General features: G+C 41.2%; 92 protein-coding genes, 2 tRNA genes and 1 other RNA gene (1 of these 95 running past the window's edge). 26 read left to right on the forward strand and 69 right to left on the reverse strand.

The genetic code is table 11. The features are described 5' to 3' along the window. The 4 genes from PG901_RS08180 to PG901_RS08195 form a co-directional block, all read right to left on the reverse strand. Positions 1-1,264 (reverse strand): hypothetical protein (locus tag PG901_RS08180; protein ID WP_271134158.1); only part of this gene is annotated, 1,264 nt, incomplete at its 3' end. Between the two features lie 2 nt (positions 1,265-1,266). Then, positions 1,267-3,822, reverse strand: a complete 2,556-nt coding sequence (locus PG901_RS08185; RefSeq protein WP_271134159.1) for a hypothetical protein — start codon at positions 3,820-3,822, stop codon at positions 1,267-1,269. A 118-nt stretch (positions 3,823-3,940) separates the two neighbouring features. Next, on the reverse strand, positions 3,941-5,116 hold the full coding sequence (locus tag PG901_RS08190) for an Arm DNA-binding domain-containing protein (protein ID WP_271134160.1): 1,176 nt from the start codon (positions 5,114-5,116) through the stop codon (positions 3,941-3,943). A 2-nt stretch (positions 5,117-5,118) separates the two neighbouring features. Next, positions 5,119-5,334 carry a hypothetical protein gene (locus PG901_RS08195; protein WP_020442991.1) on the reverse strand — a complete coding sequence of 72 codons (216 nt, stop codon included), beginning with the start codon at positions 5,332-5,334 and terminating at the stop codon, positions 5,119-5,121. A gap of 136 nt (positions 5,335-5,470) precedes the next feature. Here PG901_RS08195 and PG901_RS08200 point away from each other — a divergent pair, with 136 nt between their 5' ends. Further along, entirely contained in the window at positions 5,471-5,680 is a 210-nt protein-coding gene (locus tag PG901_RS08200) for a helix-turn-helix domain-containing protein (RefSeq protein WP_045445187.1), read from the forward strand. Positions 5,681-5,907: 227 nt separating this feature from the next. Beyond that, on the forward strand, positions 5,908-6,186 hold the full coding sequence (locus PG901_RS08205; protein ID WP_271134161.1) for a hypothetical protein: 279 nt from the start codon (positions 5,908-5,910) through the stop codon (positions 6,184-6,186). 486 nt (positions 6,187-6,672) lie between these two features. Here PG901_RS08205 and PG901_RS08210 read toward each other — a convergent pair whose 3' ends face one another. The 6 genes from PG901_RS08210 to PG901_RS08235 form a co-directional block, all read right to left on the reverse strand. After that, positions 6,673-7,221: a condensin complex protein MksE gene (locus PG901_RS08210; protein ID WP_271134162.1), complete on the reverse strand. Its 549-nt coding sequence runs from the start codon at positions 7,219-7,221 to the stop codon at positions 6,673-6,675. Continuing rightward, positions 7,214-8,617, reverse strand: a complete 1,404-nt coding sequence (locus tag PG901_RS08215; protein ID WP_271134163.1) for a hypothetical protein — start codon at positions 8,615-8,617, stop codon at positions 7,214-7,216. Before PG901_RS08215 ends, PG901_RS08210 begins: the two co-directional genes overlap by 8 nt. After that, complete coding sequence (locus PG901_RS08220) at positions 8,614-11,538, reverse strand: hypothetical protein (protein ID WP_271134164.1); 2,925 nt, start codon at positions 11,536-11,538, stop codon at positions 8,614-8,616. Before PG901_RS08220 ends, PG901_RS08215 begins: the two co-directional genes overlap by 4 nt. Continuing rightward, positions 11,531-12,415, reverse strand: a complete 885-nt coding sequence (locus tag PG901_RS08225; RefSeq protein WP_271134165.1) for a Wadjet anti-phage system protein JetD domain-containing protein — start codon at positions 12,413-12,415, stop codon at positions 11,531-11,533. Before PG901_RS08225 ends, PG901_RS08220 begins: the two co-directional genes overlap by 8 nt. A gap of 119 nt (positions 12,416-12,534) precedes the next feature. Further along, a complete protein-coding gene (locus PG901_RS08230; RefSeq protein WP_271134166.1) occupies positions 12,535-15,216 on the reverse strand; it encodes a DEAD/DEAH box helicase in 2,682 nt (893 codons plus the stop codon). Between the two features lie 3 nt (positions 15,217-15,219). Further along, the gene (locus tag PG901_RS08235; RefSeq protein ID WP_100749159.1) at positions 15,220-16,758 is read right to left on the reverse strand and encodes a site-specific DNA-methyltransferase; all 1,539 of its coding nucleotides are present in this window, start codon (positions 16,756-16,758) and stop codon (positions 15,220-15,222) included. Between the two features lie 383 nt (positions 16,759-17,141). On the opposite strand from PG901_RS08235, the gene PG901_RS08240 reads away from it, so the two are divergent. The 5 genes from PG901_RS08240 to PG901_RS08260 are packed head-to-tail and all read left to right on the forward strand — an operon-like array spanning position 17,142 to position 23,843. Further along, on the forward strand, positions 17,142-18,446 hold the full coding sequence (locus tag PG901_RS08240) for a 5'-methylthioadenosine/S-adenosylhomocysteine nucleosidase family protein (protein ID WP_271134167.1): 1,305 nt from the start codon (positions 17,142-17,144) through the stop codon (positions 18,444-18,446). Positions 18,447-18,463: 17 nt separating this feature from the next. After that, a complete protein-coding gene (locus PG901_RS08245) occupies positions 18,464-19,594 on the forward strand; it encodes a GTPase-associated system all-helical protein GASH (RefSeq protein ID WP_271134168.1) in 1,131 nt (376 codons plus the stop codon). A 2-nt stretch (positions 19,595-19,596) separates the two neighbouring features. Next, the gene (locus PG901_RS08250) at positions 19,597-20,574 is read left to right on the forward strand and encodes a TRAFAC clade GTPase domain-containing protein (RefSeq protein ID WP_271134169.1); all 978 of its coding nucleotides are present in this window, start codon (positions 19,597-19,599) and stop codon (positions 20,572-20,574) included. Then, on the forward strand, positions 20,567-21,412 hold the full coding sequence (locus PG901_RS08255) for a hypothetical protein (protein ID WP_271134170.1): 846 nt from the start codon (positions 20,567-20,569) through the stop codon (positions 21,410-21,412). The genes PG901_RS08250 and PG901_RS08255 overlap by 8 nt, the downstream gene beginning before the upstream one ends. Next, positions 21,405-23,843, forward strand: a complete 2,439-nt coding sequence (locus tag PG901_RS08260) for a GAP1-N1 domain-containing protein (RefSeq protein WP_271134171.1) — start codon at positions 21,405-21,407, stop codon at positions 23,841-23,843. The genes PG901_RS08255 and PG901_RS08260 overlap by 8 nt, the downstream gene beginning before the upstream one ends. A gap of 331 nt (positions 23,844-24,174) precedes the next feature. Here the strand turns inward: PG901_RS08260 and PG901_RS08265 are convergent. The 4 genes from PG901_RS08265 to msrB form a co-directional block, all read right to left on the reverse strand. Continuing rightward, a tRNA-Asp gene (locus PG901_RS08265) sits at positions 24,175-24,251 on the reverse strand. 54 nt (positions 24,252-24,305) lie between these two features. Continuing rightward, positions 24,306-24,381 (reverse strand) — tRNA-Val (locus PG901_RS08270). A 321-nt stretch (positions 24,382-24,702) separates the two neighbouring features. Then, positions 24,703-25,188, reverse strand: coding sequence for a glutathione peroxidase (locus PG901_RS08275; RefSeq protein WP_271134172.1), 486 nt, complete (start codon positions 25,186-25,188; stop codon positions 24,703-24,705). 152 nt (positions 25,189-25,340) lie between these two features. Next, the gene (msrB, locus tag PG901_RS08280; RefSeq protein WP_201562918.1) at positions 25,341-25,766 is read right to left on the reverse strand and encodes a peptide-methionine (R)-S-oxide reductase MsrB; all 426 of its coding nucleotides are present in this window, start codon (positions 25,764-25,766) and stop codon (positions 25,341-25,343) included. A 541-nt stretch (positions 25,767-26,307) separates the two neighbouring features. Between msrB and PG901_RS08285 the strand changes: the two genes are divergently transcribed. Then, a complete protein-coding gene (locus tag PG901_RS08285; RefSeq protein WP_271134173.1) occupies positions 26,308-27,966 on the forward strand; it encodes an aminotransferase class I/II-fold pyridoxal phosphate-dependent enzyme in 1,659 nt (552 codons plus the stop codon). A gap of 225 nt (positions 27,967-28,191) precedes the next feature. On the opposite strand, the gene PG901_RS08290 is transcribed toward PG901_RS08285, so the two are convergent. Further along, complete coding sequence (locus tag PG901_RS08290) at positions 28,192-29,799, reverse strand: inorganic phosphate transporter (protein ID WP_201562921.1); 1,608 nt, start codon at positions 29,797-29,799, stop codon at positions 28,192-28,194. Between the two features lie 319 nt (positions 29,800-30,118). On the opposite strand from PG901_RS08290, the gene PG901_RS08295 reads away from it, so the two are divergent. Then, positions 30,119-30,265: a hypothetical protein gene (locus PG901_RS08295; RefSeq protein WP_201562923.1), complete on the forward strand. Its 147-nt coding sequence runs from the start codon at positions 30,119-30,121 to the stop codon at positions 30,263-30,265. Between the two features lie 225 nt (positions 30,266-30,490). Here the strand turns inward: PG901_RS08295 and PG901_RS08300 are convergent, their stop codons facing one another. Next, positions 30,491-32,137, reverse strand: a complete 1,647-nt coding sequence (locus PG901_RS08300) for an ATPase (RefSeq protein WP_271134174.1) — start codon at positions 32,135-32,137, stop codon at positions 30,491-30,493. A 412-nt stretch (positions 32,138-32,549) separates the two neighbouring features. Here PG901_RS08300 and PG901_RS08305 point away from each other — a divergent pair, with 412 nt between their 5' ends. The 5 genes from PG901_RS08305 (at position 32,550) to PG901_RS08325 (ending at position 38,748) form a co-directional block, all read left to right on the forward strand. After that, a complete protein-coding gene (locus PG901_RS08305; RefSeq protein WP_271134175.1) occupies positions 32,550-33,260 on the forward strand; it encodes an FFLEELY motif protein in 711 nt (236 codons plus the stop codon). Between the two features lie 114 nt (positions 33,261-33,374). Beyond that, positions 33,375-34,502 (forward strand): bifunctional demethylmenaquinone methyltransferase/2-methoxy-6-polyprenyl-1,4-benzoquinol methylase UbiE, encoded by a 1,128-nt coding sequence (gene ubiE / locus PG901_RS08310; RefSeq protein WP_271134176.1) that lies wholly within the window; start codon positions 33,375-33,377, stop codon positions 34,500-34,502. 163 nt (positions 34,503-34,665) lie between these two features. Continuing rightward, a complete protein-coding gene (locus tag PG901_RS08315) occupies positions 34,666-35,361 on the forward strand; it encodes a ubiquinone biosynthesis accessory factor UbiJ (RefSeq protein WP_201562929.1) in 696 nt (231 codons plus the stop codon). Between the two features lie 105 nt (positions 35,362-35,466). Next, positions 35,467-37,125: an ABC1 kinase family protein gene (locus tag PG901_RS08320; RefSeq protein WP_271134177.1), complete on the forward strand. Its 1,659-nt coding sequence runs from the start codon at positions 35,467-35,469 to the stop codon at positions 37,123-37,125. A gap of 186 nt (positions 37,126-37,311) precedes the next feature. Next, positions 37,312-38,748 (forward strand): FAD-binding oxidoreductase, encoded by a 1,437-nt coding sequence (locus tag PG901_RS08325; RefSeq protein ID WP_271134178.1) that lies wholly within the window; start codon positions 37,312-37,314, stop codon positions 38,746-38,748. 226 nt (positions 38,749-38,974) lie between these two features. On the opposite strand, the gene ruvB is transcribed toward PG901_RS08325, so the two are convergent. The 5 genes from ruvB to PG901_RS08350 form a co-directional block, all read right to left on the reverse strand. After that, a complete protein-coding gene (gene ruvB / locus PG901_RS08330) occupies positions 38,975-39,955 on the reverse strand; it encodes a Holliday junction branch migration DNA helicase RuvB (RefSeq protein WP_201563046.1) in 981 nt (326 codons plus the stop codon). A 203-nt stretch (positions 39,956-40,158) separates the two neighbouring features. Then, positions 40,159-40,779 carry a Holliday junction branch migration protein RuvA gene (ruvA, locus tag PG901_RS08335; protein ID WP_271134289.1) on the reverse strand — a complete coding sequence of 207 codons (621 nt, stop codon included), beginning with the start codon at positions 40,777-40,779 and terminating at the stop codon, positions 40,159-40,161. 119 nt (positions 40,780-40,898) lie between these two features. Next, positions 40,899-41,936, reverse strand: coding sequence for a class II fructose-bisphosphate aldolase (gene fba, locus PG901_RS08340; protein WP_271134179.1), 1,038 nt, complete (start codon positions 41,934-41,936; stop codon positions 40,899-40,901). A 458-nt stretch (positions 41,937-42,394) separates the two neighbouring features. After that, positions 42,395-42,781, reverse strand: coding sequence for a hypothetical protein (locus PG901_RS08345; RefSeq protein ID WP_271134180.1), 387 nt, complete (start codon positions 42,779-42,781; stop codon positions 42,395-42,397). A 299-nt stretch (positions 42,782-43,080) separates the two neighbouring features. Next, complete coding sequence (locus PG901_RS08350; RefSeq protein ID WP_271134181.1) at positions 43,081-44,295, reverse strand: phosphoglycerate kinase; 1,215 nt, start codon at positions 44,293-44,295, stop codon at positions 43,081-43,083. A 370-nt stretch (positions 44,296-44,665) separates the two neighbouring features. On the opposite strand from PG901_RS08350, the gene PG901_RS08355 reads away from it, so the two are divergent. Next, positions 44,666-44,995, forward strand: a complete 330-nt coding sequence (locus PG901_RS08355) for a TraR/DksA family transcriptional regulator (protein ID WP_271134182.1) — start codon at positions 44,666-44,668, stop codon at positions 44,993-44,995. 45 nt (positions 44,996-45,040) lie between these two features. Here the strand turns inward: PG901_RS08355 and PG901_RS08360 are convergent, their stop codons facing one another. Together PG901_RS08360 and PG901_RS08365 are read right to left on the reverse strand one after the other, a co-directional pair. Then, on the reverse strand, positions 45,041-45,691 hold the full coding sequence (locus PG901_RS08360) for a thiamine phosphate synthase (protein WP_271134183.1): 651 nt from the start codon (positions 45,689-45,691) through the stop codon (positions 45,041-45,043). A 114-nt stretch (positions 45,692-45,805) separates the two neighbouring features. Continuing rightward, a complete protein-coding gene (locus PG901_RS08365; protein WP_201624927.1) occupies positions 45,806-46,915 on the reverse strand; it encodes a serine hydrolase in 1,110 nt (369 codons plus the stop codon). Between the two features lie 474 nt (positions 46,916-47,389). Here PG901_RS08365 and PG901_RS08370 point away from each other — a divergent pair, with 474 nt between their 5' ends. From PG901_RS08370 to PG901_RS08380, 3 genes are all read left to right on the forward strand, one after another. Further along, on the forward strand, positions 47,390-48,025 hold the full coding sequence (locus PG901_RS08370) for a response regulator (RefSeq protein WP_149488971.1): 636 nt from the start codon (positions 47,390-47,392) through the stop codon (positions 48,023-48,025). A 94-nt stretch (positions 48,026-48,119) separates the two neighbouring features. After that, positions 48,120-49,970 (forward strand): sensor histidine kinase, encoded by a 1,851-nt coding sequence (locus tag PG901_RS08375; RefSeq protein ID WP_271134184.1) that lies wholly within the window; start codon positions 48,120-48,122, stop codon positions 49,968-49,970. A gap of 153 nt (positions 49,971-50,123) precedes the next feature. Next, positions 50,124-51,845 carry a sigma-54-dependent transcriptional regulator gene (locus PG901_RS08380; RefSeq protein WP_271134185.1) on the forward strand — a complete coding sequence of 574 codons (1,722 nt, stop codon included), beginning with the start codon at positions 50,124-50,126 and terminating at the stop codon, positions 51,843-51,845. Positions 51,846-51,892: 47 nt separating this feature from the next. Here the strand turns inward: PG901_RS08380 and PG901_RS08385 are convergent, their stop codons facing one another. From PG901_RS08385 to gpmI, 3 genes are all read right to left on the reverse strand, one after another. Beyond that, a complete protein-coding gene (locus PG901_RS08385) occupies positions 51,893-53,446 on the reverse strand; it encodes a S41 family peptidase (protein WP_271134186.1) in 1,554 nt (517 codons plus the stop codon). Positions 53,447-53,765: 319 nt separating this feature from the next. Beyond that, on the reverse strand, positions 53,766-54,920 hold the full coding sequence (tnpB, locus tag PG901_RS08390) for an IS200/IS605 family element RNA-guided endonuclease TnpB (protein ID WP_271134187.1): 1,155 nt from the start codon (positions 54,918-54,920) through the stop codon (positions 53,766-53,768). Between the two features lie 352 nt (positions 54,921-55,272). Further along, positions 55,273-56,931: a 2,3-bisphosphoglycerate-independent phosphoglycerate mutase gene (gene gpmI, locus PG901_RS08395; protein WP_201562953.1), complete on the reverse strand. Its 1,659-nt coding sequence runs from the start codon at positions 56,929-56,931 to the stop codon at positions 55,273-55,275. Between the two features lie 246 nt (positions 56,932-57,177). Here gpmI and ssrS point away from each other — a divergent pair. Further along, positions 57,178-57,373, forward strand: a non-coding RNA gene (ssrS, locus tag PG901_RS08400) — 6S RNA. Between the two features lie 136 nt (positions 57,374-57,509). On the opposite strand, the gene PG901_RS08405 is transcribed toward ssrS, so the two are convergent. Further along, positions 57,510-58,142 carry an FxsA family protein gene (locus PG901_RS08405; protein WP_271134188.1) on the reverse strand — a complete coding sequence of 211 codons (633 nt, stop codon included), beginning with the start codon at positions 58,140-58,142 and terminating at the stop codon, positions 57,510-57,512. A 153-nt stretch (positions 58,143-58,295) separates the two neighbouring features. Between PG901_RS08405 and ruvC the strand changes: the two genes are divergently transcribed. After that, positions 58,296-58,880 carry a crossover junction endodeoxyribonuclease RuvC gene (gene ruvC, locus PG901_RS08410; protein WP_045446965.1) on the forward strand — a complete coding sequence of 195 codons (585 nt, stop codon included), beginning with the start codon at positions 58,296-58,298 and terminating at the stop codon, positions 58,878-58,880. A gap of 262 nt (positions 58,881-59,142) precedes the next feature. On the opposite strand, the gene PG901_RS08415 is transcribed toward ruvC, so the two are convergent. The 4 genes from PG901_RS08415 to PG901_RS08430 all read right to left on the reverse strand — a co-directional run bounded on the left by PG901_RS08415 (position 59,143) and on the right by PG901_RS08430 (position 64,027). After that, positions 59,143-60,063 (reverse strand): META domain-containing protein, encoded by a 921-nt coding sequence (locus tag PG901_RS08415; protein ID WP_271134189.1) that lies wholly within the window; start codon positions 60,061-60,063, stop codon positions 59,143-59,145. A gap of 293 nt (positions 60,064-60,356) precedes the next feature. Next, on the reverse strand, positions 60,357-61,019 hold the full coding sequence (locus PG901_RS08420; protein ID WP_271134190.1) for a glutathione S-transferase family protein: 663 nt from the start codon (positions 61,017-61,019) through the stop codon (positions 60,357-60,359). Between the two features lie 238 nt (positions 61,020-61,257). Next, a complete protein-coding gene (locus PG901_RS08425) occupies positions 61,258-61,896 on the reverse strand; it encodes a peroxiredoxin (protein ID WP_201562959.1) in 639 nt (212 codons plus the stop codon). A gap of 391 nt (positions 61,897-62,287) precedes the next feature. After that, the gene (locus PG901_RS08430; RefSeq protein ID WP_271134191.1) at positions 62,288-64,027 is read right to left on the reverse strand and encodes a glutamine--tRNA ligase/YqeY domain fusion protein; all 1,740 of its coding nucleotides are present in this window, start codon (positions 64,025-64,027) and stop codon (positions 62,288-62,290) included. A gap of 273 nt (positions 64,028-64,300) precedes the next feature. On the opposite strand from PG901_RS08430, the gene PG901_RS08435 reads away from it, so the two are divergent. Beyond that, positions 64,301-64,816: a peptidylprolyl isomerase gene (locus tag PG901_RS08435; protein ID WP_201618867.1), complete on the forward strand. Its 516-nt coding sequence runs from the start codon at positions 64,301-64,303 to the stop codon at positions 64,814-64,816. Between the two features lie 87 nt (positions 64,817-64,903). After that, positions 64,904-65,758: a UDP-2,3-diacylglucosamine diphosphatase gene (locus PG901_RS08440; protein ID WP_201624935.1), complete on the forward strand. Its 855-nt coding sequence runs from the start codon at positions 64,904-64,906 to the stop codon at positions 65,756-65,758. A gap of 139 nt (positions 65,759-65,897) precedes the next feature. Here the strand turns inward: PG901_RS08440 and PG901_RS08445 are convergent, their stop codons facing one another. The 3 genes from PG901_RS08445 to surE form a co-directional block, all read right to left on the reverse strand. Next, complete coding sequence (locus PG901_RS08445; protein WP_271134192.1) at positions 65,898-67,202, reverse strand: lytic murein transglycosylase; 1,305 nt, start codon at positions 67,200-67,202, stop codon at positions 65,898-65,900. Positions 67,203-67,337: 135 nt separating this feature from the next. Beyond that, positions 67,338-68,144: a peptidoglycan DD-metalloendopeptidase family protein gene (locus tag PG901_RS08450; RefSeq protein WP_271134193.1), complete on the reverse strand. Its 807-nt coding sequence runs from the start codon at positions 68,142-68,144 to the stop codon at positions 67,338-67,340. Positions 68,145-68,317: 173 nt separating this feature from the next. Beyond that, positions 68,318-69,154, reverse strand: a complete 837-nt coding sequence (gene surE / locus PG901_RS08455; RefSeq protein WP_271134194.1) for a 5'/3'-nucleotidase SurE — start codon at positions 69,152-69,154, stop codon at positions 68,318-68,320. Between the two features lie 471 nt (positions 69,155-69,625). On the opposite strand from surE, the gene PG901_RS08460 reads away from it, so the two are divergent. Together PG901_RS08460 and PG901_RS08465 are read left to right on the forward strand one after the other, a co-directional pair. After that, positions 69,626-70,063: an MCR_0457 family protein gene (locus PG901_RS08460; RefSeq protein ID WP_201562977.1), complete on the forward strand. Its 438-nt coding sequence runs from the start codon at positions 69,626-69,628 to the stop codon at positions 70,061-70,063. Positions 70,064-70,819: 756 nt separating this feature from the next. Beyond that, complete coding sequence (locus tag PG901_RS08465) at positions 70,820-71,986, forward strand: D-alanyl-D-alanine carboxypeptidase family protein (RefSeq protein WP_271134195.1); 1,167 nt, start codon at positions 70,820-70,822, stop codon at positions 71,984-71,986. A 146-nt stretch (positions 71,987-72,132) separates the two neighbouring features. On the opposite strand, the gene PG901_RS08470 is transcribed toward PG901_RS08465, so the two are convergent. The 12 genes from PG901_RS08470 to PG901_RS08525 form a co-directional block, all read right to left on the reverse strand. After that, positions 72,133-74,139, reverse strand: a complete 2,007-nt coding sequence (locus tag PG901_RS08470; protein ID WP_271134196.1) for a sensor histidine kinase — start codon at positions 74,137-74,139, stop codon at positions 72,133-72,135. Between the two features lie 241 nt (positions 74,140-74,380). Continuing rightward, complete coding sequence (gene der, locus PG901_RS08475; RefSeq protein ID WP_201546843.1) at positions 74,381-75,823, reverse strand: ribosome biogenesis GTPase Der; 1,443 nt, start codon at positions 75,821-75,823, stop codon at positions 74,381-74,383. Positions 75,824-76,216: 393 nt separating this feature from the next. Further along, entirely contained in the window at positions 76,217-77,425 is a 1,209-nt protein-coding gene (gene bamB / locus PG901_RS08480) for an outer membrane protein assembly factor BamB (protein WP_271134197.1), read from the reverse strand. Between the two features lie 278 nt (positions 77,426-77,703). Continuing rightward, on the reverse strand, positions 77,704-78,504 hold the full coding sequence (locus PG901_RS08485) for a YfgM family protein (RefSeq protein WP_271134198.1): 801 nt from the start codon (positions 78,502-78,504) through the stop codon (positions 77,704-77,706). An 81-nt stretch (positions 78,505-78,585) separates the two neighbouring features. Next, positions 78,586-79,884: a histidine--tRNA ligase gene (hisS, locus tag PG901_RS08490; protein WP_271134199.1), complete on the reverse strand. Its 1,299-nt coding sequence runs from the start codon at positions 79,882-79,884 to the stop codon at positions 78,586-78,588. Between the two features lie 104 nt (positions 79,885-79,988). After that, entirely contained in the window at positions 79,989-81,104 is a 1,116-nt protein-coding gene (gene ispG / locus PG901_RS08495) for a flavodoxin-dependent (E)-4-hydroxy-3-methylbut-2-enyl-diphosphate synthase (RefSeq protein ID WP_201562989.1), read from the reverse strand. A gap of 223 nt (positions 81,105-81,327) precedes the next feature. After that, positions 81,328-82,146, reverse strand: coding sequence for a helix-turn-helix domain-containing protein (locus PG901_RS08500; RefSeq protein WP_271134200.1), 819 nt, complete (start codon positions 82,144-82,146; stop codon positions 81,328-81,330). Continuing rightward, positions 82,143-83,087 (reverse strand): type IV pilus biogenesis/stability protein PilW, encoded by a 945-nt coding sequence (gene pilW / locus PG901_RS08505; RefSeq protein ID WP_271134201.1) that lies wholly within the window; start codon positions 83,085-83,087, stop codon positions 82,143-82,145. The genes PG901_RS08500 and pilW overlap by 4 nt, the downstream gene beginning before the upstream one ends. A 367-nt stretch (positions 83,088-83,454) precedes the next feature. Beyond that, entirely contained in the window at positions 83,455-84,684 is a 1,230-nt protein-coding gene (gene rlmN / locus PG901_RS08510) for a 23S rRNA (adenine(2503)-C(2))-methyltransferase RlmN (protein ID WP_271134202.1), read from the reverse strand. A 377-nt stretch (positions 84,685-85,061) separates the two neighbouring features. Continuing rightward, on the reverse strand, positions 85,062-85,493 hold the full coding sequence (gene ndk / locus PG901_RS08515; RefSeq protein ID WP_193011877.1) for a nucleoside-diphosphate kinase: 432 nt from the start codon (positions 85,491-85,493) through the stop codon (positions 85,062-85,064). Positions 85,494-85,872: 379 nt separating this feature from the next. After that, a complete protein-coding gene (locus tag PG901_RS08520; protein ID WP_183619033.1) occupies positions 85,873-87,162 on the reverse strand; it encodes an adenylosuccinate synthase in 1,290 nt (429 codons plus the stop codon). Positions 87,163-87,359: 197 nt separating this feature from the next. Continuing rightward, positions 87,360-88,676, reverse strand: a complete 1,317-nt coding sequence (locus PG901_RS08525) for an ATP phosphoribosyltransferase regulatory subunit (RefSeq protein WP_271134203.1) — start codon at positions 88,674-88,676, stop codon at positions 87,360-87,362. A gap of 604 nt (positions 88,677-89,280) precedes the next feature. On the opposite strand from PG901_RS08525, the gene PG901_RS08530 reads away from it, so the two are divergent. Continuing rightward, complete coding sequence (locus PG901_RS08530; RefSeq protein ID WP_201562997.1) at positions 89,281-89,670, forward strand: DUF2237 family protein; 390 nt, start codon at positions 89,281-89,283, stop codon at positions 89,668-89,670. A gap of 104 nt (positions 89,671-89,774) precedes the next feature. Further along, positions 89,775-90,998: a magnesium/cobalt transporter CorA gene (gene corA / locus PG901_RS08535; RefSeq protein ID WP_201562999.1), complete on the forward strand. Its 1,224-nt coding sequence runs from the start codon at positions 89,775-89,777 to the stop codon at positions 90,996-90,998. A 138-nt stretch (positions 90,999-91,136) separates the two neighbouring features. Here the strand turns inward: corA and PG901_RS08540 are convergent, their stop codons facing one another. The 23 genes from PG901_RS08540 to PG901_RS08645 all read right to left on the reverse strand — a co-directional run. Beyond that, entirely contained in the window at positions 91,137-91,619 is a 483-nt protein-coding gene (locus PG901_RS08540; RefSeq protein WP_438656698.1) for a phosphate-starvation-inducible protein PsiE, read from the reverse strand. A gap of 104 nt (positions 91,620-91,723) precedes the next feature. After that, on the reverse strand, positions 91,724-92,629 hold the full coding sequence (gene folD / locus PG901_RS08545) for a bifunctional methylenetetrahydrofolate dehydrogenase/methenyltetrahydrofolate cyclohydrolase FolD (RefSeq protein WP_271134205.1): 906 nt from the start codon (positions 92,627-92,629) through the stop codon (positions 91,724-91,726). A 341-nt stretch (positions 92,630-92,970) separates the two neighbouring features. Next, entirely contained in the window at positions 92,971-93,660 is a 690-nt protein-coding gene (locus PG901_RS08550) for a sugar transferase (protein WP_271134206.1), read from the reverse strand. Positions 93,661-93,849: 189 nt separating this feature from the next. Then, positions 93,850-95,004, reverse strand: coding sequence for a glycosyltransferase family 4 protein (locus tag PG901_RS08555; protein WP_271134207.1), 1,155 nt, complete (start codon positions 95,002-95,004; stop codon positions 93,850-93,852). Between the two features lie 200 nt (positions 95,005-95,204). Further along, positions 95,205-96,188, reverse strand: a complete 984-nt coding sequence (locus tag PG901_RS08560; RefSeq protein WP_271134208.1) for a hypothetical protein — start codon at positions 96,186-96,188, stop codon at positions 95,205-95,207. A gap of 434 nt (positions 96,189-96,622) precedes the next feature. Further along, positions 96,623-98,581 carry an asparagine synthase (glutamine-hydrolyzing) gene (asnB, locus tag PG901_RS08565; protein WP_271134209.1) on the reverse strand — a complete coding sequence of 653 codons (1,959 nt, stop codon included), beginning with the start codon at positions 98,579-98,581 and terminating at the stop codon, positions 96,623-96,625. Between the two features lie 2 nt (positions 98,582-98,583). Next, positions 98,584-99,714 carry a glycosyltransferase gene (locus PG901_RS08570; RefSeq protein WP_271134210.1) on the reverse strand — a complete coding sequence of 377 codons (1,131 nt, stop codon included), beginning with the start codon at positions 99,712-99,714 and terminating at the stop codon, positions 98,584-98,586. A gap of 153 nt (positions 99,715-99,867) precedes the next feature. Continuing rightward, positions 99,868-100,707 carry an IS3 family transposase gene (locus tag PG901_RS08575; RefSeq protein ID WP_442966877.1) on the reverse strand — a complete coding sequence of 280 codons (840 nt, stop codon included), beginning with the start codon at positions 100,705-100,707 and terminating at the stop codon, positions 99,868-99,870. An 80-nt stretch (positions 100,708-100,787) separates the two neighbouring features. Beyond that, positions 100,788-101,063 carry a transposase gene (locus tag PG901_RS13700; protein WP_442966878.1) on the reverse strand — a complete coding sequence of 92 codons (276 nt, stop codon included), beginning with the start codon at positions 101,061-101,063 and terminating at the stop codon, positions 100,788-100,790. Positions 101,064-101,218: 155 nt separating this feature from the next. Further along, positions 101,219-102,157: a glycosyltransferase family 52 gene (locus PG901_RS08580; RefSeq protein ID WP_271134211.1), complete on the reverse strand. Its 939-nt coding sequence runs from the start codon at positions 102,155-102,157 to the stop codon at positions 101,219-101,221. A gap of 27 nt (positions 102,158-102,184) precedes the next feature. After that, on the reverse strand, positions 102,185-103,231 hold the full coding sequence (gene pseI, locus PG901_RS08585) for a pseudaminic acid synthase (protein ID WP_271134212.1): 1,047 nt from the start codon (positions 103,229-103,231) through the stop codon (positions 102,185-102,187). Continuing rightward, positions 103,221-103,868 carry a formyltransferase family protein gene (locus PG901_RS08590; protein WP_271134213.1) on the reverse strand — a complete coding sequence of 216 codons (648 nt, stop codon included), beginning with the start codon at positions 103,866-103,868 and terminating at the stop codon, positions 103,221-103,223. The genes pseI and PG901_RS08590 overlap by 11 nt, the downstream gene beginning before the upstream one ends. A 16-nt stretch (positions 103,869-103,884) precedes the next feature. After that, positions 103,885-104,991: a UDP-2,4-diacetamido-2,4,6-trideoxy-beta-L-altropyranose hydrolase gene (gene pseG / locus PG901_RS08595; RefSeq protein ID WP_271134214.1), complete on the reverse strand. Its 1,107-nt coding sequence runs from the start codon at positions 104,989-104,991 to the stop codon at positions 103,885-103,887. Then, positions 104,988-105,692: an acylneuraminate cytidylyltransferase family protein gene (locus PG901_RS08600; protein WP_271134215.1), complete on the reverse strand. Its 705-nt coding sequence runs from the start codon at positions 105,690-105,692 to the stop codon at positions 104,988-104,990. Before PG901_RS08600 ends, pseG begins: the two co-directional genes overlap by 4 nt. Then, the gene (locus PG901_RS08605) at positions 105,686-106,441 is read right to left on the reverse strand and encodes an SDR family oxidoreductase (RefSeq protein WP_271134216.1); all 756 of its coding nucleotides are present in this window, start codon (positions 106,439-106,441) and stop codon (positions 105,686-105,688) included. The genes PG901_RS08600 and PG901_RS08605 overlap by 7 nt, the downstream gene beginning before the upstream one ends. Beyond that, positions 106,438-107,337, reverse strand: coding sequence for a Gfo/Idh/MocA family oxidoreductase (locus PG901_RS08610; RefSeq protein WP_271134217.1), 900 nt, complete (start codon positions 107,335-107,337; stop codon positions 106,438-106,440). The genes PG901_RS08605 and PG901_RS08610 overlap by 4 nt, the downstream gene beginning before the upstream one ends. Next, a complete protein-coding gene (locus PG901_RS08615) occupies positions 107,334-108,218 on the reverse strand; it encodes an aldo/keto reductase (RefSeq protein ID WP_271134218.1) in 885 nt (294 codons plus the stop codon). The genes PG901_RS08610 and PG901_RS08615 overlap by 4 nt, the downstream gene beginning before the upstream one ends. Beyond that, positions 108,215-109,381: a UDP-4-amino-4,6-dideoxy-N-acetyl-beta-L-altrosamine transaminase gene (gene pseC / locus PG901_RS08620; protein ID WP_271134219.1), complete on the reverse strand. Its 1,167-nt coding sequence runs from the start codon at positions 109,379-109,381 to the stop codon at positions 108,215-108,217. Before pseC ends, PG901_RS08615 begins: the two co-directional genes overlap by 4 nt. Beyond that, the gene (gene pseB, locus PG901_RS08625) at positions 109,382-110,380 is read right to left on the reverse strand and encodes a UDP-N-acetylglucosamine 4,6-dehydratase (inverting) (RefSeq protein ID WP_201565916.1); all 999 of its coding nucleotides are present in this window, start codon (positions 110,378-110,380) and stop codon (positions 109,382-109,384) included. It lies immediately after the preceding gene. 369 nt (positions 110,381-110,749) lie between these two features. Then, positions 110,750-112,087, reverse strand: coding sequence for a DUF4910 domain-containing protein (locus PG901_RS08630; RefSeq protein WP_271134220.1), 1,338 nt, complete (start codon positions 112,085-112,087; stop codon positions 110,750-110,752). Positions 112,088-112,485: 398 nt separating this feature from the next. Beyond that, positions 112,486-113,577: a glycosyltransferase family 4 protein gene (locus tag PG901_RS08635; protein WP_271134221.1), complete on the reverse strand. Its 1,092-nt coding sequence runs from the start codon at positions 113,575-113,577 to the stop codon at positions 112,486-112,488. A gap of 115 nt (positions 113,578-113,692) precedes the next feature. After that, positions 113,693-114,559: a glycosyltransferase family 2 protein gene (locus PG901_RS08640; RefSeq protein ID WP_271134222.1), complete on the reverse strand. Its 867-nt coding sequence runs from the start codon at positions 114,557-114,559 to the stop codon at positions 113,693-113,695. Positions 114,560-114,728: 169 nt separating this feature from the next. After that, on the reverse strand, positions 114,729-115,343 hold the 3' portion of the coding sequence (locus PG901_RS08645; protein ID WP_271134223.1) for a glycosyltransferase family 25 protein. It continues 183 nt past the right edge of the window; only the last 615 of its 798 coding nucleotides appear in the window; the start codon falls outside the window, past its right edge — the gene reads right to left on this strand; it ends in the stop codon at positions 114,729-114,731.

The raw sequence follows: 115,343 nt of genomic DNA on the forward strand, positions 1-115,343 counted from the left end.
TTGTGTCTTGAGTAAGTGCTAGCCAGCGACTAGTGATCGTATTACTATATGTTTGAACACTGCTTACTTTACAGGTACGTGCTTTTAATAATAGCCAGCCAACTATTGCTTTTTCTTGCAAAGTGCTTTGACCACTTTTTAATCGATTATAAATTTCATCTAGCTCTTTAATTAATTTCTTTTCAGATAATTTAGCATTATTGTCTTTAACGTCTTTCCTAAGTAACTTCGCTATCTCCACTACTAAGCAAGGACTACTTTCTACATGGCTATTACTGTCAATGTTAGTCAAAATGCTATTAAATTCTTCTTGTTTCTGATTCTCATTGTGTTGAATATTATAGATCAGAGACTGCCAATTAGAAGTTGCCAGGCTATAGGTATTCTCTTTACCCGTCATAATGTACCAAGTATATTCAGGGAGATCGAAGTAAAAATGATTCTCTAGCACATATACCGCACCCATTAAAAAACGTTTCAAACCAAGTTCTATCTCATTACCCTGATTTGCTTGTATCAGTTGTATGCTTTGATACCGTTTGTATATTGTGAGATTTCTATCACGTTCCATAACGGTGTTTTTCTGCTCTTTATTATAGGACTGAATAATATGAGCTGATAATGGAGAGATAAAAACCTGTGCTTGGTGAACCGCTTCTGACGCTTTATAAGTATTTGTATGATAGGCCTTGTCCTTGACGATCACAGTGATGGTTGGCAAACCTGAAATTTGTTCAAGTTTTAAACGTTTCCTAATTATTTGATCTAATATCTCCTGTAGTACAGGAGCCTTTAGGATTGCACTATGAAAGATTAGAGTGAATAAGATATCACTTACAGTTATATCAACAGTTTTTTTATTTTCTAAACCTTTAGCCCAGTTTAGATAAAAATCTAGTACACGCTTACCATCATTGAACCATTCTTGTGTACGAAAAGATTTGGCACGAGATGATTGAATGATAAGTTTAGGAAAACCTATATCAATATTTTTATCTTCTATTCGACTTTGACAGTATTTTACGGCGTGATTGTATGAGGTAGAATATCTCTTAACATCTTTAAAATATTTATTAGTAGATAAATTAGTATCAAATTTTAGCCACATCAGGTCAAACGCTCGCTGTTTATCTTCAGAAGCTGCAATTTTTGTCAGGTCGATGTGTTTGTCTATTAGTTCGCAAGCTAACGAAAAGCGCTTTTCTTCTAGTTTATCTCGTTTTTCTTCTCGTATCTTAATACCAGATTTTTTTTGACGTGCCATCCTTAGCGCTCCAATTGAATGACTGTAAAGCCAATACCTTTGATAAGCTCATCTAGTGTATTTGCAAACTCTCTAAGTTCAGATTGTTTCAAACCGCTAAAAGGGTCGTAAAAGCTGAATCCCAGTTCATCAGAATGTCCCATCCAAGCACTAATAACGTCATATCCAATGGGTCTTTCATTGAAGTCTGAGTTGTATGAATATTTGCCGATATATATATTTTTTAGCGAGCGTATAAAATGTCGATGCCAATTAAGAGGTAGCGATATATATTGTGACATGCGCTCTTTTATGAGTGCTTTGTTTAACTTTAACTGAATAACTGTATTGGTTATCTCATCTAATTTTAGATAATTTATCAGTCCAATACGGCTGTCTAAAATATCCATGTATATTTGACCAATATTACTTCCTAATTTATTAAAGAGAATGCCATTACTTTTAATAAATTTTTCATACTCATTGATTTGCTGACATACGGTATGTGGTAGATAGATTAATCTGCCAATAGTATCATCTTGCATTTCCTTATCGCTGATAAAGTAGACTCCAGTTCTGGTATCTATGTTTGACAATCTACCAAATGGCTCAGTAACAGGTCGATAACCACTTGCAACAGACATCAAAACATATAGATAGTCCATAAAGCTGTTATGAAGGTAAACCAATGAATTCAAACTACTTAATTTTAAACCTGCAGTAGCGGCTTCTACTTTTTGTCTTAGTTTAACTACAATCTCTTCTAGTCTAAATTCATTAACAGCTAATGCACTCCCTATAGTCTTATCCCAATAATCTGTTAATGTTTCATCGGGTAGTTCAAAAAGCATATATAGTTTAGTTGGATTTGGCTCATACTTATTTTCAAGCAGCCCTATCAAGTGATCCATATAGTCCCGTTGGCATCGAAATAAATCATATTGACTGACATTATAATAAGGTAGTGCTGAGAGGTGATGAACAGCACAGTTAGTCAATACTTCTATAAGCGCTTTATCTATATTTGTTTGAGCTAAATAGTGAGGTAAATAGTTTCTAACCTTATTTATGCTCAATCTTATCCCAAACTCTTTATTGAGTTTACGGAGATCCTCTTTTGCTTCTTCATGAATAGAGTCTCTTATTTTATCATCAGTACTTTCAATCATTTCAATATGCATCGCACCTAACGGATACGGCATGAAAACATATAGCTTGTCTGGCTTATTAAATTTATTTAGTTTATAGGCACATAACGATTTGTCCCAGTCATCATCAATATGGCTACGTGCTGGACAAAACGTGAGTTGGTAGCGATAACCGTTAGACCCAAGCTTTAACTGCTCAGAAGTATATATGTCATGAATACCTGTCAGTAAAAGCATGTATAGATACAATGCGGATTGATCAGATATATCGAATTTAAACTTTCCCTCTTCATACTCATGCTCGTATTCGTACTCTTTACCAATAGATAAAAAATCAAGTCTGCTTAGTTTGCTAGCTATATATTCGACCAATCTTTTTATTTCATCTTCATGTGCTGTATTAACATCAGTGACCTGATTCATCGCATTTTTTCGACGACTGTTTGATTGGCCTTCTGCTTTTACCAGATCTAAATAATAGTTGCTTGGATTATCTATAGTTACTTGCTCGAAGGATTCCTGCTCATTATCTTGGCGTTCACCAGCTTCAAAAGCATCTGTATTACTTGTAGATTCAAAGATATTTACTAAGTCACTGAACGTATTTCCTGTCGTATCGTCATAATATGAGGGACCACTAACAACTTGATAAGTAGTGCTGGTTATTCGAGTAATACCAGAAACATTTTTGAAGTAGTTTTCAATCGGTAGAACATACTCGTAAAGATATTGGGCTATACGCTCATTAATATCATTTCTAGCATCGCTAGAAGGAAATAATGTATTTTTATCCAGTAACTTGCTTCCATACCTTTTTATTTCCGACTCAAAGGTATCAGGGGAATTATTAAGCCATCTGGTGTAATTGTCGTTATTTTGGGCTTGGATGAGATTATCCTGAATATGTCGCAGACTCTCAAACTGTGTTATGTCTGGCAAAAATGGAACTAAGAATTCACGAATATTACTGGTTAAAAACCGGCATTCATCAAGTGTGGTTTCAATCCTACTATTATAATCAGTCAACTCAACCATTTTAAGACAGAGAAAAAAGTAGAGAGAACGAATGTTATTTATTTTTGGTGAGTCTGAACGACTGGCTAAAAAAGTAATGAGGTAGAGATTTTTGAGATACTTATGATGTGTTTTTAAGCTTTTTAGGAAGTTTTTCTGGTCAATACCGTTTTCGTATATCTGTATTTTCTCTGATTCAGTTAAAGTAGAAACTATATCCTTTGTTTTTATCCATTCAGTTAAAGCACTATACTGACTGTTAAAGACAGATCTAAATTGTGCAGGCAAGGTGTTTTTCAAGAACCTTAGCTCAATTATTAAGGATGAAGCTTCATCGCTGTTAGGATCAGAAAAATCAACAATGTTTTTTTGTAGCCATTCTTCGATATTTTTAGAGCGACTATCTTCATCAGCCATTGTTCTGTCACCATTGCAAACTATTTCCTTAACTGTAGCTCCGTTTATATAAAGCATCCAGCTATAAAAATGAAAAAAGACACCTGTTTGGATGTCTTTTTGTTAAGTATAGGCTTTTTCATACGTTTTGTAGTATTCCTCGTGCTATCAGTAACTTATCTAAAGCACTTCCGTCTTGACGAGTTAGGTTTGGCACATATCGAGAATACACTGTGAATAGCATTTTTGTGTTGCTATGACCCATTTGTGCAGCAATCCACTCAGGCGACTCACCAGCAGCAAGCCAAAGCGTCGCGGCCGTATGCCTACTTTGGTAAGGATTTCGCTTATCAAGCTTTAAATAGCGCAGTAGCGGATACCAAACGCGGCGAGTGACATTGCGATGATTCAAAGGAGTACCCGCTCTTGTACAGAACACGAACTCACTTTGACGTTTAGTCAGGCTCTGCTGCTCAATCAACGCATCATAAACCAGTTGATTCATTTGAATGATACGATTCGACCCTGAGGTTTTAGTTTCGCCTATGACACCATTAACAACTGCCTGATCAACGATGATTTGTCGGCGCTCAAAATCTATATTTTTCCAAGGCAAGCCATCAATCTCACCTGTTCGCATACCTGTAAAGAAGCGTACGATATAGTAAGGCTTATAATCTGCTCTCACATTATTGATAATGAGCATGACCTCTTCTAGAGTAAAAGGACTGACATTACTTTTAGGCTCACTGAGTGGTTTTATATTCTTCCAAGGGCTGTCAAAATCAAAACGCTCAGAGGCTTCGGTCAGCACCATACGTAATGGCGTCATGATATGATTAATGCGAGACGCTGATAAAGTTCGTCCGTTATTACCATCTTTGACTAACTTGCCCCGAAAAGTCATGATTTTGGCTTTGCTAATGGTATTTAGCGGTAAATTACTAAAATGAGGAATGAGGTAAATTCTAAATATATCTTCCACATTACTTATTTGAGAGTCCCGCCATTCCGGCTTTTTCTCCTCTAACCAAACTTTGCTAAAACTATCAAAGCCTGAGCTTGAGTCCTTATGACTATTCGTTAACCTCATCAGCTCTAAGCTTTGAAACTGCTCAAGCTTTTTACTTTGCGGAAAATAGTTTTCATATCGAAAACTACCTAATTGAATGTCAGCTTCCATTTTACTAACGAAATTTTCTAGACGCTTTCGATTAGGCTTAGTGTCTGCCAGTAAGGTTTGCTCTCTACAACGTTGACCTATGTATCGAAAATCTACATAAAGGTTGCCATTACGGCTATTGATACTCGCCATGATTACGCTCCCGCTGCAAATGGAATAGTGTCGTCGTAGCCTGTCAGCATCAGCTCCTCAATCTTTTGCCATATAAAAAGAATCTTGCGGCCACCAAATGGTTTGATGTAATGAACGCCCTCAATGAATACTGCATCCTTAAGTTGATTGCGTATAGTTTTGCTGTCATATTTAATGCGTTGTGACAGCTCTTCGGTTGTTAAATAGGTATAACTCATAGTAAAATCCTTACTAAAGATTAAAGTGTTATTGTCTAATAGCTTTATGACCTGCTATAGAACATAATTTACACTAAAAATAATCTTTTGCAAGACATTTTTATCTACAGTAGATTATTTTAATATGGAGGAGGTTATGGTGAAGTGCAATTTATCTAGAATTATGGGTGAGAAAAGACTTAAGATTGCTGATGTGTCTAGGGACACGGATGTTAATAGAGGCACAATCACACGCATGTATAACGAAGAAGCCACTAGAGTGGATCTAGAAGTTGTAGAAAAGCTATGTTTATATTTGGATATTGAAGTGGGCGACCTTTATGAGATAGTTAAGGAAGAAGAATAAACCTCTCTTCTTTTAGAACCCAAGATAACGCTGCGCTTATCAGTTATTACACCAAATAATATGCAGCAAACTATAGTTTCTCAAATAGGCTGAATGTTCTATTAAGTAATAAAAAGTTCTATAGAAGATTATTTTAATTTGCAATAGCTCAAAATGTATGTATAATTTCAACTGTAGGAAGTCATTACGACCAGCAGAAAGAAATATTAATCTACAGGAGATTATACATGAACACATTTATTAAACCGCCGCATGCTTCAATCTGGTTAAGCACCGAAGCAATATCGATATCTACCAAGCTTATGGTAAACCTGCAAATACAACAGGGTTCACAGTTAGCAAGGATGCTAGGCGTTAACCCTATTTTCTATAATGATGAAGCGGTTAGGATATGGGTGCAACGTGAGTTAAGTGAAGGATTAGCGCTGAATCGTTATACCTTAACAAATCTTGAGACCAAATTTTTGACCATTATGAATCATTACGAGATTCCTTATTCGTTGTGATTAACGTTAATTATTTGGTTTGGAGATAACCATGAGCTTAAAACTTATTTTTAGCCCGAAGTTAACACAGTCCGACATATCGTTATGTGAAGACTATTGGACATACGGGCATAATGGACGGTATGTAGAGCATATAGAGGTACTTTGTAGACAATACCAGGTCGATTATCATGTTCTGTTTGGTGTGTTAACGGAGTGTCAGGCTTACTTAGATGATATTCACTGTGAGTACTGTGGGCGCCCATATCAACTTGATGTACCAGCGGATATACCTTATATCAGAAAACAATTATCTTGGTTCTGCGAACCATGTATTAGCTTTTCTGGTGGGCAGCTTACCGTTGGCAGATGACAATTTAAAGAGTACTTGATAACCAGATTGCTTATGCTCTCTGGTTTTCACGATCTAAAGTTTAACTATCGGCTAAATATCAGGTTGATTGAGCCGCAATATATTCTATTTGATATAACTATCAATCCTACTTTTCACCCAGCAATAAAATCTGCTGTAAGCTCTTCATAAAACGCCATACCTGAATCAGATAACACAAAGTTCTGAGTGATAGGATTTTCAAACATAATTTGGCGTTCAACCAGAGTTGATTTAATACTTTTAAAGAGATTTTCGTTCATGTTGGCTCGTTGTAATATCTCTATAGTATCTGATAGTAAGCTAATTTTATCGATATCCGAGGAGGTTAATCCGCCAGAAGCGGCGCTAAGCTTATCAAGCTTATAGTTATGCGAGGTGATGTATTTTCCTATTATCAATAATAAGCAGTATGCTTTCATTGCAATATCAGTTTTGCTCAGTTCATAAGCGTTACCTTTAACTATATAAATGAAGTCTGCATTAGCAATCAAACTAAAGCCACACATTTCATACTGGTTTCTATAGACCTCTAAGTTTTTGATAACCTCCTCAAACATAGGATTTACTTCAAAGTCACCATGCGAACCCAAGTGTCTTTTGTTTATGATGCGACCGTTCATCAAATGGTCATATATCTCAACACTATTATGCATATCAATCATTTACTTGTTCCTTCGGCGGCACATCAGCTATATTTTCATCAGTCGGTGCACTGTTTGCAGTCAGTATTCTATATTCCCAATAATAATGCTCATCCTCTATGCGTTGGCGCGCGCTAATTTGTCTTACGCTCGACTTTGGAATAAGCGATAAGTAAAACTCAAGGCCATAGAGTACATCGATGAGTGTATACTCATCCATGGACGCTTTCAGATAAGCATCTAAGTAGTGATGGACGTCTTTGACACATGATGTTTTTGGCAAAGAAGCAATAAGTTGTAAAATAGCATTTTTACGATTTTGTACCGTTTTATCAGGAAGCTTTGGCGCATGAGCGATATCAACTTTCTGCTGAATAGGACGTTGCTGAATCTCTTCAAAGTAGTGTTTAAACTGCTGTATGCTTTTTTCAGGGTGGCGATCAAACTTAGCAGAGAAGGTTCGCTTGTGAGAGGATAGACCATCAAAACAGCGCATATCACTAATATCTTCAAGATCCGCTGTAAGGTACAAATTCTTTTGTCCGCCATGGCGATAGAGCTTATCAAAGGTTTGCATCAAGCTATTATACCTTTGTTCAATAGCCATAAAATAGCGACGCTGTTCCGCTAAGCTGTATAAGTAAGTCAAAAGTCTATTAGACAGATCCTCAATATCTTTGTAATACGAAGTAACCGCTGTTAGTTTATAGCGGATAGCAATTGCGATGGACTCGTGACCACTTTGACGATAATAGTCCATCAAAGCATCAATAGATTCTACAAAGTTTTTACGATTAACGAGCTGTATATCAGGATTAATAAACTCTAAGCAGGGCTTGATATGACGATCATGTAGCTGCTGAGCCTTCTCGTATAACTCATTGATAGAATGCTGTTGCTGACCAGTTTCAAACTGGCCGTACTGATTGGCAACATCGTCTACTTTATGATGTAAGACCCGAATGTTTTCTTTAACTGTGGTCAGAATCTCGCTAATTAAATCCCAGAATAGGTTGAGCTGATCGCGGTACTCTTGAGAGCCAGTTTCAGTGCTCATAATCTGGATGGTTACTTGTTCAGTCTGCTGTCTTAAAGATTCAAACTTGGCGTGACTAAGCTCTTTGTTTCGAGATACATCTAAAAACACCAGTAAATCATAGATCACTTTTGACATGACTAGCATGCCACTGATCTTGTCATGATGAGTAAAAACGCCGCCGGCAAGCAGACTATCTAGACTCAAGATATTTTTTAAGGACTCACTATCCTGCGATAAAACTTTCTTATTATAAAATTTCACATAAGCGGTAAAAGGGAACTCCATAGCACCGTCATGGGCGTTGATATAATCAATAAATTGAAAAAAGTCGTACTTAAACTCTAGTACATTGTTGATTAGTACATCACGGTTAATCATGCCATAACCTCAGTAGGCAATGCTTGCTCACCATCGACTTTGCCCCAGACTTCAACCGACTCAGGTAGGATATTGAGCACGCAGCTTGCTACTGTAGGCGGATGCTGAAACACGTTATAATCCACACGTATCCAGCGCTTAACAGACTGGCATACTGAGGCGCGTTGGGTCGGCGTGGCACAAAAAGCTGAAAAACCATGTCTATCAATACAATCAATAATCGTACTGGTGTTATCGTCGTCCAAATCACCAACTTCATCAATAACGATAGGCATCTTAAAAGAAGCGCCTTGCATAAAGATTTGACCGAGTAAGATAGCAATGATAGAAGCGGTAATAGTACTGGTAGTACCGCCAGATTGCGATTTATCCGTCAGAACACCGTTGACATCAATATACTCAAAATTGATTTTTCTAATAATATCGCGCATCTTTATCAGCTTGGTTTTCTTGTTGGCATGTTTTTCCATAAATGCCATTAAGGTGCGATAAAACTCATCGCTCATAAGCTCAGTCTGAGTAAGATCATGATTTTGCTGTAGCTTGCGGACATGCTCAAAGTCTGCGTGGCAGTGGAGCTTGATACGAACTTGTTTAAGATTGGATATCTGATGAGTATTTAGCTCGGTGTTAATCTTGGCAACATAGTCGGTCAGCATATGGCTGGCGTCACTGATTTCACGAAGTTGACTACTGATAATTTGGTTATGTCGGCTAATATTGTTGGCTTGTGTTTTTATTTGATAATCAAGCGAGCTAAAACTGGTGTTATAAGTAGCGATAATGTCGCTTAATTGTGTCAATGTTTGAATATGAGCGAATGTATCAACACTCTCATTGGGGACCTGTTGTACAAAAGCTTCAACTTGATATTTAATATCACTATATTCACGGCTATAGGTATTGGCTTGCTGGGCTAGATTGTTAATCGTGCTCATATATAATTTGAGTGACTCGCCGTGCTGCTGGATGTAGGCTTCTATAATCTCTGAAACCTCAGAGTCACTATAATGAATTACTCCTACAATTGTCGTTACCTGATTTAAGCTATCAGTATAATGATCAAAATTACTCTGCTGACTTTCGAGTTTATCCCTTTGATTCAATATAGTTTGCAAGGCTTGAGATGCTTGATCTTTTTCTTTCCCAAGCGTTTCAAATTGTTCAGATAGCGCTAACTTTGAATCTGCTTTTTCTGCGAGTTGTTGCTTATTAATCTCAATATCTTTTAGGCTAATTTTATAGCGCTCTAAAGCATCAATTTGCTTATTAAGAGTAGCCATTTCTTCTTTGATTTTATTTAGACTTTGCTGGCGTGAAGCACCACTTGTATCATTGGTGGCATTAAGTAGCGTCGTTCTATTGCTATTATCGTCTTTAATTTGCTGCTCAAGCTTGGTAATAGAGTGCATTAAAGATTGTTTCTGTTCTTCAATCTGAAACCTGTGAGTTATCGTATTTGGCATCTGAACTTGGTTAAAGAGCAGCTGCTGATCTGTGGTATCGAACTGGTTTGTAAAAGATTTTATAGAGTCAATTTGCTCTGATGTCAATTCTAAGGCGAGCTCAGCAAAGTCGTTATTTAGACTAAATAGTACATCTGCTGATTCAGCTGGTAGCTGCGTTAACATCAGATTATTCAAATCGCTTAAAGTATTCTGCTTACGCTTAAGGTTTTCTGTGTTGTGATGGATACTCTTAGTCAGTTTTTCTAATTGTTCGGTTATGCTAACGGCATCAAGGAGTGCTGATTGTTGATTTTCAAGCTGCTTTCTACGTTCAGTGAGTATCGATGCCAGTTCAATAGCGTCAGTATGATTATGCTGAGATAGCACTTGCTCAGATAAATGTATATTTTCTTGCTGTCTATCTATAGCTTTATTTAGCTCGCTTGTGGCTCCCTCTAGCTTATCAAGCTTTGTTTCAATATCTTTAAACTTGGACTCTAAATCTTTATGTAAACTTTGAGCATCGGTAATTTTTTTGGATAAGTCGCCAAAGCTGCTAGCATAGCTAGTTTTGCTATTTGATAACGCTTTTGACAACATGGCATGTTGCTCAGTGAGTGTTTTGCGCCTTGCTTGCAAGCTCTCAAATTTCGACTTTAAGTTTTTATAATTCTCTTTGTTATTTTTTAGGCACTGTAGTTCTTCATTCTTTTGTAATAGCTTTTGGTAGTCTTCTTCAAGGCTTGCTAAGTCAGCATTCATGCGCTCTTGGGGTCGTCCACGCTTCATCTCAATCAAGGTGGCAATAGCATCTGCTAAAGCTTCAGTACCACCTGTACCTGCATCAAATGCCATTTGATAGATACTGCGAAATGCGTATACCGCTTTATTGGTGTTTTCAGATAGGGGCACAATACTGTAACGACTATGAGCACCTGTAAAGTTGCTATACATCAGCTCAGTCAGTTGCCTATCATCGCTTACATGTAAACCACCATGTTTCTTTTGAAATGCCAAAATAGTAGTCACACTTAAATCATTAGCAAAATTTTTGCTATGCTCATCCCAAAATAAGTGTCTGATTTCGTCATAAGATAACGGTAAAAAAATACGGTAGTAGCAAAAACCTTTATCACGATATAGCACCATACAGGCCACACCAGCGTCATTTTTGGTCTCCATTATCAAAAAAGATTGGGGTGAGGGAAAGTAGAACTCATAAGAGTCTTCTTTTGAATAAACGCCAGTTTTACCTTTAAATTGGAATTTCTTATGACAATTACTAAAGTCGGTCTCGGGATAAAGCATTAACTTAGTGGCGGCGAGGCTTGCTGTTTTGCCTGCATTATTGGCGCCAAATAAGGCCAGATGACTGTCTAAGCGAATCTCTGAATAAGCATGATTTGCAGAGTTGACGAATACGATGCGCTTCAGGGTATAATTTAAGGTTTCATTTGCTAACATATCAGTCATATAAGTAACTCTCTTGTTCTAAGGTTTTATGAGTCTTGGTAATTACATCGCTTACTGCATACAGCTCAACATGGTGCGAGCAAATATGACGAATGTCAGATACGGTTTTAGGCTTAGTAAAGCTAGCCACCTGATTCAATCGTTGTTCAAGGTCATCTGGGATGACAAGCTCAATCAGACTATCGGGCAGTAATTTAATAAGATTACTAGCAATAGTCATGCCACCTAAGTCGATATCACCGCATACATAAAGTTTCTGATAATCTGATAGAAACTTACGATGTAAGGAGTTGCTGATATCATTACCGGCTCCGAAAATCACATCATAGTTTGAGCTGCTGAATTGGCAACGCGTCTGTAAGAATGCTTTAGTTTGAGTCCAGTTTAAAAATAGCTGTCTATTCTCAATAATGACGGCGTCTTTCACTTTTCTTCGCTCTACCTCTGCACTGGCTTGCATATCTAAAGGCTGTTCTTCTAAAAAAGATGGCGGATAGCTGGGCATTCCCTGAGCGTCTATTGTAATAACCATAGGGTGAGATATATTAGAAGACTGTAATAAGCCTGAAAGATGAGCATCATGTATCAATAATAAATAGGACCCCATTACTTTGTGATTATGACTTAAGTTTTGACGAGCACTGCTTATACGGTCATCACCAATCTGATTGACGTAGTGCTTTAGTACTTGATCTAGTTCTGTTGGCAAACCAATAACACGATAATTATTTCCTGAAGACTTAGTGGCTTTGATATCGCTTAGCTCAAAGCGTACTCCTAAATTTAATGAGTCTACTAGTTTCTTAAATCGCAATAAATTTATCGATTTGCCATTCTTAATACTTGAAAGCATGATTTTAAGGCTGTGCGCACTCATCGTTTCTCCAGAACTTCAAATCAATTAAGACAAACTTCTCTTTTAACCTATTGCTGTCTATATATTAAGAGCTATAAACTCAAGTATCAATTGACTTCAATAACGCATTACAAGCTACTTTACCCTATAACGTTAAGTATCTGTTGTCGCACGTCTTGACCTTTATCATCTTTTTTAACCGCCATTAAGAATAAGCATTGGCCCTGGCTATGACTTGCCCAAAGTTCGCCTACCATGCGTTTCTCTGCTGAATCATCATTGGTTTCGTAAGGCTTGCCTTTATACTCCACCACCAAGATACGACCATCCTGCAGTTCAACGATAAAGTCAGGATAAAAGTTGGTATGCGCCAGTGGCAAGCTAAACGATGCTTCTCCTCGTCTAACTAGATTTCTCACCCAATGCTTTACTTGAGGTAATAAATCGATAGTCTGAGCACAATCAAACTCTTCACCTGAAGATTTCATGTCTTCGATTTGCGGATAATAATGTTTGTTAAATGCATAACTACCTGAATAGTAAGGTGGTCGTGTTGGATAATTATCTGCTTTAAATTCGTAACTAAAATCGTAAGTCGTAAGCACGTCAGCATCATTTGCGAATAAAGTTTGCTGATATCCTTTAGTCATTGCTTGCTGTCTATATGCAGATACTAGCTCCTGTATAGAACGAGCAAGTGGATACTTATTACGTATGAGAGTAGTGAGTGTCAGTGACGGTATTTGCAATAATTGGTTGATGACCTTAGTTAAGAAACTCGTCATTTCACGCTGAGTGACATCACTTTGACGACATTCATGGTCTAGCCAGCCTATAAGCTCATCTTGGGTTGCTTCGGTATTAGCCAGGTTTAGATTTAAAGTTTGTGACTCATGAGCAAGGTTGTATTTAACTTTTTTGCCTTCTACATCGACTAGAAAGCTTGTCGTCTCTTCAGTGGGCTGGTAGTCGAGCTTAGCTGGATAATCTAATAGATTCCAACCTGATATATCTAAGAATACCTCTTTCTCAACCAGTTCAAGCTCACCCTGAACCATGACACACAATCTTGGTAATGGGGCAAACTTCACTCCGTTCTCTGCTGGTGACAAAGCGGCATGTACACTGAGGTTATGCCTATCAACTGAAGTCTCAATCTCTTTTTTATCTTCAACGGCCACTTTGGTAATGGCTTTTTTCAACGGCTCTGAGACTTTACCCTTAACCGTAACTACTTGGCGACCATCTACCTCAGATATTTTAATGCTACTGCGTTCTTCTTCTGATAACTCGGTAGTGTCTATCGTATCCTGCACCTCAACCATCAGAGAAGGTGGTGTCAACTTAGGATTCGAGTTTACAGCGTCATCTTTATCTACCTGACCAAATAAATCACCTTGATTGACATCTTGCTGTCGAAGGAACGTGGCTACCTCCAATTCCTCGAAACCCATTGAGATAAGTTTATCTGTTAGCTCCTTTGCTGCCTGTGCCAAACTTGTGGTGGCCAAATGGGCATAAGCCCTATTTAGGTCTTCTATCACACGGCGCTTTGCATAAGGCATCCGCAATACACGCCCCAATAGCTGCTCAGCATCTTTACTAGAAGACACCTGTTTGACTGAACAAAATACGTAGGCAAATGAGCAATCCCAGCCTTCTTTTAAAGCTTCTATAGTAATGATGTACTCGATAGGACAGTTAGGGTCAAAAAGATCAATACCATCTAGCTCTCGCTGTGTCCCTGTGGCTACCGCAATTTTATCCTCAGTAATGCCATGATCTTCAATTAGACACTTTTTGAGTACCTCAACCGTTACCTTGCCGTTCTTATTCTCTGCCTGAAGTAGGACGATAGGACGTATATAGTCGATATCTTTTTGTGCTTTAAGCGCTAATCTAGCGCGTGTTAAAATCGCATCACGTACCGCTTCTTCCCAACCATTAATATGCTCGGTTAAAATGATAGGTAGCTTGATCATCTCTTCAGCTTTGAGCTGCGCCGCTGAGACATGATATAAAATATTGCTACCATTGGTCGTTGATGTATTAGGAGTAGCAGTAAATTCGATAATAGCTGCAGGATGCACACGCTTCAGAGTGTCAAAGGTTAATGAAGTCCTAGCATTATGGGCTTCATCAACGATGACTAGAGGGTTGTACAGCGCCAATAGGTTGGCAAAAGAGTACTTTATCTTACCAATATCATTGACGGTCAAACCGTTTTCAGAGACATCATCTTCACTGACGGTCTCAAGCTTGTCATAAAAAGGATGTTGACGACTCAGTTTGGCAAAATGCGGTTCAAAATCTTCATGATACTGATAGACCTTGCGATCAGAGGTCTTAGCTACTCGCAAATTGGCAATCGTAGAGACGACTATGATTGTTTTGTTGCCAATATCCTGTGCACGGATTTGATTGACATCAGCGATATCGTAGACACTGACTTGATTGGCAAAGGCGCGGTTTAGATGATCAGTATAGTCTGGGTTGCTCTTGAGCGCTGAAACGGTCTGCTGCTGAATGGTAGTAGTCGGTACTAGCCATAATACAATGGGGAAATCTTGCGATAGATAATGGGTCGCTGCTGTAGAGACCGCATAAGCACCTAGTACAGTCTTGCCGCCACCTGTCGGAATACGAATACAGACATAAGGTGTATCATCGAAAGAGTAAGCACGATAAGGGGTTTCTACAAAATTGTTGTCTTGTAGTGTCTGCTGAAATGCTGTGTCAATATCGCCATCCATACGGCAACGCTGAAAAAAAATCGTAAGCGCATCAAGTGCGCCTTGCTGATAGCTCTTTAATTCAAACATCGCTTATCTTCCTTTCACATCGTATGGTATTTGCTTAAATATAATATTTTCACTCTTCAATCGAGCTTCTCCCATACATCTCCTCTCACCATAGATGACTTTTTTACCATTTTCTGGATCTTCAGGGTGAGGCGGCAGTATTGACAGCACTTTCGATGTGAGTACGTTGCCGCCGTCAGGACGTTTATCACCTAAAATACCGTTATAAAGTAGGTAGTAAGCGACGCCATTGTGCACGCCAAGTAGTGGTGATTTAGCTGACTGTTGTAGCGCTTGTCTGGTGTCGCCATACCAAATGTGGGAAGCCAGCGCATCAAAGCTGATACCTTCTCTTAAAGAGCCATTTTCATTAAAGATGACTTCACCTAAGCGATAAAACTTAAAGCCACTACCACCTATCCAGTTGACGTCTTCTGAAATACCACCTTGCTCACCATCAACTACTTTTTTTAGTCTGTATACACATTGGTTTTCTGCGTGCTCTCCAAGTTCTACACCTATAAACTTACGATTCATCTTCAAAGCTACAGCAGCCGTTGTTCCAGACCCTAAAAACGAATCTAATACTAGATCTCCTTCTTTTGTAGCTAGATGAAGAATTCTTTGTATTAGTCTTTCTGGCTTGGGTGTAATAAATAGCTCATCTTCTAGACCTTCAAAGACGGCTCTAACTTCATTTTTAGACTCAGCATTGTGACCTGCTTCGTCATAGAACCAAATAGTAGATGGCACCACACCTCCTTCAATTTCTGACAAGAAGCGTTTTTGTGCTGGAACATTATCGCCTTTCTTTCCCCACCAAATTCTATTGTCTTGTTCCAAAGCTTTAAATGATTCCTCAGAAATGCGCCAGTACGATCCTTTTGGTGGGCCATCGATAACTCTTCCAGAAGGAGACTTAATTTCATACAGACCTCTACTATAAAAATTTCTAGCTTGGATTGGTGTAGCTTTCCAAGGACCTCTAGGGTCGTTATCATAGTTTTTATAAGCTTTATTCTGTTTCTCAGTTCTTGGTAAAGAGTTAATAAGCCATTTATCTTTAGATTTAGCATACACGAGACAATGATCATGCATTTCAGAAAAATATTTTGCTGAGTTTTTGATTGTGTATACTTTCTGCCAAATACAATTTGATATGAAGTTTTTGCGTCCAAATATTTCATCTAGAATAACTTTGGCATAATGTGATTCATTATCATCAAGTGTAATCCAAATTGAGCCATCTTCAGATAACAGTTGATGCAAAAGCTCTAAGCGTGGATAGATCATCGACAGCCATTTGCTGTGCTCTAAATTATCGTCATAGTGTTCAAAGGCACTTTTGGTGTTATATGGTGGGTCAATAAAGATGCACTTTACCTTTCCTGAATGCGTAGGAATGAGTGCTTTCAATGCATCAAGGTTATCGCCTTGAATTAGCATATTGTCAGTATCTGACTCGCCATACGATAATTCTGGCACTAGCTCTACCAAACGATACGGACAGTCACGCGCTGTAGTCAACGCTTGCTCTTTATTCAACCAATTCAATATAGGCATATCGCCTCACTTCCTTCTTTATTTTCAGCTGTAAATGGCTGGCATGTTTAGTGCTTAATATTCTGAGTGGTAATTTATCATATAACCCGTTTGCTCTCACCAGATATCGACCTGTAATATGATATCTTAGGCAGAGCTACTTTAAGCTATTGTTGGATATTTTTCAGGGCTGATTTGAGTCGTTGCGACATTGTTTGTCGTATGCAAATGCTCTGTACCTATCAATTTTTGTGGGGTGTTGGTATATTTCATAAATATTAATATTTGATTGTTATGACAATTGCTGTCAAATCGCCTTCTCATGTTAATGCGGACAAACACACTATAGTATTTTAAAGTAGTGTTAAACTACAAAGATTTAAAAATTAGAATTAGGATAAAAAATGTACTCAACCCCCTCTAGTACCGATATTTTGATAATGTGTGCATTAAAAGATGAATATGACCAACTCATTGAAGTAAATAATGAAATATCTAAAAACTGGCAAGAATTTAATGTCAGTGATAGAAACGCTTCTAAAGCTGAATTTGTAACCGATTCGGGCACTACTATTACTATAGTTGCAACATGGGTAGCATCTATGGGAAGAGAGAGTGTACAAGCTGTTGTTGGACACTTAATAAGTGAGTTAAACCCTAAATGTCTTGCTATGAGTGGCATATGTGCTGGCAGAAGAGGTAAAACTCAACTTGGAGATGTTATTTTTGCAGATCGTCTATGGTCTTATGATGCTGGCAAGCGGGTTGTCGAGAATGGTATCGAAGTCTTTCAAGGCGATATGTTGCAATACAAACTAAGTGAAACAATAGTTCAAAATATGCAACGTACAAGTACGTTGTATAAAAATCAGGGTATGGCATGGATGGAACTAAAGCCTCAGTATTCTTTAGAAACGCAAGAAAGCTGGGTATTGAGTCAATTAATAGATAATAAGAAACCAACTGAACAAGATGATTTTGATGAAAAGTGTCCAGATTGGAGCGATGTTATCTTGAGACTTAGAAAAAGAGGTTATATCGAGAAACCAGTTAAGTTAACCGAAGCGGGTATAGAGCATATTCAAGATTTATTATTACTCAACCCGAAAGGACTACCAGCAGAACCAGATTTTTCTGTCCATGTTGCTCCTATCGCAACAGGAGCAACTGTTACTGAAGATGAACAAATATTTAATAATTTATCAAGTTATATGAGAAAAGTGCTAGGACTAGACATGGAAGGAAGTGGGTTAGCTGCATCAGCTGATAGCTACGATATACCATTTATATTTGCAAAAGGAGTGTCAGATTTTGCAGATCCTTATAAAGATGATCGTTACCGTACTTTTGCAGCACGTGCTTCAGCTGAGTTGCTTATTCTCTTATTAAGGAATAGTGAGTCTTTATTTAATCGTAAAGAAGATAAGTTACCAGAAATTGAAAGCGATAATATGGACAGTGATGACATAGTGCGTCTGCTTGCAGAGTTGTATCCAGACTTTGACGAAACTCAAGTCTTATGGGAAAGAGCAGGAGGTAAGCTGAGTGATTTAGAAAATAAGTCACGCCCATATACCCGCTGGCATACCATATGGAAAAAAGTAAACCAAGGCTCAGAGGTAACACCGAAAGCGCTTTTACAAATCATTCAAAAAGATAACCCTCAACACATAGCTATAAAATCTTTATTAAACGCTTATCACTCATAAAATTTGGAGTAAAGTAAATGTCAAAAGTATTGGATGGAGTCAATAGTTTAGGTTTAATTGAAAAGCTAGATGGCGATGATAGGCGTTTTGAGAATATGGTTGAGGCAACTACCTTATTAGTAAAAAGATTGAAAGAAGATGAGCCATTGCTTATCGCATTTGTATTAACCAGTATAAACCAAACGCCTAATAGCGATGATATAGCAATAAAAATTGCAGATGAATATTTTACAGAAGTATGGAAGTCAGCAAGATCAATCTACATAGACACCCCGTTCTTACTTTATCGCTCTATGCTTTTAGATGCTTGTCAACAAGTAGCATTAGATAATCAAAGGTACGCTTATATACTGTGGAATACAATTGCTGATATGCTACCTTTTAAAAAGCTCGCAGAAGAAAAGGAAGTCTTTGAAAGTGTATTTTCACAATGGTCTAAAGAAAGCGAAGAATATTCAAGTTTAAATCTTCTAGAGAATGGAAAAGGGCATAAAATACCATTTCCAAGAAAGCTTCCTACATTTGAACTAAGCACTGAGCTTGAAGACATCCATGACGTTAAAACCATGTACACCAAATTATCTGAAGATTTTATAACCCGAGAGAGCCAGTATCAAAGCCAGTATCAAAAATTTGAACAGTATAGAGAAGCTATAAATGAAAACATTAGGTCTAATGAAAATTTAAAGTTAGACACTATTTGGTGGAGTAAGGCTTTATACTCTCCTTCCTTGAATCAAAGCTATAGAGAGTTTGAAGTTAAAATTGCCTTAATCTTTATGATCATTGACTTATTGTCTCTCATAGAAAATGCGCCACCAGCAAGCGTATCTTATTTACTCTTTGAAACGATTGCAGACTTGCCTAATATAGATATTGAAGAAAAATTTTCTTTAGAAGAAATATGGGAGTTTTATTCACAAAATAAAGATAGTGTCCCGAAAGAGGTTATCGGGCAACTAACAATTGGTTATAAAGACAATTGGTCACTGAAGGACTTCGTTAGTTACGCTTTTTCTGATGATTCTTTCGATACAAATACCGCTATATCTAAACTGAATATCTCCAAAGATACGGAAATTAGTCTTCCTAAATTGGCTCAAGCTATTTTTCGAGAACAATCTGCTGAACGTCAGGTAAGGACATAAACATGAGCGATAGTGAGATAGTCGTAAGTGGTGTTTGTTCTAGAGAGGGAGAAGATTGCTATGTCGGCGACGGAGGAACTTGTGCTGAAGGTAAAGATCATCCTACTGAATGTGACTGCTTTAAAGTTGAATTGGAAGAAAATACGAAAAGTTCTGAGTTAAAACAATATGGCATCTGGTGGTCAGGTAATAACTTAGGAATACAAGACTTAAGTAGAATTCAAGCACGAGGTGAAAGTCGTCTTATTGGTGTTTTCGGTTCACATGACACTGGAAAAACTACATTGCTACTGATTGCTTATTTAAATAATATACGTAGAGGACTGGAATTAACATATAAATTTGCCGGTTCTAAAAGCTTGGTAGCATGGGAGAATCTATCGTCTTACTTAAGATTGGACACAACTAAATCTACTTTCCCGCCTCACACTTCTCGACAGTCAGACAGAGTTCCAGGATTACTACATTTGTCATTAAGAGATAGTGAAAGCAATTTAATCGACTTGTTGCTTACTGATGCGCCTGGCGAATGGTTTACTACATGGTCATTAAACTCAAAAGATCCGAATGCAGGCGGCGCTCCATGGATGGCTACGAACTCAGACATGTTTATCATAACAGCTGATTGCAATAAACTGGCAGGAGAAAATAGAGGCAAGGCGCGAAAAGAGTTACTTATGTTACTTGAGCGACTCGCTCCGTTTACCACAGACAAACCTACATTCTTAATTTGGACTAAGTCCGATGAGTTAGAAGAGAAACCTATACCAGAACCAATCAAATCAGCCATCGTCGCTAAACTTAGTAGAAATATTCCTCATGCTAGACAATATGAAGTAACTATAAAAAATCCAGATTCAGTTACCAATCTTTTAAATGATTTATTATTAGACTATGAGTCATCTAGACAACCAATGATTGTTTCCGAACCTCTTGTGAACAACTCATCATTTATGTGCTACCGAGGAAGTTATGCCTAAGAAAAATATACTGGTTATTGGTCGAGCAAGCAGTGGTAAAACACACTTTGCAGGACAACTTTATGGTCGTCTTAGAGAGCCTGAAAGCTCACTAAAAATAAATGGAACGCCGGAAAACCTAGAGATGCTTGGCGAAGTTTTTGAAGCACTGAGCGAAGGTAAAGCTTCTGCTCATACTGTAACTGAGACTTGGGATAGCCTAAAATTACCATTGATAGATGAAAATAGTAAAGAGTTTGATATAAATTGGCCTGAATACGCGGGTGAACAGTGGGATACTATTTTTTCTACACGTTCATTGAATGAAAGATGGAGAAATAAATTAGATGATAGTAATAAATGGCTTATCATAATTAGGGTGGAAAACGAACCTACATTCCCAGATTTTCTTGAAAAATTATCTAATAACGAAAAACCAGAAAAAAATCATGAATCACCTAACTCTATAGGTTGGGACGCAAATGCTTACTGGGTAGAAAAGTTACAAATTCTATTGCAATTATCGAAAATACCAATTGCTAATAAAATAGAAAGCCCTAAGGTGGCCGTTTTGCTTTCTTGTTACGATGAGGTAAATACTGAAAATGCTACTCCGAATGATATTTTAGAGCAACGACTACCAATGTTAGCCTCGTATTTGGTCTCTAACTGGGACAAAGATAAATTAAGTATATGGGGGCTTTCGGCATTAGGAAAGGAATTAACAAAAATATCAAAAGATGAAGGTTTCATTAATGAGGGTCCAGAGACTCAAGGCTGGATTATATCGCCAGATGAAACTATTGATCATAAGAATTCTGACCTAACTTTACCCATCAAATGGTTACTTAATGACTGACCTTAATCTAAACTCTCTCATTTATGCTACCTACGGTGCTAAAGATAATAGGCATCAACTTATCCATACTACTAATCCCGAAGTACAGCTTCCAAGTCAACTGCTATCCATTACGGACAAACCAGCGGGTTATTTGCCAGCAAATGTAGTCTGGTATCCAGTTTTCGGATGCGCAGTCTATGATAACTATTGGTGCTTATGGTGTACTTATTCTGATTATGAAGCTTCCAGAGGGGGAATGGTGATCAGTAAGGTTGCTTTATTACCTGTCAATCAAGCGATAAAAGTAAATGATTTGACAGATATTTTGATATCAATAATGAGTTCTGACAAATTACCAGAAATGACGGATGAACAGTTAAAAAATGTATTTAACTCATTAGTATTAGCAACTCACCCTGTCCTAATCCTAGAAGATTTAGCTTCTTTCGCTACTATTATTAATGAGCTTTGGAAAGGTTTATGGCCAGAAGCAAGAAAAAGACTAGTGTGTAACGTTAAATGGGGTCCTTCTCAGACCATGGCTGGCGATAATGAATTCAATGTTGTCGCATCTATAGCATCCAATAAGCTTCGATGGAATGAATCCTATACTGCTATTAGTGCTGACGACAATAACAATGAGGTTATGAGTAATAGAGCGGTAAAATTTCTTTTAGACCATCAGGATACTATTCTTGAAAATTTCTTAGAGAACACCTTATTAGCCATAGAAAAACCTCCATTACAAAGGCTAAGAAAGTTATCAAGAACTGTGGAGTTGATAGAAAATTTTAACATAGAACCTTCAGTATCTCTTGCAATTAATCTTATTAGAAATAGCTTATCATATGAAGATACCGAAGGTGAGTTAGATATATATGTAAACAAAGCACTCATATACCTTGCAGAGAATCTAGCAAGTTTAAGCTTTACGGAAGTAGAAAAAATACAAAATATAGTATTTAAAAAGAATCACAACTATAACTTACTATGTCTTTCGTTAGAGAGTTATATCGAAAATAAATTTACTTTATTGAAAGATGAAGATAAGAATAGGTTGATAGTCGATGCTATAAATAAAGCGGATAAATGGTGGTATAAAGCATTAAAAAAAGGTGTTGCTAAGGGGATTGATACATTATCACCTAACTGGCTTCAACAGGCTAAACAACTCATATTAAGTAAAGATTTGTCTTCTATAGCGAATGACGTTATTTCAGACTCAAAAGATATTGAAAAAGGTATTTTAGAATTAACTCTTGAAAATGAGCCTAACGATAAAGGTATCAAGAGACTGAAAGAGTTTGCTAGGTCAAAAAACTGGTCAAAACTATATGCTTGGTGCTTATTTAAATTAGAGCAACCTATAATGGCTCTGAATAAAGTCTTAGATTTTGAGCATCCTGAGGTAGTTGGCTTTGATTACTTGGCTGAGTTATATAGTGAAAATGAATTATTAAATACTTTTAGAGTCATCAATGACACGAGGTTGATTTCGAATATTGAAAATACAAATGCATTTGTAGAAAAATTATTACCTTATTTAGAACTAGATAAAGAGTTTGATAGATATCTGCTTTCACAAGGTTATCGCAATGAGTTACTAGTGCCTTCTAAAATCATCAATAATACTGGAATAGACTTTATTTTACGTAATGCTACCAGTGGTAATGAGACATACGGACTGATTGGACTACTAGCAGAGAAAGGCTTCGAAGAAGATCTTGCTAAGCGAGCACTATTGCAGTTAAACGAAAGTTTTATTTGGGATAAATTAAGTAAATCCGATACAGAGGTACTGATAAACACGATAAGTCATTACGTCATTGAAAATGGCATCAGTAGCGTAACTGATAAAACCATTCAAGAAAATATAAAGGAGAAGTTCCTAAAATCAGAAATAGCGCCCAAGGTAATGGATTTATTAATAGGATGGAGTTTTCATGTGAATGAGTCTGAAGTAATTAATATTTTAGGTCAATATACTGACAACAACTGGAGACAGTATGGTAAAAATTTAGGAGAGTTTATAAACTCAAATAAATGGATATTAATAACTAAAGCTTTGTATACATTATATGGAAATAAGCAAATTGTTAATAATGCTCTGAAATATTGCTACAGTCTGTTACCAAAAAAACAAAAGTGGGCCTATTTATTTAAGTCTAAGATGAAACTTGATGAATTGCCAGATGATTATCTTATCAGTAGATTAGTTGACGAAGCCAGTTCCTTATATGGTTCAGAAGAATTAGAATTGCTGTGGGAGAAAGCAGGTGGCAAACTCAAAGATTTAAACTCCAATGGAAACCTTGGCAAACAATGGACTAAAGCGATTAAAAAAGCAAAAAAAGGTAACATAGAAGGAGGCGTACTTACTTTAATTGATATCATGCTAGAGAGGTATCCACATAATACTGAATTAAATGAGTTGAAGACCTTTTTTTAAGCAAAAGTTATATGAGTTGTTTTATCGAATTATAGTTTCTATCATTGGAGTGATAGAAGCTCCTGTATTTCTCAACTTTGGTCACAAAATGGTCACCGTTTGGTCACCGAGCACTTGGTCACCGATTTTCAAAATGTAAAGTACATGCACGCAGACTTATAGAGAATACATTATTAAAGAGTAGATTACTTCTTAGGGATTAATAAAGACAGAATAACCAACCCTTACGGATAAAGGCTTTAAGGAGAAATCCAGACACAAAAAACCCCAAACAATCTAATGTTTGAGGCGAAACTTGCTTAAACTTAACAGTTTAAATTCGTTTTAAATATGGCGCAGCGGACGGGACTCGAACCCGCGACCCCCGGCGTGACAGGCCGGTATTCTAACCAACTGAACTACCGCTGCTTAGGTCGTTTTTAGCATCTTGTCCTTATCAATAGGACGCACTCGCTAAAAGAGTGGTGGGTGATGACGGATTCGAACCGCCGACATTCTGCGTGTAAGGCAGACGCTCTACCAACTGAGCTAATCACCCTGAGAAGCATATCAAAAAGCAGTGCTTTTTAGCTTCGCAAAAGAAAATCATTTAAATAAGATTTTCTAAAGCTTTTATTAACTATAGTTGTCACGCTATGGTTAATTTTGAAACGTCTTAATGAGCGTTTCCGACAGCAACTTGCTTTATCAATAAAGCCCCTTGCTGTGGGTGTGTATTATATAGATTTACACATGGCTGTCAAACAGTATTTGCCCTTTTCTTAACTATTTTTGCTGAATTTATTAATTTTACAGGCAAGCCTCTGTTTTCATTGGTTTTATATTTTATACAAAACCAATGATTTTTTCAGCTTATCGGCTATTTCCCTGCTAGCGCTTGCTCAATATCGGATTTAAGCGCTTCAGGCTTGGTGGTTGGCGCATAACGGTCAATGACTTGCCCATCTAACCCAATTAAGAACTTAGTAAAGTTCCATTTGATACCGTCTGTCAGCAGCCCGCCCTTTTGATTTTTTAGCCATGCAAAAATCGGATGGGCCTCATCGCCATTGACATCAACCTTAGCCATCATCGGAAAGCTGACACCATAGTTCTTTTGGCAAAACGCACCAATCTCATCGTTAGTGCCGGGGTCTTGAGCGCCGAACTGGTTACAAGGGAAACCAATCACGACCAAGCCTTGGTCTTTATATTGTTGATACAACGCCTCTAACCCTTCAAATTGCGGGGTAAAGCCACATTTACTGGCGGTATTGACGATTAATAGCACCTTACCTTTATAATCAGCAAAGGCTTGCGAGGTGCCGTCCATGCGCTCAGCGGTAAAATCGTAAATAGTGCTCATCATTCATCCTTAAATTGATTGTCTTATTGTTTTCAGGTTGATAAGAAATTTGCAGGCTTATAAGAAAAAAGGAAGCACCACGTACTTCCTTCTTATCAGTCTAACTTTGGCTAAAATACTAATTTTAGCCAAACTACGAGCTATATTGACATTTATTCTTCAGTTTTATCCAAATCGATAGATAACGAGTTGATACAGTAGCGCATGCCAGTGGTCTCACGAGGTCCATCAGGGAATACGTGACCCAAATGCGCGCCGCAATTGCTGCACGTGACTTCCGTACGGCGCATGCCTAGCGAATCATCGACGTGTTCATCAATGGCGCCATTATCGATACCTTGATCGAAGCTTGGCCAGCCGCAACCGGCATCAAACTTACTATCCGACTCAAACAAGCTGGCACCGCAGCCTTTACAGCGGTAGATACCTTTATCATTGACGTCGTTATAAACGCCAGTAAATGGACGCTCTGTGCCCTTCTCACGCATCACATGATACTCATCGGCACTCAGGCGCTCTTTCCAGTCCGCTTCGGTCAACTGGCTGATTTCTTCTTTGCTTAATTGATTGTCTTGCATCGTTTATCCTTATGGAATATTTGGATGAAATGAGTGGCTATCTCGTTTGTTGTTTGTCATTTTCTCGCAAAACGTTATCGCTCTTTTTATAAAAACGATAGCCTTTATCTGCTGCTTACCAGCTGACTATTCAAGGTAGTTATTATAAAGGTGCGCAACTTGCCAGCTGAGAGCTTAAAGTCTTGGGAAAATTATTTAGATAGAGAAGTAAAATATAACAAATTATCTTGCCGCCTAAATGAGTAAAGTTGTAATTTTATTGAGCCCGTATGTCGTACGCTTGATTATTTTCGCTTCATTAGTGTTGGCTTAATAAGCACTGGTTTAATAACTTCTTATTTCACTCACCATTTAGCACCAAATTTGTTTAAAAAAAGGATTTGAAGAGTCATTTAACTTATAAATGCAAGTTATTCTTGCATTACCTTATAACTTCGAAATTAATTTTACGGATATTCACCTTGATACTTGCATTCAAAGTTCATTTGCAATAATATCTTGCATTAGGTTTGATTGTCTTTAATAAAAGGGTCACATAACAATGGCTGATAGCGAATTTTCTCAAGCTCCTCAAAGTACGCAAGCCGAACGATTGGTACAACTGCGCCGCGATAAAGGCATGACTGCCGAGCAATTGGCGCAAGCGATGACCGCAGCAGGCGCAAAGGTCAGTCGCGGTGCTATCTCTAACTGGGAGCGCGGCACCAATGGCATCGTATCATCGAAGCTGCCGACCTTAGCGCGTATCTTAGGCTGTAGCGAAGGGTACCTTTTGCGTGGTGAACTGCAAAGTGCAGCTAATAGCGATATAGACATCGATAGTAATATTGCTAGCGACGCAGATTTAACTCAAAGCATAAATGCTCATAATAAAAATGCAGCCTCTAGCAAGCAAGTTAGCAACGCTCAACCAATGACAAATCAAGCAGCACCACATTCACAAAACAACCCTATGAGTGGGCACTCTATGAACACAATAAAAAAATCCGATAAATTACAAAACGTTTGTTACGATATTCGCGGTCCTCTGCTGCAGACGGCTAATAAAATGGAAGCCGAAGGTAAGCGCATTTTAAAGCTTAATATTGGTAACCCTGCCCCGTTCGGTCTTGAAGCACCGCATGAGATTTTGCGTGATGTGGCGATGAATCTGCCAGAAGCGACGGGATATTCAGACTCGCAAGGGATTTTTGCGGCCCGTAAAGCGGTCTTGCAATATTATCAATCAAAAGGCCTGCTATCTGCTGTCGATGTGCGTGATGTGTATTTGGGTAATGGCGTCTCTGAGCTGATTGTCATGACCATGCAGGCGCTCATGAACGATGGCGATGAAGTCCTGGTGCCAATGCCTGATTACCCGCTTTGGACGGCAGCCGCCAACTTAGCAGGCGGTACAGCCGTGCATTATCGCTGTAATGAAGACGACAATTGGCATCCTGATATCGAAGACATCAAATCTAAAATCACTTCTAAAACCAAAGGCATCGTGGTTATTAACCCCAATAACCCAACGGGTGCACTGTATAGCGATGAATTGCTGCTGCAGATTATCGAGGTGGCAAAAGAGCACGATTTAATCATCATGGCCGATGAGATTTATGACCGTATTCTCTATGATGATATGGAACATACACCGATGAGCACCTTGACCGATGATGTGCTTGTGCTGTCTTACAACGGTTTATCAAAGTCGCATCGTATCGCAGGTTTCCGCGCTGGTTGGATGATGGTTTCTGGTAAAAAACACCACGCTGCTGACTTTATTGAAGGTTTGGATATGCTGGCGTCTATGCGCCTATGTTCAAACGTTCAAGGGCAATATGCCATTCAAACCGCGATGGGCGGTTATCAAAGCATGAAGGATTTGACCTCTAAAAAAGGCCGTCTCTATAAGCAGCGCGAAATGGCGGTTTCGCGCTTAAACGCCATTAAAGGTATTTCTTGTACCATGCCGCAAGGGGCGTTTTATTGCTTTCCAAAGATGGATCCTGCCGTCTACCCTATCGAAGATGATATGGCGTTTATGATGGATTTATTGGTGGAAGAAAACGTCTTACTGGTACAAGGCACTGGCTTTAACTGGGATGCACCCGACCATTTCCGCTTGGTGTTTTTGCCCAACCTGCACGATTTAGAAGATGCCATGGATCGCTTAGACCGCTTCTTTGCCAAAAAACGTAAACAGTTTGGCACCGAATAGAACTTAATTTTATTAAATTAATTCTCATTTTAATATAAAAAAACGCTTATCGGCACGATGCTGATAAGCGTTTTTTATGCTGTTAGATAAAGTAGTAAAATCTCACCGTTAAAATCTTGTTAAAAACTCATACGGCTTTAATCTAAAAAACCACCTTAAGAATACTTCTTTAAGAACAATACTCTAAAAACATGGCTTTAAAAGTGTCATTTAAAAAACTTTGTCTTAAAAAATATTACTTAAGAAAATATAGCTGATAGCTGACATTGAAGCGGCGGCAGGAAGGGTAATTATCCATGCCAAACCGATAGGCTTCATCAGCGCCCAGTTGGTGTCTCTATTGACGATACCGATGCCAAGTACCGCACCAACTAAGGTATGCGTACTCGATACCGGCAGCCCCATGGTCGAAGCGCCCATTACCACAGCAGCAGCAGCCAATTCCGCTGAGAAGCCAGAAGCCGGATGCATTTTTGCCAGATTGGTACCAACGGTTTGAATCACTTCTTTACCGATAAACCAAAGACCAACGATTAGCGCCACACCAAAGGTTAACATAACTGCAGGTGGTACTGCCGCTTCGGTCGCTATGCTATTGGTACGGATAACGTCCATAATCGCGGCAAAAGGACCGACGGCGTTGGCGATATCGTTTGAGCCGTGACTAAAGGCAAAGGCTGATGCGGTAAAGACTTGCATCCAGCTAAACATAATAAACGTCGCTTTGGTCAAATCTTCCTTATGCTTACCGCGGATACTCTTGGTATAGATATAGGTCGCAAGCCAAACTAGCGCTGCAATCATGCCCATGATTAAAAAGCCTTGCAGCGTTGTCATGCCATTATTGACATTCTTTAAGCCTTTAAAGATGACCAAAGAGGCCATGACCGCGCCGCCAGCAGCCGCAATAATAGGTACCCATTGCTTTAATGCTTTTAGCGTATCGAGGTTGCTGCGCTCGTTTTCAATTTCATAAAGCTGTTTGTAATAATCGGTTTCTAAATCTTCAACGTCGCAATCATCATCTTTATAGATTTCCTGATCACGTAACATCGCTGAGGTATAAGCCAGTTGTTCTGATTCGGTCAGACCATCCAGATACTCTTTGTGATTTTGCTTTAAGGTTTTTTTATCGCCCTTTAGCGTCGCAATGTGCGCTTCTGTTCTATCATTATACTCAATGATATTTTTCTTAATCTGGCCATATAACAGGTAGGAGAAGACGCCGCCGAGTAATGGTGATATGACCCAAGAGATAGCAATCGTTCCAATCGTGCCCCAATTCACCGTAGATAACGCCATTTCGGTGCCACCTAACGAGATACCTAATACAATGGAGCTACCAACCACGCCGCCGATAATGGCGTGAGTGGTTGAAACGGGCAGACCTTTTTTGGTCGCAAATAACAACCAAAATGCAGCAGCGATAAGCGCTGAGAGCATGACATAAATAAACTGGTTGGGCGTGACCGATAGACCATCGAGATCGACAATACCGCTTCGGATGGTATCGGTAACTTCACCGCCTGCCAACACCGCGCCCGACACTTCAAATATCGCTGCGATACCCAAGGCTTGCGGAATGGTCAACGTCCCCGCACCCACTGAGGTACCAAAGGAGTTGGCGACGTCATTACCACCGATATTGAATGCCATAAACACACCAAAAGCCGTCGCTACGATAAATAGCGTCGTCTGCTGATGCATGGTGTAATCTAGACCCCACCATAAAAAGTAAGCGGTCATCGCAATCAGTAAAATGGCAAAAAATAGATTGATTCTCATAGAACCGACTGCTTTGGTTGGTCCTGTAGAACTGCTGCTAATACCCATACGTTGATACGTCCTGCGTAAGCTGATTGAAATTATATGTGATTGATGACATTGCGGCGCTATGAACGGTGTTGTTTTCACCACCCAATATTATGATAGCGTGTGCGCAACGTGTTTTTGAAATACTGTTTTTTGAAATACTGTTTTTTGAACTTGTTTGTTGAAATACTGTTTTAAACCACGGCTTTAAACCACCGCTTTGAAAATTGGTTTGAATAACTAGCCTGCAATACCTTATTGATCCATCACTCAGACGATCTCGTCTGTTTACCATTATTTTCTACTCATACCTAGCACTAATATCTAGCTTAGTTTGCCTATGATAAAAATATCAGGTAAAAAAACCATCACACAAAATGCCATAAAGCCGCAAGTAGTATTGCCAAATCATCCGATTACAGCAGCTTGCGGCTTAGGTTTTTATAGTGATAGCGTTGGTTATGACAAATATATGAGTAATGATTAAAGCATTTATATGATAAATACAGTATCCGACTGCTGAGCTATTTTGTAGAAAGCAGAGTTTATAATGTGCCTATTATATTAAATATAGACACAGAATGCATGATGATATTGCGAGATTTGTAACTGTGAATGTAAGCGCGATAAAACTTGTCAATTTAGTGAAAATTTGTTGTTATATTTTATAATTTGGCTGAGCCAAAATATAATCAATTCTCAAACCTTTTAATCAGTTATCAGGCAGTGCTAAAGATAGCTGCTCAATGGCATGGTCTAATACATCTAGGCGCGCTTGCCGCTTTTCATTGGTGGCGATGACACACCAAGGGGCGTCCTCTGTATTTGTACGTGCCAGCATATCAGCTGCCGATTGCACATAATCTGCCCAGTTATCACGATTACGCCAATCATCATCGGTCAATTTAAATTGCTTATGCGGGGTCTCTTCGCGCGCCTCAAAGCGCTTAAGCTGCTCTTTCTTATCGATGGCAAGCCAGTATTTGATAACTATCGTGCCAGCCGCTACCAAATCCGCCTCAAAGCGATTGATTTCATCATAAGCGCGCTGCCATTCTTCATCGGTCGCAAAACCCTCAATACGTTCGACCAATACGCGCCCATACCAAGTACGGTCAAAGATAGCGATACGGCTGATACGATCGATCTGCTCATTGGGCAGTTTGGTCCAAAATCGCCATAGATAAGGGTGTTGTAATTCATACAGCATCGGTGCGCCAATATTATAAATCTGATACTCGCGTGGGTCGAGCGGCGCAACCAGTCTTTTAATAGCGCCACCCTTGCCAGCCGCATCCATACCTTCAAAGGCAAAGATCACATGCCGACCCTTACGCGCACGTAGCAGCTCAGCAAGGCGCGCTTGTTTATCGGCAAGCGCTTCATGGTACTCAGACTTATCTATCTCGATATCATCGATATTTATCAAAGCTTTAGGGACTTTTACTGGCTCGAATTTTTTAACATTTTCTAGCTGTTCGCTTTCCTCTATACGACTGCTTGCTAACGCTGTTTGCATCGCTTGCAACACTTGATGACAAAAATGCATGGCTGCTTGTGATTTGTCATCACCATCGATAATAATCCAATCTCCCTGCTGGCGTAATAGCGCCGTTGCCACCTCATTAAAAGTTTCGACGACCTTTTTGTTTTTCCAATCAATTTGATATAAAAATTCTGGATCAGCCTTGTCGTCATTTAGCCGCGCCTGCAAGGTTTCGATATCGACATGAAACCAGCATTTGAGCAGCTTGGTTTGATTAGCAGCAAGGTCTTGTTCAAAGGCTTGTAACTTAGTCAGCGCTTGTTTTAAATAGTCTTGCCATTGGCCAATAGGCAAGGCTTTATCTTTCAGCTGGTTATTATTCTTATCCTTACTTTCTTTATGTTCCTTACCTTCATTATCTAGCGTTGCCATACGCATGACGTTATAGAGCAAATCAGCATACCAGTTGCCAAAATATACCATGACATCGCCATGACGCGGCAGCGCCTTGGTATGTGCCTGCCAAATCGGCTGATGCTCTAAGGGACAATCACCAATGGTTGCCTCGACTTTCAGTAAACGTGGGTCGACCCATTGCCGCAGCTGGGTGACCGCTGTGCCCTTGCCTGCTTGCTCCATACCGTTGACCAGCACTAATAACCCTGTTGGTTTATTCATAGTTGGCGGTGTTTGTTGCCGCGTGGCACGCAGAGCAAACTGTGCGGTGACCAATGCCAATCGCAGGGTATCTTTGTCCATAGAAAAGAGATTTAACGGATTGGGTGTTAAGCGCTGCTCGATGACTTGCTTACTAAATTGGTCACTCACGGCTTGTGGCGCTTGGTCCTCAGTCGTATCATTTTTTTTGTTCATGCCCATGCTCCCTCTATTATTATTAGATAATATTTTATGCTTTGTTATGCGGCGTTATACTATTTTTATGGATGTTCTGTATGAATGATTTTTTTGCCTAGCCATTTCATATTTACATAGCTATGTTATAAGTGCTTTGTTTTTATAACATTGCTTACAATACTGATTACAACACTTATCACAGTGCTTAAAATCACCATTTTAGTTAATCATAGCATTGCGTAAATTTAGTAAATAACCCTGCTATGTAACAGTTTGGCATTTGTATTCTGCGGTATTTTCTTTTAAGGTGAACAAAATCTTGCGAGCATGCTTTAATAGCTGCCTATAAGTATAAAATTTAGTACCCTCTCAGCCCTTTTACCATCAATTTGATTGATTGTTATTTTTACTTTTTATAGGATTACCTGCCATGACTGCTTTAGCCAATTTACAACAGCACTTAAACCGTTTTTGGGCGCTGCCACACCATGAAGATGCTGCCTTAAATACTAAACTTAAAGAAGTGCAAGCATGGCAACAAGCGCGTATTAAGCGTACGCACAGCGCGCTATTTGAACAACCAAAAAACCAATTAATGGCAGATTATTTCTTAACCCAGCTATATGGTGGTGATGAATTTAAAGTATTGGCAGAGCAATTAGGACGTATCCTTCCTAAAGCCAAAAAACTTGAGCGCCTAGCCAAAGAGTCTTCTTTAGAAGCTGGTAGCATGGGCATTCAAGCATCTATCTTGGCGATTGAGCTTGATTTGCATTTGGCCGAGTGGTTGGTTGCTCAAGATTTAGCGGTTAATGAAGAGAATATGCTTGCCGCCTACCGCGCTGTTGATGAGGCAGATGAGCGTCGCGTGCAAATTAACAACCTAAAAGAAGTCTGCTATCGTACCGATAAAGACCTGAATTCCTTTATGCTCAAAAAAGCCTTTGCAATGGCAAAAGGCGCTGCGTATCGCTATAACTTCCAACCGCTTTACGACTTTATTGATGCAGGCTTTAAAGCCATGAAACCGCTAAAAAGCGTCAGCAGCTTTATCGAACCATTTTGTGAGCGTGAGCTTGAGATTATTGACGAAGTTCACAACACGGATAATGGCGGTAAGCCAGCAACGTTTGGTGTATGATAGGGTCAAATAATGCACGTGGCTCACGGCGCTGTTACTGATTAAACTATACTTAAATAATGAGTCAACAATGCTCAAATACGCCATCATAAAAACGAATAATAGGATAATCGTATGATTGACAACTCAAATAACAATGCTGCAACTGATGCGACTTCTCATGGTCACCTGCAAGATAAATTGGTCAAAGACAGTATCGCCAACAATCAAAATATCACCGCGCAAGTAAAAGCGCGTCAAAACCATGTTTCTAATACGACGCTTAATGAAAATGCCGCAGTCGATAACAATAATAATGACTTCACCCAAGTGCAAGACTTACCAACCGGAACCCCACAAGGTCAACAAACGACTATGCCAAACCATACCACCAACGCTAACCCTAACGCCACATTAAACAACAGCGCCAACCCTACTTCTCCGCAAGCACAAACCGCCAAACAAACGCTATTTAACCAGCGTGATGACATCAATAACCCACATACGCCTGATACTGATGGTAATGAGCAAACGCATTTTGGTTATAAGACGGTTAATAAAGCAGAAAAGCAAGCGCGCGTTGCTGATGTCTTTACCTCAGTTGCCAAAAAATACGATATTATGAATGACTTAATGTCATTTGGTATTCATCGTTTATGGAAGCGTTATGCGATTAGCTTATCAGGTGTACGTGCCGGTCAGCATGTGCTTGATATCGCTGGCGGTACGGGCGATTTGGCTAAAGTATTCAGCCGTGAAGTTGGTCGCAACGGTCATGTGGTGTTATCAGACATCAATGCGGCGATGTTAGAAGTGGGTCGTGAGCGCTTGATTAATGCTGGCTGTAATAACGTTGATTTTGTCTTAGCAAACGCTGAAACTTTAGCGCCATTCGATGATGAAAGCTTTGATTTAGTGACTATCAGCTTTGGTCTGCGTAATGTCACAGACAAAGATGCTGCTCTAAAATCTATGTATCGTGTGCTAAAGCCAGGCGGGCGTTTACTGATTTTAGAATTCTCAAAACCTGTCTTTGAGCCATTATCAAAAGCTTATGATTTATATTCATTTACTGCTTTGCCAATTATGGGCAAGCTGATTGCTAATGATGCTGAAAGCTATCAATACTTGGCAGAATCGATTCGTATGCATCCTGATCAGCAAACGCTTAAACAGATGATGCAGCAAGCAGGCTTTGAAAATTGCGATTATCATAACTTGACTGCTGGTATCGTCGCGGTCCATCGCGGCTTTAAAGCATAAACACGTTATTTATGCTTAATATCTAGTGATAAAAGCTGGCTATACAAGCTTATTCATAATGTAAAAACGTCTGTCATTAGGCAGGCGTTTAATGATCGTCATAACAGCCAATATTGAAATATGCGCCACGCTTATGGCGCTCAACCAAACATGCGAGAGCCTTATGCTGACTGTATTACTTTTGGCGGGTGCCGAAAAGCTGATTAATATCGCCATTGCCAGCGATGAGATTACCAAAGCTGGTCTGGCACCGCTTGCGGGTAAAGTGCTGCGTTTAAATATGGGCACGCCTGAAGTGAATTTGGACGTCTTATTTACCGATGAGCGTTTGCGCTTTGAGCCGGTCATGACGGAGAGTGTCTTTGAGCCAAGCGGCAATATGAATGAGCGCCAAAAAGCCAGTCTAGAGCGTGCGCGTCTTGGCCATAGTCGTCCAGACTGCATTATTACCGTTGATAATCCTGCGCAGCTGCTCAACCTGATGCGCGGCACTGAGGGCAACTTGCCTATCGCTGGTGATTACAAAGTGCTCATGCAACTTAAACAACTGGTCGCAGGTTTTGATCCTGATGTCGCTGGACAGCTTGAGCCCTTTATTGGTAAACCGATGGCCAGCCAACTGCATCTTCTCATCTCACAGCTAAAAGGCAGCTGGCGTCATAGCGCCAAACGCGCCTTTAATGATGTCAGCGACTGGGCAAATGATGTAGCCGGTAATGTTGCTCCTGACCCGATGGAAGCCGCCGAAGTCAATGATTTAAAACAGCAGTTATTAAAACTGCGTGCTGATATTGAGCGAGAAGAAGCTAAGCTTGCTGCTATCAAAGATGAGCAAGCACGTTTAAGCAATAATAGATAATAATACGTAGATGCTAAGATTGTTTAAATGCTCTCTATAAACATCTACTGTTATGAAAAATACAATATCTAGCCTATTTTCGAATTTTTAGAGTACCTATATCCCATGCTACTATCCCATCGCGCCCGTTTATTTGAACTTTGGCGTATTGCCGCCGCTTATCGCATTGATACCCATCTGTCTGTCGAAGAAGCGCCGCAGCTGCAACCTTTAGCGCGTTTAATTCGCTTGCATCCAGCTGCTTGGGGTAAAAAACATCAGCCCAATGCCATAAAATATGCGCTTGAAGATATGGGTACGTTATTTTTGAAACTGGGTCAATTGCTTTCGACGCGCCGCGATTTGGTGCCGCCTGAGATTATCGAGCAATTGGTGCAGCTGCAAGATAAGGTCAAGCCTTTCGACTCTGACGTTGCTATTGCCCAAATCCAAGATTCGAAACATGGTCTCGGTCAATCTATCGCCACGCTATTTGCCCGTTTTGACGTTAAGCCGTTAGCAGCAGCCTCTATCGCCCAAGTACATACGGCGGCTCTACATGATGGTCGTGAAGTGGTGGTAAAGGTCGTTCGCCCTGATATTCGCACCACTATCGTTGCTGACTTTGAACTATTACGTGAGCTTGCCAGTTGGGCATCGGCGCGTATCGAAGCGGCGCGTGCCATCCATATCGTTGATATTGTCGAAGACTATCGCCAAGTCATGCTTAATGAATTGGATTTAACCTTAGAGGCAGACAATACCACGCAGATGCGTAATAACTTCTTGGGTTCTGCATTGATGTATGTGCCTGAAGTCTATGATGCGGCCAAAAACGTCATGGTCATGGAGCGTATTCAAGGCGTTCCTATCTCGCAAGTTGAGGTATTTGATAAGCTTGGTTATGACCGTGCAGCACTGGCAGAAAAAGGCTTAACGATATTTTTCACCCAAGTATTTCGCGATAATTTCTTTCATGCTGATATGCATCCGGGTAATGTCTTTGTAGAAACGCCGCCGGTTAAAACGCTCACTGCAAATATGGCAGCGGTTGACTTGGGTCATGAGCCGCGCTATATCGGCCTTGATTGCGCCATTATGGGTACGCTATCAAAAGACGACCAGCTTATTGTCGCGCGCATGCTTTTGGCGGTGATGAATAATAACTTTACGGCGATGGTTGATATCGTCAGCCGTGCTGGTTGGATACCGCCCAATACCGATAAGCATGCTTTAATGCGTGATATGAAACGCACTGTCGGTCCGATGCTACAAAAATCCATTAATGATATCGACTTTGCTGGTGTGTTGATGCAGATTTTAGATATCGCCCGTCGCCACCATATGAGTATTCCGCCGCAATTGATGCTGCTACTTAAAACCTTAGTGCATGTCGAAGGACTTGGTCGCGACTTATATCCTGACCTTGATATCTGGTCACTTGCTAAGCCCATTTTAAGCGGCTGGATTAAAGAGCAGCTCGATCCGATGCGTAACTTGCAACATCTGCGTCAGCAGTTGCCAGAGATTTTATTATCAACCACTGATATTCCTAAGCTGCTAGATCAAGGATTGCAAAGCCTTGCCTCACAAGGGTCGCGCCAAGACAGTCAGCTGCGAGAAATACAGCAGATTCGCGCAGACATGCTTAATGATCGTCGCCGTGATTGGCTAGCGCTGTCAGGTTTTGCCGTGTTTATTGCCATCGCCACACAAGTCGGTTGGTTTGCGCCTATCTTTTATTTATTGGCTATGATTGTCGTTATTTGGCGGGTTCTAGCTTAGATTGCTGATTTTTTAATGGCTGTGAATACTCATTAATAGTTATAAAAGTTAAATTTTAATCTAATAAGCTCTAATTCCTTTTGATTGTCCTTTAACGACAATCAAAAGGAATTAGAGCTTAAACTTTTATCTTATCTGACAGCTTGTTTGGTCAGTTAAAGTACGTCTTATATGGAGAATTTACCTATGTCGACCATATCATCTACATCACCTTCCAAGCCTCATGATTCAGTCAAACCAAATCATAGTGACGCTATTGCCGCTTTGCAAACACGCTTTGGCAAACAACTGAGCACCAATACCACAATACGTGAGCAGCATGGTCATACCATGACGTGGCTTGCCAATCAGCCACCCGACGCGGTATTAACAGTACAGGATAAACACGAGGTTGCTGCTGCGGTTGAGATTTGCAATCAGTATCAGATGCCAGTGATTGCCTTTGGTATTGGCTCATCCTTAGAAGGTCAATTAAACGCACCCTATGGCGGGCTATGTATTGATATGCATGCCATGGATGCGATATTGCAGGTTAATAATGAAGACCTGACCGTTACCGTACAACCTGGCGTCACACGTGAGCAACTTAACCATTATTTACGTGATACCGGACTATTTTTCCCCATAGACCCCGGTGCCAATGCCAGTATCGGCGGTATGGTCGCTACTCGCGCCTCAGGCACCAATGCCGTACGCTATGGCACCATGAAAGATGTGGTACTTGCACTTGAAGTCGTTACCGCAAGCGGAGAGATTGTCCGCACCGGCACCCGTGCCAAAAAGTCTGCTGCTGGTTATGATTTGACGCGATTGATGATCGGTTCAGAAGGTACGCTTGGTATCGTCACCGAAGTCACGCTCAAGTTATTTGGTATCAGCGAATGTATTGGCAGTGGTATCTGCCACTTCCCAACGATTGAAGATGCTTGTCAGGCGGTGATGTTGACCATTCAAATGTGCTTGCCCATTGCCCGTATCGAGCTGCTCGATGCCATGCAAATCAAAGCCTGTAATCAATATGCTAATCTTGATTTAACTGAGACACCTACGCTATTTGTAGAGTTTCATGGCACAGAAGCCAGCGTCGCTGAACAAGCGCAAATCTTTACCGATATCATCGAAGAATTCGGCGGTACGGATTTTGCTTGGGATACCAATGAAGCCGAACGTAAACGTTTGTGGCAAGCGCGGCATAATGCCTATCATGCTAGCTGTGCCCTACGACCTGAGGCAAGCGCCTTATCGACTGATGCCTGCGTGCCCATTTCACGCTTGGCAGAATGCGTCAGTGAGACAGCAAAAGATATCGAAGCGTCTGGCATGATTGGACCTATTGTCGGTCACGTAGGCGATGGTAATTTTCATGTTTTATTATTGGTCGATACCAACAACCCTGAAGAAGTCGCTACCGCTGACGGTATCATCAGCCGCCTTGCCAGCCGTGCGATTGAGATGGATGGCACCTGTACCGGTGAGCACGGTATTGGACAAGGCAAACAGAAATATATGCAACAAGAGCACGGTAATGCTTTAGTGTTGATGCAAGCCATTAAGTCAGCGCTTGACCCTAAAAATATTTTAAATCCCGGCAAGATATGGCCTGAAACGTTACCTACTATTTAATAAGCTTATTAAAATCAAAGTAAAAAAGTGCGTCTGCGTTTAATTAAAAAATTAGACGCAGACGCATTTTTGGTTTTAATATGGTTCATTTGTTTTGAAGCAAATGCGAGGCTGCAGGTATGAATTTTTCAAAGCCTCTGGAGTGCAAAGCACACAGCAAGCGAGAAAAATTTATACCTGCACAAGGCTATTAAAGATATACCTCGTGCGTTTTGAATTGACTATTCTATAACATCTGATCAATCGCCATTTGCGTCAATACACGACCACGAGCGGTTCGCAGTACATAGCCTTGCTGAATCAAATACGGCTCAATCACATCCTCTAACGTACCGCGATCCTCAGCCATGGCTGCTGCTACTGCTTCAACGCCTGCAGGACCACCATCAAAACGCTCTTGCAATATCTCAATATAACGTCTGTCTAAATGATCAAGCCCACGTCTATCTACGGCCAGCATATCGAGCGCACTACCGGCTATCGCGCCATTGATACTACCATCGCCTCTCACCTGCGCATAATCACGGACACGGCGTAATAATCGATTGGCAATCCTTGGCGTACCACGCGCACGGCGAGCAATCTCTACCGCACCATCTTCACTCATTGGCACGCGCATTAAACGCGCGGCACGGCTAACAATCGTCGTCAAATCAGCGATATTATAAAACTCTAAGCGCTGCACAATCCCAAAACGATCACGTAATGGCGAGGTCAACAGCCCTGCTCGTGTGGTTGCCGCAACTAAGGTAAACGGCGGTAAATCAAGCTTGATAGAACGCGCTGCCGGCCCTTCACCAATCATAATATCGAGCTGAAAATCTTCCATCGCTGGATAAAGGATTTCTTCAATAACAGAGCTCAAGCGATGGATTTCATCGATAAAGAGTACATCACCTTCTTCTAAATTGGTCAGCATGGCGGCTAAATCACCTGGACGCTCAAGCACTGGCCCTGACGTTGAGCGCAGATTGCCGCCCATCTCACGAGCAATGATATTGGCAAGGGTTGTCTTCCCTAAGCCCGGTGGACCAAAGATAAGGGTATGATCCAACGGCTCGTTACGGCCTCTGGCAGCGCTAATGAACACTTCCATCTGCTCACGCACCACCGGCTGACCGATATATTCAGCCAATAATGCCGGTCGAATATTGGAATCAGGCGCATCACCTGCCCCTTCTAACGGATTAATCAAACGATCTTGCATCATAGGTTTTATCATTTTATTAAAATAATTATTTTTAAAAGGCTAGGTAATAAACAGCATAACCAAACGCTGCGTATAAGTCATGCAAAACATCATAAAGCAGCTAGTCAAAAAAACACAGCCTAAAACGAAAATAAGCGACAATGAATGTCGCTTATCTGTTGAAGACTTATTGATACTATAGAATAACACGCTCACATTACTTAAAAGCCAGATAGCTGTTGCAAGGTGGCTTTTAGCAAGCTTTGCGTATCTGCAAAGGTAGCGCCATTACTCTTAGCGGCTTTAATCGCTTGCTGCGCTTCTCTTTCTTTATAACCCAAGCTAATTAAGGCGCCTTCCACCTCAGCGATGATACTGCCTTCAGCAGAAATGGGCGCAGGCTGAATCGCAAACTCTAAATTACTGTTATCAACCTCAATATTTTTTAGCTTGTCTTTTAGCTCAATCAATAAACGCTGTGCTGTCTTTTTACCGATACCTGGAATCCGCGTCAATGCCGTCTCTGACTCTTGCTCGACATGCATTTTTAGCTCAGCAGCTGACATCGCAGACAGCATAGCCAATGCCATCTTTGCCCCAACACCATTGATTTTAATCAACTGGCGAAAGACATCACGCTCCTTACGATCGATAAAGCCATAAAGCAGCTGCGCATCTTCACGCACATGAAAATGCGTCCAAATGCTCGCCTGCTCGTTGAGACGCAACTGGCAAAACGACGGTAGCGGCAGCTCTATATCGTAGCCTACGCCAGAGGTGGTCATGACACAGGCAGTCGGCGCCATCAAATACTGCACCTGTCCGCTAATCAATCCAATCATCATCTACCACCTTTTATAGAACCGACGTACAGTACATAAGTACCAAGCTTAAATATAGAAGCTGCGCTAAAAATAAGCCATGCTGCTATGATTAAATGAGCATATCTTGTTGGCAACGCTTATTTATAAAAATCGACCATACCTTCAAGGCTGATTGGGCGAATCTTATGTGCTTGACCAGCAGAACCAAAAGCTTCAAAGCGATTGGTACAGATATCTGACATCGCAACCATAGAGGCTTTAAAGTATTTACGTGGATCAAATTCACTTGGATTTTCCGCAAGGAATTTACGGATAGCGCCCGTTGATGCCAAACGCAAATCAGTATCGATATTTACCTTACGCACACCATGCTTAATCGCTTCAACAATTTGCTCAACCGGTACACCATAAGTCTCACCGATGTTACCGCCGTTTTCATTGATAACTTTTAGCCACTCTTGCGGTACTGACGACGAGCCATGCATGACCAAATGGGTATGCGGGATACGGGCATGAATCTCTTTTACGCGCTCAATGGATAAGATATCGCCTGTAGGTGGACGGGTGAATTTATACGCACCATGGCTGGTACCGATAGCAATGGCTAACGCATCCACATTGGTGTCTTTGACAAACTGCTCGGCTTCATCAGCGCTGGTCAACAGTTGCTCGTGATCTAAGATGCCTTCTGCACCAGAGCCATCTTCTTCGCCTGCCATTCCTGTCTCAAGACTGCCCAAGCAACCAATTTCACCTTCTACTGAAACACCGCACGCGTGCGCCATTTTGACCACTTCGCGAGTCACGCTAGCGTTATAATCATAGTCCATTGGCGTTTTGCCGTCTTCACCAAGCGAGCCATCCATCATCACTGATGAAAAGCCCATCTGAATTGAGCGCTGGCAAATAGCAGGTGACATACCATGATCTTGATGCATCACTACAGGAATATGTGGCCACTCTTCAATCGCCGCAATAATCAGATGACGTAAAAACGCAGAACCTGCATAACTACGGGCGCCGGCACTGGCTTGAACAATGACAGGCGAGTCACAGGCGTCGGCCGCCATCATGATTGCACGCATCTGCTCTAAGTTATTGACGTTAAAGGCAGGAACACCGTAGCTGTGCTCGGCGGCATGATCTAGAAGTTGACGTAACGATATTAAAGCCATAAGACGCTCTCTGATTAAATTTTGAATATGATATTAAGAAATCATTCTTAAAAATACGATGTTGCAACAATTGCCCTAAAATCCTAGCCTTATATAGCCAGACCAGCGAAAAACTGGTGTTTTTTTATCGTAATTATTACGCCGTGATTATAGCAAAAATTGTCACCGCTTCGTAGCGCTTAGCCGACTATTTATTTCTTTGCTCAATTTATAAAAAATACAGTCGGTTTTTATCAATCTATTTGATAGGACTTATCGCCTATACAGGTTTATTATAAATATCCATAAACCAAATACCTTATGTCTTTGATTTGGCTGTGCTAGATGAATGTTTTAAATACAAAAAAGCCTTGGCTATTACCAAAGCTTTTTAAATATTTTGAGGCTTATAAAGCAATTAGTATTGATAACCAATGCTTAAAATTAAAACTAAAACTACTAATTAGTACTGTTGCTTTTTAGTACTGTTGCTCTGCTTCTACTGCATTTTCACTGGCTTTATCTTCAACAGCAGCTGCGCCATCGGCAACCACGCCAGCAGTAGCGGACACGGCTTCATTGGCGCCTACCACGACCGCTTCGCCAGTATTTGCTAGTGCATCAGTAGCAGCAGCACCGGCAGTTTCAGCGCCTTCGGCAACTTCAGTACCGGCGTTTTGGGCAGCAACTTCAGCGTCAGCAGCAGCGGCTTCTGTTTCAGCAGCGGCAGCATCAGTGTTAGCAGCAGTATCTTCAGCAGCAGAATCAGCAGCAGCTGCCGTTTTATCTTGTGTTTCTTGGCTACATGCAGTGATTGCAAAAGTACCAGCAAGTACGCTAGCAAGTAATAAATGACGTTTTAACATAATAAACCTCTCGTAAATAAAGCATGCCAAATACATGATTTGCGCTATTTTATAGAGTGCAAATTAGACATGCAATAACAATTTTCAGTATAGAAACAAATAATTACCACTTAATAATAATCAGTGACCACTCTTACTTCTTGCTTTCATATTGACAGGTTAAGCATCAATTGAAAGCCAACCATAGCGGTCACCTTATACTTTATTATTTATATGGCCTAACTTTTTATAGCCTAACCTAGATGCTCACGATAAGTTGTACGTCTACTGTTACTCAACTGCTGAAGTATCGTTAAGCGCTATTCCTGAATTTGTAAGGCAGCGACAGCAGGTAACACCTTACCTTCTACAAACTCTAAGAATGCGCCGCCGCCTGTTGACATATAGCTGACACCATCAGCCACCTGATATTTATCAATCGCCGCTAAGGTATCGCCGCCGCCAGCAATCGAGAAACCCTGGCTGTCTTTAACAGCATTTGCTACGATTTGGGTGCCCTGACCGAAAGCATCGACTTCAAAAACGCCGACCGGACCATTCCATAAGATGGTTTTTGCCTTGATGATAGCATCAGCCAATTGCTTAGCACTTGCTGGCGCAATGTCTAAGATCATGTCATTATCGCCAATGGCATCGACAGACTTGATAGTTGCAGTAGCTTGTTGTAATGAGCCAGTAAAGTCATCAAAGTTGATGTCGTTTTTATCAGCAACGACTACATACTCAGGTAATAAAATTTCAGTTTTACTCATGATATCACGAGCAGTGTCCACCAAGTCCGCCTCATATAAGGAAGCGCCAACGCTGTGACCTTGTGCTGCTAGGAAAGTGTTGGCAATACCGCCACCGACGATAATCTGTGAGCATACTTCAGCCAAGCTATGTAGTACTTCAAGTTTGGTCGACACTTTCGAGCCACCAACGATTGCGAGCATCGGCTGTGCAGGCGTTTCAAGCGCTAAACTCAATGCATCAAGCTCTGCTGCCAATAAAGGTCCGGCACAAGCTACTTTGCCTGCTTGGTGCATGGCTTGGGTCACGCCTTCTGTCGATGCTTGCGCACGGTGGGCAGTGCCAAAGGCATCCATCACAAATACGTCGCACAACTCAGCGTATTTCTGCGCCAAATCTGCATCGTTTTTCTTCTCGCCTTTATTAAAGCGCACGTTTTCTAGCAATACGACTTCGCCGGCGTTGATTGTCACGCCTGCAGTCAAATAGTCAGTATTTAAGCTTACTGGCTTTGATAGTTGTGTGGCTAATTTATCGCTTAGATAATCAGCGACCGGTGCTAGCGAATATATGGCTTCAGGGTTGCCTTCAGTCGGACGACCAAGGTGTGAGCAGACAATCACCGCCGCGCCTTTTTCTAGCGCCATTTTAATGGTAGGCAAACTGGCTTGCAGGCGAGCATCACTGCTGACTTTACCGTCTTTAATAGGCACATTTAAGTCTTCACGAATCAATACCACTTTATCGGTTAAGCTCAGCTCACTCATACGCAAAAAATTCATTACCTGCTCCTATGCATCATCTATGGTTAATCTGCCGTGTGGCTTTTTATTAATGTCTAAATAATATTATTCAAATTATCTAATGGGTTGCTCTTTGGCTGTTGTTACTTGTGGTTTTATAAAGACAACCCAACAAGAATTTGCGGCGGTGTATTCTAGCAGTTTTCTAGCAGATGCTCATAAAGAACCTGCATAAATTTCACCCAGTAAGCTTAGACGATAAAAAATGGGCGAAATTTCAATAAAAATCAGTAACATTTCGTGGTGGTACTCAATCGTTAGGCTGTTTATGATAAAGCAGTTAGTGATAATAAACTGCTAGTAATAATTAATGACCCCAACAATAAAAATAACCCATTAGGAGAACCCAATGAGTATCGACCTTAAAACGTCCAAACAAGAACTATTGAAACTCAAAGAAGAGTATGAGACTCGTATCAATAAAATCGAGGATCATATCCAAAACCCACAAGACGACCTCAATGAACATTGGGAAGATCAAGCCATCTCTTATCGTCAAAACGACATGCGCACAAACTTAATGGGCGAGGCACGTCAAAGTTTAGTCTATGTTGAAAACGCCCTAAGCCGCATTGAAAACGGCACTTATGGTGAATGTGAAGTATGCGGCGAGAAAATTGAAGAACAACGCTTAAAAGCATTACCTTACGCGACTCTTTGTATGGAACACGCTGAGTAACACTTCAGCGTTATTTTAACTTCACTGTTATGTTAACTTTATCGTTTATACCGCAGGCGCACGCCAAGTATCGAGCGCCTGCTGCCATTGCTGACAACGCGCAGCGATTTGCTGCACAGGCAAGTCCATAATATCCCCAACAACCGCCACATAAGCAATCGGCAAACCTGCCAGCTCAACGATATTTTCTGCGTTTAAGCCTCCAATCACACATATATCAACCCCTTGCTGACAGCCATCAATAAGCTCTTGGCGTGAGATAATATTGGCATTAGGCTTGGTGTTTGAGGCAAAAACCACCCCCATCGCCGCATAGCTTGCGCCCTCTTTTTTGGCTTCTTTGACCAGTTCCACATCACCATGACAAGTACGACCGATAATCTGTTTGGGTGCAAGTTGACTTTTGGCATCGTTAATATCGCCATCTTGCTGACCTAAATGCACCCCAACACCAAGTTTTTCGGCAAGTGTTATATCATCATTGATGACCACTGGAACATCATAGGTTTTTGCCAAACGGACTATTTGCAGCGCTTCATCATAGAGTTTTGTGGCGCCATCAGGCAGCTGTAAAGTCTTTTTACGGCGAATTTGCAATAGCGCTATCAACCCTGTCGCGAATGCTGCTTCTAATTTGGCATATAAAACCGCAAACTCATCGTCATTGGTGAGTAAGTATAGTTTGGGAGCTCGCATAACAGCCGATGCTTGATTCATATGGTTTTTCCTAAAAGACGCCCTAAATTCAACACAATAAAAAGGCTGTTATATCGCATAACAGCCTTTTTTATAGATACTAAAACAGCAAGCTTACACCGTACGGCGAGTCGCCAAGCTGTTTAGAATATTTTTAGCATCACCCCAACGTGTCGCTGAGCTGTTTGCGCCTAAAATCACAATAATTGCAGGGCGATTATTAACGCGAGTTTCCATCACTACACAACGACCGGCTTCATTGATAAAGCCTGTTTTTGAGATACCAATCGGATAGCTACCATCACGCACTAAGCTGCTGGTGTTATTGGCTTTATAAGTACGGTTGCCGCTTGAAAAGTTAGAGACATAAAAGTCGTAACTTTTGGTGGTCGAAAAACGACGAATGACATCGTAATTACCTGCAGCACGCACCATTTTTACCAAATCATTTGATGAGGCTACGTTACGCTTATCAAGACCCGTTGGATCACCGAAGAAAGCAGTAGTCATACCCAAGTCTTGCGCTTTACGGTTCATCGCACGGATAAAGGCGCTATAACCACCTGGATAATTACGCGCTAGACTTTTTGCCGCAGGATTTTCTGATTTCATTAATGCCATCAGTAACATCTCAGCACGGTTTAGACGGTCACCTGACTTAAGGTTTGAGCTGGCGCGTTTAGGACCGACGAAATCTTCTGGGTCAAGGGTAAGCTCTTCACGCATGTCGAGACCGGCATCTAAAACCACCATCGCCGTCATGACTTTGGTGATACTCGCCATTGGACGGGCAATATCAGCGTCTTTTTCGTAGATAGATTCGCCCGTTTCAGCATCGATGACCGCAACACTGCGCGAATCGGTACTGATTGGAATCATACTACTGCTGCCAAAACTGCCACGATAGGTGGTGTTATAGCTATTGGCGTTAGTCGTATTGTTAAAGCTGTTATTACTATTACCAAACGTGCGGGTATTGGTAATGTTGGTGGTACCGTGACCGTTATCTACTTTTTTAATCGCCGAGCCGCTATTACTATTATTGGCTTTATACATGATACTGCGAGCTTCAGACAGGCTATCGGCACCGCCCCAGCTCACACGAGCGCTAGACTCTGAGCTAGAACCACCATTAATTGTAAGTGCGGCTTGTGCAACACTGCCCAAACTCAATGAAATCAGAGCAGCGATTAATTGCTGTTTGGTTAATGGTAGTTGCTTCATTATGCCTCCTGCTGCCGCGTTGCCATTAGTTAGAGAGTCAGTTACATACTCACTAACAGCAACCACGTACGTAGCGTTTATGGATGTGTTTGTAGATACTCACATAGAGTTTTTGTATTTTTAGTGTATCATGGTTTGCATTTAAGTTTAATCTACTAAATCAATTAGATGTCATTTTTTAGCCACATTCAAACTTTACTACATTTACTTTATATTACAGCAATATTTATTAACACTGGCGCAATATAGCCTTACATTTAAGCTTATAACCTCTTAATTGCAAAGTTAATATTAAACTATGACGCATAATATCAGTGTCTTTGTTAATTGATATACTTATAGTAGCGAATTTTAGAGTATTTCAATAAATCAATACAATAAATTAATTCAATAAAGCACCCAAAGTAAGACACGCTAAGCAGCTTAACATTAGCAGTGCGCCCTTTATTCTGACAGATAGAAAAGAGTATAACTATGATTCGAGTATTAGTAGTAGATGATCATGATTTGGTGCGGATGGGCATTAGCCGTATGTTGGCAGATAGTGCCGATATCGAAGTCGTCGGCGAGGCAGATAGCGGCGATATGGCGATTAAAATGGCAAAACAGCTACGCCCTGATGTGATATTGCTGGATGTCAATATGCCCAACATTGGCGGTCTTGAAGCAACCAAACGCTTGGTTCAGTTAGATATGGGCATCAAAATATTGGCCGTCAGCAGTATGTCAGCGCAGCCTTATCCTTCGATGCTCATCAAAGCCGGCGTTAATGGTTATATTACCAAAGGTACGCCGCTTGATGAGATGATACGCGCGGTCAAAAAAATCTATCAAGGTGGGCGTTATTTTAGTCAAGACGTCGCCGAGCAATTGGCAGACGTACTCCTATCAGATAACGCCAGCTCGCCTTTTGACTTATTAAGTGACCGTGAAAAACAAGTCGCTATGATGGTAGTCAACTGCCAAAGTCCGCAGCAAATCGCTGATCAGTTGTTTGTCAGTGTAAAAACCATCAACACTTATCGCTATCGCATTTATGAAAAAGTCGGCGTCGATAGCGATGTGAAATTAACCCATCTAGCCATTCGTCATGGTCTTATTCAACCGTAAATTACTAAGCATAAGTTACTAAGTATAGTAAGCACCTCCCCTTCTATTACGCTCAACTTAAAAGGCTTTAGAGCCAGTGAAAACTTTAAAGCCTATGAAAAAACCTTCCAAGCCTGTGCCATTGTCAAAGTCTAAGCAACATGGGCAACATGAGCAGCATAAGAAATCTGCTCCTAGCGTTATAACCGCTATCACGGATTATTTGCAGCGCGATGATACCTTGCCGTTGCCACAGCTGCGCAGGTTGGGTTTGATCTATAGCAGCTATCGCTTTATTCTCAGCCTGTTTTCTATGCTGATGGTTTATATCACGGCTCGCTCTAGCGATGGCTCATCATTACCAAGCTTTTTGCAGCAAACCGCGCTCAGCTTTTATGTCCTGCTAAGCCTGATTTTACTTGGCTTATTTTATGTGGTGACCAAGCATCTGCGGCGACAGCTGGCTTTTGGCTTAGTAGTAGATGTCATCATTTTAAGCTTATTACTTTATACCGCTGGCGCGCCCGATTTGCAGTTGACCATGCTATATATGGTGGTGGTCGCCGCCAGCTTTATGCTTTTACATAGCTCGCAAGCGCTTATTATTACTTTGCTTGCGATTATTTTTGTTATCTACCAGCAGTTTTTTTATGCCATTGCCAACAGTATGAGTTTGGCAAATTTGGGTGACGCGCTATTAATGTCAGCTAGTTTTTTGGCAGTGGGTGGTTTAAGTTGGTCAATCTCACAGCGTTTGGTCCAGCTTGAAAAAGTAGCAGCAAGCCACGCAAAAGAAGTCGAACGCTTAAACGTCATTAATCAAGAAGTCATCACGCAAATGGTCAATGGCGTTATTGTCATTGACTCTAAGCATGTTGTGCTGGCAAACCTTGCCGCCCATCAGCTGCTCAGTATTCCAAACCCTTCCCCGCTAGTGATAACAGAAGCGATCGATATCATTCAGATGCTAAAAACGCCAAGCGAGACGGAGAAAGAAACGTCACACTATAATGAAAATCAACCTGTATCTGATTTTCAGCAGCAGCTGCGCGCACAACATCTGCAATTACTCGAAGCCTGCTTATCGGTAGAGGCTGGGCAATCTCGCACTTTTATTTATGAGTTACCAGCCGTGGCTAATGCTTCAGTCGTCGGTAAGCTGCGTGTCGAGATTATCCCTTTAAAAGATGACAGCAAGCTAATCATATTAGAAGATTTACGCCGTGAACAAGCCAGTGCGCAGCAATTAAAATTGGCCTCTTTAGGACAGCTTACCGCTAGTATTGCCCATGAAATAAGAAATCCTTTAGCAGCGATTTCCCAAGCCAGCCAATTATTAATAGAAGATATCGAAGAAAGTCAGACAGCAGATAACGACACAAGTACCAATGACAAGATGGCTGGCAACCATGAGCTTTATAAAATGATATTTACGCAGACCAAGCGCGTCAATCGCATTATTGAAGATGTCTTAAAGCTGTCTCGTCAGCAGATTGCCAACCAGCAAATGATTGTCCTTGCGGATTGGATGGCAACATTTTTAGACAATTACTTTCAAGGTCATGATGTTTTTTTACGCAGCCATACGCAGCCGACAATCTCATTTGACACGCACCAGTTAGAGCAAATTCTTATCAATTTAATTAACAATGGTTTACGTCATAGCAGCTACGCTAACCCTCATGCCATTGTGGAAATCGAGATTTATTGTGCCGATAACGATGTTATAATTGATGTGTTGGATGATGGTACGGGCGTTAGTGATGTAGATTTAACCCATTTGTTTAATCCGTTTTTTACCACCGATAAAGCTGGCACAGGTTTGGGATTATACTTATCGCAAGCATTTTGTGAGGCCAATCATGCGCGCCTGCTTTATATTCCGGAACATAAAAAAACCTGCTTCCGTTTGATTGCCCCTGCCATCCAGCATGACGTCAATGAAAGTACAGATGAAAGCATATAGGGAGCGTTTGCCTAATAATTGAAAACCTATAAATGTTTTATAAACGCTACTACTTATGCACTATAAACCTTGATACGATGATTTTTTAATACCTTTTTAACACCCTTGTAGTACTTGAAGACAATGAAGTACTTGAAAACAATGAGATGATGTATGACCACAACCGCGCTAGTCGTTGATGACGAAGTAGATTTATGCCGCTTGATGCAAATCACGTTGACCAAGATGGGCATCAAAAGTGATGTGGCCTATACTTTGTCGCAAGCCAAATCCTATTGGCAAGAAAATGACTATGATTTTTGTCTAACCGATTTAAAATTACCTGACGGTTCAGGATTAGAGTTGGTTAAGCATATTAGCGGCAGCTCAACGACGCCCATTGCAGTGATTACGGCACACGGCAGTATGGATTTGGCGATTGAAGCGTTAAAGTTAGGCGCTTTTGATTTCGTGAATAAACCGCTTGAGCTGCCCCGCCTGCGTCAATTGGTTGAAAGCGCCCTCAAGGTGATTCATCAAGACAATGTGTCCAAGTCAACGCCTGAGCGTTCACCTGAGCAGCAAATGCTCGATAGCCGTTTGATTGGCGATTCTGCTGTCATGCATCCGCTAAAAAATACCATTTTAAAATTAGCGCGCTCACAAGCACCGGTTTTTTTATCAGGGGCTTCAGGTACAGGTAAAGAAGTGGTGGCGCGCTTGATTCATGACTTAAGCCCGCGCCGCGATGGTAGCTTTGTGCCGGTCAACTGCGGCGCAATACCGTCAGAGCTGATGGAGTCGGAATTTTTTGGTCATAAAAAAGGCAGCTTTACCGGTGCTGTCGCCGATAAACAAGGACTGTTTCAACAAGCCAATGGCGGCACGCTATTTTTAGATGAGGTCGCCGACTTGCCACTAGCGATGCAAGTTAAATTACTGCGGGCTATTCAAGAGAAAACCGTGCGCGCAATCGGTGATACCAAAGAAGTACCGGTCGATATTCGTATTTTATCGGCGACCCATAAGGATTTAAATCAGCTGGTGCAAGTGGGCAATTTTCGCCAAGATTTATATTATCGTATTAATGTGATTGAGCTTAAACTGCCAACGCTCAACGCGCGGCGTGATGATATCCCTGTATTGGCTAAGCACTTTTTGGCACTCATCGCCGATGAATGGCAATTAGAATCGCCGCCAACACTGACTGACGCTGCTTGCGCGCGCCTGCAAGATCATGACTTTGCTGGTAACGTTCGTGAGTTGCGTAACGTCCTTGAGCGCGCGGTAACGTTGGCAGAAACGTCGACTATCGAGGCCAGTCATTTAGGTCTACCTGATGTTGATAGCCACCAAGAAGTAGTTACATCTGCCAGTCAAAATATCAGTACCAATAAAGCGACAATCTCGAACGCTTCTGTTTCAAATAAAAGTGAAAGCTCGGTAACTGACTCAATACAAGATAATGCCATAAGAAGTAAGGTAGAAACAGACAGCACGCAACAAGCGAAAGCGAATATACATCCTTATCGAACCACCACTCAGCATTATCCTTCAATGAATACAAGCCCAGCGAGTACGCGCTCAGCTGAAAATACCGAAAAACTTGCTGATAAATCGGTAGGTAGCAACTTAGATGCGTCAATAAACAATCAAGTTGATGAGCAAGACAGTCTAAGTAAGTCAGTGCATAAAGAAGATATTACCGCTGGTCAATTACCTGCCCAAGGCTTAGAGCATTATCTGCAAGAACAAGAAAGACGGCTTATTATTACAGCGCTTAAGCAAACCAACTGGAATAAGACCCAAGCTGCCGAACTATTGGGTACGACCTTCCGCTCTTTACGCTATCGCATGACCAAGCTAGAGATTGCCGAAGATCAATCTGAATCGTAAATACTAGCGACTGTTAAAGCGATGCCTTGATTTAAACTCTACTTAAATTAACGTTTGTCTTTAGCAGTCGGTTTATCAATCACATGGTCGATGACAGTATTGTTTTGAGTGACTTTCTTTTTAATCGCTTCGTCTTTAATAGACTTATCTTGCTTAGCACCGCTGTCTGCCTGTGCCTTACGTACAAAGCGAATCCCCGAAGGCAGTGCTTGCTGTCTGAGTAAATCAAGCGCCTGTTGCTCCCATGTGCTCTCATTACCCAACAACGTCACATCAGGCTCTACCCCAACCCCATCTATCTTTTTACCCAATGCGGTCATATAGTTGGCAACCGTCAGCTTGACCGCCTGCTCATCATTGAGCGGGATAACGGACTGTACTGAGCCTTTGCCATAACTGACCTCGCCCAAAATAGTGGCGCGCTTCTGCGCTTGCAAACTGCTAGCTAATACCTCGGCGGCAGATGCTGAATAACGATTTTGCAAAACCACGACGGGCAACGCTTCTAATAACGCGGCACCTTGTGTGGATAGCGTGCGCGAGTCACTTTGACGACCTTTTACTTGTACCACATCAGTATCGGTCATAAACAAGCTAGCAACGCTTACGGCTGACGCCAGTACACCGCCTGGATTGTCGCGCATATCCAATAATACTCCGGTGACAGGTGCATCTAAATCAATCAAACTTTGCAGTAATTTCTCACGGCTGTTGTTTTGAAAGGCGGGCAATCTAATAATCGCCATACCATCAACAAATCGAGTTTCAATAATCTGCGGATGATTGTTATTACGCTGTAAAGTCGTGGTATGTTTACGGCGACCTGCCTTTGACGTCACCACATCTACTTGCGTACCAGCAATCCCTGTCAAGAGTTGCTCGATATCATTGCTTTCTTCCTCTTCACCAAGCTTAAACTCATCGACTTGATGCAAATAATCGCCAACAGCAATGCCCTTTTTATCAGCAGGTGAACCATCAATCACCTCCGTAATCACCCAATAACCTTCTTTTGGCTGATATTGCACTTTGATACCGATATCACCGACATCCCCTTCGGTAAAAGCGCGCAAATTCTCATACGCCTCTGCATCCAAAAATTCAGCATGACTATCAAGCTTGGTCAACATACCACTCATAGCATTGTTAAATAACTCTTCATCCTTCACCGCGTCAACATATTCACGGCGTACCAAATCAACGACAGCAACAAAGGTTTTTAGGGTTTCAGGCGAAATGGCATTTAATGACACCTGCGCCACTTCATCGGGAATATCAGTATTAATCGCATCTGAGCCATTATCCAATGCACTCTCATCAGCGACAGCATCTATTGAGTCATCGACTTGATCGGCTGATTCGAGCATATCTGCAATATCTGAAAAATCGTCCGCACCGTTGTCCAATGGCACATCATCGGCATTAAGACTGATTAATTGCAAACTTGAAGTAGGGTTTTTATTATTATTGATTTTACCGTTATTGTTGATAGCCGCTTGGGCAGGCATTATCACAACGCTTAAACCCAGTAAGCTTGTAAGAATAGCTGGCTTTAATACCTGCGAGCTAATAGATTTAAAGCCAAAAGATTGAGAATTCATAAACCGAGCGCTCATAAATAGTGTCAGCATTGGGTTTTCCAATCTCTTAAACATCAATAAGGATAAAGAACTAATAGGACGCATAAAAGAAACCCCTTAAAAAAGTTGGCTTGGTTATTTTGGTTTGGTTATTATTTTTATAACTTTGTTAGACGAATCAAATCATTATATGGTTATTTATGATTATAGGGTGATGAATAAATTATAGAGTTATTAATCAACAATGTCCGATGAACTACCCACTACCTTAGAGGTAGGGGTTTCTTAGGTAACGCTCTTACTTGACACGATATTCTGTATCAGCGGTTAAGCGAATTAACTAAGCTAACCCTGTCGCACCGACAGTTTTTGATTGTTTAGCCAGTAACAACCCTTGATTTAAGATATTGATACTGGCATTGATATCGCGATCATTTTGCTGCAAGCAACTTGGACAATTCCACATTCTAACCGACAGCGGTAATTCAGCTTTAGTCAGTAGATGGTTGCAGTTTGAGCAAGTCTTAGACGATGGAAACCATCGGTCTATTTTGACAAGCGTTTTGCCGTACCAGTCTGCTTTATAGGCAAGCATGGTGGTAAATGACGACCATGAGCTGTCACTGATTGCTTTTGCAAGTTTGTGATTCTTAACCATACCCTTGACGTTCAAGTCCTCAATAGCAATAACATCGTGGTTTTTGATGAGATTGAATGAGAGTTTATGTAGAAAGTCTTTGCGAGTATTGGTTATTTTCTCATAGACCTTGGCGACTTTTATTTTTTGCTTTTGATAGTTGCGGCTCTCTGACAACTTGCGTTGATCCGCTTTGGCAACGGCTCTGCGTTTGGCTAGTATTTTCTGTTCACGCGCAAGCTTGTCTTGCAGCTTCGATAGAAACTTAGGATTAGCAACTTTGCTGCCGTCTGATAAGACGATAAAGTCCGTCAATCCTAAATCAATGCCGATGTTAGAGTGGGTTTTTGGTAATTCATCAACGATGGTTTCAACCAACAGGCTGACGTAATACCTACCTGACGGTGTATGGCTGATGGTGGCGCTCTTAATTAAGCCGTTTATTTCACTTGGGAACTTGGCGTTGATATGGCCTATTTTTGGCAGTTTAACGGTGCTATCTGTGATCGTCACTGTACCCTTTTGATTGTTGGTGGTGTAACTGTCGTGTTGGCCTTTTTTCTTGAACGTAGGGAATCGGGCACTTTGCTTGAAAAACTTATTATAAGCAGCTCTTAGGTTTTGCTGCACATTAGCCAATGCCAAGCTATCGACTTCTTTTAGCCATTCAAATTCTTTCTTATACTGAGCAGGGGTGTTTTTAAGCTCGGCCTTATGTTCGTTGTAATGATCAATCTTGTCACTAAGCATCCTATTCCAAATAAAGCGTGTGCAGCCGAATGATTTAGCGAAGAATATTTGCTGTTCTTCATTAGGGTACAGCCTGACTTTATGGGCTTTTAGGATTTGCTTTGGCATGAAATACTTATTGTTAGTTGGTGTTATATTTATTATTAATTATACTACAGGTAGAGGTTATTATCACCGACAACGCATTCATCTCACCACCTTAGAGGTGGGAGAATTCTGCGCTAAGATGTTAAAATAACACCAAGCGGCTACCTTAAACTAGGATAGTATTGCAAATAACTTAGGCAAAATGTATCGGGCAAAATGCATGAAGAATAAGGCAGCAGAAAATATCTAAAAAAGTACATAAAAAAAGAGAAGGATAATAAATATCCTTCCCTCTTTTAAAATGCTTAGCTGTAAGCTGTTAAAGCATTAGCGATTAAGCATTAGCCTTAAACATTAATACTACGTGATCATATTATGATGCTGGAACCAATAAATTTTCACCGGTCATCTCATCTGGCTGCTCAATATCCATTAACGCCAAAATAGTTGGCGCAATATCACTCAGCTTACCGCCACTACGTACTGTTACTGATTGCTCGCCAATATAAATCAATGGCACGTGCTCAGTGGTATGCTGCGTATGTACCTGCCCGCTTTCATAATCTTGCATCTGCTCACAGTTACCATGGTCAGCCGTGATAAGCATATTACCGCCAGCTGCTCGTACCGCGGTCTCTACGCGACCAATACAGACATCTAACGCCTCTACCGCTTTAACTGCCGCGTCAAAGATACCTGTATGCCCGACCATATCGCCATTGGCATAGTTGACTACTAATACATCATATTTACCAGACTCAATGGCAGCAACCAGCTCATCCGTCACTTCAGGGGCGCTCATTTCTGGCTTTAAATCATAAGTGGCAACATCAGGAGATGGCACTAAAATACGCGTCTCGCCTTTATACTCTTCTTCACGGCCGCCACTAAAGAAAAATGTCACATGCGCATACTTTTCAGTTTCGGCGATACGCAACTGGGTTTTACCTTTATTCTGCAAATACTCGCCAAGCGTATTGGTCAATGAGGTTGGATAATAAGCAATGCTGGTTTTTGGATTGGCTGCTAAAACATCAGAATATTTCGTCAACATCACAAAAGCGGCAAGCCTTGGCTGTTTATGACGGGCAAAGCCTGAGAACTCATGGTCTGGTAGCACAAACGCTTGCGCAAGCTCACGGGCACGGTCAGCGCGGAAGTTCATAAAGATAAGCGCATCATTATCATCTACAGTATATGGCACTTCATCGCGACCAATGACAATCGTTGGATTGATAAACTCATCAGTTTCACGTGCTTTATATGCGGCTTGTACCGCGCCATCTGCACGCGTCGCTAAGCGATCGGCTTTACCTTCGGTGATAAGCTCATAGGCTTTTTGCACGCGATCCCAACGATTGTCACGATCCATCGCATAGTAGCGCCCGATGATACTGGCAATCTGTACGCGCCCGCCTTCATAATGGGCGTTGAGTTTCCCGATATGCTCCCGTAAGCGATTGATATACTTATCAGCAGATTTTGGCGGCGTATCACGGCCGTCTAAGAAGCAATGGACAAAGACATTTTTGGCACCGTGTACCAACGCTGAATGGCACATTGCTTCGATATGGTCTTGATGCGAGTGGACGCCACCATCGGACAACAATCCCATAATATGCACGTTTCCGCCAAGCTCGTTTGCTGCTTTCACCGCATTGACCAAGGCTTCATTTTTATAAAACTCACGATTTGCCACTTCACTTGAGATACGGGTTGAGTCTTGATACAGCACACGGCCCGCGCCCAAATTCATATGGCCAACTTCTGAGTTACCAAACTGTCCGTCTGGCAGACCGACATCTTCTCCGGAAGCAGATATCAATCCATGCGGATATTGCTGATAAATCTTATCCAAGTTTGGCATATCGGCGGCAGCAATCGCATTATCCTTGTCGTCTTCACGATGCCCAAAACCATCTAATATCATTAAGACATGCGGCACTTTTTTATTTTGCTCGCTATCCTGCTTATTATTGAGCTGGGCCTGACTATCGTCGATAAATTCTGATTGTTGCTGGTTATGGGTCATGGATTACCGCTCCTCAAGTGAATGAACGCCTATAATGCTATATTAGGATGTTTAAAGCCCTCTATATTACCACACATCTCCAAATAGCTGAAAAATCGCCCCTTTAAGCCCGTAATTAAAGGTTTTGAGCGCTTTCATTGGCTAGAAAACACGCTTAAAACTCGACAACAATAATGCTAAGACCTTAACCTACGTAGCAATCTGTAAATCGTACTTGCAATCACTCAAACCATTGGTTAAGATAATTATATTCTGAAGTGTTGGCTAGTAGATGTTTATTCCCTGAGCCGATAATGCTTTACCAGGATGTGGTACCTATTGCTTCATTGTGTACGCCTGCACCGCTTGCGGTGTCTCAGGAAACCTGCAGAGGCAGTGACGCATCCGCCCTGAACTTCACGGTTCATGGGTCACCATCTTGCGGCGGCACTTCGGTTGTTTCATTCAGTTATTAACTATTTTATTTATAAATATTACCTTTATAAAAAATAGTTTTAACGTTCAAAAAGCCCCTTTTGTCATTGACGAAAAGGGGCTTTTTTTATGTCTGCTTATCTACCTACTTATTAATAAATGAACTATTCATCATTGGCAGATTTGGTGATTTTTTTCACATCTTTCGGAATGGTTTTTGCCGTACCATCAACGGTGGTATGCTGTTTAAACACATCGCCGAATGGGTTTTGCTGTTGCTGACCAAATGGGTTTTGGTTATTCATACCACCTGCACCGCCAAATGGGTTTTGACCACCCATGCCGCCAGCACCACCGAACGGATTTTGTCCGCCGCCCATTTGTCCACCCATCTGTTTCGCCATCATCTCCATCATTTTTTGCTGATTGTTCATGACGTAGTTATTAGCAAAGTCTTTCAACTTTTTCTGCACTGGCGGCAATATCACCAATAACGCCAATAAATCACTCAGCACACCCGGAATCAGTAGCAAAATACCGGCAGCTGCCATGGCGACACTTTTAATCATGGTTGATTCTTGTGGACGCATCGCAGGATTCATCATACCGCCCGCTTTCATCTGCTGTGCCATTGGATTGAGTGCTGCCATCCCTTTACGCATCAGTGAGATACCGATGACGGCGGCGATGATAAACCACATAAACACCCACCAACCGCTCATAAATTGAGCAAGCAAATACCACAGTAGCATCTCGATAATAAACCAAACGATGGCAATACCAACTATCTGACCCATAAAGTGTCGTCCTATAAGATAAAATCTAAAAAATTGAGCGCCATGAAAATTAAAATGGCTAACATATGATGTATATGGGGATTGATTGCTATACTATCAAACTTAAGGCTGATTTTTAAGCCATAAAACAAAATGTAAGCAAGACGGAATACTATGGCAATTATTATCGGGATTGATCCGGGTTCGCGCATGACCGGTTATGGCATTGTTCAACAAACGGGCGATAAGCTGACATATATAGACGCCGGCACCATTCGTACGGATACCAAAGAGATGCCTGAGCGCTTGAAGCGTATTTTTAATGGCTTGACCCGTATCACCCAGCATCATCTAAAATATGCCGATGAGCCTATTTACACCGCTATCGAGCAAGTGTTTATGGCAGAAAACCCAGACTCAGCGCTGAAACTAGGGCAAGCACGCGGTGCTGCTATTGCTGCCATGGTCGCTCTTGATTTAGAAGTATCCGAATATACCGCACGCCAAATTAAACAAGCGGTTTGCGGTTATGGTGCAGCGGCAAAAGAGCAAGTACAAGAGATGGTCTGCCGCATCCTGTCTTTAGACGTGGTTCCGCAACAAGACGCCGCTGATGGTCTTGCCTGCGCCATTTGTCATGCGCACTCAAGCCATTCAATGAATAAGTTAATTTTAAACAGCGCCATGCGTGGACGCGGTGCTTCTAAGAAAAAAGGGCGCTGGCGTTTGACAGAAGAAGACTTAGGCAATTTGCGTTAAAGTAAGAAATAAAACCACCATAAAAAAACACGCGTCCAAACCGCGCGTGTTTTTATTTAAACTATCTGACTATTTATTTATGCTATGTTTTTACTATGGCCGATTCGATTTAAAAAGAATGCAGTACTGCTGAGATAAATTTTTCGAAGCCTCTGGAGTGCGAAGCGCACAGCAAGCTAGGAAAATTTATCTCAGCAGAACGTTATTTTGAACGTATCTCTTTTATATTGAACTGACTATATAATAAAAGCAACTAACCAAGTTACTCTGCTACCGCACTCTCAATCACCGCATCCAACACATAAGCATATTCTTCGCCTTCTGTGCTTTCGTTACTATCTAACTCATAACGCTGGAGACGCAATACTTCGTCATGCATGCCGTCATGCTGATAGCCATCAATTTCACCAGTAAATGCTGCCCATTCTCCTTCACTCACTTTAATACCTTGGTCATCATAAGTGATGGGCTTCACTTGTAAACACATCTCTGAGCTATCATCAGCACACGCTACTTTCTTAGCATTTACCGCCCAAAATACGGTTTCACCCTTACTGTTATATTTGGCTTGTGAAGTAAGCTTACCTTCCCAAGTCAACGTAATCGCATTACTGGTCACTTGTGTAAGCACTGGGTTTTCACCTTCAGTCAAACTCAGCTGACTGCTACCTTGCATCAAGGTATTTAAACGATTTTCTGCTTTATTGAGATCTTCGCAGAGCATTTTAGTGCTCATGCTCTCTTCGGTCGTTAGCGTCTGACCTTGCAACTGATACACGGCACTTATTGTGTTGCAGCCCACACTATAGTTCAGCGTGTTTTGACCTTGATTTTGATTAAACAGCAGCGTGACTTGCTCCTTAATATCCACAAGCGTCGTTATGACAGGTCCACCACTTTTGTCGTCGATATCCAATAATGTCCAGCGATAACGCGCTAAATCTTTAATCATCTCTTGCTCTGCAGTCAGTTTCGTATCATTAGCTGTATCAGATGCCGTATCGGTGTTTAATGTGGCATCAGTTACTGTGCCAGCTTCAGTGTTCTCTGGTGCATCACCGCTGGTAGGCGCAGCGTCTTTTTGACAAGCACCCAAGGCCAAACTTGCTGCTAAAATACTTGGCACTAAGGCAAACCTAGAAAATGAGCGGATAAAAGATAGCGTGGTAAAAGATGATGTCATGAGCGTCATACCTTGTGATTAAACTTTTTCATAATTCACTGTTGCCTATACAAGGAGTGATTATATCTATTTTTGTAAAGTGTTCATAATTTGACCACTATAGCGCCGATGATGGTAGGTTTTGTAACGAAGTGTGTAATTTTATATATCAATGGTAACTATCATCGTTAATTTTCTCATTTAAGCTGTGGATTAAAAAAGCCTCGGGTCGCTAACAATGATATTAGCGACCCAAGGCTATCGGCGTTATTTATTGCTAAATTTGCTGTTAAATTTATAATGCCATACCGTTTTTACTCACTTTCATGAGCAGGCTTGGCTTTTGCCATATTTTTAATACTAAAACGCTCATTCATCATTTGATAAAACCGCGCCAGATTTTCGCCCTGTTCATTCGGGTTAACCTTGAGTATTTTGCCAAAGTCCAAACCTAAATACAGCACAATATCAGCAAAACTTAACTGGTCGCCGACTAAGTAATCGTGACCATCTAGCATATTTTCAAAATAGGGCAATGCTTTAACAGCGCGCGCGATAGACGGTGCTACAAATTCTGGCACTTGTTCAACCCGCTGCGCTTTGGAGGGATGACTGTGCTGAAACGCCAGCATAAAGTTATACAGCACCTCAAACTCAGCAATACGGCGCATAGAACATACTTGCGCCCGCTGTACCACATCATTACCCATCACTGAACGCTCGCCATAGACACGGTCGAGATATTCGCACACGGCCTGCGAATCATTGAGTATGGTGCCATCATCCAATTTTAATACTGGCACTGTCTGCATCGGATTCATCTTGGTAAACTCATCAGACATCTGCTCATTAGTAGCAAAATCTATATCGACCACATCGACATCATCCATATCGTCAACGTCGATACCTTTTGACGCTAATAAAATAAGGGCTTTACGTGGATTGGGCGCAGTACGGGTAACGTATAGTTTTTTCATGGCAAACTCCTTGTAAGATGGTCTCAAAAGCGACTCAGCGCTGCTAGGCTTTATTATGATTATCGCAGATAGCGTTTGGATAAAGTTATCAATGCGCTATATAACAGTTATAGCCTACTCTGCTCATCATAGCAAAACCTTAACGCCAATAAAAAGCTGAAACATAAAAAAAGCCCCATAACATTAAGTCAGAGGGCTTTTCACTTTTCATCTATTACAACTATCAGATATGCTTAACTTATTTGTTAGGCGCAGGTGTAGTACGTAAATAAGGCTTAATTTCGGTATAACCTTTAGGATAATTAGCAGCAATGTCTTCGTTTTTCACACTTGGTGGAATGATAACGTCGTCGCCATCTTTCCAATCAACAGGCGTTGCTACGTTATATTCATCAGACAATTGCATCGCATCAATCACGCGAATAATCTCATCAAAGTTACGGCCACAGCTGGCTGGATAAGTCAGCGTTAAGCGTACTTTTTTCTTAGGATCAATAATAAACACGCTTCTGACCGTCGCCGTACTATCAGCATTTGGATGAATCATGTCATAAAGATCAGCGACTTTGCGCTCAGGGTCAGCAATGATAGGGAAATTGACAGCAGTACCTTGGGTTTCTTCAATGTCACTTACCCAACCTTTATGATCTTCTAAACCATCAACCGATAGCGCGATTGGTTTAACATTGCGCTTTTGGAACTCACCGCCTAGTGCTGCGGTACGACCAAGCTCAGTAGTACATACTGGCGTATAATCTGCAGGATGTGAGAAGAAAACCACCCAACTGTCCCCTGCCCATTCGTGGAAATTGATATCACCGTCAGTGGTTGTGGCGTCAAAATTTGGTGCAGTATCACCCAGACGTAAATTTGCCATACTTAATTCCTTATTTATGTTTGTGATGAGCGTTAATACCCATTAATACCACAAAGTATCTAATGCTATAAAGTATCCATGCGCTCTATTATTATCATCGATATGCTCAGGTATCAAAACAACGCTAAGCACATCAGTAAAAACTCACTTTATATTAACAAACTGATTATGAATGTCTTGTGACGGATTGTAATGCGCTTATTCCATTTATCACTAACTGAATGAATGTATTGTTAGCAAAGTAATTAAATCACCATTCCTGAATCCTTCAAGAAAAACCCATGCTTATACAAAAAAAGCCCATCTCTAACGTACTAGAAATGGGCAAGTTTGAAAACTACTATTGTTCAGTGCTGTTTTAAACACGGTTAATAAAGCCAATAGTTATACACTAAGCAGGTTTATAGCTGTCGCGCAAGCTGACGATTTGGTTAAAGACCGGCTTATCGCTGCTATGGTCTGCTGTATCAGCGATAAAGTAACCTTCACGCTCAAACTGGAAACGCGTGCCAGCTGCTGCATTTGCTAATGACGGCTCAACCACGGCGTTAAGCTCAGTCAACGAGTTAGGATTCAATGCTTGATGCACATCAGCGACGCTACTTGGGTCTTCTACACTAAATAGCTGCTCATACATGCGTACGGTCGCTGGCACACCTTGGCTTGCAGATACCCAATGAATAACACCTTTAACCTTACGACCTTCAGGGTTGTTGCCTAACGTTGCAGGATCAATCGTGGCTTTTAGTTCAACAACATTGCCAGCGTCATCAAGAATATGCTCAGTCACTGCCAATACATAAGTATTACGCAAGCGAATCTCATTCTTTTCTGGTGATAGACGCTTATAACCTGCTGGCGGCTCAATCTCGTAATCGCCTTGGTCAATATAAAGGGTTTCGGTAAACGGAATTTCACGCTCGCCCATATCGACATTAGGATGATTTGGCTGCGTGAGCCATAAAATCTGTGCATCATCGTCCCAACGCGCATTAACACTATCAGCCTTTTGCGCTTCCCAACTACTAACCGCATCACTAAAGTTAGTAATCGTCACTTTTAACGGCTTGAGCACTGCCATACCACGAGCCGTAGTCGTCTCTAACGACTGACGAATACTAAACTCTAATAAGCGAAAATCAACGACGCTGTCTACTTTGGTCACGCCAACACGCTCACAGAAGTCACGTAAGCCCTCTGGCGTATAACCACGGCGACGCATACCAGCGATAGTTGGCATACGTGGATCATCCCAACCGCTAACGATATTTTCATCAACCAGCTGCTTAAGCTTACGCTTACTGGTCATGGTATGGTCGACATTTAGGCGGCTAAATTCGTACTGATGCGGCGGTACATCAAAGCCAATTTTTTCAACCGCCCAATCATAAAAGGGACGATGGTCTTCAAACTCCAGCGTACATAACGAATGGGTAATGCCTTCGAGTGCATCCGAGAGCGGATGGGCAAAATCATACATGGGATAGATACACCATTTATCACCCGTTTGATGATGCTCTTGATGCATGACACGGTAGATGACAGGGTCGCGCATATTCATGTTTGGGCTGGCCATATCAATCTTGGCACGCAACACCGCTTTACCTTCCGCAAACTTACCTTCTTTCATATCATTAAAGAGGGTCAAGTTTTCTTCAACACTGGCATCACGATGTGGTGATGGCGTGCCAGCTTCATTAAAGGAGCCACGGTTTTCTTTAATCTGCTCAGGTGACTGCAAATCTACATAGGCATCGCCCTGCTCAATCAACTGCACGGCCCATGCATACAACTGGTCGAAGTAGCCTGACGCATGGTGCGCCTCTCCTGCCCACTCAAATCCTAACCATTTCACATCGTTCTTAATGTTATCGATGTAATCTTGCTTTTCTGCGGTTGGGTTGGTGTCATCAAAACGTAAGTTACAAACACCGCCAAACTCTTTAGCCACACCAAAGTTTAGGCAAATAGATTTCACGTGCCCTAAGTGCAAATAACCATTTGGCTCAGGTGGAAAGCGTGTCACGATTTGTGGGTATTTTTGCGCATTGACATCGTCACGAATGATATTACGAATAAAATCGTTTTTTTGTTCGTCTTTTTGTGCATTGTTGCTTGAGTGCTCACTCATCGGGCATTGCTCCTAAAGCAAATTGTCAGTTCATGTTACGTGCCATCACGCAGCATGGAAAATTCAAACCAAATCATTAAAAACAAGTTATTAAAAATGATAGTAAAAAGTTAAAGTTGCGTTATTCTATCAGCTTTTGCAAAGGCTTTAACAGCCTGATACATGACACGGGATAAAAAAGCCGTTAGACTAGCCATAACTTTTTAATCACCAACTTTTCATCCACCACTTAACAGCGTCATGTTAGGCGCTGCAATCAAAGAGGAATATCACATGGTAGACATGCCACCAGTAGTAGAACTTGACACCAATATGGGTGCGATCGTTATCGAACTCAATGAAGAAAAAGCACCTAAAACCGTAGAAAACTTTTTAAACTATGTAAAATCTGGGCATTATGACGGTACGATTTTCCATCGCATCATTGATGGCTTTATGATTCAAGGCGGCGGAATGGACGCTGAAATGAATGAAAAAGCGACCAACGCGCCAGTTGAAAACGAAGCTGATAATGGCTTAAAGAATGATAAAGGTACAATTGCGATGGCACGTACGCAAGACCCGCATTCAGCAACCAGCCAGTTTTTTGTTAACGTGAAAGACAACGATTTCCTAAACCATTCTGGCAAAAACATGCAAGGTTGGGGCTACACGGTATTTGGTAAAGTAACAAGCGGTATGGACGTCATCGAAAAAATGCGCGGCGTACCTACTGGTCGTTTCGGCATGCATGCTGATGTGCCAAAAGAGCCAGTAGTTATCAATTCAGCCACCATCATCACTCAGTAATCATTCTTCAATAGTTATTACTCAGTAGCGATGAATCAGTGCAAGCTTATGAGTCGTTACTGTTTAAAGTTATGAGGATAAGGATAAATGCAAAGTTTTGACCATCTAATTACCACCCGCCCTCATGAGGTGCGGCAAGTATTGATTAGCGATTTGCATTTATCGCCTGAAGAGCCTGCCTTAGTGCAGGCTTTTTTGGCGCTGCTTGATGATTGCCTTGCCCTGCCTACGCTAAAACGCTTATTTATCTTGGGCGATTGGTTTGAAGTATGGATTGGCGATGATGCTTATTTATTATTATCAGAGGATGAGCGCCAAACCCATTGGCTCACCCCGCTTATCGTTAAATTAAAACAATTACGGGTAGCTGGCTGTGAGATTTTAATCATGCATGGCAACCGTGACTTTTTGTTAGGTCAGCCATTTTGCAATCTATTCGGTGGTGAGCTTATTTATGAGCCGTATACCTTAAGCGTTGGACAGCAGAATTATCGCTTAGAACACGGCGATGCGTTATGCATTGATGATAAGAAATATCAGTTTTTTCGCAAAATCATGCGCAATCGGTTAACCCAGTGGTATTTGCTCAATAAATCACTAGAAAAACGCTTGGCTATCGCCGATAAAATGCGCCAAAAAAGCCAGCAGAATAATGCCAATAAAGCGGCGTATATCATGGATGTCAATGAAGATGCGGTGATACAAGCAGTGGCTGATAGTGACGCTTTACTACATGGGCATACCCATCGCCCAGATATTCATCAAGCCACGAGTAATAAAAAACGCTACGTACTTGGTGATTGGCGCTTGCTAGATAGCGAAACACGCCAGCCAAAAGTCAGTGCGGTTATTGGTGCGGTGACAGCAGATGAAGATTGGGATGCAAATTCAGACAATAATAATGCTGAGTTTGATATGTACGAATTTAAGATGACTATCTAACCTGCTGCTGCAATATTTTATAAAAATCCACCAATAAAAAAAACTCCGTCATTAACGGAGTTTTTTATTCATCAATATCATTATGTTTAAACCATCGCTGAAAACAACGATTGTCCAAAAACAGTGACTTTACTCTGTCTCACCATCCTGCTAATGAAGACGCACTACGCTGAGTGATAAAGCCATCTGGGGTTTGACCGTTATCTGCTTGCCAGCGCTGGAACGCCAGTCGCGTATTGGTACCGACGATACCATCCGCACCTTTGGTATCATAACCTGAGCTGGTCAAACGCTGCTGCAAATTGCGTACTTGAGCTGTTGATAACGGACGCTCATAGCGCGGCCACGATTTTTGTAATCCACTTTGTCCTGCAAGCGCTTTACCCAATAAGCTCACGCCAAGCGCGTAGTTTGATGAATTGTTATAAACCTTGATGACATCAAAGTTTGGGCTAAGTAGCAATACTGGACCATCTTTACCAGCGGGCAGCCACAGCTCCATTTGAGTATTGGCATCCAAGTAGACATCGGCTATGGTATCGACGCCCATTGACGCCCATCTAGCAGCAGGCTGCTTGGTACCCACCAATGAATAATCAAATGACGCAGGAACAGTCGCTTCATAAAATGGCGCAAGACCGCGCACCCAACCTGAATTACTCAGGTAATTGGCGGTAGACGCCAAAGCATCACCCGTCGACCATGGGTTGCGGTGACCATTACCATCGCCATCAACGCCATGCTTAAGCCAGGTATCAGGGATAAACTGCGTTTGCCCCATGCCGCCTGCCCAAGAGCCATCGAGCTGTGACCATGAAACATCGCCGCGCTGCAATAGCGTTGCTAATGATAATAGCTGGGTTTCAGCAAACTCTTGACGACGGCCATCATAAGCAAGGCTGGCAAGCGAGCTTGGAATACTGCTATTGCCCGTTACCACACCGTATGAGGACTCCATGCCCCAAATCGCGGCGATGATTTCTGCATTGACGCCATACTGCGACTCTAACTGTGATAAAAACGCCCGTTGCTCGGCAAACTTACGCTTACCTGTGCTGACACGGCCATCTGATACGGCAGAATCGACATACTCCCAAGGCATCTTAGAAAACTCTGGCTGTCCTGAGTCAAGCGAGATAACTTGCTGGTTTAAATAAGCCGTATCAAGCAAACGACGCACTGTTGATGCGTCATGACCCGATGCAAGCGCGCGCATAGAAAAATCAGATTTCCAATCAGAGAAACTGTTATAGCTTGGTTTGGCAACGGGTGTGGGTTTAACGACAGGTACTGGCGTTGGCTTCACCTGAATGGTTTGGGTCTGGGTAATTTGCACATTACCTTGGCGTACAGGTTTGCTCGGCTTTTGCATCGCCTGCTGACTGGTACAGCCAACCATAACTAAGGCGGGAAACAAAGCCAGATATTGTTTTTTTAATAACATAAGAGATCTCAAGTATGAATAAGTAAAGTAGCTTGATGGGCGCAGCTTTAATAATTGCCAATTAACATAGCCAAGTTATTATAAAAGCTGCCACAGAGTTAACGTCCTTTTTAACGCCTTTATTAATATCCTTTTTTAACGACCCAATACCGCGCGTGGGTCGATAGGATTACCATTTAAGCGTACTTGGAACTCCAAGCCTACTTGATTGGTCTGGCCGCTGCTACCCATATTTGCAATACGCTGACCACGCTGTACCGCCTCACCTTCTTTGACCAGCAGCGCACTGTTATGCGCGTAGGCGGTGATATAGTTATTGCTATGACGAATCATAATCAGGTTGCCATACTCTGGTAGACCATTACCCGAATAAAGCACCGTTCCTGATTGGCTCGCAAGTACCGGATCGCCCATGGTGCCAGCAAACCACATACCCATGTTACCGGCGGCGGCATCAAAGTTACGCGTCACTTGGTTGCGACTCGGATATTCATAACCTGAAGTGGCATTGGCTGTCACTTCATAAACAGGATTTTGTGAATAATTGGGCGTGTTGGTCACAGGTGGCGTATAGGTCGGCTGTGCTTGCGTTGGTGTAGAGGCGTTATAGCGATTGTTATTGGTGGCGCGTACTGGCTCACCTTGCCATAATTTGAGCCATTGACCACTATAAATCGTATATTTACTATCTAAGCCATTTAGCGCACCGATTTGACGATAGTTTAAGCGATAGCGCGCCGCGATTTGGCTGACCGTATCACCGCGCTGGACGCGATGATAATTGGGAAGACCTTGTCCGTTGGTAATAATCTTAGGTCCTGCTTGGTTGGCTGCCTGATAAGTGGGCTTAGTGGCACAGCCGACCATCGTTAATGTGGCTGCTGTCAACGTACCCATCAATGCCACTGTTGCCAAGCGCGATCCAGCAATAAGCTTCTTCATACAAGATTTCCTATTCTTTATGTTGCTCACAAATTCCTTGTGTTACTCACAAGCATTTTGCTAACGGTTGTAACGTTTAATGTCTCAGATACCATGATTAATTATTGGATAACCAATGGTTTTTTAGCGATTTTTAAGCACTAATAAATATCACTACGGATAAACCTATCAATTTACAGCACCAACGCCGAGAGCGTATCAAGGGTAGCAGCTGGCGTATGATGCAGGCGCACAGGCGATAGACTAATATACCCTGCTGCCACCGCTTGGTCATCCGTCATTTCTATGGACGATGTTTGAGCGTCTACATTTTCTGTTGATAGTTGACTTGATAGTTCACTTGATAATGTACTTTGACGTTTGCGTAGCGATAACCAGTAGGCATCGCGGCCGCGTGGGTCGACCACATGATGCACAGGACGTGCAATCTCACTGTGACTTAAAGCCGTGATTTTTCGACCTTTAATCGCATCGGCACTATCAACATCAGGAATATTAACGTTTAATACATGATAGGGCAAATTTTTGCAAGCATCTAATATCGGAGTTTCGGTCAATAATTTGACAATCTCATTAGCCGCCATTTGATAATGACTTACCTGCTCCTGCCCTGAGGCTTTGACCCCGCCGCCCACCAAAGAGGTGGCAATCGCTGGCAAGCCAAAAAGCTGCGCGGTCAATGCAGCGCCAAATGTACCAGAAAATAAAACATCCTGACCAAGATTGGCACCTGAATTGATACCTGTAATCACACAGTCAAAATCGGTATGACGGTAAATTTCATGTAACGCCAAATATACACAATCTGCAGGCGAACCATTCACCGCAATAAAACCAGACTCCAATTCATGAGTATATAGCGGCGTTGAGATACTTAAGGAGCTTGCGCAGCCGCTTTGCTCATTACTTGGCGCAACTACCACCACCTCTGCGATAGTAGACAATGCCTGATACAATGCCAACAACCCTGGAGCATGCACCCCATCATCATTACTCATTAAAATTTTCATTTTTGCTCAATTCTGCCCAATACCGTTATTAATGACCGTCTGTCCACTTAGCTACTTTGTTATCGTAAAATTGCTATAATCCCTCTTATTGAGACTATGTCAGTGGCTATACCCAAAATATTTCGGCCGATTATACCCTAATAGTGCCACCAGACGAACCCAGTCTTGGGCTAGAATTTTCCTGATATTCGGTTTTATAGGCGACTTTTTATAGGCGATTTTTCAGTAGCAACAATGAGCATTTTTTAGTATAAAAACATGGCGATAGAGTTACAGTAGGCAACAAGGTACAACATTATCAATGAATATTTTTATGTTGAGGTAACTTAGTACTACATACTACTGATATGTTGCTGTAAACGTGGCTTAGCTCACAATATATCTACACATAAATCAATATTTTATGTGACTTTTATTTTTTTACCGATTAACATAGCACCATCAAACAAAGATAAGCGAGTGTAATACTGAATGAATAATCAATCGATATTATCTATAGCTTCTGTGATAGCGAAGACCGCCTCAAAAGTAGGTCTAGCAGGACTGATAACGTCTATTGCTATGCTGTCTCAAGCTACCAATGCCGCGTCTAATTCAGCGACGACCATTCCTCTGGATTTATCTGGTATTAACATCACCAAGCATGAAATTGCGGTGATGCAAGTGCTGTCAGAGATATGTCCACCGATGCTGACGGGCAAACAAAAACAGCGTTTTTATAAATCTTATAATGTACAGTTGCATGAGTTGATGCCGTCGTTAGAAGACCCAAAAGCGGCTATTCAGTATCTATCTACCCAGCAAGATTACCGTCAGATATTGCAAGGTATCCGCAGTTGGACGATGGGTTTCTCTAGACAAGATAACAAAGCCTTATGTGAAGATTTGGCGAATGCTGAGTATTCTTAACGATTTTCATAGAAAGTGCTTTTAATAAAGCTGCCTTTCATAAAAGCTACTATTAAAAAGTATCTTCCTAAAAAGTATTCTTCATAAGCTATTATAAAAAACAGTGAAGCTTGTTTTTTAGAGAAGTATAAATAAAGTAGTAGCCCAAGCACTGCTGATATAAAGATATAAAAAGCATTGATATAAACAGAAGCTAGCATATGATTTCTATGAATAATTTATATGCATGATAAGTAGCGATAAATAACCATAATAAAACTACTGCTCATATCACCGTCAGGTCGCTGATTTTTACTATATCAATGTTAATCAACTAAAAAACGCTATAAGTTTATTAATTAACCTTATAGAAAGTATCAAGCTTGCTGTCATCTGGTCTGCGTATCGCAGGTGGTGCAGCAGGCTTTTTTGTGGCAGTTAGAAAAGCATTCGTGCATCGAAATATAATCTATAGCTAAGGGCTTTATATGCCCATATTTTTGCCCTTCTAAACGCTATGGTTTATCACAACGATGCGCTGTTTTTGGTCGCGTCCTATTTTATTGTATTTATCGATTCCCCATCGGTCGGCATTTTGCTAAGATAAGGCGTTAATTTTATGTCCATCGCTTAGTCGTTAAGTCTCTCATCAAAAATCTGTTTTAAATCTTAGCTTTAGAGTCAGCTTTAAAGCGGGCCACAATAGATTAACCGTGAGAATCCGCACGAAATATAAGCGATAGATACATTTGGTTTTATGATGCGGTGTAACAATCTATGACAGTAAAGCGTGTAAAAAAACAGTTAGTACAGCTGGTAGTGGGTGTCAGTGTTTCTATGAGTGCAATGATGGCGAGCGCTGCCATACAGCCACCTGAGATGGAAAATACGGCTTATGTATTAATGGACTATAATACTGGTGAAATATTGGCACAAAAAAATGCCAATCAAGCACTACCACCAGCGTCCTTGACCAAGATGATGACCAGTTACATCATCGAGCAGCGCTTAGCATCAGGTGACCTCAAAGAAGACGAACAAGTTTTGATGAGCCCAAATGCTTGGTGCCGCGGTAGTAGCAGTCAGTCTTGTATGTATGTGCCGGTCAATAAAACCGCCAGCGTCATCGATATGTTACGCGGTATCATTATTCAATCAGGCAACGATGCTTCAAAAGCGATGGCTGAGCATATTGCTGGTAGCGAAGCCTCATTTGCAATCTTGATGAATGAGCAGGCAGAAAAGCTTGGGATGAAAAACACCCATTTCGTCAACTCGACAGGTATGCCAGACGAAGGGCATCAAGCATCAGCGTTAGATTTGGCCATATTGTCACGTGCAATTATCAAAAACAGTGGCGACTATTACGGTCTTTATTCGGAAAAAGAGTTCACTTATAACGGTATTACCCAAGGTAACCGTAATGCCCTACTAGCCACTGACCCTACGGTTGACGGTCTAAAAACAGGTCATACCGATGCAGCGGGTTACTGCTTAGCCGCCTCTAGTAATCGTGATGGCATGCGCCTAATCTCTGTTATTATGGGTACAGAAAGCCAGCAAGCCCGTGCCGATCAGTCACGTGAGCTACTCAATTGGGGTTTTGGTCATTTTACTACCGTAACTAAAGCACCTGCTGGACAGTTTGTTAGTAAAGTACCAGTATGGTTTGGCGAAGCGACAGAAGTAGAGCTTGCGACTGGCGACAGTTTGCAAATTCTAACCGATAAAACGCAAAAGAATAAAATCACTACTGTGGTCGATATTCCTGAGAGCTTAGAAGCACCTATCAAAAAAGGTCAAGAAATTGGCAAAATGATGGCGGTTATTGATGGTAAAGTAGTTGCTTCAGTGCCTATCGTAGCCACTAGCGATATCGAACAATCAGGCTTTATGAGCCGTATCTGGCAACGTTTTACCCGCTGGGCACAAAACTTATTTTAAGCACGGTATTTAACAACCTGTATAAAAATATGTCTGCATTTAACTATAATAGTTAGCAGTAATTTTAGTATTAAAAAAGACGCCTGTTTATGGGCGTCTTTTTTATTTGTCTATCCTTATCACTATGTTCACGCCTACCGCCATCATTAAGACCAAGCGAGCCAGCTCTTTAATAAATTACTCAGCGCTTTATCTTCATAGGTCGCCACCTGACAGTAATCAACTCCGGCCGCTTTTAAGCCATGCTCAAAGCTGTCTAAATGTCGTGCACGCTGCTGTGGATACCAGAATATCAATAAAGCCCGATAGTCGGTCTCAGAGGCGCGAATACGCTTAGCCACTAATTCCGCTTTGCTTGCTAATACGTCTTCCGCAAACATCACCATATCAACTTTTCTATGCTGCATCTCATCAATCACAAGCTGTTCATGTTGATAGCAGATGACATGCGCGCCTAAACGCTGCAATTCATCCAACAAAGCGCCGCTATCTTGATCATAGTAGTAGACAACGACCAGTCCCGTCAGCAGCTGTTGCTGGCGCGATTGGCGTTGATTGGACGTCGGAATAGTAATAACAAACTCAGTCCCGACGCCAAGCGTGCTCTCGACACTAATACTGGCTCCCATCAACTGCGTCATCTGTTTGACGACTGGCAAGCCAATGCCCGTGCCTTCATACTGACGAGTTTGCGATGAATCTACTTGAAAAAACGGATTAAAAATATCGTCTATAAAGCCACTATCTATACCGATGCCCGTATCTTTGACTCGAATCTGCCAACGATTGCTATTATCAAAATGGGTCAATTGCGAGGTAATACTGACTTCACCCACGGGGGTAAATTTAATCGCATTGCTCAGCAGTATCGATAATATTTGCTGTATTTTTCCGACATCACCTTCAAGGCTATAATCAATATGATGGATATGACTGATTAATGCTAAGCCTTTTTGTCTGGCAATAGGCTCAAAATCTGCCAACAAATCAGCAATTAATTGCAGCGGATTAAACGCACTTATCTGTAGGCTGACTTGACCTTTTTGTATCTGATTAAGCTGAATAATTTGATCCAATGCCAAAACCAGCTTGTCACTGCCATTATGAATGATATCGACTGCGTCTTTTTGCTCATCACTGAGGTGTTCATCATCTAACAGTTGTAAGCCGCCGACAATGGCATTAAGCGAGGTTTTTAACTCATGAGTAATCATGCTTTGAAAATTATGCAGCTGCACATCTAAAGATAAATCCTTTTGATGCAATTGCTGCTCAAAAGCGGCAAGCGCTTCATAATCTTGTTTCGATTCTTGCAGACGATTGAACAACGTCGTAAAGGCCTGCTTAATCTGCACCAGCTCCTGAAACTTAAAGCGCTGTGGAATCACGGGCAGCTGCTCAAGCTCAGGATTTTTAATGACAATGTCACAAACTTCCGTAAGCACGGCGATATCTTGTGACGGCCAGTTTAATTTACGTAAAATATACAGCGCCCAAATAATGGCTAATGCTGTGGTCATTAACCACAACCATAGATTGTTTTGTAGCCAATTTGAACGTAGGGTCGCCACATCTAAGGTAATATTAATATAGCCGACCAAGGTATTTTCAGTATTTAAATCACTGCCCGAATTTGATTCATGTCTATTATTCAGCGGACTACTTGCAGCTTGCAGGCTTGAATTGAGCTGAAGCGTATTCTGGGAGATATTCTGCGCGGCGATGCTTTTTTGTGCAGGGTTTAGCGTATCGCTAACCATAGATAGGCTGCTGCTGCCATTAATATAATCGCCGACCACCGGATAGTTAAAGCTGACCGTATTGGCAAATAAGGCATTTTTCCAATCATCTCTGGACTGATTGCTATCGGCAATAGGCTGAGAGGTTGAATAAAACAAAATGCTCTCAACACTCTGCTCATGCTCTAACAAGAAGCGCACTTGCTCCGCGACCACCTTGTCACCATCGATGCTCGCCGCACTAAGCGTCAGCAAGTTCGCCAATTGCTGGATATGCTGACGCTCTTCTTTATAGTGTTGCACCAAACCATAAACAAAAGACAATAGAAAACCTGCCAATACAGCCAAAATCATGGTCTGTACGATAGATTGCCAAACAAGCATAGGAAGGGTTTGTGGTGGGCGGTTGTTCATATCACTCAACTGAGTTAAGACAACTTTTGATTATAGTACAGGTATTCTATAAGGGTGATGAGCGGAATGCGACATTTTAATGTAACTTAAGAATCTATTAAATTAAAAAATACCATGATGGCTAGTATAGTCATCATGGCAAATTATATTACAGAAAAGCCAAGGATGGAAAAATAGCAAAGATAAAATAAAACGGTCTTTATTTGCTAAAAAATATAAAGACGCTCACTATCTTGCAAAATTAACGTTTTTTATCTTTGTTAGTGAATCTTGGCTTATCTTTGGTGGTAAATTTCTGCGCACGATTGCGTTCACGTTGGCGTAGCTGTTGCGCTTTTGCTTTGGTTGGCGTGTCGCTTTTATTGGCGTATGGGTTATCATTTTGTTTAAAGATAACATTCAGCGGCGTGCCTTCAAGCTTAAATACTTGACGGAATTGGTTTTCAAGATAGCGCTGATAGCTCTTCGGTAGCGAAGACGTTTGGTTACCATGAATCACAATCACTGGCGGGTTATGACCACCAATATGCGCAAAACGCAGCTTGATACGGCGACCGGCAACCGTTGGTGGCGGATTCGCAGCAACGGCATCTTGTAAAATCTGCGTCAAACGGTTGGTTGACACCTCAAACATCGACGACTGATAAGCACGCAAGATAGAAGGATATAAGTTACCCACGCCTGTACCGTGCAATGCTGAGATTTGATGGACTTTTACGTAAGAGATAAAGTTGAAACGGCGATCCATCTCAATCTTAATATAGTTCTTTTGATCTGCAGTGAGACCATCCCATTTATTGATGGCGACCACCAAGGCACGACCCGCATCAAGCGCATAACCAATCATATGCAAATCTTGGTCGACGATACCTTCTTGGGCATCAATCACAATAACCGTGACGTTAGAATCGTCAATTGCTTGCAAGGTTTTGATGACTGAGAATTTCTCTACCTTTTCATCGATTCTGCCACGGCGACGGACACCGGCGGTATCAATCAATACGTAGTCTCTACCCTCGCGCGTATAAGGAATATAAATACTGTCACGCGTCGTACCCGGCATATCAAATACCACCACCCGGTCTTCACCCAGTAGGCGGTTAACCAGCGTTGATTTACCAACGTTTGGACGACCAATAATAGCCAGCTTTAAGCCTTTTGGCTCGACAACATTTTCTTGCGTTGGCATATCAGCGGTCAGAACTTCTAGCAAGTTACCAACACCGCGGCCATGACTGGCTGCCATCGGATACGGCTCGCCCAATCCTAAGGCATAAAATTCTGCAGGCGCGGCATCGTGCGCGCCATCAACTTTATTCGCAACGACATAAACAGGCTTACCAAGGGTATGCAAAAACTTGCCAATCTCAGCATCGGCACCAATCATACCGGCACGGGCGTCGACCACGAAGACAATAATATCGGCTTCATGAATGGCCGTATGCGACTGCTCAGACATATAGTCATCAATATTGCCGCTACCATCATCCGCTTCACCGATACCGCCGGTGTCTACAACGATGAAAGATTTGTCTTCATAGGTTGCATCACCGTATTGGCGGTCACGAGTCAGCCCTGATAAATCAGCAACCAATGCCTGCCGACTTTTAGTGAACTGGTTAAATAAGGTGGATTTACCGACGTTTGGACGACCAATTAAGGCGACCACAGGCTTGATACTCATGGGTTACTCTCAGTGAAGGGCACAATGGCGGACAGGTCGCTGACTCTTATCATAAAGATGAATAGCTGCACTTGACCGCAAATTTAAATAAATTATAGAAATAAAACGATAAAATTAGATAATAGCAAATATAGTCAGTGCGAAATAATATCGAGATATTAATGGCCACGGGCTATAAATATAAATTCTAAAATGAATCGACTATATAGATAACGCTATTATATATGAATAACGCCTACTACATAGCGGTCGCATAGAGTACGCGAAAGCGACCGCTTAAACAAGCAATTTACACAAGGCACGAAACGCTGACTGAGCAGCGTTTTGTATTGATGTCACTATAAGCAAGCTTATTTAATCAGTACAATCAAATAAGCAATGACTTATAAAAATCTAGCGCGCCAATTGCCAAATAGCGACTTGCCCTGAAGTGCTTTGGGTTAGCAAACGGCTGCCTTGTACTTGCAAGCTACTTAATGCGCCTTTAGTCTGTACACGGCTGACAATTTTGCCGCTTGCAGGGTCAAATAAATGTACCACACCATCAAAATCACCGACAGCAATATAACTGCCAATCATCACAGGGTTAGTTAAATGACGATAAGCCAACTCTTCGCTTTCCCACAAAACCTCACCATTGCTGCGATTATAAGCAACCACTTTGCCGTCTAAGCTGGTTGCAATGACTTGCTGATTGTTCACCGCCAGTGATTTTAAGCTCGCAAGCTCATTAACGAACAGCACTTGACGAGAAGCTAAGTCGATACCTAACAACTGACCACTATAGCTGATGGCAAACAATTGGTTCTTATCGACGATAGGCATGCCATCGACATCGCTCATACGTTCAACTTCACTACTGCCTGCACCGACACCAACGCGGCGTGACCACTGCGGTAAGCCATTATCGATAGTAACGGCATGCAAGCGACCATCAGCCGTAGCCAATAGTGCAGTTTTCGCATCTAGCAATGTTGGCGCTGCACTACCGCGTACGCTGATAGCAGGCACTTGGGTGGCAAACTGCCAAACCGACTGACCGTTCTGTAACGATAATCCATGTAAGAAGCCATCGTTCGCCGATAAAACCACCCGGTTATTGCTGATTAAAGCAGGCGTTAGTACCGAACCGCTAAGCTGGGTCTGCCAGCGTTTAGCGCCAGTGGCACTATCAAACGCCATCACCAAGCCGCCGCGAGTACTGATAATAGCAGTTTGGCTCAAGGCATCTAAGGCCACGCCACCGGTAATTTGATCACCAACATTAACTGACCATAGGCGTTGACCGGCATTATCAAAGCCTATTAAATCACCACCGCGTGATGCAGTAACGATTTGCGAGTTGGCATAGCCCACTTGCAGGTCAAGCGGATCTTTACTACTGGCTTTTTTGCTACCAACATCGGTACTAAAAACCGGCTGCAATACACTAATTGGCTGCGCAATTTGCACCAATTTGACAGGGTCATTGACGACTGGTTTGATACCTCGATTACACCCAACGACTGCAGTTGCCATCACTGCGATGACGGCGACATGCATGGCCGTCGTTTTGATGGTCTTAGCGTTTATAGTTCTGTTAGAGCGAATAGCTTGAGTCATTATAGGGTCTCACTAGCAATAAATTAATCATTAATAAATTAGCTATCAGCAAGTAAACGGTGAACAATAATAACCAGCACATAAATAAGCACTCATTATTAATACTACCCTCCTGACTTACTGCGCTACTTAGTTTTTAAAACAGTTTTTTAAAACGGTTTGTAGAATGATTTGAGGTATGACAATTTTTATTAAAATACTTATCAAAGCGTTAGCGCTCATATCTAGCACCAGCGATTATTATTAAAAATATTTTTAAGATTTATTTTCAACCTCTACTATTCAGCAGTTACTACCGTATTTTCATCTTCAACCATTGATGGTTGTTGTGCAGGTGCTGCAGCTACCGCAGGTTCTTGGATAAGACTGGCTGGCGCCGCAATAGGTTCAGGCACGATACCCAAGCTTTCCATCTTTAATGCCAATACTGCACGTGTTTCTTGACGGTTACGTAACAATTCCCAAGCATTATTGTAAGATTTAACCGCTGAGTCTTTATTATCTTGTGCCAGATAAATATCACCCAATAGCTCTTGTTGACTCGCTTCAAACGAGCTTGGCATATCATTATTGGCTTCAGCCAAGGCGGCGTCGGCATCACCAGCCGCTAGTAACGTCTTCGCATAGCGCAGACGGGTAATGGCTTCTAAGCCTGCATCGCCCAAATCAATTGCTAGTGCCTTTTTAAAGGTCTCACCCGCACCTTTAAAGTCATCGTTATCCACTTGTTGACGGGCTTTAATCATCAGCGCTTGCCATGCATAGACAGAGCTACCATGAGTGCTTACTAAAGCATCAATATCTTTGTCTAACTGTTTACGGCTCTCCGCCAGTGACGCTTGCGCCTCTGCTTCTAAATCTGGGTTCTGTGACGCTAGGCTGACTTCTTCATTTAAACGCTGAATATCCGCATAATGGTCGGCTGCAACCGTATCGACGCGTGCATGGTTATTTTGCCAATACGTCCAGCCGAAATAGGCGGCCAACGCCAATAAAATCGCGGTGACAATATAGCTGCCATACTGCTTTAACGCTTGCATTGAATTGTCTGTATTTGGCGAATTGGGTGTCAGAGCCATATATTTTTACCTGATAAAAGTGTTATTAAATTGCGAATGCTAAAGTCACCATCGATTACTGGCGAACCAAGTTTTCTTTTACTAACGATCAAAGTTTTCTTTAGTCGATAGCCAATCTGTCGCAACCGTTTGTTGCTCACCCGTCTGCATATCTTTAATACTAATGGTATTATCATCGAGCTCTTGCTGGGCGATAATCACCGTCAATGCAGCGCCCGACTTATCCGCTTTTTTCATTTGTGCTTTTAAGCTGGTTGCGCTCGCCATTTTTACCCGTAGGTCAGGACGGCTGTAGCGCAGCTCTTGCGCATAGCCAATACCCGCACTATAAACTTCTGGATGAGCAACCACAAAAACGTCACAAGCTGGCAGCTCTGCAATCGGCGCCACGGCCTCGATAAGCAACAATAAACGCTCAAGCCCCATTGCAAAACCAACGGCTGGCTCAGACTTCACTGGTTTATTATGCCCTTTGTCATCAGGGCTACCGATAGATTTTAATTGCCCAATCAAACCATCATAACGACCGCCCGCACAAACGGTCGCTTGGCTACCAAGCTTATCAGTTACCCACTCAAACACGGTTTTATTATAGTAATCAAGACCGCGTACTAAGTGCGGGTTAATCACGAACTCAATACCAAGTGCGGTTAAATACGCTTGCACTTGCTCAAAATGCGCCTTACTCTCGGCACCCAAAAACTCAGCAAGCTTTGGCGCATCTACCAATAACGCTTGGGTACTCGCCTCTTTACTGTCCAAAATACGCAGCGGATTGGTCGTTAAACGGCGCTTACTATCTTCATCTAACTGCTCTTGCTTATCAGTCAGATAAGCAACCAGTGCTTCGCGATAAGCATGACGCTCATCAAGCTCACCCAAACTATTAAGCTCTAAGCGCATCTCGTCTTTTAGACCCAATTCCTGCCACATTAGATGCGTCATGGCAATCAGCTCGGCATCGGCATCCGGTAGCGCACTACCAAAGCTTTCGACACCCAATTGATGAAACTGACGGTAGCGACCTTTTTGTGGACGCTCATAGCGGAACATCGGACCGATATACCAAAGTTTCGGCGTATCACCGCGCAATAAATTGTGCTCAATCACTGCACGTACTGCCCCTGCCGTCCCTTCAGGACGTAAGGCCAATGGCGTTGGTGGCTCAGACTTATCGGTAAAGCTATACATCTCTTTTTCGACGATATCGGTTGCGCCGCCGATAGCACGGGCAAATAAGTCGGTTTGCTCAACGATAGGCAGGCGAATATGCTCATAACCGTATCTGCCCAGCACATCAGCCAATATCGACTCTAGGTGCAGCCATTTTGCAGACTGTTCAGGCAAAATATCATTAAACCCTTTGATAGCTTTAATCATGGTACGGTCGCATCCTTAAAATTTTTAACAAAGTACTCTATTACTAATTATTTTTGTCGTGACGTTTATACATTAAGCTTTTAAGAGCTCAGCGTCTTACTTTATTACTTTACACGAATGATTTCATTCTCACGTTTTTTCGCCAAATCTTCAGCATGCGCACGTACCATGCCTTCGATCTCATCGACCAAATTATTGGTATCAATCAAATGGCTTTTTTCGCCCATACGGTAGACCAGTGATTTTGGCGCCGCGCCGACAATACCAATGTCCGCTTCTTTCGCTTCACCCGGACCGTTTACTTTACAGCCAATCACTGACAAGTTCATCGGTTCACGGATATCTTCTAAACGTGATTCTAACGCCGTCATCACTCTAATGACATCAAACTCTTGGCGCGAACAGCTTGGGCAAGCGATAAAGTTAACGCCATTTGAGCGAATATTTAGCGATTTTAAAATATCAAAGCCGATTTTAATCTCTTCTTCCGGCTCTGCGGCTAAGGAGATACGAATGGTATCGCCGATGCCGTCTAGTAATAGCCCACCTAAGGCAATTGCGGATTTAACCGCGCCTGTACGATAAACACCCGCTTCGGTGACGCCTAAATGTAGTGGATTATCAATCTGAGCAGAAATCAGGCGATAAGCATCTAAGGTCAGAAACACATTGCTGGCTTTCACCGACACTTTATATTGATCAAAGTTCAAGCGCTCTAATATATCGATATGGCGCATAGCTGATTCAAGCATCGCCGCGCCGGTTGGTTCGGTATATTTACGCTGAATGTCTTTTTCCAATGAGCCGGCATTAACACCAATACGAATGGGAATATTATAATGCTTGGCACAAGCAACCACTTCACGTACTTTGGCGTCGCTGCCGATATTACCCGGGTTAATACGTAAACAGTCCGCTCCGGCTTCAGCAACGGCCAAGGCGATTTTATGGTCAAAATGCACATCAGCTATCAAGGGTACGCTGACACGCTTACGAATTTCCGCAAAGGCTCTTACCGTATCCATCGTCGGCGTCGATACGCGCATCAAATCCGCCCCTGCTTCAACGCAGCGCTCGATTTGGGCAACGGTCGCTGCCACATCACAAGTATCGGTATTGGTCATACTTTGCACGCTAATCGGTGCATCACCACCAATCGCGACATCACCGACATATATTTTTTTAGTAAGACGACGGTTAATAGGCGCTGACGTTGACATAGACAAACCCTTTCATTGGAACAAATTGGAACGAAAAAAACTGGAAACAAACATCGCTTTTATAACGCTAATAGCTTTTTAACACCAATAATTTTTTAAGACTAATAACTATTTAACACTAACAATAACGGTTTTAAAAATAGCAATCACTGGAAAAATTAGCGCTCACTTTAAAACCAGTCATTTAATAAACTAACCAATTAATAAACCCGTTGTTTAAAAACTAAGGCGCGAGCTCAAAACTGGCTTGCGTGCCTGTAGCATAACTGTCTAGAGCTACCGCTTCTTGATTAAGCATCAAGCTGACATTTTTAACATTATCAATCTGTACATTAAAGGGCGGCATACCAGATAATTGATAATTACCAGCAGTCTGCGAGCCAGCTATCAAGCTATTACCAGTAGCGTCAGTAATAGTGACGACAGCGGCATCTATCAGCTTAACATCCAGCGTAGCTGGTGCCATACTTGCATCGCCGCCCAAGTTAAGTGCTGAACCAGAAGCACCAACGCCATTAGCATCGGTATCAATCGCCGCACCTTGCGCTTGTTCTAGTGCTGAGATGTCTTCACTGCTGGTTACTGGCGGCTGATTATTGTCTTTACTGGCATTACTGACCATACGAAATAGGAAAATCGCTAAGATAATGACGCCAATGACCGCGATGATTAATAATGGATTAAAACGGATACGGTTATGAGTATCGCGCTGCAGGGTACCCATTGGGCGTAGTGGCGACTCAATATTGTTGGTTGAACGCGACTTTAGCTCAGTTGGGTAAGCAGCATCGAAGCTATTGGCTATTTTCACTGGATCTAAACCCAAAAACTTTGCATAGTTAATCGCAAAACCACGCGCAAACGCCGCCTGCGGTAAATCCGCAAAATTTTCATTTTCTAGGGCTTGCAAATGTCGTTTTAAAATAAATAACTCGGCGGCCGCGTCCTCCAAGCTGACTTGCTTAGTTTTGCGGGCTTGCTGCAACATGGCACCAAATGATCCCTGAGCGTTAGATTGAGTGTTTGATGATGGGGTGGTCATTTCCATGGTGCCTCTGGATTGTTAAGCCAAGTCTTAAGTTGTTTTGCTTCATCGCTTAGTGGATAAGCGGATAAAAGCTGCTGTGCCAATTGCTGGCGGGTTGCTATGTTATTTTGTGCTGCCGCAAGTTTGATACCTTGTAAAAGTAAGCGCGGACTAATACCCTGCCCTTGTACCAGCATCAAAGTTTCGTCATAAAGCCTTTGTGCTTGCTGCACACGCTGCTGCTCGAGTAATAAATCGACCAATTCAATGTGTGCAATCACACTATTGCGGTTACCATCTAGGGCACGCAAAAATGCTTTGGCAGCGGCTGGATGATCATTTAGCTGAAGGTAAGTGCGTCCTAAGTTTTCTAACGCCCCAATACGACCTTCGTAGCCAAGTGCTGCCCCTGCAATCTCAAACTGCGCCGCCGCCTCTTTATAGCGCTTCATCTGCGACAGATAAACGCCATAATTGTTGTGGGCTTGATCAAAATCTTTATCAAGCATAATGGCTTTTTTAAAATATTGATCGGCTTTTTCAAGATTAAGGCGACTGCCCTCTTGCTGCAACAAAACGCCCATCATATCATAGGCTGGCGCATAACGGCTATCGGCAGCAAAGGCTTTTTCAAGTTGACGCTGAGCGGTATCAAGCTCATTTTTGCGGATATATTGTGCCGCAAGTGAGGTGCGAACGCGAGCAATTTCTTGCTGATCCAAATTACGATTGTCACTCGGCCGTGTCGAGGTTTGATAAGGCGTACCACCGGTTAAATCCGTGGTCGTTGTACTCTGGCAACCGCTAATTAGCAAGGCACTTAAAGCGCTGGCTAACAAAATAGCGTTTGCGCCGCGCTTTTTGGCAATACGGACAACATTGACACTCGATTGCTGCGCCGTCTGAGAAATAAATGTTTGATATTTGAACTGACAAAGATTTTTAAAAGTCATCATAGCCGCCATCATAAAACTGAGGTTCAATGCGTTCGATCTTCGAGGCATCAGTTTAATAGATTTAGCCCCCATAAGTACAATTTATTGTGATTAATTGCGCCGCACTCAATTATTACTGCCAATGACTACATTTTATTACTGTTGTGAGACAAAAACGACAGCTAGGCATTTAATCTGAATGCTTAAGCCCATTACTACATCCAACTGCTCAATCAGCAAATTTTTAACTCTGTAGTATTTAACTCTGTAGTATTTAACTCTGTAGTATTTAACTCTGTAGTATTTAACTCTGTAGTATTTAACTCTGTAGTATTTAACTCTGTAACATTTACCTCTGTAGTATTAGCCCTGCTATATTAACGCTGCACTAAATATTTTCCCGATCTTTAATGCTTTGCTGCCAAGCCGCTGAGCGGCGCGTTCTGTCAGCGACTTGTCCAACCAATTGACCACAAGCGGCATCAATATCATCACCGCGCGTTTGGCGAATGGTACAAACAAAACCCGCTTGGCTTAAAATATCACTAAAGGCATGGATACGATTATTGCTTGATTTGTCATACGGCGCATGTGGGAACGGATTAAACGGAATCAGGTTAATCTTACTTGGTAAACCTTCTAATAACGCCACTAGTTGATGGGCATGTTCATTACGATCATTGACGCCATCAAGCATGACATATTCAATCGTCACGTGTTTTTTATGGCGCGGATTGACATCATAAACGTAGTTTTTTGCTGCGGCAATCAGCTCTTCTAGCGGATACTTTTTATTAATAGGTACCAGCTCATTACGCAGCTCATCATTAGGCGCATGCAATGAAATCGCCAAGGCTACATCGATATCTTGCGCCAATTGGTACATTTTTGGTACGACGCCCGAGGTTGATAACGTCACACGGCGTTTTGATAGCCCATAAGCATGGTCGCTCAGCATCAACTCCATCGAGCCAACTACTGGTTTATAGTTTAATAACGGCTCACCCATTCCCATCATGACGACGTTAGTGACGTTATTTTCCCATAAGCTATGATCAACATTTTCTAAACTGTCATTGTCATCGCTCATATAAGAGGCATTTGCCACCCATAATTGTCCGATGATTTCAGCGGCGCTTAAATCACGCTCAAACCCCTGCTTACCAGTACTACAAAAGCTGCAATCTAATGCACAGCCCACTTGCGACGATATGCATAGGGTTTTACGACCGTTTAATTTACTGTCGTCAGCTGGTATCAATACTGTCTCAACCAACGAGCCACCCGTCACTTCAAAGACCCATTTACGCGTACCATCATCACTATATTGACGATGAATTACTTTTGGCGGAACAACACAGGCATTGGCTGACAATTTATCACGCAATGATTTGCTCAAATTGGTCATTTGCTCAAAATCAGTGACACCCTGCTGATAAATCCATTTAATGACTTGCGTCGAGCGGAACGGCTTTTCGCCGATGCTCTTAAAATAATCCGCCAGTTGCGCTTGGGTCATGCCCAATAGATTGGTTTTTGCCTGCGCCTCATCAACGAGCTTAATGCTATTAGCAGGCTTTGTTGGGATATGTTGGATGGGTGTTTGAGAAGTCGACATAATAGGTAACCTTTTTGCAGCCATTGCGATAAGCGCTGCAATTATTGAGATGGGCGTTGCCAGTCATACATTATGTATATACGTTATGTATGAGTGCAGGAGCAATCCGTTATGAGCGCATTTTTTATCGAGGCATTGGTAAATGCTTAAAAAGCATAAAAGCCTGATAAAAATATGCTGATAAGGGATTGATAATGCTCAGTAAAACTAATAATGAGGCAAGTGACTAGAAATTTCAATGAGTCATTTTAATGATTCATAATAAAATACTGGAATATTATAATAGCTAAAACGGCTTATACCCTAAGATATAAGCCGTCTCGCCACACTAATTATTAATAACCAACATCATAAGCTGATATCAATAATTGTTGCTATTAACGCGTACGTGCACAAACTTCATCTTCATTGAAGAAGTAGCTGATTTCACGTGCTGCTGATTCAGCTGAATCTGAACCATGAACGGCATTTTCATCGATGCTGCTAGCGAAGTCAGCACGGATAGTGCCTTCAGCGGCGTCTTTTGGGTTAGTAGCGCCCATGATATCGCGATGCTTAGCGATAGCGTTTTCGCCTTCTAATACTGATACCAATACTGGACCTGAAGTCATAAATGAAACTAGGTCATTGTAAAATGGACGTTCAGCGTGCTCAGCGTAGAAACCACCTGCTTTTTTATCATCAAGTTGCATCATTTTAGCGGCAACAATTTTTAGACCTGATTTTTCAAAACGGTCGTAGATAGCGCCGATGTTATTGCCAGCAACTGCGTCAGGTTTGATGATAGATAAAGTACGTTCGTTAGCCATGAAAAGCTCCTAATGGATGAGGGGGTTAAAAAATTGAACTAAAATAAGAAATGAAATAGCAAAGGGGTTATTTTATTTCTAACCACTAATTTTATCTCTGACCGCTATGTTGACTTAGGCTGACCAAGATGACTTATGCTTTACCAATACGAAAACATAAAATCAAGTAACATCAGGTAGTATGAGCGCCAACACAGGATTGCTGCCTATTATAATGATTGACGCTATAAATGATAGGGTTAATTTATGAAAGTCGCTTGTATAAAGCCAAAAACTGCTACTTATTTATCTATCATTACTCATTCATTATTATAATAAAAAACCCCAATGCTTAACATTAGGGTTTTATGAATTACTTATAACATAGCTGTTTAACTAATTAAGCATCATACGGATCGCGTAATACAATCGTTTCTTCACGGTCAGGACCGGTTGAGATGATATCAACTGGGCAACCAATCAATTCTTCGATACGTTTGATATATATTTTGGCGTTTTCTGGTAGGTCGTCATAGTTGGTGATACCAACGGTTGACTCGCTCCAACCTTGTAAGGTTTCATACTTAGGCGTTACTGACTCATAGAATTCAGCATCATGCGCGCCAGCACATTCAGTTTCAGGTAGGTTGTAACCAACACCGATTAGCAACTCTTCTAGACCGTCTAATACGTCAAGCTTAGTCAAGCAGATACCTGACATAGAGTTAAGTACCACAGCACGGCGTAATGATTCGGCATCGAACCAACCACAGCGACGCGCGCGACCAGTGGTTGCACCAAACTCATGACCGACTTTGGCTAAATGCGCCCCAACATCATCAAACAATTCAGTTGGGAACGGACCGCTACCAACACGCGTGGTATACGCTTTAGTGATACCCAATACATAGTCTAAATACAATGGACCGATACCCGTACCAGTAGATACACCGCCCGCGGTTACGCTAGAGCTGGTGACAAACGGATAAGTACCATGGTCGATATCAAGCAACGTACCTTGCGCACCTTCAAACATCAGGTTCTTGCCAGCAAGACGTAATTGATTTAGGTCTTCGGTTACATCGGTAACCATACCTTTGATTTCTTCTTTCCACTCTTGGCAAAGCTTAAACGTCTCATCAAAATCAATGGCGTCAACTTTATAATACTGAGTCAATTGGAAGTTATGATATTCGATTAAGTTACGTAGTTTTTCTTCTAAGTCATCACGGAACAAGTCAGCAAGCTTAATCGCACGGCGCGCAACTTTATCTTCATAAGCTGGTCCAATACCGCGACCTGTCGTACCGATTTTGCCAGTGCCACGTTTTGCTTCACGTGCTTGGTCAAGCGCTACGTGATAAGGCATGATCAATGGGCAGTTTGGTGAAATACGTAGGCGCTCACGTACTGGCACGTTGTTGTCTTCTAGCTCTTTCATCTCTTTTAATAATGCGTCAGGCGCTAACACCACGCCATTACCGATAAAGCAAGTCACGCCTTCACGTAAGATACCTGATGGAATCAAATGCAAAACGGTGGTTTTACCATCAACGACTAGGGTGTGGCCAGCGTTATGTCCGCCTTGAAAGCGTGCAACTGCTGCGGCTTTTTCGGTCAGTAAATCAACGATTTTACCTTTACCTTCATCGCCCCATTGGCTACCCAAAACTACGACATTCTTACCCATGATTAATCCTTACCTTGATGTATTGAGGTGTGTGCAATAACGGTTTAAAACTGAAATTATGCTAAAAAATATAATTAAAAGTCATTCTTTAGCGACTTAATAACCCAGTCATTTAATGATATTTCTTTAAATAGATTCTAGATTTAAAATACAGTTTTTATATTTAAATAGCTTCTAGAGTTAAGTGATTTTTAAGCTTAAACGGTTTCTAGCTGCCACTGATTATTCGCAAAGTTTAAACGATGCGTCATCGCTGCTGGACGGTCATCGAACGTTAATGGCATAGTGACGCGGTAGCCTTGCTGACGTAAGCTTGTGACCTGCTGCAATAATATTTGCATTTGTGCTTTATCAGCATTAGCCTGCTGTAATGCCTCATAATCAACCAATACAATAATCGGTGACTCAAGCTGTGTGTGCGCCAGCAAACGGCTGACATCCATACTAAAGCCTGTCGCTTCACGTGGCTGCTTCGCACTTAATTGCCCCACGCTCTGCATACCATCAAAGCGGCCGCCACGTACCAGTGGCTGAGTTTCACTATTGATATAGCCGTTAAAGATAATACCGGTATGATAATGATAGCCCGACAGTTCGGTCACATCGATACTTACTGGCGTCTGCCACTGCGATTCTAAGTGTACTTTTAGACGTTGTAGCTCATCGACAGCCGTCACAATGTGCGTATCTTGTTTGGCAGTATCTGACAGTGTGTCTAACAGTTTTGCCATATCATGACCAAAGCGCGCCAATGCGTAAAAATCATCACCCATTGTCAGTAACTGACAAACACGTTTTAGCTCTGGTAAATTTTTATTAGCATAAAGATGCATCAATTGCTCGGTGTCATTATCAGACAATTCAGCCAATGCCGCTAAACGCTTAAATATCGCCACATGACCCAAATCAATATGCAGCGCCGCGCTCATATCCAAGCTATTGACCATACTAAACAGCACATCTATCAGCTCGATATCGGCTGCAAGTTCGCCGCAACCAAATATCTCTGCACCCAACTGTAGCGGGGTACGCGAGCCAAACAATCCTGAAGGCAAGGTATGAATCACGTCCCCTGCGTAGCAATAACGCGCAATGCCATTACCGCCGTGATGGGCATCAATACGCAAAATCTGCGGGGTAATATCAGCTCGCACGCCCATCAAACGACCGGTCAGCTGATCGATAATCTTAAAGGTTTGGCGCTTTAAATCTTCAGAGGCCTCACTCAATAATGACTCGGTAAACTCAATCATCGGCGGATTGACCAACTCATAGCCATGACTAATAAGCTGCTGGATCAATTGATGTCTCAGTACTTCTTGCTTATGGGCATCTTCAAACAACACATCGACGACCCCATCAGGCAGCAGCCAGCTGTTATTGGCCACATCGCTGGCAAAATTGCTTAGATATGGCAGGCCATTAGCGGTAGCACGATTATCAGCAGGCTGAGTCGCCGCTGGTTTTGTCGTATTTGACTGGGCAGGTTTTGCAAAATCAGAACTGGCAGACACAATGAATCCTTGTTTGGCGTATCGCTTACCAAAAACGCGGTACTGATGCGGTACTAAAAGGTTGTATTTACAATTGCAGGGATGTAAGGCGTTTTGTATTTTTGACGCGCAACATCACTGACCCAATTATCTATAAGCAAACTAGGTGACCGCAAAAGGGTGAGTAATAAGTATAAGTTAGGATGATAAGACGAGTATCTTTATGCGCTAAAATTTATGCGATAGAAAACTATGATAAATAATCAAGGCACTTTATGCTTTAGTTTAGCATAGCAGCCAAGCTTCGCCTAGTGACAATTAACCCCAATTACCATCTAATTCATGGTCAAAAGGTTTATAGCCTTCCTTATTAATAAGGTATGCATTCAGAACGAATAAATGAAAATAAAAAGTAATACCTATCATTGATAAGAGTAACACGGAGTTATTTATGCTAACTATCTTTCATGATTTTTACTTATTTTCTAGAACCCCGTTTCTTAACATCACTGCTTATTAGTATTACTGTTTCTGTCAGCCTGAAGCGTTTGCAGTCTGTTGCTTGCCTAACGCCTTATCGGTAGACTCATGTTACACTAACACATATTTTATCTCGGAAAGCCTTATGTCAACTGATTACCACCCAAATCCTGCCATTAATCAAACCAACGTCCTCGGCACTGCCCTTGCCAGCTGTTGTTTTGATCCGCTTACTGGCTACTACCGCAATGGCTTTTGTCATACCGGCAACCACGATGTTGGTCAGCATACCGTTTGCGCTAAGATGACCAGCGAATTTTTAAACTTTTCTGCCAGTCGTGGCAATGACTTGATTACGCCGCTGCCTGAGTATGGCTTTGCCGGTCTACAGCCTGGTGATTACTGGTGTATTTGTGCGCTACGCTGGGTTGAAGCCTTAGACTTCGATATTGCTCCGCAAATAAAACTTGAAGCCTGTCACGAAAGCTTATTAAGTCTGGTTGATATCGAGACGCTAAAACGCTTTGCATTGTAGTTTACAGACAAGTAATTTGCAGAAAAAAATTCATTTTGGTCGCATGTCATAATCTATTTTAATTAATATTTATTTAATATTAACCACAGACTAAAGGAGAAGGTATGAAACAAGATGATGACCTGATTGTCAAACCGACAACTCGTATCACACCTGACTCTAATGTCAGCCTTATCGACCCTAACATGGGCGATGAGCGCTCTTATTTAGACAATTATGATAGCTATGACAGCTATATTTATGGCGATGCGGACGCGACGGTCGAGGATACGATTGAGACGATGACCGTCTATGACCCCGACTCTGAACGCTATGAAGATATCGATTTATCTAGCGATGACGAAGTGGTCAATTGCTATGCTTACTCGCGTAAAACGGGCGAAAAAGTAAATAAAGTGGCGCTGAATGATGTCAGTCGCGCTTTAAGCAATAGTGGTCAGTTTATCTGGCTTGGTCTCTATGACCCCAGTTTAGAAACCATGGTCAAAGTCAGAGATGCTTTTGAATTACATGAGCTGGCGATTGAAGATGCCTTTGCCGAACATCAGCGCGCCAAGGTTGAGAACTACGAAAATGACATGATATTTGTGGTGCTACGTACCGCCAAGCTCGAAGACAATATCATTCGCTATGGCACTACCGCGATATTTATGGGCAAAAACTATCTGATTACCATTCGCAACGGTCCTTCTAACTCTTATATGCCCGTACGCGAGCACTGTCATCGTCGCCCAGAAAAGCTGCGCATGGGACCTATCTTTGTCCTGCATGCCATTCTCGATTTTATCGTCGATAACTATATGCCGATTACCGATCGTTTGGGCAGTTATCTACGCGAGCAAGAACGTAACATTTTTACTTATGAGTTTAATAAAGAAACGCTTAGAAATTTATATGAATTAAAATCCCAGCTGGTACATATGCGTGCGGTGATTTTACCGGTGCAAGACATCTGTAGTTTCTTTATTAATCACGATAAAAGCGACTTAATCTCCCCGTTTTCTCACGCTGCTAAACCCTACTTCCGAGATGTGAATGACCATTTGCTACATTCTTTAGATGCCATTAACGGCTTAAATGAGATGCTAAGCGTGGTGATGAATACCTATCTTGCTATGGTCAATATGGGACAGAATGAGGTAGTACGTAAGCTTGCCGCTTGGGCAGGTATTTTAGCGGTACCAACGGCGATTGCTGGTATCTATGGAATGAACTTTGATTTTATGCCAGAGCTGCATTGGCAGTATTCTTATCTCGTTATCATGGCAGTTATTATCTCGCTATGTAGCTTTTTGTATCTTAATTTTAAACGCTTGGGTTGGTTGTAACTTAAGCGGCTTTCTCAGATTTCAGATAAAAAAAGGGCTGCCATTTAATTGGCAACCCTTTTTTATTAAAAATTAACAACTATTCATTTGCAGCGATTTAGTAACAACCATTCATCAATGGTATTTATCAAACAAACCTTATTTACGATAATGCTTACTATCGACGCTTGGTAGATGATGCTCGGTACTGGTCACTTGATGATCATCCAAATAATCTTCTGGTCGCCCAAACATCTTCGCCGTCCACGTTAATATCACAATAGATGCACTGAGCACCATGATGGCAAAGGAAATCGTTGCCAATAACCATAAATGGAAGTTATCTGATACCGCCTGCACATCGACGACCAAATGTCGTGACAAAGCGGTAATCGCGATAAATATCAAAAACTGCACTGGCAGACGATGGGTTTTAAAATAAATCCCAATCATCGCCAGCAGCTCTAGATAAATAAACAGTAATAAAATATCTTTTAAATCTGCTGAGCCTTTTTGAAAAATCACAAAGAACTCTTTGCCCGCTGTCCAAACCACCACCACACTAATCAAAAACAAAATAATATAGTGGCAAATATCGACAAACTCACGGCCGATATGTTGCATGCGCTCATGTATTCCCATATTTGGCTTTGATACATGAGCGGCATTGGTTTGTTGGACTTGATGGACTTTACTATTTTTCTGTTCCGATTGCTGTTCTGGTTCTTGCTCTGACAGCGGCTTCATTAGCTGACTGCACTGTTGTCTAAACCAGCAGATTTTTCAGCCGCATCAACGGTTTGGCGAATAAGTGTATTAATCGTCATAGGGCCAACGCCACCTGGTACTGGCGTATAAGCACTAGCGATATTTTCTACGCCTTGCAATTCGATATCACCAACGCCGCCATTATCAGTCGGATGGAAACCTGCATCGATGACTACCGCGCCGGTTTTAATCCAATCAGCTTTGATCAGCTCTGGTACGCCTACTGCCCCAACCACGATATCAGCACGCTTAATATGCGACTCTAAATCTTGCGTTCTTGAATGGCAAATCGTTACGGTACAGTTGGCATTTAATAGCATCATTGCCATTGGTTTACCTAAAATTGCACTGCGGCCTACGACCACGGCTTCTTTGCCAGCAAGCTCAATATTATTGTGCTCTAGTAAATGCATGATACCTTGCGGGGTGCATGAGCCATAAGCGGACTGCTGCATCGCCATACGACCAAAGCCAAGACAGGTCACACCATCGACGTCTTTTGCCAAGTCAATCTGCTCGAAGCAAGCACGCTCATCGATATGAGCCGGTACTGGATGCTGCAGCAAAATACCATGAACGTCTGGATTGCTATTAAGCTCGTCTATTTTTGCCATCAGCTCTGCAGTCGTTGTCGCACTTGGCATTTCAACGCGAATAGAATCCATACCGACACGCTTACAAGCATTGCCCTTCATACGCACATAAGTCGCAGACGCAGGATCGTCACCGACCAATATCGTCGCTAGGCTTGGGGTACGTCCTGTCTTAGCTTTAATAGCGTCTACACGCGTACTCAGTTGCTGTTCTATTTGTTTAGCAAGTGCTTTACCGTCCAAAACGGTAGCAGATCCTTGGGCAGTTGACGTAATAGACGCAATTGACATAGTAACTCCAATAGAGGGTGCGATAAAAAAAGTAAAGACAGCGCCTGCAGTATCTTTGCATGCCTGTCTTATGCTCGGTCAATTCTTTTTGACCGTTAATTGAGACTGATATTGTACCTGTCTGGGCTAAAAAATCCTAGCATCCTATTCAAAGGTAATAATTAATAACATGGCCATAAAAAAGTCGAGCTATTAAATCCTAATAGACCGACTTTAGGTATTCAATAACTTTTATAAGCTGACTAAGCAACCACCGCTTCTATAAGCGGCAGGTAATTTATATAACTGAATACTCTTCTAATAAAGCATCGTACTGATACATCTTATTTTTTAATACCAAACTAAATATCGATATCACGCTCTGAAAAATGCCTATTAAGACGGCGATATCTTAGCAGGCTTCTTCTAACATTAGCGTTTATAACTTTATACCTTCGTTGCTTATTACCAGTAAATCGACTCATTGTAGCTTCTCCCTCTGCACAAATACCTTGCTTTTTAATAACCAGCCCCACTGTTTTGAATAATATTTGAATATCTAACCACATCGATTGATTATTAACGTACCAAATATCAAGCTCAAAGCGTTTTTCCCAACTGATGTTATTACGACCATTGATTTGAGCATAACCAGTGATTCCTGGTTTCACTAAGTGCCTCTTAAACTGCTCTTCACTATATAATGGTAAATACTCTATAAGCTGAGGCCGCGGTCCTACTATACTCATGTCACCTTTGAGCACATTCCATAGTTGGGGTAATTCATCGAAGCTACTCGCTCGAAGTTGCTTACCAAAATCTGTAAGACGATACTCATCAGGCAAGAGATTGCCTTCTGAATCTTTATCATCGCTCATTGTCCGAAATTTAATAATCTCAAATGTTTTACCATCAAGGCCAGACCGAGCTTGACGAAATAATACAGGTGCTCCAAAATTCTTCCTAACTTTGTATGCCACCAAGATAAAAATAGGCAACATTAAGATTAAGGCCATTAGAGCAATACTCACGTCGAACATCCTTTTAAGCATTTTACACCTCCTATGTAGAGCAGTTCACGATATACCCAAACCCATAATGCTTTTCTTTTATATAGCAAATTTTAAATAAATAAATCCTTATAAACGAATATATAAGGTAAAGTAGCTTCCAAGATAAAAAATAATTAGACTATGTATTTCCTAAAACGATGCTTAAGAGATATATTCCGATATAAAAATCTAACCTAAACCCATCTCCACTATCATATGAGCGTTTACCTTTTTAACGTCATACTTATCGACCGCAATACCTCTAGAGGCCAACCCCATTTGCTCATAAAGATTGGGATGCTCTATAAACTGACGCATGGCATCTATTAACTCATCAATGGCTTGGACGGGAACTAAATAACCATTTATACCATTGGTCACAGGCTCCCTACACCCTGGAGCATCCGTCGTAATAATGGCTCGTCCCATTGACATGGCCTCTAATACAGAGCGTGATGTACCCTCGCGATAAGACGGCAATACATAGACTGAACTGGCCGCTATGGCAGGTCGAACGTCTCTAAGCTGACCCCAATAGATGATGTCGCCATCTGCTATCCATTGATCTAACTGTGCTTGCTCAATGGCTGCTGGGTTTTCATCTATTGAGCCTACTAGATGAAATTCGGCATCAGAATATTCTCTCTTTATCTGTTTGGATGCTTCAACATATTCCACTATTCCTTTATCTTTGAGCAGTCTAGCAATCAACAAAAAGGATGGCTTGACGCCCCCTGACTCATTCCTAGGTAATGGAGATACATTGAAATCATTTAAATCTACCCCTGAGCCGTTCACTACTACTGTTGGAATGATTGGCTGAACTATATTCAGTTTTCTTAATAAACTTAAGTCATCTGTATTCTGAAAAAACACCTTAGAAGACTTTGCTAATGCTTGTTGGTAAAGCGCATGTACAAATTTTTGAAAAATGCTACGCTTGTTGGTCTCTTCTACTTGCTGAAAGGTATAACCTAATCCTGATATCAACACAAAACGATAAGGTACTTTAGCCAGCCATGCTGCTAACGTTCCATATACCATAGGCTTTACAGTGTAAGAGAGTACATATTCTGGTTTGATTCTATTTAATATCTGATAACTATGAAAAAGGGTTTTTATATCTTTAACTGGGTTAGTTCCAGTTCTTTGCATAGCAATCTGATGAACATGATATCCACGACCTATAAACTCCTTATGGTCTGCAGCATATTTCTCTAAAACAGGAGCAACGATATGTATCTCATATCCTAATTGAGCAATGCATTCCAAAAGCTTGCCTCTAAAATTCAATACATTATGCAAACAGTTAGAAAATATTAGAAACCTTTTTCTCTTAGGCATAATTTTTCAGCTTAATTGTTTAAATCGTATAAAGAGAATAGCCATGAATATCATTATTAATACTGCAAATTAAAATTTGACTCAAAGTATATTTATATATTCACATATATAAATATAATATAGGTGGTTTTCATACTAATTACAATAGAAAGACATAAATAATTTATATTTATACCTTTGAGAGATGTGGTTAAGAATTTTTACTGATTGATTTTAGGAAGTGGGTTCTTATTTGGAAGTGTCTCATTAGGAAATAACGTGCGAATTTCGCAGTCAGCACATACGAACAGTACATATATCATAACGAATGGATATCTATAACGAACAGCTGTCCCATAGTTGAATACAACTAAGCCATATACAGACATGGATAAAGCCATAAATAACAACCAAAAAGCGAGCTTGTCAGGACTGTTCATCCAAGCTTTACGTGTTATCAGAAACAAAATAGCAAGTATAAATAAATTTTCAAATGACTGAATCAAAGGTAAAAGGCCGCTCGCTTCCCATATAAATGGTTTAGACAAGAAGTAAATACCCGACGTCAAACCTTCGACAACAAAATCTCCCACTCCAGAAATAAGCATGATTTCTTCAGCTTTACCTCCATCTTCTACAAACATAGCGGCCCTAAAATGATTAATTTGAGGAATCGCTATCGGAGCAGAAAGAAGCAATCCAGCTAGGCTAATCAGGCTTATAATTACTACTTTTGCTAACCCCATACCCTTTTTGGCCACATTAAAAATAAAATACATCAACACAATAGGACCTAAAATAAAAAAGTTCTGGAATTTAATTAGGTATAAAGGAATAATAAATAAAATACTTTTAAGTATCTTCGACTCACGCGCATAGACAATAGTGAGCACCATAAAAAATAGAATGAGAGTTTCTCGCAAGCTTAGCGCTGTGTATAGAGCCATGCTTGGAAACAACAGATAAAACCATATTGATACTTTTGTAAAAATGTTTTTGACATATAAAACGAAGAACAAAACGATATAGAGAAAAGTATTATAGAATCCTAAACTAATAGGAGAAACAGGAGCTGGAAATGGTAACAGTGCAAGCATAGCACTGGCTTGAAAGACATTATCACCACCTGTGAATGCTTCAATCAAACCCAGTTCTCCAGATCTGATTGCATTGACTCCGCGCCAGTATCTAAACTGGTCTGGCATATAAGACGTACTGAACAAAAAATCATTTAAGAAAAATGGAATTAGACAATGCAACCCCAATACTATTTGATAATTAGATGGAACTCTGAACTTGTATCCGACAGTAACAATTAGCAACAAGCATATCAGCAGACTAGGTAACTCAAAAAGTCTGATACCTAAAAATCCATACGTATAAATCCAACTTAGGTCTGACATTAGTTTGTCTCTATATTTTTAATAAAAGATTAAAATTGCATGTCTGTTTCGGCTACTATCAAGGAACTGTTGTGATTATAATATTGGGGTATTATTCTAAATTCTAATTTAACCTACTGGCTTTGTACGACTACGTTTTAAAAGGTGTCTTGCTGATTGTAGTCTAATAATTACATACATTCAAAAAAATAAATATAATCATAATTTTGCTATCCATATAAATCATTCCATATAAATCACTGGGTCTCAAGCCAGGCTTGGAACATTAATATATTCCAGAGTTGATCTTGATGATTATATTTACCACTCAGGTGTTCTGTCCACATCATACGTATGGGTGCGGGATAAAAATAACCTTGCTGCAGTAATAGCGTTTCATCTAATAATGCTTCAGCCCAATCCCGTAATGAACCACGTAACCAATCGTGTAAAGGTAGGCTAAACCCCATTTTAGGTCGTTCAATCAATTGGCGAGGGACATGACGAAATAGTACCTGCTTCAGCAACCACTTACCTTCCCCATGACGTATTTTGTAATCTAATGGCATTTTCCAGGCTAATTCAACAATACGATGATCGAGCATCGGCACTCGCGTCTCTAAGCTATTGGCCATAGCAGCGCGATCAACCTTTACCAAAATATCATCAGTCATATAAGTCTGTGCGTCCATAGCCATCATCGCATGTTGAAAGCTATCTGTTTTCGGCCAACAATTTATGTCACTTATCAACGTACTAGGCTCTTTTGCACCTATGACTAACGTCTCAGGCTGCTGCCAATGACTGGTCAATGACTGGTAAAAATCCTGTTCACTATCAATATTTAGCACACCTGCTAGCTTGTGAGCCTTATCACCAGGAGCACTCAACCGTAATTTTTTAGGGAGAATAGGATTAAGCGTTGTGAACATAGCATCCCAGCTCTTGGGTGCGAAAGCAGTCAGTGTCGTCGACGCCAATCTTCTTATTGGTCTAGGCAGTTTACGATTTTTATTCCAAACTTGCTGAGCCATGAGGTAGCGATTGTAGCCTCCAAATAGCTCATCACCCCCGTCACCACTTAAGGCAACCGTCACATGCTCACTGGCTAACTGACTGACTAAAAAGGTCGGGATTTGTGAGCTATCTGAAAATGGCTCACAGTATATAGACGATAATTTCGGTATCACTGATAAAGCATCTCTAGGGGTTATATAAAGCTCAGTATGTTCGGTACCAATGTGCTTAGCCACAGCTTTTGCATGTGTTGCCTCGTTATATGCCTCATCCTCAAAACCAATCGTAAACGTCTTAATTGGCCGCTCGCTTTGCGCCTGCATTAATGCAACTACTGTACTGCTATCTATACCACCGCTTAAAAAAGCACCAAGTGGAACGTCTGATTGCATTTGACTGCCAATACTCTCTACAAGTGCTGATTCTAAAATATCAACTGCTTGCTCTGGACTGCCCGTAAAAGGATTTTGTAGCCCTGATTCAACTACCGTATTAAAACGCCAGTAGGCCTGGGGTACCGCTATTTTAGCTGTTTCCAATTCTGCTAAGGGTAATTGTAACCAATAACCAGGTCGCAACTTTTTAATGCCTTGATAAATACTATAAGGAGCAGAGATGCAGTTGTGACGCAACAGTAACGTGATTGCATCACGATCAATGTCTGCTTTGAACATCGGGTGCGCTTTCAAAGCTTTTAATTCAGAACTAAAGAACAAACTATCGCCCTGCCAACCCCAATATAGAGGTTTTTCACCCATCCTATCCTTAGCTAGAGTCAGGAGTTTTGTTTGCTTATCCCATAGAGCAATGGCAAACATACCTACCATAGCTTGTAGTGTTTTCTCTATACCCCAAGCTACGAAACAAGCGAGCATAGTCTCGGTATCTGAATGACCTTTCCATTCGAGTAAGAAGCCTTCTTGATTAAGCTGTTGACGTAGTTGCAGATGGTTATATATCTCACCATTAAATACAACCACATATCGTCCACAATTAGAATGCATAGGCTGTGCGCCTGCAGGCGACAGCTCTAGAATGGCTAAACGCCGATGACCAAGCGCCAATCCCATAGTTTCATCCAACCAACTATCGCCAGCATCCGGACCTCTATGATAGAGAGCATCATTCATCTTTAGTATTGCAGTAGTAGCAGAGTAACTACTAGCATGTACATTAAAAAAACCATTTAAGCCACACATAGCTACCTCGGTATTTCGCTTGAGAAAGGAGTTTCCAAATCATGTATAGGTGCTGAATACAAATGCATCCACTTTTGTACAGCGGCCGGTAATGAGTAGTGCTTTATGACTCTCTGACGAGCCTTAGCACCTATTTGTAAACGTTCATCATCACTTAAGTTCAAAGCCAGTTCAAGCGTAGCAGCAAGCTTACGAGAGTCTTTGGGAGGAACCAGAAAACCTGCATCACCTACTACCTCCTTTACGCCGCCACAATCGGTAGCAACCACGACTCGATTACAAGCCATCGCTTCAGCGACTACTAACCCAAAACCTTCCCAAGCTGAAGATAGCGTAAAAACATCTGCCGCAGACATCAACGATGGAATGTCTGTCCTAATTCCAAGAAAGTTGACTTTATTATTCAGGCCAAGTGAGTTCGCATATTCCTTTAGCTCATTAAGTTGAGGCCCGTCTCCAACTATTGCTAACTTAACATTTCGACATTTAAGAGAAACATGTGATATGGCTGCTAAAAGATTAGGATAGTCTTTTTGTTCATTTAGTCTGCCGACCGCTAAAATTAACTGCTGACCTTCTGTAACCCCTAACTCACTTCGGATATAGCTTCTTGCTTGTTCAGAAAAAACAAAATCGGCAGTAGAAATACCATTATGTAAAGTTAGCATCCTTCCACGTCGCACAGCTTTTTTTTGGATAAAAGCTTCAACTGCTTCATCACTGACATTTGTAGAAATATCGGTGATTCTATCTGTTAAACGGTAAGCTAAAAACCTCGTCCATCCCTCCTCATCGGTATTATGAGCACTGCTAATTAGTCTAGGTATATTCGTTGATAGGCGCATGGTACGACAAAGTATATTGGCATGTATCAAATGACTGTGTACTACATCAGGTTTGAAGTCATCAATCAATTTACGCAACTTAAGGTAGCCACCTGTTAGACTACGGAACGATTTGACTTCTAAGTTTACTACTCTTACGCTTTTGTTTTTTGGAACAACCAATGCCTCACCTGTCAAATAAGCGATATTTACCTCGTGGCCCATATTCACAAGTCGGTCAGCTAGCGTTGTCACTACCTTTTCGGCACCTCCCACACCTAAGCTGGTTATAACCATCAAAATTTTCATTTCGCTTACCTTATAGAGCTATTTATTTAGAGTTTTCACATCTATCTTGATTTTTGACCCCTGCTGTCAAATCCGTATAAACAAACTTGGGAGACTTTAATTACGCAGCCTGACGGCGAAAGTCAAACCACATCTGTCTTGGCGGTTTATAGCCTAACCCTTTTGAATTCTAGTCTGGTTATAATACAGCTCGATATATTTAATGATATCGTTGATGGTTCGAGCTCTTGTTTCATAGTCTTGGTGATACACCAGCTCATTCTTCCTTGCGGAGCAGTGCTCCTCACCCGAGAAGCTTTCTATCGGAGCGTTGTCGAAACAATTGACTTTACCGCTCATTGATTCTGTAAACCTATATTGTTTGATGATCTTGTGATACTCATAACTACAGTATTGACTGCCTCTATCAGAATGCACAATCAGCGCTTGGCTAGGTCGTTTATTCTGGACTGCCATATTGAGTGCACGGCATACTAAGTCTGCTGTCATGCGTTTATTGATAGCGTAGCCGACCAGCTCTTTGGTATATAAGTCTTTAATTCCAGCTAAGTATAGCCAGCCCTCGCTTGTCCAGATATAAGTAATATCACTGACCCAAGATTCATTAGGTCGACTGGCGTCAAACTTCTGATCCAGCACGTTTGGATAGATCAGCTTGTTATGGTTTGAATCAGTGGTGACTTTAAAGCGCTTGTGGCGACGGCATTTGATGCCATGTTCATCAAAGATACTTCTGACCATGTATAAACTAATATCAAACCCTTGCTCTGTCAGCTTTGCATGCATGCAATCGATCAACACCGTAGCGCTTACGAGTTTCGCTGTGAGCAGCTTTAATTTAACTAGTAGCTCGCAATGGTTGCGATGTATCTGTTGGTCGCTAATGTCGCGATTTTTCCAGTCGTAATAGCGTGATGGCTTAATAGCTGAGACCTTGCACGTGCTTGCGACAGTGAAGAGAGGTCTATTAGTTCTTATAAAAGCGTACTTCATGAGCTGTGTCTGGCAAAGTACGCGGTAGCCTCATTCGAGCATAGCTCTCATCTTGCGTCGGGGCGAGGCAGTGCTTCGCTTTATCCCTCCTCATTTAATATCTCTCGTTCCTCTTCGGCCGCTTTAAGTTGTCGCTTGAGCTGTTTTATCTCTTCAAGCGCAGTTGCTAATTGTGGGGCATATTGCTCAGACCCTTTAAGCTTGCCTTGATTGGCTTTGTTCTGCCAATTAGATAACGTTTGCATCGCTATCCCTAGCTGCCGAGCAGTTGCACTCAAGTTACCATTGTTGTCTGCTATCTTTTTGACCGCTTCTGCTTTAAATTCAGCACTGTAGCTCTGCATTTTCTTGGTCATGATAAACTCCTGATCGAGTTATTAGTTTACCAAGTTTATCTCTACGATTTTTTCAGCATAGCTCATCAACTAAAAAATTGAGATTTTTAGAAAATCATGCTTTTAATTACTTGTTTTTCCATTGAACAATATTATAGCTGTAAGGTGCTCCTATACTAAATAAGAGTAACTTTAAATCCAGACTCTATACTCATCTCAGATATATTAGGTGTTATCTTTGATTCCTGTGGCAGGATAACTCTCACTTCCTGACAAACATATCCAATATTTAGCATTACTGAACTTAAGTTACCACCAATTAATATAATAGAGCTATCTTTTGCATCTTTTAGAATAGCTTCTTCAGCTATTTGCCCTTTTTTATCTAGGGTTTTAGCTCCGATTTTAAGCAACCTTGTTTCTCGTGGATGAGCAACGTACGCACTAAACTCCCAGTTTTTTAAAAAACCCTCTAGTTTCTTTATCTCTTTATCGCTCATTATCTCTTCAAAAGGAGTTCCTATAAAATAAGTTTTGGTCGCATTATTTTTCTTATAGGAAGGTCTTTTTAGCTTATCTAAAAAAACTAACTTACTAGAGTCGACTATATTTTCATAACCATCGTACATAGTATAATGTCTATCAATCAAACTCTTGACCTGACTTAATGATAGTGCATTCAATAGAAACCTATAAAAACGATCTCTTACACTTTTACTCTCTTGAAAATATGAATAAGAACTTTTGGTATCGATATTACTAGTACCGTCATCAAACGTTATTAATCTACAGTTACGATTTGACCTTATCAAAGATGTAATATAAAAACTATCAATACTTGCACAAAGAATAATGTTGTATTGACAGTAGTTATACCAGGACCTAGAACGGATCTTAAAAGTAATGAGTGATAGAATATTAATCCTCTGCGGTAAAACAAAGATATATTCAGACTTATTAGCCTTAAGAGATAATTTTTTGTAGTAATGAGTATCCTCTATAGAATTATTGTGCGTAAAATAAATCAAGTCAAAATTATCAATTTCTTCTTTCTCTAGCACTCTTTCTGCTAGCCAGGCCTGAAATGGAGTTCTTATAATCAGTAAATTATTCATATTATTCTAATTTTTATATTTTTTGATCTAAATGTGACTAATAGTTACAGGGTGATTCATTAACGCTTTTCTAGTAAGCTTTTTACCTATAATGTTAGCTAGATACTTTGGCGCCAAACCAAATCCAGGACGCACACTGCGTACAGAATCTTCAGTGATGGTATCGCCTTCTGCCATATCTTTTACAAAATACAATGAGCGCCGAAACTTAGTGTTGGTTTTTTCACTGGCTTTTCGGCTGTAATTTACCTGCCCAAGCGCCTGCCAAGCTGTTTTGGTATCACGGCATAAGGCGGCCAAATCTGCAGGCTCTAATGAAAAACTGTCATCTGGTCCACCACCATTACGATCAAGGGTGAAGTGCTTCTCGATGATAGAGGCTCCAAGGGCGACACTTGTAACTGCTGTGGTATTATCAAGAGTGTGATCAGATAAACCTGTGACCAAACCAAACCGCTCTATCATATCTGCAATAGTACGCAGGTTATAATCTGCAGCAGGCGCTGGGTAACCACTGACACAGTGCAAAATAGCAAGCTCCTTACAGCCGCCTACACGTGCAGCATCTATCGCTTCTTCTATCTCCTCAGCACTGGCCATACCAGTAGATATAATCATCGGCTTGCCAGTGCTAGCAACGTACTTAATCAATGCTAAGTCAACTGCTTCAAAAGAAGCTATTTTGTATGCAGGTGCTCCTAGATCCTCGAGTAGATCTACAGCGGTGCTGTCAAAAGGGGAGCTAAATATCGTAATACCTAACTGACGAGCATAATCGAACAGTGGCTTATGCCAGTCCCAAGGGGTATGAGCCCACTCGTACAAATCATATAAAGTACGCCCAGCCCATAAGCCATCTGAAATTTGAAAATCCGGCAAGTCTGACTTTAAAGTAATCGTATCAGGCCTGTACGTTTGCATTTTAATGGCGTCAGCACCGGCGCGTTTGGCCTCTTCTATAATACGCAGAGCCACATCAAGTTGACCATTATGGTTTGCCGACATCTCAGCAATGATATAAGGAGCTTGATTACGACCTATGATGCGACCATCAATATGAATATTATTTGTCATCTACCTTCTCCAAAATAATCTTATATCTCTTTCCATACAGCTCTATATGCGCAGGAAATCGATCAGGATCACAGACTCGAATTTTATCAAACTGACTCTCAATACTTTTAAATGGATCAATTGCACTATCATCTGGTGTCCGCCTTGGATAATACGTCGGTTTTATATTTGGATCTTGTGGCTTAGGTGAGACACTCTTAAAGTTACTAACCGCAAAATCTATTAACTCAATCTCTTTTTCAAATAACTGAGCATTAATTTCATTCCATAGTGCATGTTTGGGTACTTGAAATCTTAGCTTTTGCCATATTCTGCCGCTATCTACCTCATCATTAGCTTCTAGTAGTGTCAGAGTTATCTCCTCCTTACCTTCTATAATGCTCCATATATGAGGGCTCCAACCCCTACCTTTAGGTAAGTCACTGGCATGCAGTACCAAGCAGCTAATATAAGCCTTGCGCTCTTGCCTACTTATAATCTCTGTACAGGAAATGAGAAATAATATATCACCTCCGGACAGATCCTTTTTCTGACGTACTAGCTCTATCTCATGTTTGCTATTGTTCTTTTTTATCCATGCATATAGATAGTCGTTGACGGGGTGTCTAGGATTACTACATAAGAAGCTGATTTTCATAACATTTCCTTTAGAGCTATCGGAGTAAAACTTTAGATAGCCGTGTTACTCCTAGCCCATCAGTAACCGCACTAGCTACCCTACTCATTGCTCTCATTTTAGGTACGATTGAAGCGATACATTGTCCAAGTGCTAATGGCTCAGCTTCCAGCTTATTTATATTAAAGGTCAGTGCGGCTCCTACATCTTCTAATACGTTAGCAATATCCCGTTGGTTATCTGCCAAAACCAGCATAATGGTCGGCAGTCCCAAACAGCATCTCTCCCATGATGTGGACCCTGCGGCGCCGATAGCCAAATCACTATTGGCCATTAGCTCAGCCATATTATCTACCCCTACCTTTGCTACCGTACGCCACTGCATTATTGCGGCTTGTTGTTTTACTGCTTCAATCCATGGCGATGTCGAACCCATAACGATATTCATTGAACAGTGATCAGGTAAAGATTTCGTTTGCAGTCCTTTCAGGATTTTGGTTGTAATATTATCCTTATCAACCCCCCCTAAATTAATCAAAATACTTGCCAATTTATTATGCTGACGCCGCTCTAAGCTGTATCTTCGCCATTGTGCAAATTCAGGCCTGAGTAATGCATAGTTAGATCCACACAGTAATTCACAATCTTCATTAACATAGGCGGCATAGTCTTGCGGATCACGCCCAAAGTTTTGGTCAAGTAAGACGTCACAATCATGCTTTCGATCTGCCAAATCATCGATAACCATTAGCTTTTTGCAATAAGGTTGCAGTCTCTTTTCCCAACTCTCATCTAGTGCATAGTGATCAACGATTAGCCAATCAGGTTGTATCGCCTTTACTATCGAGATACTTAATTCCGCATCTCTGTGTTGTGTACTAGCCAGCCAATCAGCGTGAGCAAGTGTAGCCTTACTTTCTAACTCAATACCTAAGCCATGCTCTAAAGGAAGCGTATACACTTGATACCCACGCTGCTGTAAAATCTCAATCAAACTTCCATCATGCTGACGGCATATAAAAAAACTCTTAGCTCTTTGCCTAGATAGCTCATCAGCTAAAGTCAAGCAACGCATGACGTGACCAGATCCTATCTGAATAGAAGCATCACAACGAAAGACAATCTTGTACTCTTTTGCTGTCATGGCGAGTAATCACTGGCTAGTAATAATGCATTTGCAATCTTTAGTTCTTCATAGCTGTCTATATCCATGGCGCTTTTTAATGATATAGGCTCAAATGTATGATCTGGTGAATAGAACGTTTTATGGGTTACCAGTGCTTTCACTGTAGATATCCAAATAGCACCCGTTGGACAATAGAGCTTGGGTAAATCTTGAGAACGTTGAGTCAGAGTGTCAGAAAAAATCTGCTTGGGTCTGCCTAACTTATCAATCGTCGCCGCCCACCACGGATTCATCCACCCATATTCAAAACAACTGATCTGAGCGGTGCGCTGCTCTGTTTCAAATACCGACACCAATGTTTTTATGTCTTCACTGGTACGTAATGGACAGTTAGCCATCAACTGAACCACCACGTTGTACTCTTCTTGCCAATAATCCATAGCCTGCTGTAAAGCAAATGTTGTAGCCTCGCTTACTGTGGAGTGATCATCAGCGCAATCAGTACGCAGAAAAGGTACTTCCGCACCAGCGTTTATAGCCACCTCAGCTATCGTTGAATCATCGGTAGTTACCAAGATTCGATCAAACAATTTAGATTCTTCCGCCGCTTTAATCGTCCATACAATCATCGGCAGACCATTAAAATCGGTTATGTTTTTTTTCGGGATTCGCTTCGACCCGCCGCGAGCAGGAATAATGGCAATTCTACGCTTTACCATAATGTCCACCCACCATCAGCCTGAATGGTTTGACCATTGATTGCTTTACAGTTTTCTGAAACTAAAAAATCTAGAGGCCCTATGAGATCTGACTCGGATAGCATACGACCGCTTGGCGTAAGCTTTGCATATCTGGCTTCAAAGCTATCATCGACGCGACCGCTGACACCGCCATAGGCAATACAATTAACCCTTATATCGAAATCAGAAAAACGTACAGCCAACTCCTTTGTTAAATGTATCAATGCTGCTTTGGCAACACTGTATTGAATCGGCGACTGTTTTGGATAATCCTCATATAAAGCAGGGTTGGCAGCGACGACACCATACTGAGAGCCTATATTAGTGATTGTCCTTAGCTCATTTGGCTGAGTATTGAACAGCCCTATTGATAGCTCATAAGGCACGATGACGTCCATCAAATACTCTGCTAAAAAATCTTCGCGGCTTGTCTGACCTAATGAGTCTGTCTGCAAAAAATCCAAACTACGCGCATTGTTTACCAAGTGATTAACGGTATAACCAGAGTCTTGAACTTGCTTAATGATGTCCTGTACTGCTTGCGGCTTAGTAAAATCAACTATTAGTGGCATCAAACAACAGTCGCCAACTATCTCTTTTATTAAACTATCGGCATTATCTTGAGAGGTCGTCGTAAATAACACCTGCCAGCCCTTAGTTGCAAAATGCTTGACAAATTGCCTGCCGAATTTACCTGTACCACCAGTAATCAAGATTGTCTCTATCATTGGCAACCTCTTTCAAGCAACTGAACAACCCTTGTATTAAACGCTTTGTCTGACATTACCTTTTTTTCTTGTATACCATATATAAAAGTCTGCAAAGCAGTTTTAAAAGCTGAGAATGAGTCTGTAAATGTAAAGTCCATCCAACTATCCGTACCAAATACTCTAATCGAGATTGGAGACTGTCCATTACCAAGCGCAAAAAAATTGGTCTGTATACCACTTTCCCAGCGAACCATTAGGCTACCCGAGCCATCACTTCTATGAGAGGCAGGAGCAGTCATTTCGACTATCTCGTCACCCTCAGAGAGCATGTTTAGCACAGGCTCAATAATATGAACGGCATATTTAGACCATGATTTTGGGGTAAATGCGGTGATCTGTTTAATGCTTCCCAGTTTTTGCTTATCTACTTCACTCAACATCAACTGCTTGCTATATCTGAGCGCTGAACAGGTGAAAATCTGACCTGAATATTGTTCTAATGCATATAACTTATTTAAATCATTAATGGATAGTGCAATAGGTTTGTCTATATAAATAGGGATGCCTTGACGTAAGAATGGTTCGGCATACTGCAAATGATGATAGGCATCATCACGCGCCAACAGAACGGCATCTACTTGCCCAATCATATCTGTATAACAAGTCACAACATGCTCGATTTTTGCGGCTTTGGCAATGTGCCGAGAAAGTGCGATATCTTGCGTCCAAATAGCAGTAACTCTTGCCTCTTTGATTTGACTCGCAGGCCATTGTTGCTGCTCTAAATAACGTGGTATGACAGGATAGCCACATTTTTCCATTTCCACCGAATCATAACCATTAAAGATGGCGCTCCAAGAATAAGGATGCCCATTACCTTCAGATGAGCCGACGACTCCCAATTTTAATGTCATCGCTGCCACCTCGACGGATTAAGTAAACCTTCATCTGTAGATTGTAAGAAGTCAGGAATGTCAGTGATGGAAGTATCAATTGCAGCAATTATTTGTTTCAGCTGCCAAATATCATCTACTCCGACTATAATTTTATCGATCTCACTATGTTGGTTAAGATAGCTTAAGCAGGCCTGCAAAGGAGAGAGGCTTTGTTGATTTAACCACTGATGGTACTGTTTAATTAATGGTGCCCATGGCGCAAAATATACTGGAATCTTTTCACTTGGCATCAATAAAAGACCTTGCAAAAATGCTGATCTAATATGGATAGTTACACCTTTTCTCTTCAAATGTTTAAGCATTCCTGTGTGCTCCATGCGCCGATCAAATATATTCATAGGCGCTTGAATAACATCAAAATCAAACCTTTTGATAAGCTCGGATAATTCATCAGGACCATAAACAGAAACGCCAATCTGGTCCACCATGCCCTGCTCTTTGAGTTTTAATATCGACTTATATATTTTCTCTCCGTTTGTCCCTAGCAACTGGGCTGGCCTATGTAATAACAAGTCGTTCAATTTGTCAGTTTTTAAACGCTTTAATGAAGACATTGTTTGTTCTAGCACCCATTCTTCTACGTTTAGACAATTGGATGGCACTGCCGGTAACTTACTTACTATTTCGAATTTTGCAAGGTTATACAAACCTAAGACTTGTTCGCTGTCACCATAAGCAATAGCGGTATCGAGCATTGTTATATTAAATGCACTGGCTACTTTAAGTAACTGCTCAACCATGTCACGTGGTACTTTATCTGCAGCATTAGCTAGACCATATTTCAGTCCGAATTGCGCCGTTCCTAGCGCAAGCTTGTGACTGTGCGCTAGGCTATTCATGATTCTTTACTCAATATGGTTTTCAGCGTCGAGCATACAGTGTCCTGTTGCCCTTCAGTCATCGCTGAAAACAGGGGGATACTGATTGCTTCTTTATAATACTTTTCCGCTTCAGGGAATTGACCAGACGCAAACCCCATCTTTTGATAATAGGGCTGCGTATGTACAGGGATATAATGCAGATTAACTAGAACCCCTGCCGCTCGCAGCGCGTTAAATACATCAAGATGGGTGATGTTAATTTGTTCTAATTGCAGACGAATGACGTATAAATGCCTAGCTGAATAACTGTCAGGGTGTTGCCACGGTAAGGTGACTGGTAGATCGTGAAGTAGATTGTCATAGCGAGACGCTAGCTCGTGACGCTTGATAACAAACGCTTCTAACCGTTGCATTTGTGATAGCCCAAGAGCGGCTTGCAACTCTGTCATTCTATAGTTAAAGCCCAATGCAATTTGCTGATAATACCAAGGGCCATCCATATCTTGCGTCATCAACTGTTCATCACGGGTAATACCATGACTACGCAGTAGCAACATTTTTTCTGCTAGATCTGCCCTATTGGTCACGGCAGCGCCACCTTCAGCACTGGTGACTATCTTGACCGGATGAAAACTAAATATAGTGATATCGCTATAGCGGCTATTACCAATAGGTTCGCCCTTATACTTACCACCAATCGCATGTGAGGCATCTTCAATGATGCTAAAACCGTATTTTTTAGCCAACTCATGGATCGCTTGCATATCACATGATTGACCACTGAAATGCACAGGGATTACTATTTTGGGTAGCTTTCCTACCTTTTGCGCTGCAATAAGCTTTTTCTCCAATTGTTTCGCGCAAAGATTATGAGTGCGAGGATCGATATCAACAAAATCAACTTTGGCACCGCAATACAGAGCACAATTTGCTGAAGCGACAAAAGTATTTGGTGTTGTCCAAAGCCAATCGTCATTACCTAACCCTAAAGCCAAACAAGCAATATGTAATGCCGATGTTGCACTATTAACAGCAACAGCATACTTGGCATCACACGCATCTATAATGGCCTGTTCAAATGCAGGGACTTGAGGGCCCTGAGTCAAAAAATCTGATTTAAGGACCTCAATAACTGCATTAATATCCTGCTGATTGATGTCTTGGCGAGCATAGGGAATCATTTATATACTCCCTATTTTTTCGCAGTTTATCTCTAGCCAATCTTGTAGATCGTCGTCAGACATCCACTCTGAATTGCTGTCACTGGCATACACGAAACCTTTAGGTACTTTTTTGCCATCTTTGATTCGTTTTGGACATGCTGCCCAGTTATGTATCAGTGGCAAAATCTTGAAATGCTCAGGATACTCATAGGTATAGTGAGCGTCTTCACTACTGATCATTTGTTCATGCAGTTTCTCACCGGGACGAATGCCTATAATTTCTTGCTTGGCTTCTGGTGCAACTACTCGGGCTAAATCTGTCATCCTCATAGAAGGTATTTTTTTGACGTAAATCTCACCACCAATCATATCTTCGAATGCATGCCAAACTAACTTAACGCCGTCTTCCAATGAAATCATAAAGCGGGTCATACGGTCATCTGTAATCGGTAGCACACCTTTATCTTTAATAGACATGAAAAAAGGAATCACCGAGCCCCGAGAACCCATGACATTGCCATAACGTACAACTGAAAACTTAGTGCCATGCTCTCCAGAATAAGCGTTACCAGCTACGAACAATTTATCGGAAGCAAGTTTAGTAGCACCATAAAGATTGATCGGGCTACTGGCTTTATCGGTAGATAGCGCAACCACACCTTTAACCCCTTTATCAATACAGGCATCAATTAAATTCATTGCACCATTGATATTGGTTTTTACACATTCAAAGGGATTGTATTCAGCGGTAGGCACAATTTTGGTAGCGGCAGCATGGACAACATAGTCAACGCCGTCTAATGCACGATATAAGCGCTCTTTATCACGGACATTGCCGATGAAGAAGCGCACCCTATCATCACCGACGAATTTTTTCGCCATATCCCACTGCTTCATCTCATCACGTGAAAAGATGATAATTTTTTTAGGATTATATTTCTCTAAGGTCATTGGTAAAAAAGTATTGCCAAATGAACCTGTACCGCCGGTGATCAGAATAGTGCTATTAGTCAACATGTAAAATCCCTCTACCAGTTGCAAGACTACCAAATATTATTCTATTATTTATTCTGTAATAAACTTAACAAAACTATAACACACATTAATATGCAAAATAAAGAATATATATATTTATTAATATCAATATTTAAATATATAACCAGCAAAAATAAATTAAACGTAATATAAATGACAAAAATTAATCATCAAAAAAAGATCTTTAGCTTAAACATATGATTATTCATACATTTAATCTAAAGATCTTTATTGATTAGAAGAAGTTACAGTTATCTACAGTCAAAACAATTTAGAAAAAACAATTTAGAAAAAATATAGGTCACAGTGTTCAATGTGGAAAAGTAAGCAGATTAGTCATTAATATAAAGGTCAAATTAGCAATTTTGAATATTCATAACGATCGTCATGATCTGAAACCAAGTCAGCACTTATCAATAAATCTTCCGCTTTCAGCTTATTTATAGTATCTTGCAACGCCCATAATGGGGCGTTTATTTTTTCTGCTATTTCTAGATTTGTGCTTACTCCATCACAGTAAGCCAGAAAATCCATCATATTTTTGACAACTAAGCTACTGTCTTTGGTACCGATTGTGGGATGTAAACCTCTCTTGCCAAGTTGTGGTTCGCATAAAAAGTTTGTTGCAAGTACTTCATTAGCTTCAAGACATTCAATCGATTTTTTTAGCACTTCATAACTACCAAGTAGCCCAGTAGCAGTGACCAGCTCCAAGTCATCTAAAGAGGTGTGATACTCTGGATAGCATCCATACTTTGTCCTCATAATTGAACATACAGGCAGATCTATGCCCTTGCTACAGTACTGTCTTTCATCACTTCCTCTGTCTAAGAAAGAGTAACTGACAAACTCTGGATGCGTGTGGGTTAAAACATGTTTTGCCACTTGGTCTGCTAACGTGTCACCGGTTTTGGAAGGCAAATATGAGTAAGCCCTATCATCGCCTACACAGGTAATATTAAAGCCAGCAATAATGTTTTGTTTCATCGCTTCATGATGACGACTGAGATATGTGATTGAGCCAATAGTTTCAGGGATGATAATAATACGATAAGTATATTTTCTAAACGGCAAGCTTAAAAGCCACTTTGCCAAAAATACCGTTACCACTGGTCCTGATAGCTCATTGTTTGCCATTGAGGGATGACACAAATAGGTTGATAAAAAGACCTCTTCTTCTGTTTCCCCTGGAATGATCAATTCTCCGTAGGTTAGGCTTCCTTCCCGTAAATCACTGTCTATATATACTTTATAAGTACCTGGTTTGAGCGTGTCCCTCTCTTGTTGAGTGATACAAAAACCCCATCTTTCTTGATAGTATGAGGTTATATAGGGTATCGCATTCGGTTGCTCTGGCAATGAATATAGGTGCTCCTGCAGTTCTTCAAGCGATACCTCTTGATCTATAGGTATAGAGTAGCCAACCACATGAAGGTTAGAAACTTGAAAATTACATATCTTTTTGCCATCAGGAGTAATGATATAGGCGTCTCTAATACTCCACTCTTTTGGGACTTCCCAATCAAAGCATTTGGTACCAGTTGCTACCTCAAACACATTCAAATCATTCAATTGCATATCATTTTTTAGTATCTTTAAGGATTCTCGAAAGCCTGCGCCCGTTATGCTACGACATATCGGAAAAAGCTTTTCACAAAGCTTATGCATTTCTATACCAATATTTTTCATTACTTAGTTCTCCTTTAGGCTAAACGAGAATCTTCCTTACTTTATCTAAGCTTGTAACCGCTTGGGTGAAGTACTGGAGCTTCAACTCATAAAAACTCACTTACTATGATTATGCTGTGCCGTAGTTTTTTTGTAAAGAATTAAATTCATTATTTGGCATATATAGGATTATGGTAGATATAAAGAAATAAAACGTCCGGGGATTGTCGAAGCATTAACAGTCTCGGGGCGGTTTACTTTGACAATTTCAATACCTTGATTGGCTAGCCGAGTCATGACCTCACCTAAAAAATATACTACTTTTACTTCATGGCCCTTTTCAAACATCTCATCCGCCAAATCACAGACGACACGCTCTGCCCCGCCGAGACCCAACGTAGAAATAATGTACAATATCTTTATTTAGCTTGCCTTGTTTTCCTACTTAATAATTGTTCAATTTGTTGAGTAATTTTTCCCAATACTTTATCTTCATCAAAAAGCTGCGCCTTATTGATGCACTTATCATGATAGTCATTTGAGCGTTCAATTAAAAACAAGACTTGTTGTTGAAAACTTACTGACTTAACATCCTCAGGAATAAAAGAGACACCTGTCGCATCACCAAAACCCTCTATAAACTCAGCACAAAATCCAGCACTCTTGGTGGTAATAGCCGGTACACCGCGAGCGTGTGCTTCAAGTAAGGTAGTTGCAAATCCTTCATGATGACTAGTAATAGCAAAGCATTTAATGCTGTCGTATATTGCTGGCAGATCTTTCCTATCAACCCAGTCTTCCAGATCTATATTGTCTTGTAATCCTGCTTGCTCAATAGTGCTTAAGATATTTTCTTTTTCTTCACCGCGCCCCAATATAAGAGCCTTGATTGGTTCAGTGCTCTGAGCGTTAATACGCTGAATTAAATCAATAAAGAGAGGGAAATTCTTTTCACTAGACAGTCTAGAGATAATACCTAAATCATATTTTTTAGCCACTTTAGAGTCGTCAAAAAACCAAGGCGATATAAAGTTTCCGACAAACTCTACTTCAACTGGAAATGCTTGTATGTTCTCTTTGTTCACGCTAAATACTTTGTCGCAAAAACGGCTTGAAAACCTTAATAAATTGTATTCCGCATCACTATGCCCCAGTCCAGCCGCATTCTTTTTCTGCAAATATAAATGTAAAAGAGAAATCACTTTAAACCCTTGTAATCTAAAGATTGGCGCTAACCATAGTGAAGACAAGTCATTAAGGACGATAACTTTGATGTTAAAACGCTTAAGGGTTTTAGCCAGACTTAATGAGCTAGAGAGTCGCTTAGCTTTTGAAGCAACTGAATCCATCGCTATTGTGGGACAAGAGAACGTATCAGGTTCTGAGGTTGCGATTACGGTAGCGAAATCCTGCTCATTCATATAGCGGCATAAATTCTCTATATAAATCTGACCGCCACCCCAGATTTTTTCACTAGGCGAGTATATGCATACATCTAAATCATTTTTCATAGGTAAAAGCTCGAATACGGCAGAAAATTTTTCTTGAATATGAAAATGGGGACATAGCTATCTATAATATTGTATAAAAGCCAAATAGTGTATTAAGAAACAACGTTACTTAGCTTCACTTTATAAATATTCTCTCAACTGCTCTATTGATTACATGCTTAACTGAATATTTCAAAACTGCCATATAATTTACTGTTGGGTGCTTCTTTTTTAACTTATCAAAGTTATAAAAATCCTTTGCACGCGCATACTGGTATAATCTGTTCACAATCATTTCTTTGAAATATACCTGTTCGTCAGTACTCTCAACTTGAGTGAGATCCACGTTATATACGTAAGTAGTCTCTAGGTCTTTGCTTAACGTGGTTCTGTTTTCTGCTTCTACCCGATATATGGCGGTGACAACATCACTCTTGACCAATCCATACTGTCGCACCATTCTGTTCCAAAGCTCTGTATCTTCACCACTTTTCATCTGTGTGTTAAAAAGACCTGAACATTTAAAACAGTCTTTATTTATGACAACTGTATCTGCACAAAGTAGTATTTCCTTAACTGATTCTTTGAAGTAGCTCTCAACCTTAAATATAGTGCTATTACGGTTGTGCTTAAACAACTTCCTATCATCTGAGTATATAAACGATGTGGTAAAAAACTTTTCAGCTGGAAAAGCCGTGATCATATTCGCGACTTCTTCCAAATGATTTTCAAGCCATAAATCATCACTATCCAAAAAAGCAATCCATTCAAACTTAGCTTCTGTGATGCCACGATTACGCGCAGCAGAAACCCCTAGATTGGTTTGAGTGATTAGACGTATTCTAGCATCATTGATTTTTTCAACCGCATTGGCGCTATTATCCGTCGAACCATCGTTAACCACTAAGACTTCAAAGTCTTGAAAGCGTTGATTAAGAACTGAGTGTATTGTATTTCCAACACTGAGCTCTTTATTATATAAAGGTATGACTATAGAAAACATATTGTTAAAATCCTCAAATATGAGGTTTAAATTGATAGCTGTGAGGTTTAAATTGATAGCTATTTGACATTTCAATCGAAGGTCAATGTTGGTTATCGTAATTCTTGATAGTAAACCTATCATATAGTAAACAACTAATATTTTTACTTATCTATACATAAACAGTTTTCTACACTCTGTCTTTTCTCTCTATATACTTATAGGCTGTCAATATTTGATACCTAATATGGCATTTTAGAGTGTTTTGTAATTTATTCATGTAGCCAATTTTTTTTGATGGATTTCTTAATGTCGCCTCTTCTCTACCTTGTTGCAAATTACTTGCAGACAAGTCTGTTGGATGCTCAACAAAATCAGCCAAGTATATTCGATTAATATACTTATTCTCTGATAGGTAGCCCCAATCATCAGCAAGTATAAAGCTTTCTTGCGATAGTCTTAATAATTTTTTCGCCATAGCTGAACTGATAAGATAACAACAAGTTCTTTGAACTAGATACTGGCTTCTAATAGTCTTATGAAATGCTGCCCCTCCTATATAATTAATGTTTCTATTACTCTTAATAATATATTTAATCCCCAAACCGTATTGGCCACCCATTAAATACAGGTCTTTTGAATTCATATTAGTACTTTGAAAAGTATTAATAAAGACCTTAAATCTTTCATCTAGTATTACGTCATCTTCCAAAATACAAGCCCAGATCTGGTTGTCCTCTAAAACTTGATGATAAGCTTTAACATGACTTAAAGTACATCCAATTTCACCCGCTGTGGCGGGAAA

The sequence above is a fragment of the Psychrobacter sp. ANT_H3 genome (genome assembly GCF_027919975.1).
Taxonomy (GTDB): Bacteria; Pseudomonadota; Gammaproteobacteria; order Pseudomonadales; family Moraxellaceae; genus Psychrobacter; species Psychrobacter maritimus.

What these genes read in the sequence shown, in the direction of transcription:
- PG901_RS08365 (WP_201624927.1), bottom strand. Translation starts at nt 46,915, where the DNA reads ATGAAGCAACTACCATTAACCAAACAGCAATTAATCGCTGCTCTGATT.
- PG901_RS08345 (WP_271134180.1), bottom strand. Translation starts at nt 42,781, where the DNA reads ATGTTAAAACGTCATTTATTACTTGCTAGCGTACTTGCTGGTACTTTT.
- gpmI (WP_201562953.1), bottom strand. Translation starts at nt 56,931, where the DNA reads ATGACCCATAACCAGCAACAATCAGAATTTATCGACGATAGTCAGGCC.
- ruvC (WP_045446965.1), top strand. Translation starts at nt 58,296, where the DNA reads ATGGCAATTATTATCGGGATTGATCCGGGTTCGCGCATGACCGGTTAT.
- PG901_RS08450 (WP_271134193.1), bottom strand. Translation starts at nt 68,144, where the DNA reads ATGAAGAAGCTTATTGCTGGATCGCGCTTGGCAACAGTGGCATTGATG.
- tnpB (WP_271134187.1), bottom strand. Translation starts at nt 54,920, where the DNA reads ATGCCAAAGCAAATCCTAAAAGCCCATAAAGTCAGGCTGTACCCTAAT.
- PG901_RS08370 (WP_149488971.1), top strand. Translation starts at nt 47,390, where the DNA reads ATGATTCGAGTATTAGTAGTAGATGATCATGATTTGGTGCGGATGGGC.
- pseC (WP_271134219.1), bottom strand. Translation starts at nt 109,381, where the DNA reads ATGATTCCCTATGCTCGCCAAGACATCAATCAGCAGGATATTAATGCA.
- PG901_RS08440 (WP_201624935.1), top strand. Translation starts at nt 64,904, where the DNA reads ATGCAAAGTTTTGACCATCTAATTACCACCCGCCCTCATGAGGTGCGG.
- PG901_RS08575 (WP_442966877.1), bottom strand. Translation starts at nt 100,707, where the DNA reads ATGAAGTACGCTTTTATAAGAACTAATAGACCTCTCTTCACTGTCGCA.
- PG901_RS08220 (WP_271134164.1), bottom strand. Translation starts at nt 11,538, where the DNA reads ATGACTGATATGTTAGCAAATGAAACCTTAAATTATACCCTGAAGCGC.
- PG901_RS08285 (WP_271134173.1), top strand. Translation starts at nt 26,308, where the DNA reads ATGGCTGATAGCGAATTTTCTCAAGCTCCTCAAAGTACGCAAGCCGAA.
- pseG (WP_271134214.1), bottom strand. Translation starts at nt 104,991, where the DNA reads ATGACAGCAAAAGAGTACAAGATTGTCTTTCGTTGTGATGCTTCTATT.
- ispG (WP_201562989.1), bottom strand. Translation starts at nt 81,104, where the DNA reads ATGTCAACGTCAGCGCCTATTAACCGTCGTCTTACTAAAAAAATATAT.
- PG901_RS08250 (WP_271134169.1), top strand. Translation starts at nt 19,597, where the DNA reads ATGAGCGATAGTGAGATAGTCGTAAGTGGTGTTTGTTCTAGAGAGGGA.
- PG901_RS08215 (WP_271134163.1), bottom strand. Translation starts at nt 8,617, where the DNA reads ATGATTAACCGTGATGTACTAATCAACAATGTACTAGAGTTTAAGTAC.
- PG901_RS08195 (WP_020442991.1), bottom strand. Translation starts at nt 5,334, where the DNA reads ATGAGTTATACCTATTTAACAACCGAAGAGCTGTCACAACGCATTAAA.
- PG901_RS08555 (WP_271134207.1), bottom strand. Translation starts at nt 95,004, where the DNA reads ATGCCTAAGAGAAAAAGGTTTCTAATATTTTCTAACTGTTTGCATAAT.
- PG901_RS08435 (WP_201618867.1), top strand. Translation starts at nt 64,301, where the DNA reads ATGGTAGACATGCCACCAGTAGTAGAACTTGACACCAATATGGGTGCG.
- PG901_RS08230 (WP_271134166.1), bottom strand. Translation starts at nt 15,216, where the DNA reads ATGTTTGAATTAAAGAGCTATCAGCAAGGCGCACTTGATGCGCTTACG.
- PG901_RS08610 (WP_271134217.1), bottom strand. Translation starts at nt 107,337, where the DNA reads ATGACATTAAAATTGGGAGTCGTCGGCTCATCTGAAGGTAATGGGCAT.
- PG901_RS08405 (WP_271134188.1), bottom strand. Translation starts at nt 58,142, where the DNA reads ATGGGTCAGATAGTTGGTATTGCCATCGTTTGGTTTATTATCGAGATG.
- ndk (WP_193011877.1), bottom strand. Translation starts at nt 85,493, where the DNA reads ATGGCTAACGAACGTACTTTATCTATCATCAAACCTGACGCAGTTGCT.
- PG901_RS08520 (WP_183619033.1), bottom strand. Translation starts at nt 87,162, where the DNA reads ATGGGTAAGAATGTCGTAGTTTTGGGTAGCCAATGGGGCGATGAAGGT.
- asnB (WP_271134209.1), bottom strand. Translation starts at nt 98,581, where the DNA reads ATGTGTGGCTTAAATGGTTTTTTTAATGTACATGCTAGTAGTTACTCT.
- ruvB (WP_201563046.1), bottom strand. Translation starts at nt 39,955, where the DNA reads ATGCAAGATCGTTTGATTAATCCGTTAGAAGGGGCAGGTGATGCGCCT.
- PG901_RS08570 (WP_271134210.1), bottom strand. Translation starts at nt 99,714, where the DNA reads ATGAAAATTTTGATGGTTATAACCAGCTTAGGTGTGGGAGGTGCCGAA.
- PG901_RS08445 (WP_271134192.1), bottom strand. Translation starts at nt 67,202, where the DNA reads ATGTTATTAAAAAAACAATATCTGGCTTTGTTTCCCGCCTTAGTTATG.
- PG901_RS08640 (WP_271134222.1), bottom strand. Translation starts at nt 114,559, where the DNA reads ATGTTTTCTATAGTCATACCTTTATATAATAAAGAGCTCAGTGTTGGA.
- PG901_RS08540 (WP_438656698.1), bottom strand. Translation starts at nt 91,619, where the DNA reads ATGGGAATACATGAGCGCATGCAACATATCGGCCGTGAGTTTGTCGAT.
- PG901_RS08615 (WP_271134218.1), bottom strand. Translation starts at nt 108,218, where the DNA reads ATGAATAGCCTAGCGCACAGTCACAAGCTTGCGCTAGGAACGGCGCAA.
- PG901_RS08550 (WP_271134206.1), bottom strand. Translation starts at nt 93,660, where the DNA reads ATGCTTAAAAGGATGTTCGACGTGAGTATTGCTCTAATGGCCTTAATC.
- hisS (WP_271134199.1), bottom strand. Translation starts at nt 79,884, where the DNA reads ATGATTAAAGCTATCAAAGGGTTTAATGATATTTTGCCTGAACAGTCT.
- PG901_RS08380 (WP_271134185.1), top strand. Translation starts at nt 50,124, where the DNA reads ATGACCACAACCGCGCTAGTCGTTGATGACGAAGTAGATTTATGCCGC.
- surE (WP_271134194.1), bottom strand. Translation starts at nt 69,154, where the DNA reads ATGAAAATTTTAATGAGTAATGATGATGGGGTGCATGCTCCAGGGTTG.
- pseI (WP_271134212.1), bottom strand. Translation starts at nt 103,231, where the DNA reads ATGACAAATAATATTCATATTGATGGTCGCATCATAGGTCGTAATCAA.
- msrB (WP_201562918.1), bottom strand. Translation starts at nt 25,766, where the DNA reads ATGCAAGACAATCAATTAAGCAAAGAAGAAATCAGCCAGTTGACCGAA.
- PG901_RS08320 (WP_271134177.1), top strand. Translation starts at nt 35,467, where the DNA reads ATGCTACTATCCCATCGCGCCCGTTTATTTGAACTTTGGCGTATTGCC.
- PG901_RS08375 (WP_271134184.1), top strand. Translation starts at nt 48,120, where the DNA reads ATGAAAAAACCTTCCAAGCCTGTGCCATTGTCAAAGTCTAAGCAACAT.
- PG901_RS08210 (WP_271134162.1), bottom strand. Translation starts at nt 7,221, where the DNA reads ATGATTGATATGCATAATAGTGTTGAGATATATGACCATTTGATGAAC.
- PG901_RS08355 (WP_271134182.1), top strand. Translation starts at nt 44,666, where the DNA reads ATGAGTATCGACCTTAAAACGTCCAAACAAGAACTATTGAAACTCAAA.
- PG901_RS08225 (WP_271134165.1), bottom strand. Translation starts at nt 12,415, where the DNA reads ATGAGTGCGCACAGCCTTAAAATCATGCTTTCAAGTATTAAGAATGGC.
- PG901_RS08185 (WP_271134159.1), bottom strand. Translation starts at nt 3,822, where the DNA reads ATGGCTGATGAAGATAGTCGCTCTAAAAATATCGAAGAATGGCTACAA.
- PG901_RS08465 (WP_271134195.1), top strand. Translation starts at nt 70,820, where the DNA reads ATGACAGTAAAGCGTGTAAAAAAACAGTTAGTACAGCTGGTAGTGGGT.
- PG901_RS08590 (WP_271134213.1), bottom strand. Translation starts at nt 103,868, where the DNA reads ATGAAAATCAGCTTCTTATGTAGTAATCCTAGACACCCCGTCAACGAC.
- PG901_RS08500 (WP_271134200.1), bottom strand. Translation starts at nt 82,146, where the DNA reads ATGACCACCCCATCATCAAACACTCAATCTAACGCTCAGGGATCATTT.
- PG901_RS08290 (WP_201562921.1), bottom strand. Translation starts at nt 29,799, where the DNA reads ATGGGTATTAGCAGCAGTTCTACAGGACCAACCAAAGCAGTCGGTTCT.
- PG901_RS08425 (WP_201562959.1), bottom strand. Translation starts at nt 61,896, where the DNA reads ATGGCAAATTTACGTCTGGGTGATACTGCACCAAATTTTGACGCCACA.
- PG901_RS08635 (WP_271134221.1), bottom strand. Translation starts at nt 113,577, where the DNA reads ATGAAAAATGATTTAGATGTATGCATATACTCGCCTAGTGAAAAAATC.
- PG901_RS08295 (WP_201562923.1), top strand. Translation starts at nt 30,119, where the DNA reads ATGATAAAAATATCAGGTAAAAAAACCATCACACAAAATGCCATAAAG.
- PG901_RS08580 (WP_271134211.1), bottom strand. Translation starts at nt 102,157, where the DNA reads ATGAATAATTTACTGATTATAAGAACTCCATTTCAGGCCTGGCTAGCA.
- pseB (WP_201565916.1), bottom strand. Translation starts at nt 110,380, where the DNA reads ATGTTGACTAATAGCACTATTCTGATCACCGGCGGTACAGGTTCATTT.
- PG901_RS08305 (WP_271134175.1), top strand. Translation starts at nt 32,550, where the DNA reads ATGACTGCTTTAGCCAATTTACAACAGCACTTAAACCGTTTTTGGGCG.
- PG901_RS08260 (WP_271134171.1), top strand. Translation starts at nt 21,405, where the DNA reads ATGACTGACCTTAATCTAAACTCTCTCATTTATGCTACCTACGGTGCT.
- PG901_RS08600 (WP_271134215.1), bottom strand. Translation starts at nt 105,692, where the DNA reads ATGGTAAAGCGTAGAATTGCCATTATTCCTGCTCGCGGCGGGTCGAAG.
- PG901_RS08470 (WP_271134196.1), bottom strand. Translation starts at nt 74,139, where the DNA reads ATGAACAACCGCCCACCACAAACCCTTCCTATGCTTGTTTGGCAATCT.
- der (WP_201546843.1), bottom strand. Translation starts at nt 75,823, where the DNA reads ATGAGTATCAAGCCTGTGGTCGCCTTAATTGGTCGTCCAAACGTCGGT.
- bamB (WP_271134197.1), bottom strand. Translation starts at nt 77,425, where the DNA reads ATGACTCAAGCTATTCGCTCTAACAGAACTATAAACGCTAAGACCATC.
- PG901_RS08275 (WP_271134172.1), bottom strand. Translation starts at nt 25,188, where the DNA reads ATGAGCACTATTTACGATTTTACCGCTGAGCGCATGGACGGCACCTCG.
- PG901_RS08630 (WP_271134220.1), bottom strand. Translation starts at nt 112,087, where the DNA reads ATGAAAAATATTGGTATAGAAATGCATAAGCTTTGTGAAAAGCTTTTT.
- PG901_RS08485 (WP_271134198.1), bottom strand. Translation starts at nt 78,504, where the DNA reads ATGGCTCTGACACCCAATTCGCCAAATACAGACAATTCAATGCAAGCG.
- PG901_RS13700 (WP_442966878.1), bottom strand. Translation starts at nt 101,063, where the DNA reads ATGACCAAGAAAATGCAGAGCTACAGTGCTGAATTTAAAGCAGAAGCG.
- PG901_RS08205 (WP_271134161.1), top strand. Translation starts at nt 5,908, where the DNA reads ATGAACACATTTATTAAACCGCCGCATGCTTCAATCTGGTTAAGCACC.
- PG901_RS08430 (WP_271134191.1), bottom strand. Translation starts at nt 64,027, where the DNA reads ATGAGTGAGCACTCAAGCAACAATGCACAAAAAGACGAACAAAAAAAC.
- corA (WP_201562999.1), top strand. Translation starts at nt 89,775, where the DNA reads ATGAAACAAGATGATGACCTGATTGTCAAACCGACAACTCGTATCACA.
- PG901_RS08235 (WP_100749159.1), bottom strand. Translation starts at nt 16,758, where the DNA reads ATGCCTATATTGAATTGGTTGAATAAAGAGCAAGCGTTGACTACAGCG.
- PG901_RS08300 (WP_271134174.1), bottom strand. Translation starts at nt 32,137, where the DNA reads ATGAACAAAAAAAATGATACGACTGAGGACCAAGCGCCACAAGCCGTG.
- PG901_RS08560 (WP_271134208.1), bottom strand. Translation starts at nt 96,188, where the DNA reads ATGCCAGACCAGTTTAGATACTGGCGCGGAGTCAATGCAATCAGATCT.
- rlmN (WP_271134202.1), bottom strand. Translation starts at nt 84,684, where the DNA reads ATGTCGACTTCTCAAACACCCATCCAACATATCCCAACAAAGCCTGCT.
- PG901_RS08190 (WP_271134160.1), bottom strand. Translation starts at nt 5,116, where the DNA reads ATGGCGAGTATCAATAGCCGTAATGGCAACCTTTATGTAGATTTTCGA.
- PG901_RS08415 (WP_271134189.1), bottom strand. Translation starts at nt 60,063, where the DNA reads ATGACATCATCTTTTACCACGCTATCTTTTATCCGCTCATTTTCTAGG.
- PG901_RS08530 (WP_201562997.1), top strand. Translation starts at nt 89,281, where the DNA reads ATGTCAACTGATTACCACCCAAATCCTGCCATTAATCAAACCAACGTC.
- PG901_RS08420 (WP_271134190.1), bottom strand. Translation starts at nt 61,019, where the DNA reads ATGAAAAAACTATACGTTACCCGTACTGCGCCCAATCCACGTAAAGCC.
- PG901_RS08385 (WP_271134186.1), bottom strand. Translation starts at nt 53,446, where the DNA reads ATGAATTCTCAATCTTTTGGCTTTAAATCTATTAGCTCGCAGGTATTA.
- PG901_RS08255 (WP_271134170.1), top strand. Translation starts at nt 20,567, where the DNA reads ATGCCTAAGAAAAATATACTGGTTATTGGTCGAGCAAGCAGTGGTAAA.
- PG901_RS08245 (WP_271134168.1), top strand. Translation starts at nt 18,464, where the DNA reads ATGTCAAAAGTATTGGATGGAGTCAATAGTTTAGGTTTAATTGAAAAG.
- PG901_RS08200 (WP_045445187.1), top strand. Translation starts at nt 5,471, where the DNA reads ATGGTGAAGTGCAATTTATCTAGAATTATGGGTGAGAAAAGACTTAAG.
- PG901_RS08240 (WP_271134167.1), top strand. Translation starts at nt 17,142, where the DNA reads ATGTACTCAACCCCCTCTAGTACCGATATTTTGATAATGTGTGCATTA.
- PG901_RS08350 (WP_271134181.1), bottom strand. Translation starts at nt 44,295, where the DNA reads ATGAATTTTTTGCGTATGAGTGAGCTGAGCTTAACCGATAAAGTGGTA.
- PG901_RS08460 (WP_201562977.1), top strand. Translation starts at nt 69,626, where the DNA reads ATGAATAATCAATCGATATTATCTATAGCTTCTGTGATAGCGAAGACC.
- PG901_RS08325 (WP_271134178.1), top strand. Translation starts at nt 37,312, where the DNA reads ATGTCGACCATATCATCTACATCACCTTCCAAGCCTCATGATTCAGTC.
- PG901_RS08315 (WP_201562929.1), top strand. Translation starts at nt 34,666, where the DNA reads ATGCTGACTGTATTACTTTTGGCGGGTGCCGAAAAGCTGATTAATATC.
- ruvA (WP_271134289.1), bottom strand. Translation starts at nt 40,779, where the DNA reads ATGATTGGATTGATTAGCGGACAGGTGCAGTATTTGATGGCGCCGACT.
- folD (WP_271134205.1), bottom strand. Translation starts at nt 92,629, where the DNA reads ATGTCAATTGCGTCTATTACGTCAACTGCCCAAGGATCTGCTACCGTT.
- ubiE (WP_271134176.1), top strand. Translation starts at nt 33,375, where the DNA reads ATGATTGACAACTCAAATAACAATGCTGCAACTGATGCGACTTCTCAT.
- PG901_RS08360 (WP_271134183.1), bottom strand. Translation starts at nt 45,691, where the DNA reads ATGCGAGCTCCCAAACTATACTTACTCACCAATGACGATGAGTTTGCG.
- pilW (WP_271134201.1), bottom strand. Translation starts at nt 83,087, where the DNA reads ATGATGACTTTTAAAAATCTTTGTCAGTTCAAATATCAAACATTTATT.
- PG901_RS08605 (WP_271134216.1), bottom strand. Translation starts at nt 106,441, where the DNA reads ATGATAGAGACAATCTTGATTACTGGTGGTACAGGTAAATTCGGCAGG.
- fba (WP_271134179.1), bottom strand. Translation starts at nt 41,936, where the DNA reads ATGGCTTTAATATCGTTACGTCAACTTCTAGATCATGCCGCCGAGCAC.